We start from the raw sequence: 115,343 nt of genomic DNA, 5'->3' as shown, positions 1-115,343 counted from the left end.
GCCACCGTCAATGGCCTGGCGGTGGATCGCCACGGCGGATCGGTGGCGGCGTTCAGCCACCTGTATATTCCACGAATGCACCGCGCCGGCTTTGTCGCGCCCAATCTCGGCGAAGTGGCACCGGAAGCCAGCCCTGGCGGCTACGTGATGGATTCGCGCCCCGGACTGTATGATTCGGTGCTGGTGCTGGATTATAAAAGCCTCTATCCGTCGATCATCCGCACCTTTCTGATTGATCCGGTCGGGCTGGTCGAAGGCCTGGCGCATCCGGACGACGCCGATTCGGTTCCCGGTTTTCGCCACGCGCGCTTTTCGCGCCGCACCCACTGTTTACCGGCGATTGTCGGGCAGATCTGGCAGGGGCGCGAGGCCGCCAAACGTGACGGCAACCAGCCGCTGTCGCAGGCGCTGAAGATCATCATGAACGCTTTTTATGGCGTACTTGGCACCAGCGCCTGTCGCTTTTTCGATCCGCGCCTCGCTTCGTCGATTACCCTGCGCGGCCACGCCATCATGCAGCAAACGCGTGAGCTGATTGAAGCCGAAGGTTTTGACGTGATTTACGGTGACACCGATTCTACTTTTGTCTGGCTGAAAAGCGCCCACAGCGAAGCCGATGCCGCCGCGATCGGCCAGCGGCTGGCCGGGCACGTGAATCGCTGGTGGCAACAGCATCTGCAGCAGACTTACGGTCTCGACAGCGCGCTGGAGCTGGAGTACGAAACCCACTTCAGCCGCTTCCTGATGCCAACCATTCGCGGCGCCGAACAGGGCAGTAAAAAGCGCTACGCCGGACTGATTCGCCGCGACGGCGACGAACGGCTGGTGTTTAAGGGGCTCGAATCGGTGCGCACCGACTGGACGCCGCTGGCGCAGCAGTTCCAGCAGACGCTGTATGGCCGCATCTTCCGCGGTGAACCCTGGCAGGACTACATTCGCGACACGGTAGCACAGCTGCTGGCCGGTGAGCTGGACGATCTGCTGGTGTATAAAAAGCGCCTGCGCCGGCCGCTGAAAGATTACGAACGCAACGTGCCGCCCCACGTGCGTGCCGCGCGCCTCGCCGATGAACATAACCGTAAACTGCAGCGTCCGCTGCAGTATCAGAACGGCGGATCGATCCGCTACGTCATGGCCACCGCCGGGCCGGAGCCGCTGGAAGCGCGCAGCACGCCGCTGGATTACGATCACTACGTCAGCAAGCAGCTGCAGCCGATCGCCGAAGGGATTTTACCGTTTGTCGGCGATGACTTTGCTACACTGATCACCGGGCAACTGGGGCTTTTTTGACAGGTGACGAATGCCCTGCCATCCAGTACCATAGCGCCCTTCCTGATTCTCACCGCGTGCACCAGCTGACCAGATAACTGTCTGGCGGTGGGGTATTGTCTGAGAGCAGGCGAACGTCTTTCTATCTTTTAGAGAATCGAGCAAAAAATATATGGTTTTTACACTGGGTCAACGCTGGATTAGTGATACGGAAAGTGAGCTGGGACTGGGGACAGTCGTGGCGCTGGATACGCGCATGGTCACACTGATGTTTCCCGCCACCGGCGAAAACCGCCTCTATGCCCGTAATGATTCTCCGGTCACCCGCGTGATTTTTAATCCGGGTGATACCGTCACCAGCCACGAAGGCTGGCAGATGCAGGTTGATGAAGTCCGCAACGAAAACGATTTAGTGACTTACATCGGCACGCGTCTTGATACCGACGAAAGCAACGTGGTGCTGCGCGAAGTGATGCTCGACAGCAAACTGGTGTTCAGCAAACCACAGGATCGCCTGTTTGCCGGCCAGCTGGACCGCATGGATCGCTTTGCCCTGCGCTTCCGCGCACGCAAATACCAGAGCGAACAGTATCGCCTGCCGATTAGCGGCCTGCGCGGCATGCGCACCAACCTGATTCCGCATCAGCTGCACATCGCATATGACGTTGGTCGCCGTCACGCGCCGCGCGTGCTGCTGGCCGATGAAGTCGGCCTCGGTAAAACCATTGAAGCCGGGATGATTATTCAGCAGCAGCTGCTGGCCGGACGCGCCGAGCGCGTACTGATCGTGGTGCCGGAAACCCTGCAGCACCAGTGGCTGGTGGAGATGCTGCGCCGCTTCAACCTGCGCTTTGCCCTGTTCGACGACGATCGCTACACCGAAGCGCAGCACGACAGCGACAACCCATTTGATACCGAGCAGCTGATTATCTGCTCGCTGGATTTTGTCCGCCGCAATAAGCAGCGGCTGGAGCTGCTGGCCGAAGCTGACTGGGATCTGCTGGTGGTCGACGAAGCGCACCATCTGGCATGGAGCGAAGCCGCGCCGAGCCGCGAATATCAGGTTATCGAACAGCTGGCGGAAAAGACCGCCGGCGTGCTGCTGCTGACCGCGACGCCGGAACAGCTCGGCATGGAGAGCCACTTTGCCCGCCTGCGTCTGCTGGACCCGAATCGTTTCCACGATTTCGCGCAGTTCGTGGCCGAGCAGCAGCACTATCGCCCGGTGGCAGACGCCGTCAGTACGCTGCTGGCCGATCACGCCATCAGCAAAGAGGAGATGAACCTGATCAACGACCTGGTCGGCGAGCAGGACATCGAGCCGCTGCTGCAGGTGGCGAACAGCGATCGCGACGGCAAAGACGACGCGCGCAAAGAGCTGATTTCAATGCTGATGGATCGCCACGGCACCAGCCGCGTGCTGTTCCGTAACACGCGTAACGGTGTGAAGGGCTTCCCGAAACGCGAACTGCATCAGATTCGCCTGCCGCTGCCAGCGCAGTATCAGACGGCGATTAAAGTCTCCGGCATTATGGCGGCGCGCAAAACGGCGGAAGAGCGCGCGCGCGACATGCTGTATCCCGAGCAGATTTATCAGGAATTTGAAGGCGACAGCGGCACCTGGTGGAACTTCGACCCGCGCGTTGAGTGGCTGATGGGCTACCTCACCAGCAACCGTAAAGAGAAAGTGCTGGTGATTTGCGCCAAAGCGGCCACTGCGCTGCAGCTGGAGCAGGTGCTGCGCGAGCGCGAAGGCATCCGCGCCGCGGTGTTCCATGAAGGGCTATCGATTATCGAACGCGACCGCGCGGCCGCCTTCTTCGCTTCGCAGGAAGATGGCGCCCAGGTGCTGCTGTGTTCGGAGATCGGCTCGGAAGGGCGTAATTTCCAGTTCGCCAGCCGGCTGGTGATGTTCGATTTACCGTTTAACCCGGATCTGCTCGAGCAGCGTATCGGCCGTCTCGATCGTATCGGCCAGCTGCATGACATCCAGATTCTGGTGCCGTGGCTGGAGAAAACCGCCCAGGCAGTGCTGCTGCGCTGGTACCATGAAGGGCTGGACGCGTTTGAGCACACCTGCCCGACCGGCCGCACCATCTACGACAGCGCCTACCCGCAGCTGATTGAGTATCTGGCCGCGCCGGACAACCCGCAGGGGCTGGACGACTTCATCGCCCAGAGCCGCAAACAGCATGACACGCTGAAGGCGCAGCTGGAGCAGGGGCGCGACCGTCTGCTGGAGCTGAACTCGAACGGCGGCGAAGCCGCGCAGGCGCTGGCCGATGCCATCGGCGAGCAGGATAACGACACCGAGCTGGTGAACTTTGCGCTCAACCTGTTTGATATCGTCGGCATCAACCAGGAAGATCGCAGCGATAACCTGATCGTCCTGACGCCGTCTGACCACATGCTGGTGCCGGATTTCCCCGGCCTGCCGGAAGATGGCTGCACCGTAACCTTTAACCGTAACCAGGCGCTGTCACGCGAAGATACCCAGTTCATTACCTGGGAACATCCGCTGATTCGCAACGGTCTCGACCTGATTCTCTCCGGCGATACCGGCAGCTGTGCGCTGTCGCTGCTGAAGAACAAGGCGCTGCCGGTCGGCACGCTGCTGGTAGAGATGATCTATGTGGTCGAAGCACAGGCGCCGAAGCACCTGCAGCTTACCCGCTTCCTGCCGCCCACGCCGGTCCGCCTGCTGATGGATCGCGCCGGAAATAACCTCGCCGGCAAGGTGGAATTCGAAAGCTTTAACCGTCAGCTCAACGCAGTCAATCGCCATACCGGCAGCAAGCTGGTGAACGCGGTGCAGCAGGATGTGCATCACATCCTGACGCAGGCGGAAAAAGTCATCGTACCGGAAGCGCAGGCGCTGATTGCGGCGGCCAAAGCCGAAGCCGATGAGAAGCTGAGCGCCGAGCTGTCGCGCCTCGAAGCGCTGAAAGCGGTCAACCCCAACATCCGTGATGATGAGGTTGATGCGCTGGAGAGCAACCGCGAGCAGGTGCTGGCCAGCCTCGGTGAAGCCGGCTGGCGGCTGGATGCGCTGCGTCTGATCGTTGTGACACACCAATAATCGCTGAGGCCGCGCCCAATCATGCTGATGGAACCCTACAATCCGCCGCTCGACCCCTGGCTGCATATTCTGTATCAGGACGAGCACATCATGGTGGTTAACAAGCCGAGCGGTTTGCTGTCGGTGCCTGGCCGCCTTGAGGAGCACAAGGACAGCGTGATGACGCGCATCCAGCGTGATTTTCCGCAGGCGGAGTCGGTGCACCGGCTCGATATGGCCACCAGCGGTGTGATTGTGGTGGCGCTGACCAAGGCGGCCGAGCGCGAGCTGAAGCGGCAGTTTCGCGAGCGCGAGCCCGCGAAGCAGTACGTGGCGCGCGTCTGGGGACATCCGGCGGCGGAACAGGGTATGATCGATCTGCCGCTGATTTGCGACTGGCCTAACCGGCCGAAGCAGATGGTGAGTGTGGAGCTGGGTAAGCCGGCGCAGACGGAGTATCAGGTGCTGGCGTATGACGCCGATAACAGCGCGCGGGTGCAGCTGAAGCCGATCACCGGCCGTTCCCACCAGCTGCGCGTGCATCTGCTGGCGCTGGGGCATCCGATTCTCGGCGATCGCTTCTATGCCCATCCCGAAGCGTTAGCCATGGCGCCACGCCTGCAGCTGCACGCCGAATCGCTGACCATTACCCATCCGGCGTTTGGCAACAGCATGACGTTCCGTCAGCCGGCCGATTTTTAAGGGGCCGCAGCCCCTTATTTAAAGCCCTTCTCTTTGCGAATCAGGTCGTACGCGGCCTGAATCTCCTGCGCTTTCTGCTTCGCCATCTCCATCATCTCCGGCGGCAGACCTTTCGCCACCAGCTTATCCGGATGGTGCTCGGCCATCAGCTTGCGGTAGGCGCGCTTAATGGTGGTGCTGTCGTCGCTGCTTTTCACCCCCAGCACGCTGCAGGCATCTTCCAGCGTCGGGCCACGTTTCGCCTGCTGATAAGCGCCGCCGCCGTACGACGAACCGCCACCAAACTGCTGACCGCCCTCCATCATGCGCAGGAACTGGTCGAACTGCGCGCGGGAAATCCCCAGCTCTTCCGCGATGACGTATAGCACCTGACGCTCGTTGGGATGCAGCGAACCATCAGCAAACGCCGCCTGGATTTGAATTTCCAGAAACATCCGAATCAGATCGAAACGGCCAAAGCAGGCGCTGCGCAGCTCGCGCAGTTTATTACGTAACGGATATTCGCTCTGCTTACCCTCACGAAACGCACGCTGCGCCGCGGTACGCGCCTCGCCATGCAGCTGCATGCGATCCATAAATAAAGAGGCAATCTGGATATCCGCTTCGGTGACGCGCCCTTTTGACTTGGTCAGATGGCCCATCACCTGGAACGTGGTGCTGAAGAACAGCGTCTGACGCGCCTGATTATTGGCGAAGTAGCCCTGTCCTTTTACGCTGCGCACTTTGTCAAACAGATGACCAATGATCAGACCCAGTACGATGCCCCAAAAGCCTGCTCCGGAAAGTAAGCCGAGAGCCAGACCAATAACTTTTCCCCAGTAGCGCATAAACTCCTCAATTCGCCATGCTTGCGGCTGAAAATTGCATTATCATACCTGTCATTTATCTCCGCGCCTAACGGCAACGCAGGCAGAGCAGGATTAACACTGGCGCAACGCCGGGCGGTACGTTAGTCTCTGTCCGGATTGTCGGCATGATGCCAGTTTTCATGGAATTATCGAAACCGCGTATGAAAAAACGTATACCTACCCTGCTGGCTACCATGATTGGTGCAGCGCTTTATAGTCAGCATGCACTGGCCGACGATCTGATGTCGCAGTGTATGCTGGGCGTGCCGAGCTACAACCGTCCGCTGGTCAGTGGCGACGCGAATTCGCTGCCGGTAACCATCAACTCTGACTCAGCAAAAGGGAACTATCCGAACGACGCGGTGTTCACCGGTAATGTTGATGTGCAGCAGGGGAACAGCCGTCTGGTTGCCGACGAGATGCAGCTGCATCAGCGTCAGCAGGACGGACAAACGACGCCGGTGCGTACCGTCGATGCGCTAGGTAATGTGCACTATGACGACAACCAGGTCATCCTGAAAGGTCCGAAAGCCTGGTCCAATCTGAACACCAAAGACACCAACGTGTGGAACGGTAATTATCAGATGGTCGGCCGTCAGGGTCGCGGTGATGCTGACCAGATGAAACTGCGCGGTAATAACCGCTATACCATTCTGGAAAACGGCAGCTTTACCTCCTGTCTGCCGGGTTCCAACAGCTGGAGCGTGGTCGGTTCGGAAGTGATTCAGGACCGTGAAGAAGAAGTGGCGGAGATCTGGAATGCGCGCTTCAAGCTCGGCAACGTGCCGGTGTTTTACAGCCCGTATCTGCAGCTGCCGATTGGCGACCGCCGCCGCTCCGGCTTCCTGATCCCCAACGCGAAATACGGCAGCAACAACGGCTTCGAATTCATGCTGCCGTACTACTGGAACATCGCGCCTCAGGCCGATGCCACTATTACGCCGCACTATATGAGCAAGCGCGGTCTGCAGTTGCAGAACGAGTTCCGCTACCTGACGCAGTTTGGTGCCGGCCTGTTAGAGCTGGACTATCTGCCGTCTGACAATCAGTACAACAAAGATAAAGCCGCGCGACCATCGGTGCAGAACGACAGCAACGACGACCGCTGGCTGTTTTACTGGCGTCACTCCGGCGTCTACGATCAGCACTGGCGCTTCAACGCCGACTACACCAAAGTCAGCGATCCTTATTACTTCAACGATCTTGATTCGAAGTACTACAGCTCGACTGACGGCTACGCCACGCAGAAATTCAGCGTAGGCTACGCTGACACCAACTGGGATGCGACGCTGTCCAGCAAAGACTTCCAGGTGTTTGGTAATACCAGCAGCCAGAACGTGTATCGGGCGATGCCGCAGCTGGATGTCAATCTGTACCAGAACGATATCGGGCCGTTTGACGGTCGCATCTATGCGCAGGCGGTGAAGTTCACTAACGTCAGTAACCGAATGCCGGAAGCGACGCGTTTGCACATCGAGCCAACGCTCAACCTGCCGCTGTCCAACGGCTGGGCCAGCCTGGATACCGAGGCAAAGCTGCTGGCGACGCATTACCAGCAGGATAACGTTAATTACTACAACGAAAATATCGATACCACCCGCACCAACCAGCTGAAAGAGTCGGTCAACCGCACCCTGCCACAGTTCAAGGTAGATGGTCGCCTGGTATTTGACCGCAATATGGACTGGGCCGAAGGCTACACCCAGACGCTGGAACCGCGCGTGCAGTACCTGTATATCCCGTACCGCAACCAGAGCAACATCTATCCGTACGACTCCACACTGCTGCAGACCGACTACACTGGCCTGTTCCGCGATCGCACCTACAGCGGCCTCGATCGTATCGCTTCGTCTAACGAAGTGGCGACCGGCGTGACCACGCGTATTTATGATAACGATCTGGTTGAACGTTTTAACGTTTCCGTGGGTCAAATCTACTCGTTTACCCCGTCTCGTACCGGCGTAAACCAGACGAATAAAGAAGATGATACCGGTAGCCTGGTGTGGGCGGGTGATACTTACTGGAAAGTCAGCGATCGCTGGGGCGTACGCGGTGGCCTGCAATACGATACGCGGCTGGACAACGTTTCCCAGGGCAATGCCATTGTGGAATACCGTCGTGATGCCGACCGTATGGTGCAGCTGAGCTATCGCTACAGCAGCCCGGAGTATGTGGCGCAGGCGTTGAATAACCCCAGCTATGTCACTAACCCGATCTACAAAAACGGTATCTCGCAGGTGGGCGCCACGGCCAGCTGGCCGATTGCCGATGCCTGGTCGCTGGTGGGGGGTTACTACTATGACACCCGCAACAGCCGTCCGGCCGAGCAGCTAGTCGGTCTGCAGTACAGCTCCTGCTGCTACGCCATTCGTCTGGGTTACGAACGCAAGATCAACGGTTGGGAAAACAACGACAGCAAGTATGACAACCAAATCTCATTCAACATTGAGCTGCGTGGTCTGAGTTCTAACTATGGCTTAGGCACCAATGAAATGCTGCGTCAGGGCATCATCCCTTATCAGCGCGCTTTCTGATGTTGTGATATTTGACAGGCTATCCCGCAGTGCGGAAACAACAATGGATAAAGTATGAAGAACTGGAGAATGCTGATTCTTGGTGTGGCGATCACCGCTAACACTGCGTTCGCAGCCCCACAGATGGTCGATAAAGTTGCCGCAGTCGTGAACAACGGCGTGGTGCTGGAAAGTGACGTAGACAACATGCTGCGCACGGTGAAGTCACAGGCGCAGCAGGCTGGTCAGCAGCTGCCGGATGACAAAACCCTGCGTCATCAGATCCTTGAACGCCAGGTCATGGACGCCATCATTCTGCAGATGGGCGAAAAAGCCGGTCTGCAGGTGAGCGATCAGCAACTGGATCAGGCGATCCAGAACATCGCCGCGCAGAACCGCATGAGCGTTGATCAGCTGCGCAGCCGTCTGGCCTATGACGGGATGAACTACAACGATTATCGCGCGCAGATCCGCAAAGAGATGCTGATCTCTGAAGTGCGTAACAATGAAGTGCGCCGTCGCGTCACCATTCTGCCGCAGGAAGTGGATACGCTGGCTAAGCAGATCGGCTCGCAGAATACCCAGGGCACCGAACTTAACATCAGTCAGATTCTGCTGCCGCTGCCGGAAAATCCAACTCAGCAGCAGGTTGATGACCAGGAAGCGCTGGCGCGTCAGCTGGTGGGTGAACTGAAAGGCGGTGCCGATTTCGGTAAACTGGCCGTGACCTACTCTGCCGATCCGCAGGCGCTGAAAGGCGGCAACATGGGCTGGGGCAAAATTGAAGAGCTGCCAACGCTGTTCTCGCAGGCGCTGAGCAGCGCGAAGAAAGGCGACATCGTCGGCCCAATCCGCTCCGGCGTTGGCTTCCATATCCTGAAAGTGAACGACCTGCGCGGTGAGAGCAAAAACATTTCGGTCACCGAAGTGCATGCCCGCCACATTCTGCTGAAGCCGTCACCGATCCTTACCGACGATCAGGCACGTCAGAAGATTGAACAGATCGCCGCAGACATCAAGAGTGGCAAAACCACCTTCGCCGCTGCCGCGAAACAGTTCTCCGACGATCCGGGTTCAGCGAACCAGGGCGGCGACCTTGGCTGGGCGTCACCGGAAATCTACGATCCGGCGTTCCGTGATGCGTTGCTGAAGCTGCAGAAAGGCCAGGTCAGTGCGCCAGTCCACTCCTCCTTCGGCTGGCACCTGATTCAGCTGCTGGATACCCGTCAGGTGGATAAAACCGATGCCGCGCAGAAAGAGCGCGCGTACCGTCTGCTGTTCAACCGTAAGTTTGCCGAAGAAGCGCAAACCTGGATGCAGGAACAGCGCGCCAGTGCTTACGTGAAGATTCTGGATGGCAATGGTCAGTAATTATCGTGTGGCGATCACGCCCGGCGAACCCGCCGGGATTGGTCCCGATCTCGCCGTTGCGCTGGCTCAGCGTGACTGGCCGGTTGAGCTGGTGGTGTGCGCAGACGGCGACGTGCTGCGCCAGCGCGCGGCTCAACTGGGTTTGCCGCTGACGCTGCGTGACTATCAGCCCGGCGTGGCACCGCAGCCGCAGCAGGCCGGTACGCTGACGCTGCTGCCCATCGCGACGGCGCAGCCGGTGACCGCCGGCGAACTGACGGTCGCCAACGGTCATTACGTACTGGAGACGCTGGCCCGCGCCTGCGACGGCTGCCTCAGCGGCGAGTTTGCCGCGCTGGTGACCGGTCCGGTACACAAAGGCGTGATCAATGACGCCGGCATCCCCTTCACCGGCCACACCGAGTTCTTTGCTGAGCGCGCCGGTGGCGATCGCGTGGTGATGATGCTGGCGACCGAAGCGTTGCGCGTGGCGCTGGCCACCACGCATCTGCCGCTGAAAGATGTCGCGGACGCCATCACCCGTGACAGCCTGCATGAAGTGATCACCATCCTGCATCAGGATTTGCAGCGTAAGTTTGGCATTGCGCAGCCGCATATCTTTGTCTGCGGCCTCAACCCGCATGCCGGCGAAAGCGGTCACATGGGCCGGGAAGAGATCGATACCATCATTCCGGCGCTCGACGAACTGCGCCAGCAGGGCCTGCAGCTCACCGGTCCGTTACCGGCCGATACGCTGTTTCAGCCGAAATATCTGCAGCACGCTGATGCGGTGCTGGCGATGTATCATGACCAGGGCCTGCCGGTGCTAAAATTTCAGGGATTTGGTCGCGCGGTGAATATCACCCTCGGCCTGCCATTTATCCGTACCTCTGTTGACCACGGCACCGCGCTGGAACTCGCCGGTCTGGGCAGCGCAGAGCCGGGCAGCTTTATTACGGCGCTTAACCTCGCCATCACTATGATCAAGAGCAGTAATGAATAATCGCGTCCATCAGGGGCACTACGCCCGTAAACGTTTCGGGCAGAACTTCCTGAACGATCAGTACATTATCGACAGCATCGTCTCCGCTATTCATCCGCAAAAGGGTGAAGCCATGGTGGAGATTGGCCCAGGGCTGGGTGCGTTAACCGAGCCGGTGGGCGAGCGTCTTGATGCGCTGACTGTCGTCGAGCTGGACCGCGACCTTGCCGCGCGTTTGCAGACGCACCCGTTCCTCGGTCCTAAGCTGACGATTTATCAGCAGGATGCGATGACCTTCGACTTCTCCGCGCTGTCAAAGGAGCAGGGTCAGCCGCTGCGCGTGTTCGGCAACCTGCCGTACAACATCTCGACGCCGCTGATGTTCCACCTTTTCAGCTATACTGGTTCGATTAAAGATATGCACTTCATGCTGCAGAAAGAGGTGGTTAACCGTCTGGTGGCCGGCCCGGGCAGCAAGGCTTACGGGCGTCTCAGCGTGATGGCGCAATATTATTGTCAGGTGATTCCGGTGCTGGAAGTGCCACCACAATCGTTCACCCCGCCACCGAAAGTGGATTCGGCGGTAGTGCGTCTGGTGCCCTTTACCCAGGCACCGTATCCGGTCAGCGATGTGCGTTTACTGAGCCGTATCACCACCGAAGCGTTTGGTCAGCGACGCAAAACCCTGCGTAACAGCCTGGGACACCTGTTCACGGCCGGTGCGCTGGATGAACTCAACATCGACGCCTCGCTGCGGGCAGAAAATGTCACCGTGGCGCAGTATTGCCAGCTGGCAAACTGGCTGGGCAATCATCAGGCTGAATCTGCGGAGAACTGAGTGCATGAGTGAACTGGCCCGCGTTTGTGTTCAGGTACTGAGTCAGTATGTGGAATCGCAATCCTCTCCCGATGAGGATCGTTACGTGTTTGCCTACACCATCACTATTCGTAATCTCGGGCGCAACAGCGTGCAGCTGCGCAGCCGCTACTGGCTGATCACCAATGGCAACGGGCGCGAGACCGAAGTGCAGGGTGAAGGCGTGGTCGGTGAGCAGCCGCATATCGCGCCCGGCAATGAGTTTCAGTACACCAGCGGTGCGGTTCTGGAAACGCCGATGGGCACCATGCAGGGACACTATGTGATGATCGACGAAGAGGGCGAGACCTTCCACGTGGAGATTCCGGTGTTCCGCCTCGCGGTGCAAACCCACATTCACTAATTCCTCCTCCGCCCGGCCAGTCCGGGCGGCGCGTTTTCATCGGACTGACTTAATGAGTACATACCTGATTGGCGATATTCACGGCTGTTATGACGAATTACGTGCGCTGCTGGCGCAGGTCAATTTCGATGCGCAGCAGGACGAGCTATGGCTGACCGGCGACCTGGTGGCGCGCGGTCCGGGTTCGCTTGAGGTACTGCGCTACGTCAAGTCGCTCGGAGACTGTGTGCGCATGGTGCTGGGCAACCATGACCTGCATTTGCTGGCAGTGTATGCCGGTATCAGCCGTAACAAGCCCAAGGATCGCCTGACGCCCCTGCTGGAAGCGGACGATGCCGACGAGCTGATTAACTGGCTGCGTCGCCAGCCGCTGCTGCAGGTGGATGAAGAGAAAAAGCTGCTGATGGCGCATGCTGGCATTACGCCGCAGTGGGATCTGGAGACGGCACAGCAGTGCGCGCGCGAAGTTGAGGCGGTCTTGTCCAGCGACAGCTATCCGCTGTTTCTCGATGCCATGTATGGCGACATGCCGAACAACTGGACACCGGAACTGAGCGGACTGGCGCGCCTGCGTTTCAGCACCAATGCGCTGACGCGCATGCGTTTCTGTTTTCCTAATGGTCAGCTCGATATGATCTGCAAAGAGGCACCCGCCTCAGCGCCGCCACCGCTGAAACCGTGGTTTCAGGTGCCCGGCAAAATCAGCAGCGATTATACGCAAATCTTTGGTCACTGGGCTTCGCTGGAAGGAAAAGGCACGCCAGAGCATGTGATCGGGCTCGACACCGGCTGCTGCTGGGGCGGAACGCTGACCCTGCTGCACTGGGAGAGCGGCCAGTATTACACCCAGGTCTCGAACCGTGACCAGGCCATGGCGGAAAGCGCGGTGAATGCGCCCTCCCCCCTGAGCGATATGCAGTAAACAAAAAGCCCCGCGATGTTAGCGGGGCTTTTTTTCGGTCGCCATAAATGGCGACCCTACAGCGACAATCTGTACCGTGACAGCCATCAGCCTGATATTGCACAGGTTTATCGCGTCATAATCCCTATCGTTGTAGGGTGCGCATTTATGCGCACCTGGAAGGTCATAAACAGCGATTGATCCCTGCCTTTACAGGCTGCGCATTTATGCGCACCTGGCCACAATCAACGGCGGCGATCCAGAATCTCAAAGCAGTAACTGTGCGAATTCTGCGCATCGGCATCGTGGAACTCACTGAACGTCGACTGCCACTCGTCCGGCTCGTAATCCGGGAACTGGGTGTCGCCTTCCACTTCCGCATCGATATGCGTCAGATAGAGACGATCGGCGCGCGCCAGCATCTGCGCATAAATCCGGCCACCACCAATCACCATGATCTCTTCTGCCTCACCCGCTGCGGCAATTGCCTCTTCCGGCGACGTTACCCAGGTCACGCCGTCATGGTTGCCGGGCTGGCTGCTGACCACAATATTCAGGCGTCCCGGTAACGGGCGACCAATCGATTCAAAGGTCAGACGGCCCATAATCACCGGTTTGTTCAGCGTGTTGCGCTTGAACCACGCGAGGTCGGCAGGCAGGTGCCATGGCATGGCGTTTTCCATGCCAATAATACGATCTGCTGCCAGTGCCGCGATCAAACTAATCATGTTAAAAGACCTACAGGAAAAAAATTGGCGCAATGATACGTAAAGGTGAAACTTTCGTCGATAGGACGACCGTGCTATTTACGTAAAGCCCGCTTGGCTCGGCGTTTTGTCTGACCGACAGAGTTTTACTCCGGCTTTGCGGCCGTTAGCGGAAAGAGCCGCCAGAATTCGCGGTGAAGGCGCTACAACTCAGGGTGATGCTCCACGCTGCCCGCGCGCTGTGTAAAGAAAAGCGCACTGTGCCCGCCCCAAAAAAAACGGCTCCCGCAGGAGCCGTTGATTTACGCATCAGAAATCGTAGCGCAGGCGCACCAGATTAACGTTGCCCAGTGATTTATCGGTACTGGAGGTGATCACATATTCGTAGTCGACGCGGAAACCGTAGTCGAGCTGCGCGCTGACGCCCACGCCGTTATCGATACGCTTGTAGTTACGTCCGTTGACGAACTCCAGGCGATCGCCCATGAAGTACGGCTGGATGCTCTTCACGGCATACTGGCCGATCGGGAATTTATAACCGGCGAAGTATTCAACGCCCCACGCATCATCCGCGAAGTAGTTGTTAACGGTGTTGCGTTTGGTTGGCGAGAAGTTCTGATACCAGCCCGCACCGGCCGACAGCGTCCAGTTGTCCGGCGTCCAGCTCAGCGCGGTGCCGTAGATATTCTGGTCGTAACGCTTGCTGTCGCCATTGCCCGGATTGCGGATATCCGCACGGGTGTAGTTCCACGCGGTGCCCCACGCCAGATCTTTGGTGATGTGATAGTTCACGCCCAGCGAACCGCCGCCCTTGCGCTTGTAGCGCAGGCCGTTGCCCGGCAGATAGTCGTCATCTTCAAACAGATAAGCGGCATAGACATCCGCATCGCCAAAGGTGTTTTTATACTTCAGCATCTTGCGCGAGCGGTAAGATCCGTCGTAGTCACCGTTGATGCCGTTACCCGGTGCCTGGGCCAGCATATCGTAGTCCCAGATATCGGTTTTAGCGCCGACAACATCGTAATAAACGCTGTTCTGCTGGCCAAAATAGAGCTCGCCCAGCGATGCGCTTTTGAAACCGGTATACAGCTGGCGACGCGTGGTGTTGTGGGCGCCGTCCGCATAGTGGTTATCCCAGCCCCACCATGCCGGGAAGTTAACGCCCAACTCGTAGTAACCCACCCAGCTGACATCGTCAAACAGGTAGTAGTTGGCGCTGAAGCGGAAACGTGAACCGCCGTCGTAGCCGTTACGCTTATACGATTTATCGTTAACCCCGTTCTGATGCAGATACTGCGGACGAATACTGCCGCCCACTTTGAAATCAAGACGGCTAAGCGGATCGCCGGCCTGCGGATCCTGCTTCAGCAGGGTGATTTCCGCCTGACTGGCGAGAGGTGCAGCAACAAGTAACGCAGCCACTGCGCTGAGAGTGAAAGCACGCATTTTCATTTTTATATCCCGTTAAGGTGAGCGCTCTATGAGTGAGCAGCGAAATAGTACGGTGCGCTTAGCGGGGAGGTATTTATAATTTTGTGCGGATACGCCTGAATGTAACTGGTTTCGCATCAACTGATAAAAATTATGTCAAATCAATAGATTTGTAACGTATAACCTTATGCAGCACAGGCAAAACAGGCCAAAAAAAACGGCCCGCGCGGGGCCGTTTAGTCACAGAGCAGGCGGTTTAGCCTTTGATCTGCGCGTGCATTTCCTGCACCGAAATCACTTTTTCGGTCGGATCCGCATTCAGCGCCATCGCGGTAGCAAAACCACCGTTCAGCGTGGTGTCGTAATGCACTTTGTACTGCAGCGCGCTGCGGCGAATCAGTTTCGAATCCTCAATCGCCTGACGTCCTGCGGTGGTGTTGACGATGTAGGTGTACTCACCGTTCTTCAGGCGATCCTGAATGTGCGGACGCCCTTCGTGCACCTTGTTCACCAGGCGCGGATTGATGCCGGCTTCACCCAGCACCACGGCGGTACCGTGCGTCGCATCCAGCTCGAAGCCAAACTTCTGCAGCTTCGCGGCCAGGTCAACGATACGTTTCTTGTCGCCTTCACGCACCGACAGCAGCGCACGTCCCTGCTTTTTCATATTGCTCTGCGCGCCCAGCATAGCTTTGCTGAATGCTTCCGCGAAGGTGCGGCCCACGCCCATCACTTCACCGGTCGAACGCATTTCCGGACCAAGAATCGGGTCCACGCCCGGGAATTTGTTGAACGGCAGCACCACTTCTTTCACCGAGTAGTACGGCGGAATCACCTCTTCGGTCACGCCCTGTTCAGCCAGGGTTTTGCCAGCCATCACGCGCGCAGCCACTTTCGCCAGCGGCACGCCGGTGGCTTTGGAGACAAACGGCACGGTACGCGCGGCACGTGGGTTCACCTCAATCAGGTAAACTTCGTTGTCCTTGACCGCAAACTGCACGTTCATCAGGCCACGTACGTTGAGTTCGAACGCCAGCTTTTCCACCTGCTGGCGCATCACATTCTGAATCTCAGTGCTCAGGGTGTACGCTGGCAGCGAACAGGCCGAGTCACCGGAGTGCACGCCCGCCTGCTCAATGTGTTCCATGATGCCGCCAATCAGCACGCGTTCGCCGTCGCAAATCGCATCGACGTCCACTTCCACCGCGTCATCGAGGAAGCGATCCAGCAGCACTGGCGCATCGTTGGACACGGACACCGCCGTCTGGAAGTAGCGCTTAAGATCCACTTCGTCATAGACGATTTCCATCGCCCGGCCGCCCAGCACGTAGGAAGGACGCACCACCAGCGGATAGCCAATCCCTGCGGCTTTCTCGACCGCCTGTTCCAGCGTCGCCACCGTGGCGTTAGCCGGCTGTTTCAGTTTCAGGCGATCCACCGCCTGCTGGAAACGCTCACGGTCTTCCGCGCGGTCAATGGCATCCGGGCTGGTACCAATCACTGGCACGCCAGCCGCTTCCAGCGCGCGCGCCAGCTTCAGCGGCGTCTGGCCACCGTACTGCACGATAACGCCTTTTGGCTGCTCGATGCGCACGATCTCCAGCACGTCTTCCAGCGTTACCGGCTCGAAGTAGAGACGGTCTGAGGTGTCGTAATCGGTTGACACGGTTTCCGGGTTACAGTTGACCATAATGGTTTCGTAACCGTCTTCACGCAGCGCCAGCGCCGCATGCACGCAGCAGTAATCGAACTCAATGCCCTGGCCGATACGGTTTGGCCCGCCGCCCAGAATCATGATCTTGTCGCGATCCTGATTAGGATTGGCTTCGCACTCTTCTTCATAGGTGGAGTACATGTAGGCGGTGTCCGTGGCGAACTCTGCCGCACAGGTATCCACGCGCTTGTAAACCGGATGCAGGTTGAACTGATGACGCAGCTTGCGGATTTCACTTTCCGCCACGCCCGCCAGCGTTGCCAGACGCACATCGGCAAAGCCTTTACGCTTCAGCACACGCAGGAAATCCGCGCTCAGCGAGTTGACACCTTCGCGCGCCACCTGCTCTTCCAGGCGCACCAGCTCTTCAATCTGCACCAGGAACCAGCGGTCAACGTTGGTCAGGTTAAACACGCCGTCGACCGACATGCCGGCACGGAACGCATCAGCGATATACCAGATGCGGTCAGAACCGGCATCTTTCAGCTCGCGGCGGATACGGGTCAGGGCTTCGCCATCATCCAGATCCACTTTCGGGTCGAAACCGCTGGCGCCCACTTCCAGACCGCGCAGCGCTTTCTGCATCGACTCCTGGAACGTGCGGCCAATCGCCATCACTTCACCGACTGATTTCATCTGCGTGGTCAGACGGTCATTGGCACCGGCAAACTTCTCGAAGTTGAAGCGGGGAATCTTGGTGACGACGTAGTCGATGGACGGTTCGAACGAGGCCGGCGTACGGCCACCGGTGATGTCGTTCATCAGTTCATCGAGGGTAAAGCCCACCGCCAGCTTGGCCGCGACTTTGGCAATCGGGAAGCCGGTCGCTTTCGAGGCCAGCGCTGAAGAACGCGACACGCGCGGGTTCATCTCAATGACGATCAGGCGGCCATCTTTCGGGTTCACCGAGAACTGGACGTTGGAACCGCCGGTTTCGACACCGATTTCACGCAGTACCGCCAGCGAGGCGTTACGCATGATCTGATACTCTTTATCGGTCAGCGTTTGGGCTGGCGCCACGGTGATGGAGTCACCGGTGTGAATCCCCATCGCGTCAAAGTTTTCGATCGAGCAGACGATGATGCAGTTGTCGTTTTTATCACGCACCACTTCCATCTCGTACTCTTTCCAGCCAATCAGCGACTCATCAATCAGCAGCTCATTGGTTGGCGACAGATCGAGGCCGCGCTCGCAAATCTCTTCAAACTCTTCGCGGTTGTAAGCGATACCGCCACCGGTGCCGCCCATGGTAAACGACGGACGAATGATGCACGGGAAACCGACCTCTTCCGCTACCGCCAGCGCTTCTTCCATGGTGTGCGCGATACCGGAACGCGCGGTATCCAGGCCAATGCTCTTCATCGCCACATCGAAGCGGCGACGGTCTTCAGCTTTATCAATCGCATCGGCGGTGGCACCAATCATGGTCACGCCAAACTCAGCCAGCACACCCTGGCGCTCCAGCTCCAGCGCACAGTTCAGCGCGGTCTGGCCACCCATGGTCGGCAGCACCGCATCCGGACGCTCTTTTTCAATGATTTTACGCACCACTTCCCAGTGGATAGGCTCGATGTAGGTCGCATCCGCCATTTCCGGGTCAGTCATGATGGTGGCCGGGTTAGAGTTCACCAGAATGACGCGGTAACCCTCTTCACGCAGCGCTTTACACGCCTGCGCACCTGAATAGTCGAATTCACATGCCTGGCCAATCACAATCGGGCCAGCGCCAAGGATCAGGATAGATTTTATGTCAGTACGTTTTGGCATCGTGGGCTCCTGATTACTTCGCGTTAGAACGGTAAGCTTCGATCAGTTCGATAAAGTGATCGAACAGCGGCGCCGCATCGTGCGGGCCTGGGCTGGCTTCCGGATGTCCCTGGAAGCTGAACGCCGGTTTGTCGGTGCGGTGAATGCCCTGTACAGTCTGGTCAAACAGGGAAACATGGGTCACGCGCAGGTTAGCCGGCAGGTTGGTTTCATCGACGGCAAAACCGTGGTTCTGCGCGGTGATCATCACGGTGTTGTTATCGAGATCTTTCACCGGATGGTTGCCACCGTGATGGCCAAGCTTCATCTTCACGGTTTTCGCACCGCTGGCCAGCGCCAGCAGCTGATGGCCAAGACAGATACCAAACACCGGAATGTCGGTTTTCAGGAAAGCCTGAATCGCGCTGATGGCGTAGTCGCACGGCTCCGGGTCGCCAGGGCCATTCGACAGGAAAATCCCGTCCGGATTCAGCGCCAGCACCTCATCAGCCGGCGTTTGCGCCGGGACAACCGTCAGGCGACAGCCGCGATCCACCAGCATGCGCAGAATGTTGCGCTTGGCGCCGTAGTCATAAGCCACCACGTGGAACGGCAGCGCGTCAGCGCTTTGCTGCTCGGGTAGGCCGCCTTTCAGCGCCCAGCTCCCCTGCTGCCACGCGTAGGTTTCCGCCGTGGTCACTTCTTTCGCCAGGTCCATGCCTTTCAGGCCCGGGAACGCCTGGGCTTTCTGCAGCGCCAGCGCCGCATCCGGACTGTCGCCGGCGATGATGCAGCCGTTCAGCGCTCCTTTCTCACGCAGCAGGCGCGTCAGTTTGCGCGTATCGATATCGGCGATACCGACAATATTGTTGCGCTGCAGATAGGCTGACAGGCTCTCTTCGCTGCGGAAGTTGCTGGTAATCAGCGGCAGATCGCGGATGACGAGGCCCTGAGCATGGATTTGACTGGATTCTTCATCGGCGGCATTGGCACCAACGTTGCCGATATGAGGATAAGTGAGGGTGACGATCTGGCGGGAATAGGAAGGATCAGTGAGGATTTCTTGATAACCGGTCATTGACGTATTGAAAACGACCTCCCCCACTGCCGATCCCGTTGCCCCGATGGCCCGACCGTGGAATTGGGTTCCGTCTTCCAGAACCAAGAGCGCTGACTTAATCAAAACATCCTCCAGGGAATAAACAGTCACAATATCTGCATATTAATTCAAAATGATGCGCTGAATCAATGCAAAAACCGCCTGACCGCTCGATTTTTGGCAAATTGCGCGCATTCTAATGATCGACCTGGTGATTGTCTACCCTGAGCGGTTATTTTTTTGTATATTTCGGGCTACTGAATGTTAAAAGTGAAGCAAGACGACAAAATAGTGAGAGATCTCCGATAAATAATCGGTTGCCTGACGCAATTAATGGCAAAACACCGGCTGACTGCGTAAATTTTTGACCAAATGGTCAAAAAAAGCCACCCGACATGAAAAAACGCGCAGATAAGTCATAAAAACAACCATCATAAACAAAAATAACAATCAGACTTCCATTTTACAGACAAAATAAAGGGCAATGAAAACATTGCCCCGTTCAATCAATATCTTAACGATTGAAATAACCACATCACGATGGTTCACAACACTCACAACATCGATAAATCCAGCACATCACGCATATCATAAAGGCCGGATTTTTTATCTTTCAACCATGCAGCAGCCTTAACGGCCCCGTTGGCGAAGGTCATACGGCTGGAAGCCTTGTGCGTAATCTCTACGCGCTCGCCGATATCCGCAAACATCGCGGTGTGCTCACCGACAATATCGCCCGCGCGCACGGTGGCAAAGCCGATGGTTTGCGCCTTGCGCTCGCCGGTATGGCCTTCGCGCGCGTAAACCGCGTGCTCATCCAGCTTCCAGTGCATGGCGTCGGCAATCGCCTCTCCCATCGCCAGCGCCGTGCCTGATGGCGCATCCACTTTATGGCGGTGATGCGCTTCCACAATCTCGATATCCGCATAGTCGCCCATCACTTTTGCCGCCTGCTGTAACAGGTTAAGCACCAGATTGACGCCGACGCTGAAGTTCGCGGCAAACACGATGCCAATCTCTTCAGCCGCTTCACGGATGGCTGCCTTACCGGCTTCATCAAAACCGGTGGTGCCAATCACCATCGCTTTTTGATGCTGACGGCAGAACGCCAGATACTCCAGCGTGCCTTCCGGACGGGTGAAATCGATCAGCACATCGAAATCATTCACCACCTGCCGCAGATCGTCGGTCACCCGTACGCCGGTTTTGCCGATTCCCGCCAGTTCACCGGCATCCGCCCCCAGCAGCGAGGAACCGCTGCGCGCCAGCGCCGCGCCTAACACCACGCCTTCCGCCTGCTGTGCGGCCTGAATCAGATTGCGTCCCATGCGACCCGGCGCACCAACAATAGCAATGCGGATTTCATTCATATTTATTCATTCCTGATACAAAACTATGCATGCAAAGCGTAAACAGGTTAACGGTCAGATAACAGTCACGCCACAATAATAACGGGATAATAAGAATTTTAGGCCAGCCGCGATAGATTATCAGTAAAAGCAATCCCGCCCGCTGGAAGTCACGGCTGAGGTGACAAAGGATAAAGAAAAGGCCGAACATTGTCGGCCTGTTTCTGTCAGCAAATTGAAGTGCTTACTGCACGTTGCGTACGTCGACGCGCAGCTCTTTCGGCACTTCAAACACGATATTCTCTTCACGGCCAATCAGCTCAATCGCCGCTTCGCCGCCCAGCTCACGCAGGCGCTGAATCACCTGCTGCACCAGAATATCCGGAGCTGAAGCGCCGGCGGTAACGCCGATACACTGCACACCTTTGACCCACTCTTCCTGAATATCATCCGCAGAATCAATCAGCTTCGCCAGCTTGCCGGCACGCTGTGCCAGCTCAGCCAGACGATTCGAGTTGGAGGAGTTTTTCGAGCCCACCACCAGAACCACCTCCGCATCCTGCGCCAGCACGCGCACGGCTTCCTGGCGGTTGGTGGTGGCGTAGCAGATATCATCCTTACGCGGTCCGATGATTGCCGGGAAGCGCTGACGCAGCGCATCGATCACGTCCGAGGTATCATCCACCGACAGCGTAGTCTGCGTCATAAAGCACAGGTTGTTTTCATCTTTTACCTGCAGCTTAAACACATCCTCTGGCGACTCCACCAGATACATACCGCCGTTCGGGTTGCTGTACTGGCCCATGGTGCCTTCCACTTCCGGATGGCCGGCGTGGCCGATGAGGATCGCTTCCACGCCTTTACGGCTGGCACGCGCCACTTCCATATGCACCTTGGTCACCAGCGGACAGGTGGCGTCAAACAGCATGGTGAGGCTGCGCGCTTTCGCTTCGGCCCGCACGGCCTGGGAAACGCCGTGTGCCGAGAAAATCAGGATGGCGTTGTCCGGTACTTCACTGATTTCTTCAATGAAAATTGCCCCGCGCTCGCGCAGACTGCTGACCACATAGCGGTTATGCACCACTTCATGACGCACGTAGATTGGCGCGCCATACATCTCCAGCGCCCGCTCGACAATGCTGATGGCGCGGTCGACGCCTGCACAGAAACCGCGTGGGTTAGCTAACAGGATTTGCATCGCTGGCCTCCAGCACCGGATCGATCTCCAGCACTTCAATCTCGAATTTAATGCGCTGACCCGCCAGCGGATGGTTGAAATCGACGGTGATCGAGTCACCGGAAATTTCACGAATCACGCCCGGCATCTCGCTGCCGCCCATGCCGCTGAACAGCATGATGGCACCGACTTCCGGCTCGCCCGCGTCGATGAAATCACGGCGCGAGAAGTACTGGATCAGATCCGGGCTGGCAGCACCAAAGGCGTCTTCCGGCTCCAGCGTAAAGGCGTGCTGATCGCCCACTTTACGCCCGACCAGCTCCTGCTCCAGCGCCGCCGACAGGCTGCCATCTCCCAGACGGAACAGCGCAGGCTTGCCGTTGGCGCGCGTGGATTCAGCTGTCGAGCCATCCTCCAGCTTCAGTGTAAAATGCACCAGCAGCGCGCTGTCGCGCTGAACGATGTCTGTCATCTGTTACCCTTATTTATTCGTGACCTGTTTGCCTTTCGGGCTCAGAAAGCCCTCCAGCACCACCAGCGCCGCACCGATGCAGATTCCGCAGTCGGCAATGTTAAAGGTGGCGAAGTGCCAGTCACCGACATAGAAGTCGATAAAGTCGACCACAAAGCCGTGCCAGGCACGATCAAACAGGTTACCCAGCGCCCCGCCGATAATCAGCGCGTAGGCAATGTTGGTTAATTTATTGCTGGCGCGATTGCGATACATCATCACCAGCAGCGACACCACAATGGCGATGGCGATACCGGCAAAGAACCAGCGCTGCCAGCCGCCTTTGTCTGCCAGGAAGCTGAACGCCGCGCCATAGTTGTGCGCGTAGAACAGGTTCAGGAACGGCATCAGCGGCTGGGTTTCATGCAGCATCATGTTGTTCATGACCCACTGCTTGCTGGCAAAATCGACCACGATCACCACCAGCACCAGCCATACCCAGCGCAGTCCGGTTGAGCACAGTTTACTCATCAGGCAAATTTCCGCACTTCACCGTTTCCGGCTACGTTGGTGTAGCAACGTCCACACACCGCAGCATGCTCCGGATTCTGGCCGACGTCAGTAGTGTAATGCCAGCAGCGCGGACATTTCTCGCCTTCTGCTTTGTGTAGCGCGATTTTCAGACCTTTTAACAGCTCGCTCTGCTGTGCTTCGTCGCTGGCCGTCACATAATCCGCCACGGTCGCGCCCGAGGTCAGCAGCACGAAACGCAGCTCATCGCCCAGCGCCTGCAGCTTCGCCGCCAGTTCCGGATCGGCGTACAGCGTGACGGTGGCTTCGAGTGCGCCGCCGATGCGTTTGTCGCTGCGCGCCTGCTCAATCACCTTGTTCACTTCACCGCGCACTTTCAGCAGTTCTGCCCAGTACGCATCATTCAGCGCTTCATCCTGCGCCAGACCGAACAGGCCCTGATACCACTCTTCGGTGAACACGTACTGTGGACGCTCGCCAGGCAGATAGCCCCAGATCTCATCCGCGGTGAACGACATGATCGGCGCCATCCAGCGCACCAGCGCTTCAGCGATATGCCACAGCGCGGTCTGGCAGCTGCGACGCGCCAGGCTGTCGCCCTTCGCGGTGTACTGACGATCTTTGATCACGTCGAGATAGAACGAGCCCATCTCGATGGAACAGAAGTGCATCAGACGCTGCACCACTTCGTGGAAATCGTAGTTCTCGTACGACTGCACAATATCCTGCTGTGCCGCCAGCGCACGGCCTACGGCCCAGCGATCCACCACCACCATCTCTTCCGGGCTGACGCAGTCGGTTGCCGGGTTGAAGCCTGCAAGGTTGGCCAGCAGGAAGCGCGCGGTGTTTCGGATACGGCGATAGCTGTCGGCAGCCCTTTTCAGGATTTCGTCGGATACCGCCATCTCACCGGAGTAGTCGGTTGAAGCCACCCACAGACGCAGAATATCCGCGCCCAGCTTGTCCATCACGTCCTGCGGTGCCACGGTGTTGCCGATTGATTTCGACATTTTGCGGCCCTGACCGTCGACGGTGAAGCCGTGAGTCAGTACCTGACGGTAAGGCGCTTTGCCTTTCATCGCCGTGGAGATCATCAGCGACGACATGAACCAGCCGCGATGCTGATCCGAGCCTTCCAGATACATATCCGGTGCGTGCCCGTCAAATTCCGGACGCGCATCCACTACCGAGAAGCTGGTCGATCCGGAGTCAAACCAGACGTCGAGGGTATCCGGCACTTTGACGTAGTGATCGGCGTCATCGCCCATCAGATCGCGCGGATCGAGATCCCACCACGCCTGAATACCGTCCTGCTCGACGCGCTGCGCCACTTTCTCCATCAGCTCCAGCGTATCCGGGTGCAGCTGCTCGCTCTCTTTATGGACGAACAGCGCCATCGGCACGCCCCAGGTGCGCTGACGCGAGATGCACCAGTCCGGACGGTTAGCGACCATCGCTTCGATACGCGCCTGGCCCCAGTCCGGGATCCACTGCACACCTTTGATCTCTTTCAGCGACTGCGCACGCAGGCCTTTCTGATCCATGCTGATAAACCACTGCGGCGTAGCCCGGAAGATGATTGGCGTTTTATGACGCCAGCAGTGCGGATAGCTGTGCAGCAGTTTTTCCACGTGCAGCAGCGCGCCTTTCTCCTGCAGCAGCGCAACGATCATGTCGTTGGCTTTAAATACGTTAACGCCATCCAGGGTTGGATAGGTGCCCGGCAGATACGCGCCGTCCGGCCCGACCGGGTTAGCGGTTTCGATGCCGTATTTCTGGCCGATCACATAGTCATCCGGACCGTGGCCTGGCGCGGTGTGCACCGCACCGGTACCGGCGTCCAGCGTGACGTGCTCACCCAGCACCACTTTTGACTGGATCTGCTCAAGGAACGGATGCTGGAACAGCTGCAGCTCCAGCGCGGCGCCTTTGCATTCGCCCAGCACCTGCCACTCACTGATGCCTGCGCGTTTCAGCACCGATTCCACCAAATCTTTCGCGAGGATCAGGCTGCGGCCGGCAATCTGCACCAGCTGGTAGTCGAATTCCGGATGCAGCGAGATGGCGCGGTTTGCCGGCATGGTCCACGGCGTGGTGGTCCAGATAACCAGTGAAACCGGGCCTTCCGACGCCGCAACGCCAAACTTCGCGCGTACCGCATCGGCGTCCAGCGCGTTAAACATCACGTCGATAGAAGGTGAGGTTTTGTCGTAATACTCCACTTCCGCTTCCGCCAGCGCGGAACGGCAGTCCATACACCAGTGCACCGGCTTGGCGCCTTTGTGCAGATGGCCATTACCGATGATCTTGCCCAGCGCGCGAATGATGTTGGCTTCGGTCTGGAAATTCATGGTCAGATAAGGACGATCCCAGTCGCCGAGCACGCCAAGACGGATGAAGTCCTTCTTCTGGCCTTCAACCTGCTCCGCCGCGTAGTTGCGGCAGGCTGCGCGGAATTCAGCTGCGCTGACTTTCTCGCCCGGCTTGCCAATCATCTGCTCAACTTTGTGCTCAATCGGTAAGCCGTGGCAGTCCCAGCCGGGAACATACGGCGAGTCAAAGCCCGCCATGCCTTTCGACTTAACGATAATATCTTTCAGAATCTTGTTAACTGAGTGACCAATATGAATGCTGCCGTTCGCATACGGAGGGCCATCATGCAGGATAAAGGTTTTTTTCCCTTTTTTGGCTGCGCGGATGATGCCGTACAGGTTGTCATCATACCAACGTTGCAGCATTCCCGGTTCGCGTTTAGCCAGATCGCCACGCATCGGGAACCCCGTTTCCGGCAAATTCAGGGTAGATTTATAGTCACTCATCAGATTCTCGGTTCCGTATTTCGGTCATTAAACCGGTGTTTTTAGCCCAAAAAATTGGCGGGCCGTCACCACATCTTTCGCAATTTGTTCTTTCAGCGCGTCCAGCGAAGCGAAACGCTGTTCGTCGCGAATCTTCTGCTTCAGCACCACCTCAATGTGGCGCCCATAAAGATTCATATGTGTGTCGAGCAGGTGAACTTCAAGCTGCTGACGCAGACCTTTTACCGTCGGGCGCGTACCAATGTTTGCCACGCCGGGAATCGGCTGCTCGCCCAGCCCCAGCACTTCAACCGCAAAGACACCTTTTACCGGCGTCACGGTGCGACGAAGCGGGAGATTGGCGGTCGGGAAACCAATGGTGCGTCCCAGTGCATCACCGTGCACCACGCGGCCAGAAATACTGAACGGATGACCGAGCAGCTGCTGCGCCTGAGCAAAATCGTCCTGCGCCAGCGCCTGACGTACCGCCGTACTGCTGATACGTTTGCCGCCATCACAATAGGTCTGGGTGCTGATGACCTCAAAGCCATACTCCGCACCGGCTTTCTGTAATAACAGGAAATCCCCCTGGCGACCAGCGCCAAAGCGGAAATCATCCCCCACTGCGAGGAATTTCACATTGAGCTTGTCGACCAGCAGTTCGCTGATAAAGCTTTGTGCTGAGTGTGCCGCAAAACGGCGATCGAAGCGCACGCACACCACGGCATCAACGCCCGCCAGTGCGAGGTATTTGAGCTTTTCACGCAGACGCGTCAGGCGCGCCGGCGCTTTGTCGCCGGCAAACAGCTCCAGCGGCTGTGGCTCAAACAGCATCACCACCACCGGCAGGTTGCGTTTACGTCCTTCGGCAATTAACTCCGCCATCAGCGCCTGGTGGCCGCGATGCACGCCGTCAAAATTACCAATGGTCAGGACGCAGCCGCGATGCTGCTCTTTCAGATTGTAAATACCGCGGATAAACTTCATGGCTGACTCAAACCGGTGGAAATCGGCGGATTATACCCTTGAATAGCGTTCAGGTTAACCCGTCTGCGTGCCTTTCCTGCGCCTGATTCAGCGTCAGGCGCCCGCTGGCTGGCGGCTCCGGCCCCATCACAACAATTTTGTTGCGAAATACTGTATTCAGCGCGGTGTTGCTGGTAGAATCTTGCGCCATCAATTACGTAAGCGGGTGTCGTGGTTAAAACGACGCTTTATTGCACAAATCCATTGACAAAAGAAGGCGCAAAAGGCATAGTCCTCGGCCTTTGATTTGTCCATATAGAACACATTTGGGAGTTGGACCTTGGCTAATATCAAATCAGCTAAGAAACGCGCCGTAACATCTGAGAAACGTCGCAAGCATAACGCGAGCAATCGTTCTATGATGCGTACTTTCATCAAGAAAGTATACGCGGCTATCGCAACCGGCGACAAAGCTGCTGCGCAGAACGCATTCAACGAAATGCAACCAATCGTGGACCGTCAGGCTGCTAAAGGTCTGATCCACAAAAACAAAGCTGCACGTCATAAAGCAAACCTGACTGCTCAGATCAACAAACTGGCTTAATCGCCGTCTGTTTATCGCTTTGTTAAAAGAACCGGCGCTTCGCCGGTTTTTTTATGCCTGCGATCCGTGGCTGAACAGCGCGCTGAAGTCGCGATGGCAGATGCTCTGCACCGCCGGATGCTGAATCATGCGCCCGGCAAAAATAACGTGATACTCCTCCATCACCGTCTCCAGCCTGCCGATCTCGCGCACGCTATCGTCACGATAGACGTCATCTCCGTACAGCGTCGGTGCGACAAAGATCGCATTATTCTGCGCGCCAAACGCCTTCATCAGCGCCGCATCATCAAATTCACCGAGAATCTCAACCTGTAACCCCTGGCTGTGGATCCAGTTCAGCAGCTTGCGCCCCAGCATCGAACGCCGGCCGGGCAACAGCAGGCGCCGCTGCTCCAGACAGGCCGGAAACGGCAGCTCAGGCAGTGGCGCATTACACCAGAAGCTAACCGGGCATTCGCCGAGCTTGACCGAAAACAGCCCGGCCTGCTGGGTTGAATCTATCGGGCAGTCGGAGAGGATCATATCCAGCTTATGCTGGCTGAGCTGCTCCAGCAGCATTTCATGCGTTGATTCAAAGCAGCGCAGCTGAATTTTCTCGCCGGCCATCACCGCCGTTTCCAGCACCTTACTCACCAGCTGTTTTGACAGCGCATCCGCCACGCCAACATCAAACAGCAGATGCGACTCCTTGCGGTAGTTAACGATATCAAGCATTTCCTGGCTGAGCATAAACATGCGATCGGCATAGCGGAACACCAGCTGCCCCAGCTCGGTGGGCACCAGGCCGCGCCCCTGACGGCGAAACAGCACGCCATCCAGCTGCTCTTCCAGCGCTTTGATTTGGCCGGTTACGGTCTGCGGCGTGAGGCACAGCACTTCAGCGGCGCGCACCACCGAACCGGTTTTGCACACCTGCCAGAAGTAGTAGAGATGATTAAAATTGAGCTGATTCATACCATAAAGGAGGCTTGCGCCTCTCCTTATTAGCGCAGTTTGATGCGCAGCAGCGTGTAACCTATCACCGCCGACAGCAGTGAACCGCTAAGAATGCCCAGCTTCGAGAACGTCACCAGCTGTTCATGCGCGGCATCAAACGCCAGCGAACTGATGAAGATCGACATGGTAAAGCCGATACCGCACAGCACGCCGATGGCCATAATGTCGCGAATGGTGGTGCTGCCTGGCAACGCCGCCAGCCGCAGCTTCACCGCTAGCCAGCAGAACAGCGTGATACCTAACGGTTTACCAATCAGCAGACCGAGGATAATGCCAAGCGGCTCCGGCGACAGCACATCGCCAAAGGTGATGCCGCTGAGCGAGATGCCGGCGTTGGCGAACGCGAACAGCGGCAGGATCAGCCAGTTCACCCACGGCATCAGTCCGTGCGCCAGGTGCTCAGCCGGTGAGTGTCCCTCTTTCTCCTCCAGCGGCACAAAGAAGCCTACCACGACGCCCGCCAGCGTGGCATGCACGCCGGACTTCAGAACCGCGGTCCACAGCACCACGCCCACCAGCATATACACCGCGATGTTGCGCACACCGCAGCGATTGAGGATCGCCAGCAGCACGATAGCGCCACCCGCCACGCTCAGCGACAGCACTGACAGATCGCTGGTATAGAACAGCGCAATAATTACGATGGCACCGAGGTCATCAATGATCGCCAGCGCCATCAGGAACACTTTCAGCGCCGCCGGTACCCGGCTGCCGAGCAGCGCCAGCACGCCGAGCGCAAAGGCGATATCGGTGGCCGTGGGAATTGCCCAGCCGTTGCGGGCTACCTCGTTATCATGATTGAACAGCAGGAAAATGAGCGCCGGCGCAACCATGCCGCCCAGCGCAGCAATCACCGGGAAGATGGCGCGATCGCGGCTGGCCAGCTCGCCGCTGATCAGTTCGCGCTTCACTTCGAGGCCAATCAGCAGAAAGAACAGCGCCATTAGCGCATCGTTAATCCACAGCAGCAGGTTTTTGCTGATATCCAGCGCGCCGAAGCGAATCTGTACCGGCTCCGCCAGCAGGTTTTGATAGCCCTGCGCGGTGGTGGCATTATTGGCCAGCACCATCGCCGCCACCGCCGCCAGAATCAGCACCATGCCGTTGCTGGCGTCACTTTCGATAAAGCTTTTCAGCAAGCTTCGAATACTACGGGGTTTGTTCACAACTCCTCCTGAGCAGAGACATTTGGTGGAGAAGTTTAGCCGCTGTAACACCTCGTTAAAAGCAGCTTATGTCTCGTTTATTGCTCGGGATTTTCGAGTGATTCGCCAGGCCGGGCGTATTGCAGCGGAGGGAGAGGCTGAAAGCGGTCGGATGCAATACGGCGCTGGTCACTAAGCAGGTAGCGCGCCGTCAGGCCTGGTGGTTAGTGCAGGTCAGCAGCGTCACGTCATCCGTACGCTGCTGTGGCAGCGCATTATCGCCGGCAATCTCATGCTGGGCGCAGTGAGGCTGATGCGGATGCAGACCGCCTGGCGGTGAGAAAGGCTCAGCCATCTGGGCACTTGCCAGCGCGGAAAACGCCACAAGCGCTGTTGAAAGTAACAACGGTAGAAGTCGCATAATTTTTTGTCTTTTCACTATAACGGTCCGGAATGGACCAGGCATGCAGGTGATGATCCAGCCTGAGAGGTGGCAAACAGTGTTTTCCACGGTCAGTCAGGTTTCAGTGAAGGATTTTACGCCACTCAGGCGCAGGAATTTATAAAATCGTGCGGTTTATCACAGTTTACCGCACGATTTATGCATTATCCGACTTTAACCGGAATGTAAAAGGTGCCCTGCAGCAGATCCGGCGTGCTGTAGCGGAGATCGAGCTTAATCAGATCCTTGCCCGGCCGCCGCGCCACGCCGAGCGCAGGCAGATGGTTGTAGTACACCTCTGCGGTGAACGCATTGATCTCTTCCGGCGCGCCGTGCCAGTCAATCTCCGCATACAGTCCGCTTTCACCGGTCCAGTTCTGTACATTGCCGGTCAGCACGTCGGCATACTGGCTCTCCAGCGCCTGGAACAGGCTAATATGCTGCTGATCGCTGGAGTTAACCCCCGGGCTGAACTGGAAACCGAGCCAGCCACGCTGCACATGCTGGCCGGCGAAGGCGATGAAATCACGTGTATGCTGCGCCACCACGTGATTATGGTGGTCAATGTATTCGCCGAAGCGGCACTCCCACTCGATCACTTCTCCGCACAGCTTCAGCTCCGGCTTCTCTGCCAGGCGCGCACTCACCCACTGCCGCTGGGTGGAGATGCGGCTGTGGAAGTCTTTCATCTGCATCTCAGGAATGCGGCGATAAGCGCCTGGCGTCATGGCGAAGTGGCTTTTAAACACCCGGGTAAAGTTTTGCTGATTATCAAAGCCAAACCGCACGGCGATATCAATAAGCGGCATGCTGGTCAGGCGCAGCGCCATGGCAGAGAGCGTCAGACGACGTTTGCGCGTGTACGAGGCCAGCGTCTGGCCGGTCATCTCTTTGAACATGCGCTGCATGTGCCACTTGGAGTAACCGGATTTCAGGGTAATCAGATCGATGTTGAGCTCGTCGGTCAGATTGGCCTCGATCCAGTCCACCAGATCGTTGATGTACTGTTTTTTCAGATTCAGGCTGAGCATTTTTTTAATTGAATGGGTTGGGAAAGGCGGTGCTTTTGCGTAATCCGTCACATAAATATAACAAAATCGTAGGGATAACGTAAGGAAGAGTAAAGACAGCGAGACGCGAAAAGCATTAATTGCTTAGGTAACTAACCTTTTATCGTCTTAACGGCATCGCAGCGTTGAGCAGTGATGTGCCTGCACATAGCGGTGCGCATTAATGCGCACCCTGTAAATCGTACCCGCAGGGGCGCTATTAATGGCGCCCGATAACACCGGGCAGGCGTGCCTGCCCTCATCGACCACTCAGTGCGAACGCATGCCCGCTGCCGTCATCATCATACGAAACAGTGATGCCACCACGCCCAGTGCCAGCACGCTTGCGCCGTAGATGATTACTAACCACAGCACGCGCTTCCACCAGGGGGCTTTCGTTTCAGTGGGGTTGTTCATATTGCTGACCTCGGTTTGCATCTCAGTGGTATCCTTCGTCGGCTTTGATTTTTCCGCGGAACACGTAGTAACTCCAGAAGGTGTAACCCAGAATCACCGGAATAATCAGTAAGCTACCGACCAGCATAAAGGCCTGGCTCTGCGGCGGTGACGCGGCGTCCCAGATGGTGATCGACGGCGGAATGATGTGCGGCCACACGCTAATACCCAGGCCGGAGAAGCCGAGAAACACCAGCGCCAGCGTCAGCAGGAACGGCGAGTAGTGCGCCTCACGCTTGATGGCGCGCACGATGCCCCACGAACACAGCAGCACCAGCACCGGCACCGGCAGGAACCAGAACAGGTTAGGACGGCTGAACCAGCGGTGCGCAATCGCATCGTGGGTGAATGGCGTCCACAGGCTGATAATGCCGACAATCAGCAGCAGCGCGATCACCAGCGGCGTCGCCAGCGCGGACATCTTACGGTGCAGCTCATGCTCGGTTTTCATGATCAGCCAGGTACAGCCCAGCAGTGCGTACGCCACCACCAGACCGACGCCGCAGAACAGCGGGAACGGCGCCAGCCAGTCCAGCGCCGAGCCGGCGAACTCGCGCCCTTTCACCGGGAAGCCGTCGATAATCGCACCGACCGCAACGCCCTGACTGAAGGTCGCCAGCAGTGAACCGGCGATAAATGATTTATCCCAGAACGCGCGGTGTTCTTCCGTGGCCTTAAAGCGGAACTCAAACGCCACGCCACGGAAAATCAGGCCAATCAGCATCGCGGTGAGCGGAATGGCCAGCGCGTCAGCAATCACCGAATAGGCCAGCGGGAACGCACCGTACAGACCGGCACCGCCCAGCACCAGCCAGGTTTCGTTGCCATCCCAGACCGGCGCAACGGTATTCACCATCATGTCGCGCTCAACGGCATCTTTATTGAACGGGAACAGGATACCGATGCCAAGATCGAAGCCATCCATCACGATATACATCAGGGTGGCGAACACGATAATGGCGAACCAGATAATGGAGAAATCGATCATTTATTTACCCTCCTGCGGTTCGTTCAGACTCTCATGGGCCGCAGAAAGCGGACGCGCAGGTGTTTTATCCTGCCCCGGACCACCGTGGCGCACATCTTTACCCTCGCCGGTCAGCGGACCTTTCTTAATCAGGCGCATCATGTAAACGTAGCCGACACCAAACACCGACGAATAGACGAGGATGAAGGCCAGCAGGCTGATGCTCATATGCAAATCACCATGCGCCGACACCGCATCAATGGTGCGCTGCACGCCGTACACCACCCATGGCTGACGACCAATTTCCGTGGTAAACCAGCCGGCAAGAATGGCGATCAGGCCAGACGGTCCCATCAGCAGGGCGAACCACAGGAACGGCCGGGAGTTATACAGCCGCTTTTTGTAACGCAGCCACAGGCTCAGCACGCCGAGGGTGATCATCAGCAGGCCCATCGCCACCATGACGCGGAACGACCAGAAAATCACCAGCGAATTCGGGCGGTCCTCTTTCGGGAAGCTCTTCAGCGCCGGGACCTGTTTGTCCAGGCTGTGGGTCAAAATCAGGCTGCCGAGGTACGGCACTTCCAGCGCATATTTGGTGCGCTCTTCATCCATATCCGGAATACCAAACAGAATCAGCGGCGTCGCTTCCCCCGGCGGGTTTTCCCAGTGACCTTCAATTGCCGCAATTTTTGCCGGCTGATGCTCAAGGGTATTCAGGCCGTGCGCATCGCCGATCATCGCCTGAATCGGCGCAACGATCAGTGCCATCCACAGAGCCATGGAGAACATTTTGCGGATTGCCGGGTTATCGTTACCGCGCAGCATATGCCACGCGCCAGACGCGCCAACAAAGAAGGCGCTGGCGAGGAAGGCCGCCACCGACATATGGAACAGGCGGTACGGGAACGACGGGTTAAAGACAATCTTAAACCAGTCCTGCGGCACCACGATGCCATTCTCAATGATGTAACCCTGCGGGGTATGCATCCAGCTGTTGGACGCGAGGATCCAGAAGGTCGAGATGATGGTACCGAGCGCAACCATGCAGGTGGCAAAGAAGTGCAGGCCCGGCCCAACGCGGTTCCAGCCAAACAGCATCACGCCGAGGAAGCCCGCTTCAAGGAAGAAGGCGGTGAGTACTTCATAGGTCAGCAGCGGACCGGTAATACTGCCGGCAAACTGCGAGAAGCCACTCCAGTTGGTACCAAACTGATACGCCATCACCAGTCCGGACACCACGCCCATACCGAAGTTAACGGCAAAGACTTTGGACCAGAAGTGGTAGAGATCGCGATAGGTCTCGTTACGGGTTTTCAGCCACATGCCTTCGAGCACCGCCAGGAAACTGGCGAGACCGATGGTGATGGCCGGGAAAATAATATGGAAGGAAACAGTAAAGGCGAACTGAATCCTGGCCAGGTGGAAGGCATCTAATCCAAACATTGCTTACCTCTTTGCCACAAGATTACACCGAATTTTTACTTATAATTAACAAGTTTGACGCACAAAATTATTATTTCGTGACGTCGGAAGAGATTCACGCCAATTGTAAGGCAAGCGGCGAGAACAAAAAGAAACAGTGGGAATGGCTAAAACTATAACAGTATTTTTTGATTTCGATCATTGTTTTCACCAGAAACTACTTGTTTAAAATCACTAAGTTAAGGTTAAAGTCCGTGATTTGTTGTGACAATCTTGTTATTAAGCAGAGCGAGAGGAAAAGGCGTTAATCTGGTAACTGGCTAATTTAGCTGTTAATTAGTGCGCCAGACAAAACGGCAGATGACCGCACCGTTACGTTACGCTGTAAAATTTCCTGCACAGTCGCCAGAAAGAAACTTTGTTAATTAAAAGATAATTTTTATAGACCAAAAAGAAATTAATTTGCTGCCTTTCGGTGACATTCTGTGAGCCATCGCGCATTAACCCGCTGGGGCATGGCATTTGCCAGCGGCGTCAGGCTGTGCTTTGTTAAAGCAGCACAGTCCGGTTAATCAGCGAAGGAGAGGTTATGACCCGTCTTACCGCCCAGGATTTTCCCCAGGAACTGCTTGAGCTTTATGACTACTATGCGCACGGTCGCATCAGCAAGCGCGAGTTTCTCTCGCTGGCCGCGAAGTTCACCATCGCCGGCATGACCGGAGCCACCCTGCTCAGCGCCATGAGCCCCAATTATGCGCTGGCAGAGCAGGTGTCGTTTACCGACCCTGATATCAACGCCGAATACATTCACTACCCGTCGCCCCAGGGACATGGCGAGGTACGCGCTTATCGGGTGCGCCCGACTCACGCCAGCGGCAAGCTGGGTGCCGTGGTGGTGGTACACGAGAATCGCGGCCTGAACCCTTACATTGAAGACGTGGCGAGACGGGTCGCCAAAGCGGGCTATGTTGCGCTGGCGCCGGATGGCTTAAGTTCGCTGGGCGGCTATCCGGGCAATGATGAAGAGGGCCGTGCGATGCAGGCCAAAGCCGACCCGACCAAACTGATGAACGATTTCTTCGCGGCAGTCGATTTCCTGATGCAGCATCCCGAGGGGAACGGCAAGGTCGGCATCACCGGCTTCTGTTATGGCGGCGGCGTGGCCAATGCGGCGGCAGTGGCGTTTCCTGAGCTGGCCTGCGCCGTGCCGTTCTACGGCCGCCAGCCAAAAGCGGAAGATGTGGCGCGCATTCAGGCGCCGCTGCTGCTGCACTATGCCGCGCTGGATAAAGGCATCAACGAAGGCTGGCCAGCCTATGAAGCCGCCCTGCAAGCCAGCCACAAAACCTATGAAGCGTATATTTATCCCGGCGTGAATCACGGCTTTCACAACGACTCAACGCCACGCTATGACAAAGCTGCCGCCGACCTCGCATGGGGTCGCACACTCGGCTGGTTTGAGAAATATTTGCACGCCTGAGCCTGGCGCGCCGCGACGGCACTCACGCTGTCTGCGGCGCTTTAATGATGCGGTGGACATTGCTTTCCAGCCAGTCGGCGAGGCCAATGACCTGCCCTTCCACCTCATGGCCCAGCGCCGTCAGCCGGTACTCCACGTGCGGCGGCACCACTTCATAGGCGATACGCTCAATGAAGCCATCCTCTTCCATGTAGCGCAGCGTCTGCGCCAGCATGCGTTCACTGATGCCACCAATCCGGCGGCGCAGTTCGCTGAAGCGCAGCGTCTCAGCGCGCAGCGCCAGTAACACCAGCACACTCCAGCGGCTGGTAATCCGTTTTAACACTTCACGTGACGGGCAGTTCACATTGAGCAATTCACCACGGGAAAATTTATCACTCAGGTTTTCAGCCATTTACATCACTCCGCTCAAACTAACAAATCTGTAAGTACTTACTAAAAGTTAGTTTATCTCGTAGGCTGTTTCCATACCAGTTCAACCTGAGGAAAACACCATGATTGCGATTACCGGAGCCACTGGCCAACTGGGCCGTTTAGTGATTAATGACTTGCTGAAGAAAGTACCGGCCAGCGAGATCATCGCGGTGGTACGTTCACCGGAAAAGGCGCAGGACCTGCAGGCGCTCGGCGTCGCGCTGCGTACCGCGGATTACAACCAGCCACAGACGCTGCACAGCGCCTTTGCCGGCGTGCAGAAAGTGCTGCTGATCTCCTCCAGCGAAGTGGGCCAGCGCGAGGCCCAGCATCGGGCGGTGATTGATGCCGCCAAAGCGGCGGGCGTGTCATTTATCGCGTATACCAGTCTGCTGCATGCCGATACCTCGCCGCTGGGTCTGGGCGTCGAACACCGCGCCACCGAAGCGCTGCTGCAGGCTTCAGGCATCCCTTATGCCCTGCTGCGTAACGGCTGGTACAGCGAAAACTATGCGGCCAGCATCGCACCGGCGTTAGCGCATCATGCCTTTATCGGCGCGGCGGGCAACGGGCGCATCGCGTCGGCGGCGCGCGAGGATTATGCTGCCGCGGCGGCAGAGGTGATCAGCCGTGACGATCAGGCCGGCAAAGTGTATGAACTGGCCGGCGATGACAGCTATACGCTGGCAGAATTCAGTGCGGAGATCGCCCGCCAGTCCGGCGAACAGGTGGAGTACGTTAACCTGCCGCCTGCGGAATTCAGCGCGGCGCTGATCGGAGCCGGTTTACCCGCGCCGCTGGCCGAACTGCTGGCGGATTCCGACGCCGGTGCCGCTCAGGGTGCCCTGTTCGACGACAGCCACACGCTCAGCAAACTCATTGGCCGCCCGACCACACCGTTCGCCGCGGTAATTAAGGCCACGCTGGCAAAGTAAGGCGCTGATGGTGCCCTCACCTGCGGTGAAATCCGGGGTGAGGGCGACGAAAAGCCCTCTTTTCCCCGTCTCGTTTGCCATCAAATGATCAACCTCTTCCCGCTTTTTTGCCGTCATCACTGACGATTTTCTTATTTACAGATAAATCTGTTCATTTATTTAAAGCTTCATCTGAAACACTGCTTTCAATTCCTGAAATATAGGGCGTTGTATTCGCTGAAAAAAGCCTTAAATAGCCGATCAATCGACAAGATTTATTACGTTCATAGATATTTCGCATTGTTGTCTCATCGGGTCAGAGATCTATAATTTGTCCTTTGAGCAACCAGGCAATTTCAGGAGGCCGCTATTAATACTAACCACCAGCAACGTCAAGCTTTCGGAGAACACGAAGCCCATGCTGATCTGGGGTATCAATACGATCCTCACGAGTTTATCCGCGAAGGTATGCAGGATTCGGAGCCGGAACCCGAGCTGATCGAAGGTCTGCCTGCGCCTGATGCGCTGACGCCTGCCGATCGCTATCTGGAGCTGTTTGAGCACGTGCAGACGTCACGTATTTTTGCCGACAGCAAAACGTTTCCGGACTGCGCGCCTAAATTCGATCCGCTGGATATTTTAATCCGCTATCGCCGCCGCAAACGCTCGGCGGAGTTCGACCTGGAAAAATTTGTCCACGAGCATTTTTATTTACCGCAGGTCAATGAGAGTTTTTATGTTTCCAATCCGGATAAAACCCTGACGGAACATATTGACGATCTGTGGCCAGTGTTAACCAAAATGCCGCAGCAGCATTTACCGCATTCGTCGCTGCTGCCGCTGCCGAAGCCTTACGTGGTGCCCGGCGGGCGTTTTGGTGAAACGTATTACTGGGACTCTTACTTCAGCATGCTGGGACTGGCCGAAGCGGGCCGCGACGATCTGCTGCGTCATATGGCGGACAACTTCGCCTGGCTGATTGATAACTACGGTCACGTGCCGAATGGCAACCGCACCTATTACCTCAGCCGCTCGCAGCCGCCGGTGTTCGCGCTGATGGTCGAGCTGTTTGAAGAGGACGGCATTCGCGGCGCGAAGCGCTATCTTGACCAGCTGATGAAAGAGTATCAGTTCTGGATGGACGGAGCCGGCGAGCTGATGCCGCATCAGGCCTATCGTCACGTGGTGCGCATGCCGGATGGTTCGCTGCTCAACCGCTACTGGGACGATCGCGACACGCCGCGCGATGAGTCGTGGATGGAAGATGTGGAAACCGCCAGCAAATCGCGTCGGCCGGCCAGCGAGGTCTATCGCGATCTGCGCGCCGGTGCCGCTTCCGGCTGGGATTACTCTTCGCGCTGGTTGCGCGATCCACAGCGTCTGGCCAGTATTCGCACCACCCAGTTTATTCCGGTGGATCTGAATGCGTTTCTCTACAAGCTGGAGCTGATGATCTCGACGCTGGCTCACGCGAAGGGCGAAGAACTCACCGGCCTGGCGTGGCAGAAGAAAGCGGATGCGCGTAAGCAGGCGATTCATCGCTATCTGTGGGACAACACCGCTGGCGTGTACCGCGACTACGACTGGCGACGTGAACGCTTTGGTGCCTTTACCGCAGCGGCGGTGGTACCGCTGTTCCTGGGGCTGGCATCACCCGAGCAGGCGCATCTGCAGGCGGTGGCGCTGCGCCAGCTGCTGCTGACGCAGGGCGGCCTGGTGACCTCCATGGTGGAGAGCGGCGAGCAGTGGGATAAACCTAACGGCTGGGCACCACTGCAGTGGATGGCGGTGGTCGGACTGAATAACTACGGTGAAGAGACGCTGGCAACCGAGATTGCGGTCAACTGGCTGACCACGGTGAAGAATTTCTATTCGCTGCACCATAAGCTGGTAGAGAAGTACGATATCAGCGGCGATCGCGCCCGCCCGGGCGGCGGCGGTGAGTATCCGCTGCAGGACGGCTTCGGCTGGACCAACGGCGTCACCCGTCGCCTGCTGGCGATGTACGGGCATTTGCTGGCGGACTGATAATGCGGTTGGGTGTGGTAGCAGGCGGGAAACTGCGGCCTGATGCCCTCACCCTGGCCCTCTCCCACCGGGAGAGGGAAACGCTGCCATATGCAGGACTGAGACAGCCCAGGTTAATTCAAGAGCCAATCCCCCGCTCGATCGGTCCCCTCTCCCACGGGCGGGAGAAGGAAACACTGCCACATGTAACGAAAGAATCCACTGCTCGCTCGATCGGTCCCCTCTCCCGCGGGCGGGAGAGGGTTAGGGTGAGGGGAAAAACGCACTCCCCCCTCAATTCCCCTGCAAAAACGCCAGCAGATCCGCATTCAGCTGGTCCTGATGCGTCACGGCAAAACCGTGCGGGCCGTTCTCATACACTTTCAGCTGCGAACCCGCAATCATCTCATGCACCAGCTTACCGGTGGCTTCAAACGGCACCACCTGGTCATTACTGCCGTGGATCACCAGCGTCGGCACATCCACTTTGGCAATATCCGCACGGAAATCCGTCTCAGAGAACGCGGTCACGCAATCCAGCGTACCTTTCAGCGACGCCAGCAGCGCAATGTTCAGCGTCTGCGTCAGCACGCCATCGGAAACCGTCTGGCCCGCGTTGGTGCCGTAAAACGGCGTGGCGAACTCTTTGATAAACTGCGCACGATCCTTCAGCAAACCCGCTTTGATCCCGTCAAACACCGCTGATTCCACCCCTTCCGGGTGATCGTCGGTTTTACCAAAGATCGGGGTGACGGCGCCCAGCAGCACCAGTCCTTTCACTTTCGCGGTACCATAACGACCGATGTAGCGCGACACATCCCCGCCGCCCATCGAGAAGCCCACCAGCGTCACCTCATCCAGCTGCAGGTGCTCGATCAGGCCGTGAATATCGTCGGCAAAAGTGTCGTAATCGTAGCCTTCCCACGGCTGATCGGAGCGACCAAAGCCGCGGCGGTCAAACGCGATGACGCGGTAGCCGCGCTCGGCGAGGAAGTTGAGCTGGCTGTCCCACATATCGGCATCCAGCGGCCAGCCGTGGCTGAACAGCACCGGCTGCCCCTTGCCCCAGTCTTTGAAGTACAGGTTTACGCCGTCTTTAGTCTTGAATGTGCTCATGTTTTTTCTCCGTTAGTCAGTGATGTTGTGTCTGGCAATCAAACTAGCGTGGGATGGTGGAAAAACCTAAAGCAGAGATTTTGACAACTTGTGCAAAGATTTTTGCTAAGCCCTGCCGTCAAAAATCCTTGTACAAGTTGGCCGATTTTTTCCGCTATCTCCTGACGGGCGAGCTTCGTATCGTGCTCTCATCGCACACTGACAGGAACAGCCTGATGAACCAGCCAAATCCACAAACAGCGCGCAGCGGCGCGTTTTCCCCTTTCGCCTACGGGCTTTTCGCCGTGATCTGGACCGCTTCGGTGCTCGGCAATACCGGTAGCTTTATCCGCGACGTCGCCAGCGCCTGGCTGATTACCGGACTGTCGGATAACCCAACCGCCGTCGCGCTGATGCAAACCGCCGCCACCCTGCCAGTGTTCCTGCTGGCGCTGCCGGCCGGCGTGCTGTCGGATATTGTTGACCGCCGCCGCCTGCTGATTGTGGTGCAGCTGCTGATGGCCAGCGTCAGCGGCACGCTACTGCTGCTGTCGCACAACCACTGGCTCACCGTCGAGTGGCTGATCGGCCTGACCTTTGTCGGCGGCGTTGGCGCGGCGCTGTTCGGTCCGGCATGGCAGGCCATCGTGCCGGAACTGGTACCCCGCCATGAGCTGAAAAATGCCGTCGCGCTCAACTCGCTGGGCATCAATATCGCCCGGGCGATTGGACCGGCTACCGGCGGCCTGCTGCTGGCAAGTTTAGGTGCTATGGCCGCTTACGGTGCCGATGTCGCCAGTTATTTTTTCGTCATCGCCGCGCTGCTGTGGTGGAAACGCCCGGCGAAAGCCGCTACCGCGCTGAATGAGCACTTCTTTGGCGCTTTCCGCGCCGGGCTGCGCTATGTGAAAGCCAGCCGCGAACTGCACCGCGTACTGTTGCGCGCCGCGCTGTATTTTGCCTTCGCCAGTGCCATCTGGGCGCTGCTGCCGCTGGTGGCGCGTACCATGCTGCATGGCAGCGCGGGCTTTTATGGCTTGCTGCTTGGGGCCGTCGGTGCCGGTGCCATAGCCGGCGCGCTGCTGCTGCCGCGCCTGCGTGCCCGGCTGAGCCATGATGGACTGATGCTGCTCTCCGCCGTGCTCAGCGCGCTGGTCATGGTGGCGCTGGCGCTCAATCCGCCGCAGTGGCTGGCGCTGCTGCTGATGCTGGTCCTGGGCACCGGCTGGATCATCGCGCTGACAACCCTCAACGGCGTGGCGCAGGCGGTGCTGCCCGACTGGGTGCGCGGTCGCGGGCTGGCGGTCTATCTGATGGTGTTCAACGGCACGCTGGCGGGTGGCAGTCTGGCCTGGGGGCTGATCGCCCAGCACATGGGTCTGGCGTCAACGCTGATGCTGGCCGGCGCGGCGCTGCTCATCACGGCGCTGCTGGCAAAACGGCTGGCGCTGCCGGCGGGCGAAGCGGATCTGCAGCCGGCGCAGCACTGGGCTGAACCGGTGGTGAGCGATGCGGTGGATATCCGCCGTGGCGCCGTACTGATCCAGATTCGCTACCGTGTTCCCCAGGCCGATCGCGCCGCTTTCCAGCACGCGATGCACAAACTGGCGCAGGCGCGACGCCGTGACGGTGCCTATGCGTGGGGATTAATGGAGCAGACCGACGATGCCGGGGCGCTGCTGGAGTGGTTTATGGTGGAGTCATGGCAGGAGCATTTACGTCAGCACCAGCGCGTCTCGCGCGCCGATGCTGAGTTACAGCAGGCGGTACTGCAGTACCATCAGGGTGATGAACCCCCGCAGGTCAGCCATCATATTGCGCTGTGATCAGGCTGGCGCGTAGATGTCACTCAGGCCGGGCAGCGTCGGCAGGCGCTCGCGCCACCAGATAGCCGCGTTGCCACAGGCGCTCTCATTCCACGCCAGATAGGCGATATCGCGCCGGCACTCGCTGTCCAGCTGGCGCGCCACCAGTGCACCGCTCGCCAGGTGCGGGCGCGCCAGGTAAAGCGGCAGATAACCACAGCCGAGCCCGGCGAGATGCGCCTGCAGTTTGGCCGGGAAATCATGCACGCTCAGCGTCTTCTGCTCATCCAGCACGCGTAAATCCATCCCGGCACCGTGGCGGGATGAATCATGCACCGTGACCGCGCGATACTGGCGAATCTGTTCGCGCAGCAGCGGTTCGGGCTCCGCCGCCAGCGGATGGTCAGGAGCGACAGCGAATACATACTCCAGCCAGCCCAGCGGCTGGCAGACAATCTCTTTGCGCGTGGCGGGTTCCTGAACCGCGCCAAAGACAATGTCCGCTTCGCCATAGTGCAGCGCTTCCCAGCAGCCAGCCAGTACGTCCTGACGGAACTGCAGCTGGGTGTGCGGGTGCTGCTGATAAAATTCGTCAATCAGCGGTGTGAGGATGCTGAACGGCAGCGAAGCATCCACGCTGATGGTCAGCAGACTCTCCCAGCCGCTCTCCACGTAGCGCGCCTGCTGCTCCAGCTCGTTCACCGCACGCAGCAGCGTCCGCCCTTTTTCCAGCATCAGACGGCCGGTCGGCGTGAACGTGGCGCGATGGCCGGAGCGATCGAGCAGCGTGATTTTTAAATCGCTCTCCATCTTCTGCACGGTATAGCTCAACGCCGACGCGGTTTTGAACAGTCGCGCGGCCGCAGCGGCAAAGGTGCCATGACGATCGAGCGCATCCAGAATCAGCAGCGCCTCCAGATTTAAACGCATTCCCTACCCTCCGTAAAAAAAGTTGAACGACAACGTAAAAACAATCCGTTATCAATAACTGCTGTCATTTCGTATTTTTTTCCTCATCGGCGCAAGCATTTTTAACCGCGCATTAACACGGTGGCTGAGTGCCGCTACGCTTAATTTAACGGAGAGAACAGAATGACGACCGCATCCCTGATTTTTACCAACGGTAAGTTTCACACCGTCGACCGCGTAAACCCGCTGGCTACCGCCGTGGCCATCAAAGACGGCAAGTTCCTCGCCGTAGGTAGCGAAGCGGACGTCATGCGCTTTGCCGGCAGCGACACGCAAATCATCGACGCCAAAGGGCACACCGGCATTCCCGGCCTGAACGATTCCCACCTGCATCTGATTCGCGGTGGCCTCAACTACAATCTTGAGCTGCGCTGGGAAGGCGTGCCGTCGCTGGCCGATGCGCTGCGTATGCTGCGCGAACAGGCACTGCGTACGCCGTCACCGCAGTGGGTGCGCGTGGTCGGAGGCTGGAGCGAGTTCCAGTTTGCTGAGCGCCGCATGCCGACGCTGGACGAAATCAATGCCGCCGCGCCCGATACGCCGGTCTTCATTCTGCACCTGTATGACCGCGCGCTGCTCAATCGCGCCGCGCTGAAAGTGGTGGGCTACACCAAAGAGACCCCCAACCCGCCGGGCGGTGAAATCCAGCGCGACAGCAATGGCAATCCGACCGGCATGCTGATCGCCCGTCCCAACGCCATGCTGCTGTACGCCACGCTGGCGAAAGGGCCAAAGCTGTCGCTGGAACAGCAGGTTAACTCGACGCGGCAGTTTATGCGCGAGCTGAACCGCCTCGGTCTGACCAGCGCCATCGACGCCGGCGGCGGCTTCCAGAATTACCCGGACGATTACAACGTGATCGCCGAACTGCACGCGAAAAAGCAGCTGACGGTACGTATTGCCTATAACCTGTTCACCCAGCGGCCCGGCCACGAGCTGGAAGACTTTGAGAAGTGGACCGATATGCTGAAGCCGGGCCAGGGCACCAACTTCCTGCGCCACAACGGTGCCGGTGAAATGCTGGTGTTCTCGGCGGCGGACTTCGAAGATTTCCTCGAACCGCGCCCGGATCTGGCACCCGGCATGGAAGATGAGCTGGAGCGCGTGGTGCGCCACCTGGTGGAGCATCGCTGGCCATTCCGCCTGCACGCCACCTATAACGAATCGATCAGCCGCATGCTGGATGTGTTTGAGAAGGTGAACCGCGACATTCCGTTCAATGGCCTGCACTGGTTCTTTGACCATGCGGAAACCATCACTGAAGCCAATATTGATCGGGTAAAAGCGCTCGGCGGCGGCCTGGCGGTGCAGCATCGCATGGCTTTCCAGGGAGAATACTTTGTCGATCGCTACGGTAAAGAGGCCGCGAAGCAGACGCCGCCGGTGGCGCGCATGCTGGAGGCTGGCGTACCGGTGGGCCTCGGTACCGATGCCACCCGCGTCGCCAGCTATAACCCGTGGACCGCACTGTACTGGCTGGTTTCAGGCCGTACCGTCGGCGGGATGCAGCTGTACGATGACAACGCACGCATCGACCGTGAAACCGCACTGATGCTGTGGACCAAAGGCAGTGCCTGGTTCTCCAGCGAGCAGAGCGCCAAAGGTGAGATCAAAGTCGGCCAGTTGGCGGATCTGGTGCTGTTATCGAAAGATTTCTTTAGCGTGCCGGAAGAGGAGATCAAAGGCATTGAATCGGTGCTGACGCTGGTGGATGGCAATGTGGTGTATGCCGCCGGCAGCTTCACGCCGCTGGCACCGCCGCCGGTACCGGTGTTGCCGGAGTGGTCGCCGGTGGTTACCTTGCCTGGTCACTACCGCAGCGCCCCGCCGCAGACCAGCGGCCGCGCCGCGCGGATGCCGCAGGTACACCAGTGCAGCGGCCCCTGTGGCGTGCACAGCCACGCTCATGATGTCGCGCGCCAGTCATCGGTGCCGGTGTCAGACAATAACGCGTTCTGGGGTGCGCTGGGCTGTTCCTGTTTTGCGTTTTAAGTGATAAAAGGGTGCGGGCGCTGGCCCTCACCCCACCGATATATTGCCTGCCAGGCCAAAGCCCTGCTTACCGTTCTTCTTAATCTGGTACATCGCGCCATCCGCCCTGGTCAGCGCGTCGTCGAAGCTGTCGCGCCGGTGTACCGGGGCGATACCGATCGAAGCACCAATCCGCGCATGACCATTGTCGACGTCAAACGGCGTCAGCGCCGCATCCAGCACCGCCTGCGCCAGAATGCGCACCTTCGGGTAATCAATCAAAAACGGCAGCAGCAGCACGAACTCATCGCCGCCAAGCCGCCCGACGATGGCCTCTGACGGCAGCAAATCGCGGATGCGCTGGCTGAGCTGAATCAGCACCTCGTCACCGCTGCGATGGCCGAGCGTGTCATTGACGTGCTTGAAATTGTCGAGATCGATAAACGCCACGCACAGCGGCCCGGCGCGTTGCAGCTGACTAAAATGCGCCTGCAGCGCGTGGCGGTTGGGTAACGCGGTTAACGGGTCGTGATGCGCCAGCAGGGAGAGCTGGGCTTCGTAATTCTTCTCTTTGGTCATATCGATATGGGTGCCGGTCACTTTGAGCGGATTACCCTGCTCGTCCCACTCGCTGACGCGTCCGCGATCTAACACCCAGGTGATTTTGCCGTTCTTGCCGATCATACGGTGCAGCGCCTCGTAATAGGGCGCGCGCCCTTCAATATGATCGTAAAAGGCGCGCAGCACCTCATCGGCATCTTCCGGATGCAGGCACTCGCGCCAGGCATCAAAGCGCGCTTTGGTCTCTTTCGCCTGAAAGCCGAGCATCGCGCCCCAGCGCCGGTTAAAAATCACCAGTTTGCCGCTGGGAATATCCAGCTGCCACAGGCACAAGCCGGTGCCGTCCAGCGCCGCGTTCAGCTTATTACGCGCGTCGTGCGCCAGGCGCTTGAGGCGCGCATTGTGCTTTTTCAGGTTCTGAATCTGCTGGCGCAGCGCTTCTTCGGACATGGTTGATCGCTGGAGAGAAAATAAGGGCTATTTTGCCTGCACGATAGATTCTGTAAATAAAACAAATGAAAAGGCGATTAGCGTCGGAAAATTGCGCCGGGTTCAGCAGGAATGGCGAAGCAACGCGGTAATTTCAGCAAACAAAACTTACACTTACTAAAAATAGCAGCGCGCTTCGCTTCGGCGCGCCGGCGAAACCTGCCTTTCACCAGGAATTTTCTCTCCTGTTTTTAAGAAATTTCTTAAGCGCGATTTAAGTCCACTTGTATTAAGTCGCTGTTGAAGGATGCCTGACGCGCAACGTGCCGTCAGAGAAGAAGTGCCGTCATGGTGGCGGCGCGCGCAACCGGTCCAGCGAGTGAAATCATCCGTGAGTAAACGCATCCTCAGCCTCCTTCTGTTACTGGGCTTTTGCCTGTCTGCCTGGGGTGCAACCACGTTAAATTTCTCGCCGCGCTATGGTCTGGTAGCACCGGAAGTCACGCTGTCGCCGCAGAGCCAGCAGTGGCTGAAACAGCACTCTGTACTGCGCGTCGGCGTGTGGAACAACCCGCTGCCGCCCTATTCCGTGTCGTTTGAAGCCAATACCTACGAAGGACTCTCGGCCGATTATCTGGCCATCGTGGCGAAGGCGTTAAATCTGCCGGTGAAAATCAAGGTGTATAAAACCCGGCTGGAGCTGGTGGATGCGCTCAACGACGGTGAAGTCGATCTGATTCCTTACTACACGCTGGCCGCCAATCAGGATACGCAGCTGGCGCTGAGCCTGCCGTATTCCCTGGCGCGCAGCGTATTAATCAGCAAACGTAACGCGACCTTCGACAGTGAGCTGAAAAATAGCCGCTATCGTCTGCTCTATTACGGTGATGCAGAACTCAAAGCGCTGCTGCACAAGCGCTATCCGCGCGCCACGCTGGCGCCGGCCGCGCCGCCGCTGTGGGCCTACACCGACACCGCGTTTAGCGAAAACACCCTGTTCTGGAGCAACAGCGCCACTCAGCGCTTTCTTTCACATCGCGGCCTGCAGAACGTGATTGAGGCGCACAGCACACCGTACACCAACGATGTCGACGCGCGCTTTGCCAGCAACAGTGCCAATCTGCCGCTGATCGCAGCCATCGATGAAATCCTGAAAAACATTCCGCTGCGCAACGCGGTACAGATTGCGGAAGCCTGGAGCCTGGATTATCAGTCGGTGGTTAAAAACCATCCGCTGGATCTCAGCGACAAAGAGGCCGCGTGGCTGGCAGAACACCGCGAGATCACCGTTAACTACGATCCTTCGCATACGCCATTTACCTTTATTGATAACCGCCAGCGCGTGGTCGGCCTGAGCGTGGACCTGCTGAAAATGATTTCCCAGCGCACCGGCATTCGCTTTCGCTACAACCCGATTCAGGGGTTGAGCAACATGCGCGATACGCTCAACCGCCAGCGCGATGCGATTATCGCCGTCAGCGACGCCACCGCGCAGCAGGACGACAAAATCCGCTACACCCGCTCCTACATCTACTCGTCGTGGGTAGTGGTGACGCGCAAAGACAGCCCGTGGAAAAGCTTTGATGAGATGGCGGGCAAGCGCGTCGGTATTTATGAGCGCGCCTACTATCGTTACGATTTACGTGAACGCTGGCCGGGCATCAACTTCGTCGAAAATGGCGTATCGATTGATTCGCTCGGTCAGTTGCTGGATAAGCAGCTGGATGGCTTTATTGTGCCGTACGAGTCGTCGCTGTTTCTGCTCAACAATCACTTCAATGACAGCTTTAAGGTCGCGTTTGTCGCGCCGCTGCCGATGTTCCGCATGGCGATGGCGGTCAATGGCCAGGATCAGGTGCTGCTGTCGATCCTTAACAAAGCGCTGTCCGATATTCCGCAGCCGACCATGCAGTCGCTGATGGAGCGCTGGATCAAATACACGCCGCCCGCTACCAGCACCTCGTGGCAAAGCTATCGCAGCTATATATTGCGCATCGTTGCCGTAGCCGGGCTGGGCCTGCTGTTTTTCCTGTGGCGTAACCATCTGCTGAAAGCCTCACTGGCGAAACAGCGCGAGCACGAGCGTGAAATCAGCGAGCAGCTGGCGCATATCGAAGCGCTGATGGCCGACCTGCGCAAAGCCAACGAAGTCGCGGTGCGCGCCAGCGAAGCGAAAAGCACTTTCCTGTCGCACATGAGTCATGAAATCCGCACGCCGCTGGCGGCGCTGATTGGCCTGCTGGAAATTGAGCATCTCGGCCAGAGTAATGAACAGCAGCGGCAGAAAAACATTGATGTCGCCTGGGAGTCGTCGCGTTCGCTGCTGTCGCTGGTGGGCGATATTCTCGACCTGGCAAAAATCGAATCAGGACATTTCAGCGTGCAGCTGCAGCCGATGTCGCTCAGTGAAGTGGTGCGGGATTGCGAAGCGCTGTTCCGCCAGGTGGCGCTGAACAAGGGGCTGGCGCTGAATATCGTGCTGGAGCTGGAGCAGGACCAGGTGCTGTTTGACCCGGTGGCGCTGAAGCAAATTCTCTCCAATCTGGTGAGCAACGCCATCAAGTTTACTTCGCACGGCGAAGTCGAAGTGGCGCTGTATCAGGCAGAGAGCACGCGGCCGGAGTATGTGCTGGAGGTGAGCGACAGCGGGGTTGGCCTGACGGCAGAGCAGCAGCAGGCGATCTTCGAGCCGTTCATTCAGGTCGATCAGGGCAGCAACCGCGCCAGCGGCACCGGGTTAGGCCTGAATATCTGCCGCCGGCTGGCGGTGATGCTCGGCACCGAGCTGCACGTCGAGAGTGAACCGGGTGACGGCAGCGTGTTTATGCTGCGCTTCCGCGCGGAAGCGGCGCGTATTGAACATGAGCAGCCCACCCTGCCACAGCCGGTGGAGCCCGCTAAGCAGGCTGCACTGCGCATTCTGATTGTCGATGACAACGCCACCAACCGTCTGCTGCTGGCCCAGCAGCTGCGCTACGCCGGGCACCATGTGCTGGTGGCGGACGGCGGTGCAGCGGCACTGGCGCTGTGGCGCGAAAATCAGCCGGACCGCGTAATTACCGACTGCAACATGCCGGAGATGGACGGCTTCGAATTCACCCGCCAGCTGCGCGCCGAAGAGAAGCGCCTGGTGCGACGCGCGGTGCCGGTTTACGGCCTGACGGCGATGGCGGAGGAGCGCGTGGCGCAGCTGGCGCAGGACGCCGGCATGAACGGTTGTCTGTTTAAACCGCTGGAGCGCGCGCAGCTGCTGCAGGTGATCACCGGCGCACCGATGAACCCGACGCGCGACGATACCCTGCTGACGCTGGAAAATCTGGCGGCAAACAACCCGCAGGCGTGGCGCGACCTGGTGACCACCGCGCGCCAGCAGAACAGTTACGATCTCGCACAGCTGACGCAGGCGGTGGCTGCGAACAATTTTGCTTCGGCGCGTCACGCCGCGCATCAGCTACTCGGCAGTGCCCGTATGCTGCGCGCCGACGCGCTGCAACATCGCTGCCGCGCCGCCGAACAGGCGGCGGAGCATGAAGATGGTGCGCTATTACAACAGCTGCTGCCGGAGGTCGCCGGGGCGGTGGCCGAGCTGGACGCGCTGTTCCTGCGTGCCCTGGAAACACCTATTCCTGAAGAGGTGATGTAATGAAAGAGAGCGCAATCTGGCAGATTGCCGTGCTGGACGATCATCCGCTGATTGGTAAAGCCATGCAGTACCGCTTAGCGCAGGAGCCGCAGCTCGATCTGGCCGGGGCCTTTGCCCAGCGCCAGCAGCTGATGGCCTTCCTGCAGCGCCACCCGCTCGATATCCTGGTGCTGGATTACATGCTGGGTGAAGACCAGCTCGACGGGCTGCAAATGGTGAAACAGCTGCGCCTGCACTACCCGCAGCTGAAGATTCTGGTGTCGTCCGCGGTGGAGAAACCGGCGATTGTCCAGCTGTTGCTGAAAGCCGGCGTGCAGGGATTTGTCGGCAAAAGCCATGATCAGGAGGTGCTGATCGATGCCATCCATCAAATCTGTCGCGGCAAGCGCTTCCTGACGCCGGACATGATGCTGGAGCTGGATAAATTCCAGGAGAGCGATCGCGAGATGCACGATTACCTGGCGCCGCGCCAGGCGGGCGACGACATCACGCTGCTGCTGCGCGAGCTGAGCCCGCGCGAAATCGAGGTGATTCGCTGTTATCTCGACGGGTTGAGCATTACGCAGATCGCCGGTAAATACGCGCGCAGCCGCAAAACCATCAGCGGTCAGAAGCAGACCGCGCTGCGCAAACTGGGGCTGCGCTCGGATCTCGAACTGTTTAAGTACAAGCAGTATTTCACCGAACTGGTGACCACCCAGTAAGCGACTGCGCTGCGGATAAAACCGGTTCTGTGACGCGGATCAAGGCTTAATCGCCGCGCAATGCTGCCCTCATGAATTCTAGTATGGTAGTTTAGCCGTTATCATACAGACACGATGACGGTGGATGACATAATGCAGCTGACAATGCGGTGGTTTGGGCCGAAGGAAGACAAGGTTTCGCTGGAATATATTCGCCAGGTGCCGGGCGTACGCGGCGTGGTGGGCGCACTTTACGATGTGCCGGTAGGCGAAACCTGGCCGCAGGAGAAGATCCAGGCGCTGGTCGATCAGGTGCACGCAGCCGGACTGACGGTTGAAGTGATTGAGAGTGTTAATATTCACGACGACATCAAGATCGGCCTGCCGAGCCGCGATCGCTATATCGCTAATTATCAGCAAAGTATCCGCAACCTGGCGGCCGCCGGGGTAAAAGTGATCTGCTACAACTTCATGCCGGTGTTCGACTGGATGAAGACGGATATGCATTACGTGCTGCCGGATGGCTCCATCACCATGGCCTTCGAGAAACAGGGCATTGATAAAAGCCTCGACGAAGTGGTGAAAGAAGTACTGGGCAGCGCCAACGGCTTCGCGCTGCCGGGCTGGGAGCCGGAACGGCTGGCAAAAGTTCAGGAGCTGTTTGCCAAATATCAGGACGTAGATGATGCGAAGCTGCGCGAAAACCTCGCCTATTTCCTCAAAGCGGTGATCCCGGTGTGCGAAGAGGTGGGCGTGAAGATGGCGATCCACCCGGACGATCCGCCGTATTCGATCTTCGGTCTGCCGCGCGTGGTGAAAAACCGCGACGATCTCGACTGGATCTGTAACGTCGTCGATTCTGAAGCCAACGGCATCACGCTGTGCACCGGATCGATTGCCGAGGATCCGCAGAACGATGTCTATGCCATTCTGGCCGAATTCTCGCGCCGCAAGCGCATCCCGTTTGCCCACGTGCGCAACATCAAGATCATCCGCGATAAAGATTTCTACGAGTGCGCGCATCCGACGGAATATGGCTCGCTGGATATGTATAAAGTGCTGCAGTCGATGTATGACAACGGCTTTGACGGCTATATCCGTTCGGATCACGGCCGCTTTATCTGGGGTGAAACCGGGCGCCCAGGCTACGGTTTGTACGACCGCGCACTGGGCACCACCTATCTGCTGGGCCTGTGGGAAGCGCTGAGCAAGCGGTGACAGGCTGCGGTCGGGCCCTCATCCCTGTGGCTTTTTCAGTAACGGCACCAGCAGCGCCGCGACGAAAAAGCCTGTCATGATCAGCCAGAACGCGTCGGAAAAGGCCTGGGTGCGCGCTTCACGCAGCGTCAGCGCCGCCAGCGACTGCAGCGCGGCCGTATGCGCGGCATCCGGGCTCAGGCTGCTGGTCATCAGCGCCTGAGCGCGCCCCTGCAGAAAATCACCCAGCGTCAGGCTGGCGCTGTTGAGATGATCCGCCAGCCGGCTAAAGTGCAGGTTGGTGCGGTCGTTGAGCACCGTACCGCACAGGGCAATGCCAATCGCGCCGCCAAGGTTGCGCATCAGATTAAACAGGCCAGACGCGAGCTTCAGGCGGGCCGGTGGCAAACTGCCCAGCGTCAGGGTTACCGTCGGTGCCACGGCAAACTGCTGCGCCATACCGCGAAACGCCTGCGGGAACAGCAGCTCCTTCGCCCCCCAGTCATGGGTAATCGGCACGAAGAAATGCATCGACAGCGCAAAACAGATCAGCCCCGCCGCCAGCAAAATACGCAGATCGACGCGGTTCGCCAGCCAGGCATACAGCGGGATCGACAGAATCTGAAACACCCCGGTGGAGAAGATCGCCAGGCCAGTCTCCAGTGCGCTGAAGCCGCGCACCTGGCTGAGAAACAGTGGCGTAAGGTAAATGGTGGCGAAGATCCCCACGCCCGCCATAAACGAGAAGTAGCAGCCGAGGCTAAAGTCGCGGTCCTTGAGCGCGCGTAAATCGACGATCGGTTTGGCATGCCGCAGCGTGCGGATCACAAACAACACGCCCGCCGCCAGCGCAATCCAGCCGGTGGTGGCAATGGTGTCATCATCAAACCAGCCCCAGCGCGGTCCCTCTTCCAGCGTATATTCCAGACAGCCGAGCGCCAGCGCCAGCAGCACGATGCTGAGATAATCCGCGCCGCGCAGCAGTTCGCGGTTGGGCGCGTCGATGTTCACCAGCAGCGGAACCGCAATGGTGATGTAAATACCGGGAATGATGTTGATAAAAAACAGCCAGTGCCAGCTGAAGTTATCGGTGATCCAGCCGCCAACGGTCGGGCCAAGCGTCGGCGCCAGCGACGCCAGCGCGCCGACGGTCGCGGCAGCAATCACCCGCTGCCGGCCCTGAAAAAAGGCGAAGGCGGTAGTGAACACCAGCGGGATCATCGAGCCACCCGCCAGCCCCTGCAGCGCACGGAACGCGATCATGCTCTGAATGTTCCACGCCCAGCCGCACAGCAGGCTCATTAGCGTAAAGCCGCAGGCCGAGGCGGCGAACAGCCAGCGCGTAGACAGCACGCTGGCCAGCCAGCCGGAGAGCGGAATAATGATGATCTCGGCGATCAGGTAGCTGGTCTGCACCCACACGGTTTCATCATCGCCCGCCGACAGGCCACCGCCAATGTCGCGCAGCGAAGCTGAGACAATCTGGATGTCCAGCAGCGCGATAAACATGCCGATGCACAGGGTGGCAAAGGCGAAAACTTTCCGGCTGATCGGCATCTGCGCGGGCGCGATCGGCGCGGCGACCACGCGGCTCATTGCGCGCTGCGCTCATCGACGGTCACGGTCACCGACAGTCCCGGACGCAACAGCCCGAGCGTGGCCGCATCGCCATCCAGCGCAATGCGCACCGGCACGCGCTGGACAATTTTGGTGAAGTTACCGGTGGCGTTTTCCGCCGGCAGAATGCTGAAGCGCGAGCCGGTCGCGGGCGACAGGCTGGCGACATGCCCGCTGAAGATGCGGCCTGGCAGCACGTCCGCCACAATCGTTGCCGTCTGGCCTGGCCGCATGTGCGCCAGCTGGCTCTCTTTAAAGTTGGCGTCAATCCACAGCCCCTGCGCCGGCACCAGCGACAACAGCTGCGTGCCGCTGCTGACATACGAACCGGCCCAGGCGCGGCGATTGCCGATCACGCCATCAAACGGCTCGCGGATAGCGGTGTATTCCAGATTGAGCTGTGCCAGTGCCAGGTCGGCCTGCGCCTGTGCCAGCGCGGCGTGCGTCTGCTGCTCGCGCGCATCCAGCACCTGCAGCTGACGTTCGGCGACCGCGCGATCGGCACGGGTTTTGCCCTCCTGCGCCAGCGCCTGATGGTAATCGGCCTGCGCATGATCGCGAATCTGCTGCGACACCGCAGCGCTGCTTACCAGCGCGTCATAGCGGCGCTGGTCGGCGGTGGTTTTCTGCGTCACCGCCTGCGCCGCCAGCAGCGCAGCACGCGCGCCGTCGATGGTGGCCAGCTGGAGCTGGCGCGTGGCGGCGATATCCTGCAGCGCCGCCTGCTGCGCGGCGACTTCGCCCGCCGCACGGTCAACCGCCGCCCGATAGTCGCGGTTATCCAGCTGCACCAGCAGGTCGCCCTTTTTAACCGCCGCATTATCCTGCACCGCAAGCGTCTGGATATAGCCGGACACTTTGGCCGAAATCGCACTGATATCCGCGCCGACGTAAGCATCATCGGTCGCAGGCATAAAGCGCGCGCTGTGCCACCAGTAATAGCCATAGCCGGCCAGCGCCACGCCGCCGCAGGCCAGCATCAGCAGCAGTGCCGCTTTTTTCCGCGTCAGGCTCATGGTTCGTTCCCGGCCACCGTCTGCGGGGCGAATTTTTGCGCCGTATCGCCCGCGCGCTTTCTCGCCAGATACTGCTGGCGATAGTGCATCATCGGGCTGGCCGCCGGGCCTGGCACCATCTGGTATTTGTCACTGGAGAGCGGCTGGCCGGTGGCGCTGTCGACCATTTGCGGCGTCACCGGGCGCTGGGTGGCGCTTTCAACCAGCTGCATCTGCCGCCCTTCCGGTGAGAAGTGGGTGCTGCCCCACTCGGCCAGCGCCAGTATTACCGTGCGAAAATCGCGGCCCGCCGCAGTGAGGTGGTACTCGTAGCGTGCCGGAGCGTCGCTGTAACACACCTTTTCCAGCAATCCATCCTCCACCAGCTCTTTTAGCCGGCGCGACAGAATATTGGGCGCCACGCCGCTGCTTTTCTGAAACTCATCAAAGCGGGTAAAGCCGGCCAGCGCATCGCGCATGATCAGCATGCTCCAGCCGTCGCCGACGCGTCCAAGGCTGCGTGCGATAGGGCACGGCATATTACACAGAGGTTGGTTTTTCATGGGCCAGTTCCCGATGTGAAGTCGATGCGGGATACTGTGGCAGGGTAACTTTCATTTTGCAAGTCACTTGCAGAATGAAAGTAACAAACAGATCGTCAGCGTGCGTTCCGGCGCAGCCTCACAGCCTGTCGATCAATTCCTGCCGGTGGTCATGCAGCAGACGCAGCATTTCACGCAGCAGCGGATCTTCATTGCCCTTCTGCCACGCAATACTCAGCGGCAAGCCTTTGATCTGCTCAGGTAATGTCAGCGGGATATAGCGGACGCTGTCGCTGTTCATGGTGCGATAAGAGGCTGGTACCACCGCCAGACCGAGGCCGGCGGACACCAGGCTGAGAATGGTTTGCTTCTCTTCGGCATATTGCGCGATATGTGGCGTCAGGCCGGCCTGCTTAAACAGGCTGATGGTGAGATCGTGGCTGTGCGGCCGGGTGCGGCGGTCCGGAATGATCATGGCTTCATGCTGAAAATCCGCCACCGTCACCTGCGCTTTATCCGCCAGCGGATGCGTCAGCGGCACTGCCAGCACGCAACTTTCGCGGGTAATAAAACGCAGCGCCAGTGACGCATCCATGCGCTGCGGCGCACGGATAATAATCATATCCAGCCAGCCGGATTTTAATTTAGGAATCAGGTTAAGGGTTTTATCTTCGATAATATGGATATCGCTCAGCGGATGACGCGGCACAAATAAATTCAGCAGTGCCGGAACTAAACCGCGCGCGGCGCTATCGATAGCCCCAATGCGTAATGTCCGGCGTTCATCTTTTAATCCGCCTTTAAAACGCAGCGCCAGCGCATCAAACTGATCGATCAGTTTTCCCGCTTCGTCAAAAAACAGGGCTCCCTCGGCGGTTAATGAAACATTGCGCGTTGAGCGGTTTAACAGGCGCACGCCGAGATCCTCCTCCAGCAGGCGAATAAAGCGGGAAAGTGATGCAGGCATCATTTCCATACTTTGTGCCGCCCGACCGAAATGCAGTTCTTTACCCACCGCGACAAAACAACGCAATTGATTTATATCCACATTTCCCTCACCGCACGATTATTCAAATAGTTTATATAATCCACGCCTGATGATCGCGCAATACAAACCTGCATACTGCATTCGACAACCAGAAAATAATACTACCCTACACAATCTGGAGCACTTTAATATGAAATCTCACCTCGAAAAAAGGGTGATGCGTAAAGTGACGTTGCGCATTGTGCCCTTCATCATGCTGCTCTATTTCATCGCGTTTCTCGATCGCGTCAATATTGGTTTTGCCGCGTTAACCATGAATCAGGATTTAGGTTTCTCGCCCACGGTATTTGGTTTTGGCGCTGGGATTTTTTTCCTCGGCTATTTTCTTTTTGAAGTCCCGTCGAATTTAATTTTGCACAAAGTGGGCGCACGCATCTGGATCGCCCGCGTGATGATCAGCTGGGGATTGGTCTCAGGCTGCATGGCGCTGGTGCAGGGCACCACCAGCTTCTACCTCCTGCGCTTTTTGCTCGGCGTGGCGGAAGCCGGTTTCTTTCCCGGCATCATTCTCTACCTCAGCTACTGGTTCCCGGCGGCGAAGCGCGCGCAGGTTACCGCCATCTTCATGGCCGCCGCCCCGCTCTCTACCGCGCTCGGCTCGCCGGTCTCTGCGGCGCTGCTGGAGATGCACGGTCTGCTGGGCTACGCCGGCTGGCAGTGGATGTTCGTGTTAGAAGCGATTCCGGCGTTGCTGCTGGGCATCGTGGTGCTGTTTTTCCTCACCGACCGTCCGGCGCAGGCTAAATGGCTGAACGCAGAAGAGCGGCGCTGGCTGCAGGAGACCATGCAGGCTGAAGAGCAGGCGCGGTCGACGCAACATGGCCACAGCAGCGCCTGGCGCGGGCTGGCGGATAAGCGCGTACTGGCCCTGGCGCTGGTGTACTTCGGCACGTCGGCCGGCCTGTACACGCTGGGGATCTGGTCACCGCAAATCATCCGCAGCTTCGGCGCCTCCTCGCTGGAAATCGGCTTCCTCAACGCTTTCCCGGCGGTGATTGGCGTGATCGGCATGATCCTGTGGGCGCGTCACTCCGATCGTCGCGGCGAGCGCAGCTGGCACGTCATTGGCGCCTGTTTACTGGCTGCCGCCGGGCTGATTTACGCCGGTAACGTCAGCACGCTGCTGGCGGTGATTATTGCGCTGACGCTGGTCACGGTCGGCATCAGCGCCTCCAAACCGCCGCTGTGGAGCATGCCGACACTGTTTCTCAGCGGGCCGGCCGCGGCCGCCGGCATCGCCACCATTAATTCCATCGGCAATCTCGGCGGTTTTGTCGGCCCGATGATGATTGGCGTGATCCGCCAGCAAACCGGCAGCTACACCTGGGGACTCTATTTCGTCGCCGCGCTGCTGGCGTTGTCCGCGCTCATCGTGCTGATTCTCGCCGCGCAGACGCCAAAACCGCAAAGCGCCGATCTGCCTCATCCTCATACCCATTAATTGACTGGAGAACACAATGCGTAACTACAAAATTGCCGCGATTCCGGCAGACGGTATTGGCCCGGAAGTGATTTCGGCTGGCGTTGAGGTGCTGCAGGCGCTGACGCGGCACGATGAACAGCTGACGTTTGACGTGCAGACCTTTGACTGGGGCTCGGATTACTACAAACAGCACGGGGTGATGATGCCGGAAGATGGCCTGCAGACGCTGAAGCAGTTTGATGCCATCTACTTTGGCGCGGTGGGCGCGCCGGACGTGCCGGATCACATCACGCTGTGGGGGCTGCGCCTGCCGATTTGTCAGGGCTTCGATCAGTACGCCAACGTGCGGCCAACCAAAATTCTGCCGGGCGTGACCTCGCCGCTGCGCAACCGTGGACCGGGCGATCTTGACTGGGTCATCGTGCGCGAGAACTCGGAAGGGGAATACTCCGGCAACGGCGGCCGTGCGCACCGCGGCCTGCCAGAAGAGGTGGGCACTGAAGTGGCGATTTTTACCCGCGTCGGCGTGACGCGCATCATGCGCTACGCCTTTAAACTGGCGCAGTCGCGGCCGCGCAAACTGCTGACGGTGGTGACCAAATCCAATGCCCAGCGGCACGGCATGGTGATGTGGGATGAAATTGCGGCGGAAGTGGCGCAGGAGTTTCCGGATGTGCAGTGGGACAAGATGCTGGTGGATGCCATGACGCACCGCATGACACTGCACCCGAAATCGCTGGATACCATTGTCGCCACGAACCTGCATGCGGATATTCTCTCCGACCTCGCCGGCGCGCTGGCCGGCAGTCTCGGCGTCGCGCCAACCGCCAATATCGATCCGGAGCGGCGTTTTCCGTCGATGTTCGAACCGATTCACGGCTCGGCGTTTGATATCACCGGCAAAGGCATCGCTAACCCGATCGCCACCTTCTGGACCGCGGTACAGATGCTGGAGCATCTGGGCGAACGCAACGCGGCCGCGCTGATAATGCAGGGCATTGAGCACGTGTGCGCGGCGGGCATTCTGACGCCGGATGTCGGCGGCAGCGCCACCACCGCTGACGTGACGCGCGCGCTGGTGCAGTTTATTGAAGCCAAATCTCAGGTGGCGGCAACCGCCTGAGTAGAAAGGCGGGGTGTTACAGCGCCGCCGCCAGCCGGTCTAGCGCCAGCAGGATGCCATAGCGCCGCGCCGGTGCTGCATCCGGCAGCGGCAGCCAGTAGTTGGCCTGGCTGGCGAGATCCAGCGTCGCCGGGCACAGCGCCATCACTGGGGTCTGCTGGATGTGAGCGTGATGCACCGCGCTGAGCACGCTGCTGTTGATGGTATCCGGCGCGAGGATCAGCAGCAGATCGTCCGGCTGCAAACGGCTGAGCGTCAGGCGCAGCAGGTTGTCGTCCTGGATCCATGCCAGCGCCAGCCCGGCTTCACTCAGCCGCTGCTGCACTTCCGCTACCAGCGCCGTGTGCTGGCCGGCGGCACCGATCAGCAACACGCTGCGTGCCTGACGCAGCGCCTGCGCCGCCTGCTGCCAGCGGCTGTCATCCAGCTGCTGCCACTGCTGGGTCAGCGCCTGATGCAGACTCACCAGCTGCGGCACCGCACCGTGGCTGGAAGTAGCCGGTTCGGCGCTGGCGCGTGCCAGCCGCATACGCAGATCGCGAATATCGTCGCAGCCGACCGAACGGGCAAAGCGGGTAATGGTCGCCGCACTGACTTCCGCCCGGCTGGCCAGTTGTTCAATGGTGGCCGAGGCCGCGAACGCGGCGTCACGCAGGATGGCGCGCGCCACCCGCTGCTCCTGCTGGCTGAGCGAAGCCTGCCGCTGACGAATCACCGTCATAAACGCACTTTCCTGCTGGCCGGCCTGGCGCACCTGGTGCAGAAAATCATCCAGATCGCGGTAGCCCGCCGAGGCAGCAAAGCGCTGGAGTACAGCCGGGCTGATACCCGCCTGCGCCGCCAGACTCTCCATGGTGGCCTGCGCGCTGGCGTGCAGGTTATCCAGAATAAATCGCGCCAGCTTTGATTCCTGCGCATCAAAACGCGCCGACTGCTGCTGCAGTTGCCAGACAATATCCATTAGCTCATCACATCCTCAGTAACGAACCCTCATGATGTATGAAAATATTTTTCATGGTGAGATTTTTTTCAGCTGAGCGCACTGAATTTTCCTGGAATTAAAGCACTCGCAACAGAAAATCATCGTGCCGATCACACCAATGAAAATTATTTTCATAGCGGTTTAATGATTAAAATATTGATAAATAATACTTTAAATAACTTTCATCACAAAATCATCTGGCCGCAGGGTATTTACAGTGCGACTGCGACAGGTCTTAAATGCCGGAGTCAATTCACAGGAGGATAAATTATGCGCATTGTTCTTTGCTGTGCCGCCGGCATGTCTACCAGCATGCTGGTGAATAAAATGCAGCACGCCGCACAAGCGCGCGGGCTGGCGATCAACATTCAGGCCGTCCCGGTGGCCGATTTCGAACGTATCCTGCCGGATGCGGATGTGGTGCTGCTCGGCCCACAGGTGCAGTTTGAAGCTGCCCGCCTCACCGCCATCGCGGCCCCGCAGGGCAAGGCAGTCGCCGTTATCGACATGATGGATTACGGCATGATGCGCGGCGAACAGGTGCTGGATAAAGCGCTGGCGCTGCGCGCTTCCTGATTCTTCGTTTCCCCCAATCTGACTGATAACACACGGCGTTGCGCTGTGGGAGATTCTGCATGCCTGAAGATGACGTAATGGTGGTTCCGGAAGAGGAGATCATGCTGCTGCTGGTGCAGGCCGGTGCTGCGCGCAGTGCCGCCCTCAGCGCCCTGCGGCTGGCGCGCGCCGGCCAGTTTGATGCGGCACAGCAGCAGCTGGCGGCGGCGCGGGAAAACGTGAGCAGCGCGCACCAGCAGCAGACGGCGCTGATTAGCCTGGACGAAGGCAGCGGCCGGCTGCCGGTTACCCTGATTCTGGTTCATGCCCAGGATCACCTGATGAACGCCATGCTGATTCAGGATTTAGCGGGCGAAATCATTGAACTCTATCGCCGTACCACGGCAGGAGAAAACGATGCTTAAGATAGCAATCATTGGCGGCGGCAGCAGCTATTCGCCGGAGCTGGTGGAGGGAATCATTAACCGTTATGCGCAGCTGCCGGTAACCGAACTGGCGCTGGTGGATGTGGCGGCAGGACGCGAAAAGGTGCAGATCATCGCCGATCTCACGCGCCGCATGCTGCAAAAAAACGGGCTGGAGCAGGTTAAGGTCAGCGTGCATTTCGCGCTGGATGAGGCGATTCGCGGCGCGCGCTTTGTGCTGACACAGCTGCGCGTCGGCCAGCTGGCGGCACGCGCCGCCGATGAACGGCTGGGCCTGAAGTATGGCCGTCTCGGCCAGGAAACTACCGGCGTCGGCGGCTTCGCCAAAGCGCTGCGCACCATTCCGGTGATGCTGGAGATTGCGCGCAAAGTGGAACAGCTGGCGCCGGACGCCTTCATCATCAACTTCACCAATCCGGCGGGCATCGTTACCGAAGCCGTGGCGCGCTACAGCAACGCGAAGATCATCGGCCTGTGTAACGTGCCGGTGAATATGCACCATATGATCGCCGGCATGTTACAGGCGCCGTTTGACGAGGTGGCGCTGCGCTTTGCCGGGCTGAATCATCTGGTGTGGGTGCATCAGGTGCTGTGCCGCGGCGAGGACGTGACCGCCGGGGTGATCGAACAGCTGTGCGAAGGCCAGGCGCTGACCATGAATAACATCAAAGAGATGCCGTGGTCGCCGGCGTTTCTGCGCGCGCTGCAGGCGATTCCCTGCCCTTATCACCGCTACTACTGGCAAACACCGCAGATGCTGGCCGAAGAGCAGGAGAAAGCGCAGCACGGCCAGGCCGGAACGCGCGCTGAACAGGTGATGAAAGTGGAAGCCGAGCTGTTCGCGCTGTATGCCGATCCGCAGCTGGCGCACAAGCCGGAGCAGCTGAGTTTTCGCGGCGGCGCATATTACTCCGAAGTGGCCGTTGAGCTCATCAGCGCCATCCATAACAATAGCGGGCAAAATCTGGTGGTGAACTGCCAGAACCGTGGGGCGATTCACGGTCTGCCGGACGACGCAGTGGTGGAAGTGAACTGTGTGGTCGATGCGCAGGGCGCGCACCCGCTGGTGTTTGGCGCGCTGCCACCGCTGATGCACGGGCTGACGCAGCAGATCAAAGCCTTCGAGCGATTAACCATCGACGCGGCGGTGCACGGCGATCGCGGTGCCGCGCTGCTGGCGCTGGTCGGCAATCCGCTGGTCGGCGACGTCGCCAGCGCCGAAGCGCTGCTGGACGAAGTGCTGACGCTGAATCAGCCGTGGCTGCCGCAGTTTGCGTGATATCCCTGTCGCAAACCGCACCCTGGCCGTCGCGGCGCGCTTCATCGCGCAATAAATTGCGCCGCGACGGCCGGGTGCAGGTATCCGCTGCCGCGCCGAAATGACACGCATTGACCTGTTAATTTGTTGCGCCATTGTGCCCGAGGAGGCCCTATGTCCAACCGTAATATCATCGAACGTTATGTGCTGCCCGCCGCGCTCAAGGTGGCCGGGCAGAAGCATGTGCTGTCCGTGCGGGACGGCATCATTCTCAACATGCCGTTCATGCTGATCGGCAGCTTTTTTCTGATCTTCGCCTACCTGCCGATCCCGGCGTGGGGCCATCTGATGGCCGACCTGTTCGGCGACAGCTGGCGCAATAAACTGCTCTATCCGGTGCGTGCCACCTACGACATCATGGCGCTGATCTCCAGCTTCGGCATCGCTTACCGGCTGGCGGAGAAATATCGCACGCTCGACCCGCTAACCAGCGGCGCGATGGCGCTGGTGGCGTTTGTGATGACCATTCCGCAGCAGACGCTGTTCGCCCCGGTTGAAGGCGCGCCCGCGCAGCTGGTCACCGGCGTGCTGCCGATTTCGCTGATCGGCAGTCAGGGCCTGTTCGTGGCGATTGTAATTGCGCTGCTCTCCACCGAAATCTACCGCTTCGTGCACAGCCGCAACCTGGTGATCAAGATGCCGGAGGGCGTGCCGCCGGCGGTGGCGAAATCGTTCCTCGCGCTCGTTCCCGGCTTCTGCGTGCTGGCCGTGGTGCTGCTGCTGCGCCTGGCTGTTGAAGCCTCGCCGTTCCACGACATCAATAACCTGATCGCCACGGTGATTGGTCTGCCGATGCACCACGTCGGCGGCACGCTGCCGGGGATGATTTTCTCAGTGCTGCTGATTGGCATTCTATGGACGCTCGGCCTGCACGGCGATGCCATCGTGCTGGTGTTCATTCAGCCGGTATGGCTGTCGAACATGAGTGAAAACCTCGAAGCCTTTCAGCATAACCAGCCGATTCCGCACATCTTTACCCAGCAGTTTTACGATTTATGGATTGCGCCCGGCGGCACCGGCGCGCTGCTTGGGCTGGTGATCTTTATGCTGATCCGCGCGCGCAGCCGCCAGATGAAACAGCTGGGGAAAATCGCCGCGCCGGCAGCGCTGTTCAACATCAGCGAGCCACTGGTGTTCGGTATTCCGCTGGTGATGAACCCCTACCTGTTCCTGCCGTTTATCCTGACGCCGGTGCTGCTGGTGATTGTTTCGTGGGCGGCAATGAGCAGCGGTCTGGTGGCGCCGCCAGCCGGCATCGCCCTGCCCTTTACCACGCCGATCTTCGTCAGCGGCTATCTCGCCACCGGCGGCCATATCTCCGGCACGGTGTTGCAGGTGGTCAACCTGACGATTTCGCTGGTGGTCTACTATCCGTTTTTCCGCGTGTGGGATCGCCTGAAGCTGCGCGAAGAGCAGCAGAATGAACAGCAGGCGCAGGCCGCCAGCAGTAGTGCCGTCGTGCCTTCCTGAACCACTTCCTCTGCCGGGTGCGCCCTGCTGCGCACCCGGCCGCATCCTTCCACTTTTTGCAATAATGACTTCGCAGATCTGGCTATTCTGCCAGCAATACGGCTGTGCGAACCTTAGGCCACGGCTCGGGATCACCCCGGCCACAACCTGAGGAACCGCATGATGAAACTGTACAATTTAGCGCTCTCCGGCCACGCTCACCGCGCACTGCTGGCGCTGTCACTGCTCGGCATAGCGCATGAAACGGTCGAAGTCGACCTGCCTGGCGGCGAACATAAAACCCCGGCGTTTCTCGCCATCAACCCGTTCGGTCAGGTGCCGGTGCTGGAAGACGAAGGTGTTTATATCGCAGATTCGAACGCCATTCTGGTGTACCTGGCGAAGAAATTTAACCGCAGCGACTGGCTGCCGGAAGATGCGCTGGGTGCCGCCCAGGTGCAGCGCTGGCTGTCGGTGGCGGCCGGTGAACTGGCTTACGGTCCGGCGGCGGCGCGCCTGATTACCGTGTTTGGTGCCAGATTTAATGCTGAAGAGGTGCTGGCGCGCGCGCATCTGATTCTTTCGCGGCTGGAAAGCCATCTCAGCCAACGTGAGTGGCTGGTGGGCGACCATCCCACCATTGCTGACATCGCTTTATATAGCTACCTGGCCGGTGCGCCGGAAGGCAACGTCGAGATGTCCGGTTACCCTGCGGTGAATCAGCTGCTGCGCCGGATTGAAGCGCTGCCCGGCTTTGTGCCTTTTCCGCAGACCGCCGCCGGCCTGCGCGCCTGACAGGAGCCAGCATCATGGGCGAGAAACTGATTACGCTGCCGGTATGGCATGACGGTGAAATTGCGCTGCAGCAGCAGGCGGGGGTGGCGGAACGTATGGCCGATGTCGGGCAGCGCGTGATCCGCGATTACATGCCCGATCAGCATCGTGACTTTTACGCGCAGCTGCCGTTTATCGTTGCCGGCAGCGTTGATGCACAGGGTGATGCCTGGGCCACGCTGCTGGAAGGCCAGCCCGGTTTTATCTTCTCGCCCAACGCCACCACGCTGGATATCGCGGCCCGTCCTGACGCCAGCGATCCGGCGGCCGCCGGGATGACCGATGGCGCACCGGTGGGCCTGCTCGGCATCGAGCTGCACACGCGGCGGCGCAACCGCATGAATGGCGTGCTGACGGCAATTGGCGGCGGCCTGCGCGTGCAGGTTGACCAGAGCTTCGGCAACTGCCCGCGCTATATTCAGCTGCGCGATTTCCGCTTCGACCATGCGCCCGGCAGGGCTTATCAGGGCGAAGTTGAGACGCTCAGCGCGCTGGATGACGCCGCGCGCGCCGCCATCGGGCAGGCGGACACGTTTTATGTCACCACTTATGCCGACCAGGCGCGCCGTCAGATGGACGTTTCGCATCGCGGCGGCAAAGCCGGTTTTGTGCGCATCGCTGCCGATGATGTGCTGACCATTCCGGACTTCAACGGCAACCTGTTCTTCTCCACCCTCGGCAATATCGTGCTCAACGGCAAGGCCGGGCTGCTGTTTATCGACTACGCCAGCGGCGATGTATTACAAATGAGCGGCGATGCCACGGTGATAACCGATTCCGCCGAAATCGCGGCCTTTCAGGGTGCCGAGCGCCTGTGGCGCTTTAGCGCGCGCCGCATCGTGCGCCGGCGCGCTGCCCTCGCCCTGCGCTGGGCCGATCAGCCAGACGGCGTATCGCCCGCCTCGCTGATGACCGGCGACTGGCCGTCCGCCAGCGAACGCCTGCAGGCGCAGCAGCTGGCGGCGCAGTGGCGACCCTTCCGCATCACGCGGATCGTCGATGAGAGCGCGCAGATTCGCTCGTTTCATCTTATGCCGGATGATGGCGCTGGCGTGCTGCCGCATCTGGCAGGCCAGCATCTGCCGATCCGCCTGACGCTGCCGGGCAGTGCTAAACCACTGATTCGGCAATATACGTTGTCAGTTGCGCCGTCGGATGGTTATTACCGCATCAGCGTGAAGCGTGAAGGCGCCGTGTCGCAGTATCTGCACGATGCCCTGCGCGTCGGCGATCGGCTGGAGGTGCGCGCACCGGCCGGCGACTTCACTATTGATGCACACGAAACGCGGCCAGCGGTGCTGCTGGCGGCGGGCGTCGGCATCACGCCGCTGCTGGCAATGCTGCGTCACCTGATTTATGAAGGACGACGCCAACGTCGGATGCGCCCGGTGTATCTGCTGCAGTCGGCGCGTAACCTGGCCGAACGCCCGTTTGCGCGTGAGATCGATGCGCTGCTGGCGGCCAGCGAAGGCGCGTTGAAACTGGTGCGGGTGCTCAGCCAGCCGGGTGCAGCCGAAGCGGGCGTAGATTACGACGTTGCCGGACGCATCGATATGGCGCTGCTGTCGCAGGTGCTGCCGTTCAACGATTACGATTTCTATCTGTGCGGTCCGCCGTCATTTACTCAGGCGATGTATGACGGACTGCGCGGCCTGAATATTGCCGACGCGCGTATTCACGCCGAAGCGTTTGGTCCGTCGTCGCTGCAACGTCAGCAGGAGAATGTGCCAGAGCCCGCCGCGCTGCCACCGGTGGCGACCGAAGCGGTGGCGGTGGTGTTTACTGAATCGCTGAAAGAAGCGCGCTGGACACCGCAGTCCGGCACGCTGCTGGAGCTGGCCGAAGCACGCGGCCTGAGCCCGGCCTTCAGCTGTCGCGCCGGACATTGCGGCAGCTGTAAGACAAAACTGGTGAAAGGTGCGGTGACTTACACCACCCGGCCAGGCATCACGCTGGCGCAGGATGAAGTGCTGATCTGCTGCGCGGTGCCGGCGCAGGTCGAAGACGGGGACGCGGCGGTGCAGCTGGCTTTGTGAGGTGCGTGCCCGTCTATGCAATCAAACCAGCAGCCTGCAGGGCGGGCGGCATCTTACCCGCGCTCAGTTGGTCAGAATCGATTCGATTCCCTGTATCAACGCAGGGAAATAGGACTGGTCAATAGCGATCCCGCCGGTCAGTTGCCAGCTATCATAAATAGCGGGAGTCGCAGTGAAGTTGAAACCGATTAAATCACTTCCCTCGACAGCATTGAATTCGCAGGTGAATGATTTCATTCTTGGTGCGAAATGTACCGGCTTAGGTCGTCCATTTTTGTACAGGGATGCATAAAACTCCGATAACATTTTCTGCAGGCTTTCAAGATCGAAAATCGTCAGTTCGCACTGACATTGCAGGTTTATACTGCAACCGGCAATTTCCAGCCAGCACATAATCAAATCCAGCCTGCGGTCTTCAGGCTCTTCAATTCTTTCGATAAATGAGAAGCGAAATAACGTATCTTCGTTTTTGATCTCAAACATTTCTGCCCCGCCACTCAGTCGATATGGAAGTGTGAAATTGTCCAGTCCCGTTCCCTGACCACAACATGTAACGTGTACTCTTTGTGGACATACCTGATTTTATCATGCTCCACGATCTTTTTCAGACGGGTCATTTTTATACGATATAAAAACATGCCGGGCATTTTCTGAGCATCAGGGCTTCGTGAACCATAGCGGATAGCTTTTTCCAGTATATTGACCGGAATATATCTGCCCGATTCGGCCATATGTGCGGCCGTGGTACGTGTAAATTTAAGATTTCGCACGGACAGGCCAACCTTCAGGCGACCACGCAGCATATTCAGCGTTGCTTCGCTTAGCACACTGCCTATGCTTTTACCCGCAGCGACATCCAGCACCGCCCGACCACTGCTTAACAGGCGAAAAACACCAAATGCAATCAGCGCAATATCTAGCGGATCAATGAGCGGGGTTTGCAACGGGGCTTCTTCAAGCGTGGTAAAACGCCCATCCGCATCATAAATCTGCCACAGTCTGGGAGCCTGCGCGACCGTGTAACCAATACACAGCCCTGTAGCATCATCCACAATTGGACGCGCACCATGTGGAGGCATGAACTGAGGTTTTACAGCATAATACTCATTATAAGGCAGGGGGTTTCTGAAGTTGAAAAAGTACCCCGGCTCATCGGGATCCAGCATCCGTATATCCATCACACCTTCTCCATTCTTCCATAAATCAAATTCCCGCATACAAGAATCGCGAATTATTTAATGAAGTCAAGAGCCGAATTATAGTTATAATTAATATTTCTCAATGAATCAGCTTTGCAACTTATGCATGAGGCCGGTTTTTCAGTTCATCATTAGCCATAAGTTACCTGTTCCCCTGGCAAGTTGCTGAACTTGCCGTTGTCCTGTCTTTTAGGGAATTCATTAACAGTTTCTGGTAATTTTCTGGTTATTCGTTATCTGAATCGCTGACGAGCAGGCTTTCACCGCGAAGTTAAATAAATACGGCAGAAGATGATTGACGATATTTTAAATGATCGCAGCAGCTGGAAAGAATTATGGATGAATGAAGGCGAACATCAATCAACGCCAATAAAAAAAAGGGTATCAGCGCTAACTGATACCCTTTCAGAAGGTTGGCTTAAAACCAGGATGGTGCATTTACTCTGCACTGAATGTTGCTGGAACGCCACCTTCTTTCAGTCACCCGTCAGAAAATGTTTTTCTGACCAGTGCCTTCATGTGAGTGGTGCCCGGACGCGGAATCGAACCACGGACACGGGGATTTTCAATCCCCTGCTCTACCGACTGAGCTATCCGGGCAACGGGGCGCATTAAACCTTACTCGCGCCGTACCGTCAAACGCTTTTCGGTAAAAATCAGCTGACTGCTGCCTTTTGCAGCAACCGCCGGACCCGATGGTAAAAACCTGCGCAACCGCGTTATTTAGTGGTGAATTTTTAGCCACTCACGCCGATAACCGTGCTGACATCCCATAACCATAATAAGGTCCACCATGTTCAGCACTATTACATCGGGAATCCTGTCGCGCCTCGCGTGGCAGAAACGCAGTCACAACAGCGCAACGCTCAGTTCGCTGCAGGAGGCCATCGCCATGGTCGAGTTTACGCCTGATGGTCACATCCTCACCGCTAACGCGCTGTTTCTGGAGCGCATGGGCTACACGCTGGCAGAAATTGTCGGCCAGCATCACAGCCTGTTCTGCACGCCGGATATGGTGCAGTCACCGCAGTATCGCGAGTTCTGGCAGCGTCTGAATCGCGGCGAAGGCTTCAGCGATAAGTTTTTGCGCGTGGCGAAGCACAGCCGTCCGATCTGGCTGGAAGCCAACTACGTACCGGTGCAGGATCGCCACGGTCGGGTGATTAAAATCGTTAAGCTGGCGAGTGATATCACCGCGCGCATCATGGATGCGCAGGAGCAGCGCGCCATGACCACCGCCATTGAGCGCTCGATGGCGGTGATTGCCTTCAACCTCAAAGGTGAAGTGCTGATGGCCAACGATAATTTCTTCAATACCATGGGCTATCGCGCTGATGAGATCATCGGTCGCCATCACAGCCTGTTCTGTCCGCCCGAAATGCGCACCAGCGAGGCCTATCGTCGCTTCTGGCACAAGCTCAATCAGGGTGAATATATCTCCGGCCAGTTCGAGCGCGTCAATAAGCAGGGCAACACCGTCTGGCTGCGCGCCACCTATAATCCGGTGTTTAACAGCGCCGGCGAGCTATACAAAGTGGTGAAGTTCGCCACCGACGTTACCGCGCAGGTGGAAAAAAACCAGCTGGAGCGCGAAGCAGCGCAGCAGGCATGGCAAACCGCGCTGCATACCAGTGAAAGTACGCAACAGGGAGCGGCGGTCATTGAAAACAGCGTGCAGAATATCAATGCGCTGGCCAGCGAACTGCACGGTATTTCTGGTGATATCAATGATCTGAGCGACTCTTCCGATCGCATCGGCGCCATCGTGGAGAGTATTCGCCGTATTGCCGACCAAACCAATCTGCTGGCACTCAATGCGGCAGTGGAAGCCGCGCGCGCCGGTCAGCACGGCCGCAGCTTTGCGGTGGTCGCCAGTGAAGTGCGCACCCTCGCAGCGAACATCAATCGCGCCACCAGCGAAATCGAGAATCGGGTGAGACATAACCACCTGCTGGCGGATAAGGCGCAGAAAGGCATCGCGTCGAACCTGAAACGTGCCGATCAGGGCGTAGTGCTCGCGCAGCAGGCGGGCGGTGTGATTGCCGAAATTCGCGGCAGCTCCAGTGAGGTGGTGCGCGCCATCAGCCACGTCGCCGATACACTAAAAGCCCCGCAGTAAGCGCAGCAGCGAGCGCTGGCCGGCGGTGACATAAAAGTGTCATCGCCGTGCCGTAACCTAAGATTATTCCTAATCAACGCCAGACTCTTTCTCATGCAGCAGCCTGATTTCCGCACCGGGCTTAGCACCCTGACGGGTCGTGCCCGCGCGCGTTCGCTGTGTATTGCGGTGCCGTTCGTCACGCCAGCGATGGACAACACGGCGGTAATGGCGCTGTTTAGCGAACACAAAGATTTGATTGGCCTGCCGGTGGTGGAAAACGGCACGCCGTTCGGCATGATTAACCGCCACATCTTTCTGTCGCAAATGACGCGCCCGTTCTTCCGCGAGTTGTACGATCGTAAAAGCTGTATCGCCTTTATGGACAAACAACCGCTGGTGATCGATGCCGAAACCGAACTCGATCGGGTCGCGCAGCAGGTGGTCGCCAGCGGGGATAAATCAGTAACCGATGGTTTTATCGTGACTGAACAGGGCCGCTATATTGGCATCGGTCTGGGTATCGACCTGATTCGTACCGTCTCCGATTTGCAGGCGCAGCAGCATCAGCAGATTTTACAGAGCATCGATTACGCGCGGGTGATTCAGGACGCGATGCTGGACCGCTCGCGGCAGCAGATGGCGCAGCAGCTGAGCGACTGGTGCCTGCACTGGCAGCCGCGCGACGGCGTGGGCGGCGACTATTACGCCTTTCACCGCGACGAGCACGGCTGGCTGGCGCTGATTGCCGACTGCACCGGTCACGGCATTCCCGGCGCGTTTATGACGGTGATTTTGCATGCGGCGCTGGAGCGTGCGCTGCAGCACAACCATCGTACGCCGTCTGCCCTGCTGCAGGCGCTTAACCGCCACATCAAACAAACCCTGGGCCAGCTTAACGCCTCGCAGCAGACTTCGCTGTCCAACGACGGCTGCGATGCGATTGCGCTGCGGCTGGAGACGGCCAGCCATCAGCTGAGCTGGGCCAGCGCGCGCATGCACGCCGTGCTGCAGCCGGTACAGGGTGAAGCCGCCGCGCTGCAGGCCGATCGCGTCGGCGTTGGCTACACCGATACACCGCACGACTATTGCTGGCCGCAGCAGCAGCGCACACTGCAGCCCGGCGATGTGCTGCTGGTGATGAGCGACGGCGTGACCGATCAACCCGGCGGCGCGCGGCAGATTATGTTCGGTAAAAAGCGGATTCAGACGGTCATTGCACAACATAAAACCCTGCCGATGGCCGAGCTCTCCACGGCGTTTGCGCAGGCATTTCTTCACTGGCAGGGCAACCAGCCGCGACGCGATGACGTCACCTGGTTTGGCCTGCGTTATTAACGAGCCTCTTATGCATCCAGCTTCCACCGGCACGCACCTGCCGCCCGACAGCGTTGCGCTGCACTATACCGGCTTCTTTTCGCCGCAGAACATCACCGCGATGGGTGAAGTGATCAAAGTGTTTCTGGAAAACCAGCAGGCCCCGCTGAAAGTGCGCCGCCGGCTGTTCTCCAGCTTTGTTGAGATTGTGCAGAACATCCTGCGCTATTCGCAGGACAGCCGTACCCTGAGCCATGCCGAACAGCACTTTCGCTTTGGCACCGTAACGCTGCACGTGGACGGCGATAGTTATGTGCTGGAGAGCAGTAATCAGGTCGAACAGGCCGCCTGCGAGCAGCTGCGCGACTGGCTCGATCTTCTGCGTACCATGAGTAACGACGAAATTAAGCAGGCCTACCGTGTCGGTCTGCGCACCGAGAGCCCCGCCACCAGCAAAGGGGCCAATATCGGTTTGCTGACGCTTGCCCGTGATGTCAGTGAACCGCTGGAGTATGAACTGCGTCCGCTGCCCGCCAGCGGCTACGCCACGTTTTGGCTCAAAGCCACCATCCACCAGGATTGAGGTTGTATGCAAAACCTGATTATCGCTGCCACTGAGAGCACGCCCGAAGTGAGTTTTGATTTTGCCACCCGCCAGTTTGCGCTGCGCGGCGAGTCGTGGCCGGAGAACGCGGCGGCGTTTTATCGCCCGCTGCTGGATGCCCTTGAGCAGTGGCAACCCACCGACAACGACGCGGTGGTCGTCACTATCGCGCTGCGCTACTTCAACAGCTCCAGCACCAAAATGCTGTTCAGCCTGTTCGATCTGTTCAACCAGCTGGCGCAGCGCGGTCAGCGCGTCACGCTGAACTGGCTGTTTGATGCGGAAGATGACATCGCAGAAGAGTTTGGTCAGGAACTGGCGCTGGATTTTACCGATCTGCAGGTTAATCTGCAGGCGGAACTGGCGTCATGATGGACCTCAATGAGCTGTTCCGTGAAGAGAGCGAGGTGCTGAATCGCTCACAGCATGTGGCGGCGCAAAACACGCTGAGCGCGCAGGATTACCGCGAGGCGCTGCTGCACCTGAATCGCCACTATCAGCGCCTGATGCGCGAAACCTGGCGGCTGATCTCCCGCAGCGATCGCGCGGAGCGCGAGCTGAACCGCGTGAATGAGCAGTTAAACCAGCTGGCGCAGGAGCTGGAGTACAAAGCCAGCCACGATCCGCTAACGGCGGTGTGGAATCGCGGCGCGATTATTCAGCGCATCAGCCAGACGCTGGAGAGCGGTCCGGCGGCGCTGATTATTCTGGATATCGACCACTTCAAGAAGATCAACGACGAATACGGCCATCCGATGGGCGATAAGGTGATTTGCGGGCTGGTGACGCGCATTCAGGCGCACTGCCCGGCCGGCGCCAGCATTGGCCGCATCGGCGGCGAAGAGTTTACCGTGCTGCTGCCGCACTATCGTCTGTCCGACGCGGTGATTGTCGCCGGTGCGATCCACGCCTCGCTTAACGCCTCGCCGCTGGCGGTGCTGCCGCAGCAACTGGTGACCGCCAGCCTCGGCGTGAGCTACGGCAAGCCGGGCTCCGATTTCGACACGCTATACAGCAATGCCGATGCCGCGCTCTATGATGCCAAACACCACGGCCGCAACCGGGTATTTTTCCGCTGATCAGTGCACCTGCGCGGTGCTGGCCGTCTGCATCGGCACGCTGCTATCCGGCGGCGGCAGGAAGATATGGTCGAGGATATTGCGCATCACCGGCGCGGCCGTAATACCTTCGTTACCGCCGTTTTCCAGAATCAGCGCCACCGCCACCTGCGGGTTGTTAAACGGCGCAAAGGCGGTATAGAAAATGTGGTCGCGCAGGCGCACCGGGATCATCTTCGCGTTGTAAGTCTGGTTCTGCTTCAGGCTAAACACCTGCGACGTACCGGACTTGGCGGCGATGCCGTACGGCGCGGTATGGAAATATTTATAACCGGTGCCGTTAGGCGCGTTAGCCATACCAAACATGGCGTGGCGCACCAGCGACCAGTACGGTGATTTCGCATCGCCAATCTGCGGCTGCGGCGCGGTCGGCTGATAAACCTGCTGCCAGGTGCCGCGCTGTGCTTTAGCCAGCAGGTGCGGATTAATCACCCGGCCGTTATTGATCAGCGCTACCATGGCTTTCACCATCTGAATCGGCGTGGCAATCCAGTAGCCCTGGCCGATGCCCACCGATACCGTATCGCCCTGATACCACGTATGTTTATGCACTTTCTGCTTCCATTCGCGGCTTGGCAGCAGCCCGGCGTACTCTTCATTCAAATCGATACCGGTAGGTTTGCCGTAGCCGAACTGGCTGAGCATGCTGTGGATGCGGTCGATACCCATCATGAACGCCACCTGATAGAAGAAGGTGTCGGCGGACTCTTCAATCGCTTTGGTGACGTCGAGCATGCCGTGGCCGGACTTTTTCCAGTCGCGGTATTTGCGATCGGTGCCCGGCAGCGTCCAGGTCGGCGCGCCAAAAAAGGTGGTGCCCGGCGTAATCACTTTGCTCAGCAGCGCCGACATCGCCATGTAGGGTTTTACCGTCGATGCCGGTGGATACAGCCCCTGGGTGACGCGATTGATCAGTGGCAGGTTTTTATCCTGCAGCAGCGTTTTATAGGCTTTGTAGCTGATGCCCTTCACGAACGGGTTGGGATCGTAGCTCGGGCTGGAGACCATCGCCAGCACGCCGCCATCGTGCGGATCCTCAATCAGCACCGCCGCACGCTGGCCGGCCAACTGGCTCTCCACATACTGCTGCAGATGCAGATCCAGCGTCAGCCAGATGTTTTTGCCCGCCACCGGCGGCACCTCTTTCAGCACGCGCACGATGCGGCCGTGGTTATCCACTTCCACTTCCTGATAGCCCGTTTTGCCGTGCAACAGAGATTCGTAGTAGCCCTCAATACCTTGCTTGCCGATGTTATGGTCGGCGGCATAGTTTTCGCCCACGCCCTCGGCATTGAGCCGCTTGTAATCGTTATCGTTAATCTTCGACACGTAGCCGACTACGTGCGCCAGATCGGCGCCGTACGGGTATTCCCGATCCTGATAGGTATCAATGGTGACGCCGGTGAAGCGGAACTGATTGACCGAGAAGCGCGCCACCTCCTCGTCGGTGAGCTCGGCTTTCAGCTCCACCGGTTTATAGCGGCTGCTCTGCTTCAGTTCATGCTCAAAGGTTTCGATATCATCCGGTGTCAGATCGACGATAGGCGTCAGCGCCTTTAGCGTCGCCTGCATGTTGTCGATTTTGTACGGCGTGACGAGGATGTCGTACCAGGTGACGTTGCGCACCAGCGGGATGCCGTTGCGATCGAAAATCAGCCCGCGCGTTGGCGCGATGGGGATCATTTTGATGTCGTTCTCGTTGGATCGCGTCTGGTAATAGCTGTGCTGATCCACCTGTAAGCGATACAGGTTGATGCCAAGAATGGTGAAGCAGATAACAACCAGGGCAAACGCCACCAGCGCGCGGCGCACAAACAGTTTCTCTTCGGCTTCGAAATTGCGGAAATTCATCAGGGGCTTAGTCTCTTCATAATCACGCTAATGATAGGGAGAGATCGCCGCAGAGCCAGCAGGAAGATGCACAAGCCTGGGTAAAAGTGTGTCAGATGTTTACGGTGGAGCGGCTACGTCAGGAATGCGGGACAGGCCGATGACCGGGCTAACCGGGCATTAACCGTTGCTCGATCAGTTCCCTCTCCCGCGTGCGGGAGAGGGTTAGGGTGAGGGCGAAGGAAAACCCAGGAAAATCAATCCCCCAGCAGCACCGACTCCAGCGCGATCTTAATCATATCGTTGAACGTCGTCTGACGCTCTGCCGCGGTGGTTTGCTCGTGCGTACGGATATGATCCGACACGGTACAGATGGTCAGCGCTTTGGCACCAAACTCTGCCGCCACACCGTAGATGCCGGCCGCTTCCATCTCCACACCGAGGATGCCGTACTTCTCCATCACGTCGAACATCTGCGGGTCCGGCGTATAGAACAAATCAGCGGAGAAGATGTTACCGACGCGCGCGTCCACGCCCAGCGCTTTAGCCGCGTCAACCGCGTTACGCACCATGTCGAAATCCGCGATGGCGGCAAAATCGTGATCCTTGAAACGCATGCGGTTAACTTTTGAGTCGGTGCAGGCACCCATACCAATTACCACATCACGCAGTTTCACGTCTGCACGCACGGCACCGCAGGAACCCACACGAATGATCTTCTTCACGCCGAAATCGGTGATCAGCTCTTTGGTGTAGATCGAGCAGGATGGAATACCCATACCGTGGCCCATCACGGAGATTTTGCGGCCTTTGTAAGTCCCGGTGAAGCCCAGCATGCCGCGTACGTTGTTTACTTCGACCACATCGTCGAGGAAAGTCTCGGCAATGTGTTTTGCACGCAGCGGATCGCCTGGCATCAGCACCACGTCCGCGAAATCGCCCATTTCGGCATTAATATGAGGAGTTGCCATTGTTGTTCTTCCTTATCAAAAAGTAGTGGCTGTTTTACAGCAAGCTTTTGCCGTAGTCCATGCTGGACAGGCCAAAATAGCTGGCGATGGTCTGGCCGATATCGGCGAAGGTATCGCGGTAACCCAGCGAGCCCGGTTTGACTTCTGGACCGTAGATCAGAATCGGGATGTGCTCGCGCGTGTGCTCGGTACCGTGCCAGCTCGGGTCGCAGCCGTGGTCAGCGGTGAGAATCAGGATATCGCCCTCTTTCACCAGCGCCATCAGCTCCGGCAGTCGACTGTCAAACAGCTCCAGCCCACCGGCATAACCGGCGATATCGCGGCGATGGCCCCAGGTCGAGTCAAAATCGACGAAGTTGGTGAACACTATCGAGTTGTCCGGCGCCTTCTTCATCTGCTCAATGGTGGCGTCAAACAGCGCATCCAGACCGGTGGCTTTGACTTTTTGCGTGATGCCCTGCTCCGCGTAGATATCAGCGATTTTACCCACTGAAATCACTTCGCCGCCCTTCTCATCCACCAGCTTTTTCAGCATGGTTGGTGCCGGTGGTTCGACCGCCAGATCGTGACGGTTACCGGTGCGCTGGAAGTTACCGGCTTTATCGCCGACAAACGGACGCGCGATTACGCGGCCAATGTTATAGCCGCCGTTGGTCAGCTCTTCACGCGCGATTTCACACAGCGCGTACAGGCGATCGAGGCCAAAGGTCTCTTCATGACAGGCAATCTGGAACACCGAATCTGCCGAGGTGTAGAAAATCGGCTTGCCGCTTTTCATGTGCTCCTCGCCCAGCTGGTCAAGAATTACCGTGCCGGAGGAGTGGCAGTTGCCGAGGTAGCCCGGCAAATCGGCGCGTTTTACCAGCGTATCCAGCAGCTCCTGCGGGAAGCTGTTCTCTTTGTCGCTGAAGTAGCCCCAGTCAAACAGCACCGGCACCCCGGCGATTTCCCAGTGGCCGGACGGCGTATCTTTGCCCGAAGAGAGTTCGCTGGCGTAAGCGTAAGCGCCGATAATTTCCGCCTGCGGATCCAGTCCCGGCGGGAAGCGGCCGGTAGAGAGTTCCGCCGCTTTGCCAAGGCCGAGCGCGGTCATGTTGGGCAGATGCAGCGGACCTTCGCGGCCTTCATTGGCGCGGCCTTCAAAGCACGCTTCGGCGATATGGCCGAGCGTATCCGATCCTTCATCACCGAATTTATCGGCGTCTTTGCTGGAACCAATCCCGAAGGAGTCGAGAACCATAATAAAAGCACGTTTCATGCAAGTCTCCTGCGCCATAGCGCGATGACAAGTCAAAAAAAAGCGATCAGATCAGTATACCCGAACGGCCGCTGCCTGGCACGCAGTTACGCCACTATTCGCTGATGCGGCGATACACCACCGGCGTGGCCTCCGGGGCGTGGTCGCTGAGCGTTATCGCCGCTTTCACTGCCGCAGCGGCCTGCTGCCACTGCGCTTCCGATGCGGCATGAATCACCGCCAGCGGCTGCTGCGCATTGACCTCACTGCCCAGCGTGATCATGTCGCTCAGGCCCACGCTGTAATCAATGCTGTCGCTGGCGCGCTGACGGCCACCGCCCAGCGCCACCACCGCCATCCCCAGCGCCCGCGTGTCCATGGCGCTGACGATGCCGGGACGATCGGCGTACACCGCTTTGCTCAGCATCGGTGCCGGCAGGTAGCGGTCCATCTGCTCGATGAAATCCGTCGGGCCGTTCTGCGCCGCCACCATACGGGCAAACACCTCAGCCGCTTTACCGTTATCCAGCACCTGCTGCAGTTTTTGCCGCGCTTCGGCTTCGTTCGCCGCCAGTTTGCCGGAGATCAGCATCTCAGCGCACAGCGCCAGCGTGACCTCCAGCAGCCGCGGATTGCGCGCCTCGCCGGTGAGGAAATGCACCGCTTCACGCACCTCCAGCGCATTACCGGCGCTCGATGCCAGCACCTGATTCATGTCGGTGAGCAGCGCGGTGGTTTTGCATCCCGCGCCGTTGGCCACGCCGACAATCGCCTGCGCCAGCTGCTGCGAAGTCTCAAAGGTTGGCATAAACGCCCCGGATCCGACTTTGACATCCATCACCAGCGCGTCTAATCCCTCGGCTAATTTTTTGGCGAGGATCGAGGCGGTGATCAGCGGAATGGAATCCACGGTGGCGGTGATATCGCGCGTGGCGTAGAACCGCTTGTCCGCCGGCGCCAGCGAATTGGTCTGACCGATAATGGCAACGCCGACCTGTTTGATGATCTGGCGGAAGCGATCGTCGCTGGGGAAGATATCGAAGCCGGGAATGGCTTCCAGCTTATCCAGCGTGCCGCCGGTGTGACCGAGGCCGCGCCCGGAAATCATTGGCACGTAGCCGCCGCAGGCCGCCACCATCGGACCCAGCATCAGCGAAGTGACATCGCCCACGCCGCCGGTCGAATGTTTATCAACAATCGGTCCGTTGAGATTCAGCGCCTGCCAGTTGAGTACCGTGCCGGAATCGCGCATCGCCATAGTCAGCGCCACGCGCTCTTCCAGGTTCATGTCGTGAAAATAAATCGTCATCGCCAGCGCGGCGATTTGCCCTTCAGACACGCTGTTATCACGCACGCCGTTGATGAAAAAGCGGATTTCCGCTTCGCTCAGCGGCTGGCCGTCGCGTTTTTTACGAATAATTTCTTGTGGCAGGAACAAGGTTGCCTCCCCGGAAAAGCGATATATCGCTGAATGACAGCCGCCAGATGCGCAGCAATGCGCACCTGACGGCAGTGACACCGTGGGCCGCCATTTTGGCGACCGCGTGGATCAATAACCGGCTTTGCTGGTCGCCGTAGCGTGACCCAGGGTATTCAGCAGGCTGGCTAACAGGCTGGAAGCGCCGAAGCGGAAATGACGCGCATCCGCCCAGCCGCTGCCGAGGATATCGTCGGCCAGCTGCAGGTAGATAGCGGCATATTCCGCCGTGCGCACGCCGCCAGCCGGTTTGAAGCCCACCTGCTGCTGCACGCCTTTGTCACGGATTACCTGCATCATGATCGCCGCCACCTCTGGCGTGGCGTTGACCGGTACTTTACCGGTAGAGGTTTTGATGAAATCCGCGCCGGCATCGATCGCGATTTCGGACGCTGCACGAATCAGCGCTTCCTCTTTCAGCTCGCCGGTTTCAATGATCACTTTCAGCAGCACGTTCGCCGCCGCACAGGCCTCTTTACAGGCTTTTACCAGCGCAAAGCCGACGTCACGGTTACCGGCAATCAGCGCACGGTACGGGAATACCACGTCAACTTCATCCGCGCCGTAGGCGATTGCCGCACGGGTTTCCGCCAGCGCGATGTCGATGTCGTCGTTACCGTGCGGGAAGTTAGTGACGGTCGCGATACGAATTTCCGGCGTGCCCTGCTCGCGCAGCGTTTTACGTGCAATCGGGATAAAGCGCGGATAGATACAGATCGCTGCCGTGTTACCGGCCGGTGATTTCGCCTGATGGCACAGCGCGATCACTTTTTCATCGGTGTCGTCTTCATTCAGGGTGGTCAGGTCCATCAGTTGCAGCGCGCGCTGCGCGGCCGCGTTCAGATCGGTCATGGTGCTCTCCAAAGTCAGGCCGGTGAAATCTGCTCACCGGAGAATGTGATAATTATAACAACCCACGCCGCGTGGAATTGCGAGGCTTGTCACAAGGAAAAGGAAACTGCGCACTGATATACATGCATTTAGCGATTTTGATCACATTAAATCGCCATTTTGCCGAACAGCGCGGCACGATGCGATTGTGATTATTATCACAAATGTTGCCGCAAAAAGGTATCGGATATCGTTAAAGCGTAGTTAATTTGCGACAGAGCGGGAGTTGTCAGCACATCATCAGAAGTGGCAGAGGCGTTGCAGCGACGCGATTCATCGCGCAATAAATTGTGCCGCTGGCAAAACTGCAACGGCCATTAACCGTGACGGCGCTATTAGATGAAGTGAAGGGGCGACAGGCGCAGGATCAATACTCAATCCGGCAGCGCGAACAAACGCAGGCTGTTGTGCCACAGCGCATCGGCGATCTCATCGGGCGGTTCCGGGCGCAGCTGGCACAATACTTCGAACACATTACGCGCTCGCTCCGGGCGATTGGGCTGGCCCTGAAAACCGTGCAGCGGCATATCCGGCGCATCGGTTTCCAGCAGCAGCGCCTGTAATGGCAGGCTGGCGATGGTGTGGCGGGTTTTGCTGGCGCGTGCATAGGTGATGGTGCCGCCGACACCAATCGCGTAGCCAAGCGCGATGAAACGCTCCGCCTGCTGCTGGCTACCGGCAAAGCCGTGCACCACGCCACGCCGCGGCACATCGTGACGGCGCAAATACTGCGCCAGCTGATCGTGCGTACGTCGCGAATGCAGGATCACCGGCAAATCATAGCGCTTTGCCAGCTTCAGCTGCGCCTCCAGCAGCCGGGTTTGCCGCGCAAAATCCGGCGCTTCCATATACAGATCCAGCCCGATTTCCCCGATCGCCACGCGTTTTACATCCGGCGTTTGCAGGTACTGCTCAAGGCGATCGAGATCGTCATCCTGATGTTGCGCAATATTGATCGGGTGCAGCCCGAGCGCGCTATACAGCGCCGGATGCTGCTGCGCCAGCTGGCTCACCACGGCAAAACGGCTGGCATCCACGCACGGCACGATGATGCGTTCCACACCCGCCTGCGCCGCCTGCGCGATACTGTATTCGGCAGCGGTGACGAATGGCGGAAAATCAAAGTGGCAGTGGGTGTCGATAAATCTCATGCCAGCGATCCTGCATCGTAGTCGGCGTCATTACCCGCCAGCGGCGGCGTGCTGACCGGCCGGTTATCCGGCGCGTTGGCGACGGCGGCGGGCGGCGTCACGGCAATCGGTCGCGCCAGCGGTTCAGCATCGCTCAGCCACTGGCCCAGCGTCGCCAGGAAATAGCGCCCGCTGCGGCGGCCCAGATGATAATCCTGATTCAACGACGCCAGACGACTGCCCAGCGCCATGCTGGCGAGCGGCTTTGGCGGAAAGATTTCGATGATGCGCAGATTATCCGGCGGCTGTTCAATAAACTGCTGAATCTGGCGGTAGCTCTCTTCGTGCTGATGCAGGATATTGATCATCGGCTGCAGGGCGCTGTCGCTCAGCCAGCGCTCCATGCGTTTAAACCACTTCGGTGTATACGCCATCTGTGACGGCACGGTACGGATCACCACAATGGTATCGGCGCCACGCCGCGCCGCTTCGCGCACCGGAATGGCGTCGCTGATGCCACCGTCGAGATAGCTCACGCCATCCATCAGCACGCCGCTGCGGTAGAAACCGGGGATCGCGCTGGAAGCCTTAATGATGTCATGCCAGGTCAGATTGGTGGGATTGAAATACTGCGCGCTGTAATCATCGCTGCGGCAGGCGCACATGTAAAATTCGCTGCCTTTTGCAAACAGGCTTTCGGCGCTGCTCAGCGCCAGCGGGAACTCCTGTTTAGTGATATCCACCAGCCAGTCGAGATCGATCAGGTGGCCACCGCGCACAAAACGCAGCGGATCGAAAAACAGTTTACTGGTGGTGTATCGGGTAATCACGCGCCGCGCATAACCGGGCTGAGCACAGACAAAGGCTGAGAGGTTTTGTGCACCGGCTGAGGTGCCGAGCATTAACTGAAAGGGGTTGAAGCCTGCGCGCTGAAATTCATCCAGTACGCCCGCCGTGAAGATGCCGCGTTGCCCGCCGCCTTCGCAGACCAGCGCGATTTTTTTGGATTTGAATGGCGTGAGTGCCAGTGGCTCAAAGGTGTCCAGCGACACCGGGATGCGTATTCCCAATGGATGTCCCTCAGTGTTTGCTGCTCTGAGGGAGGCGCTCAATCAGCATCCCGGAGAACCAGTCATTGTCGTTCCCTGACCAACCGCATCCTGCAATCGTCGCGGCGCACCTTCAATGGTGGCAATGACTGGCCTCCGCTTTATGTGACTAGCGGGTTAACATGGTTAACGCAGTGGGTCAGGGTCGTTTGCGCCCGGTAAACAGGCTCACGAGGAACAGAATAATACCGACAATAAAGACAATTTTAGCTGCCCATGCTGCCGTGCCCGCCAGACCGCCAAAACCTAATGCTGCAGCAATCAGAGCGATGACCAGAAAGATAATACCCCAACGAAACATAAGCCTCTCCTTTACCATAGTGAAAATCGAACTGCTTATTCTTCACATCACTGTTTTTAATACGGAACGGCACCGTTGGTGATGCCGTTCCGGTTGCGTTAAGATTTCACCTTGAGGTCATTCTTCACGCTTTTCACGCCTTCAATGGCTTTGGCGATCTTCTCAGCCCGATCGGACTGGGCCTGATTCGCCACTTCCCCGGACAGCTGTACCACGCCATCGGTGGTTTCCACCTTCACGTTGCGCGATGGCACAATGTCATCTGCTAAAAGTTTAGCTTTTATTTCACTGGTGGTTGCTGCATCACCTGCATAACCTTTCAATGAACTCTGTTTGCTGTCTCTGACGTGTAGTTTGTCGCTGACGGATTTAACCCCTTCCACCTTCTGCACCAGCGCCACAGCCTTCTCGGCCTGGTCCTGCGAGGTGACAAAACCGCTCAGCGTAACCACGCCTTGCTGCGTTTTTACCGAGATATCCGTACTTTTAATCGCTTCATCGTCCACCAGTGCGGCTTTGGCTTTGGCGGTGATGCCGCTGTCATCCATAAAGCCATCGACTTTTTTCATAGAACTATCGATTTTGGAACCCGCGCTGCTGCTGGTATCAGCCGCCATTGCCGCGCCGCTTAACAGTGCAGTACCGGCCAGTGCAGCAATCAGGGTTTTAGCAATCTTAGTCTTATTCATCGATATCATCCTTCTATCAGTTAACCCACTCGCAACCGCGAATGCGCCAGCAACACACCACGTTGCTGCGTGATGGACGTAATCAGACCCACAGGTCCGTTTTCTCGTCCGACAGAATAATCATAGTAGGGATTACAGCTTTTGCTGGCTTTTGTGGTTGATATCTCGCCAAAAAGCGATAACCGCAGCGCAATTAAGAGGAGTCTGTATCGGAGAAAACCGGGCGGCAGAAAGCAGCAGCCCGGTGAAGACGGCGAACTTAGTGTTCGCGCGTTTTACGGAAGGTCACGTCAGGATAGCGCTCCTGCGTGATGTTGAGGTTGACCATGGTCGGGGCGATATAGGTGAGGTTGTCACCGCCATCGAGCGCCAGGTTGATCTCGTTTTTGCGCTGGAAGTCGTCGAACTTCTTCGCGTCGCTGCATTCAACCCAGCGGGCGGTCGACACGTTGATGGCCTCGTAAATCGCCTCAACGTTGTACTCGCTCTTAAGACGCGCCACGACCACATCAAACTGCAGCACGCCCACCGCACCCACGATCAGATCGTTGTTGTGCACCGGACGGAACACCTGCACGGCGCCCTCTTCCGACAGCTGGACCAGCCCTTTCAGCAGCTGTTTCTGCTTCAGCGGATCGCGCAGGCGAATGCGACGGAACAGTTCCGGGGCGAAGTTCGGAATACCGGTGAACTTCATGGTTTCGCCCTGGGTGAAGGTGTCGCCAATCTGGATAGTGCCGTGGTTATGCAGGCCGATGATATCGCCCGGATATGCTTCCTCAACGTGCGAACGGTCGCCCGCCATGAAGGTCAGCGCATCGGAGATCACCACATCTTTACCGGTACGCACCTGACGCAGCTTCATGCCCTTCTCATATTTGCCGGACACCACGCGCATAAAGGCCACGCGGTCACGGTGTTTCGGGTCCATGTTGGCCTGAATCTTAAACACGAAGCCGCTGAACTTCTCCTCTTTGGCTTCGACTTTGCGTGTATCGGTCTGGCGCGGCATGGGCGCCGGCGCCCAGGCAACCAGACCGTCCAGCATGTGATCGACGCCAAAGTTGCCCAGCGCGGTACCGAAGAACACCGGCGTGATTTCGCCGCTCAGGAACAGCTCTTTGTCGAACTCGTGCGATGCGCCCTGCACCAGCTCCAGCTCGTCACGCAGCTGCTGCGCCAGCTCTTCGCCGACGGCCGCGTCCAGTTCCGGGTTCGCCAGCCCTTTTACCACGCGCACTTCCTGAATCGTGTGGCCTTTGCCGCTCTGATACAGGTAAGTTTCATCGTTGTAGAGGTGATACACGCCTTTGAACAGCTTGCCGCAGCCAATAGGCCAGGTGATCGGCGCACAGGCGATTTTCAGCTCGCTCTCAACCTCATCCAGCAGTTCCATCGGATCGCGAATGTCACGGTCCAGTTTGTTCATAAAGGTGATGATCGGCGTGTCGCGCAGACGGGTCACTTCCATCAGCTTGCGGGTACGATCCTCAACCCCTTTCGCGGCGTCGATCACCATCAGGCAACAGTCCACCGCCGTCAGCGTACGGTAGGTGTCTTCCGAGAAGTCTTCGTGCCCGGGGGTATCCAGCAGGTTAACCAGGCTGTCGCGATACGGGAACTGCATCACCGAGGTGGTGATGGAGATACCGCGCTGCTTCTCCATCTCCATCCAGTCTGATTTGGCATGCTGGCTGGAGCCGCGACCTTTAACGGTACCGGCGGTCTGGATCGCCTGTCCGAACAGCAGGACTTTTTCGGTGATTGTGGTTTTACCGGCGTCCGGGTGCGAGATGATCGCAAAGGTACGACGGCGCGCCACTTCTTCTAAAAAGGGAGCAATAGACATGAGTGAATTCTTCTTCAGGGCAACGCGCGAGCGGCGCGCTGCGAATAAATCATTCCGGAGCCAGTCCGGCGGATAACGGTGCCAATGGCGACGCATGCGCGTCGGGTCACAGCAGGGTGTGTGCGATCTACATTGGCGGCAGTCCGGTTATCCCATCAGCATTGAGGCGGCATAGCATACAATATTTCAGCAGGCGGGGGAATCTGCGGCAGGATGAGACGATGCTCGCGCAGTTCAGGACATGTCTTGTAAACACTAAGCGATGTCTGGCTGAGAATGCCTGTCCGGAACCGTCACCCCGGCAAGGACAGCAAAATGCCCCTACAGCTCAACCCACATACCTATAGCCCGTCGCACCGAAACGCCGCCCTGTCGTCGCCCGCGCAGATGTACCGCAAACCCGGCGAGATGCTGCTGATCAACGCGCCGGATAACGCCGCCGTGCCAGCCACCGGCCGCGCTGATTTTTCCCGCAGCAGCCTGCCGGCGCACCTGCATTATCTGCTCACGCCGCGCCCCGGTTTTTCTGCCGGTCAGCATTTTGTCCCGGAGTATCCGTACATGCTGGACGCCGCGCTGTCGGTCACTGCACGCCGGGGCGCGGTGTCGTTAGCACCGTATCACGCCGACAGTGACAAGTGCGCGCTGGTGATTGAGCGGCAGACGCTGGTGAAGTTTGATCTGCCGCCGCTGCACGATTTGGTGCTGAGCTACATCGGTCTCAACACCTACTTTAGCGAAGTGCGCTTCTACAACCGTGCCGGACGCATCGTGGCGTTTCGTCGCCTGAACGCCAGCAAAAAGCGCCACGAAGTGTTCTGCTTCGCCGGCATGAAGCCGGTCTCACTCGTGATTGAGACCAGCCAGCACAGCTCGATTTTGCTCGATGAGATGGTGTGGAATCAGACCGTGGGCACGGGCGCGCGCTGAGGCGCGTTATCCCAGCATGCGCACCACCGCCGCCTTGAAGATCTTCACGCCGATCTCCAGCGAACTCAGCTCAAAGCGCATCTGCGGATGGTGCAGTCCCGGCATCAGATTGGTTCCCAGCCCCCAGAAACCGGCTTTCACCTGCGGATTTTTCACCGGATAGTAGAAGAAATCCTCGCTGCCCGGCGTGGTTTTCGCCGCCAGTAATCCCTGCTCGCCGAGCACATCGACAATCGCGGCGCTCAGCAGCGCGGTGGCATCAGCATCAATTTCCGCCGCCGGCATCTCTTTCAGCACCACCACTTCAGCGGTTGCGCCCAGCGCGGCCACGCTGTGCTGAATCGCCTGACTGACCTTCTCTTTAAGCAGTTCCATCGGCGCGTTCTCCTGCGAACGCAGATCCCACACCACGCGCGCCTCGTCCGGCACCGAGTTAGTCACGCCGGCGTCGCACAGGAAGCGCGTCGCTTTTACGCTCCAGGTGAGGCCCGGTGCCAGATGAATGCTATTCACCGCCTGCACCGCCTGGACTGCCGCATCAAGCGCGTTGACGCCAAGATGCGGTCGCGCGGCATGGGCCGGGACACCTTTAATGGTGGCCTCCAGCGTGCTGCACGCTGAATAGATCACCGCAGGCGTCGCCTGCCCGACCTGGCACTCCTCCAGCGGGCGCAAATGGAAGCCGAGGATCATCTCCACGTCATCCAGCGCGCCGCCCTCAATCATCGCCAGTGCGCCGGCCCCCAGCTCTTCAGCCGGCTGGAACAGCAGCTTCAGCCGTCCTTTTTTGATGGCCCCTTCCTGCAGCAGCTCCTGCGCGGCGGTCAGCACCACCGACGAGTGGCCGTCATGGCCGCAGGTATGGCGGGCGCAGGCAACGCCGTCGATCACGTGCCCGAGCGCATCCATGTCGGCGCGCAATGCCAGCACCGGGCCGGGCACGCCGCTGTCGATCTCTGCCACGATGCCGGTGGTCTGGTTGATGCCGCGCGTGACCTTAATGCCAGCCTGTTCCAGCTGGCCAGCGATGTAGGCCGAGGTTTTAACTTCCTGAAACCCCAGCTCGGGGATTTCATGCAGAAAATGGTAGTGATCGAGTACTCTGGACACCGTTTCGCTCCTAAACAAAAAAACGCATCACGAACATTGCGATAACCGCATTGATAATGCTGGTGAGCATCAGCAGCGGCCAGTATTTTTTTGGCACATCGGCGACGCCCAGCAGGCGGCCCATGTACTGCAACTGCGAACCCATGAGAAAAATCGCCGGCGCGAGGATAGTGATGTCGGTACCGCTCAGCAGACCTTTCGCCATCAGGCTCACCGCCACCCCGACGCTGGCCGAGGATGACAGCCACGCGGTCAGCAGCACGGTAATCGCCTCGCCGGGCAAACCGAAAATCCCCATCAGCGGCGCAAACGCGTGGCCAAGAAACTGCATGATGCCGAGCAGATTCAGCACTTCCGCCAGCACATAGGCCATCACCACATTGGGCATCAGATTGTGAATAGCAATATGGAAGCCTTTACGCGCGCCGACAATAAAAATATCAAACGGATTATTATTGACCCGCGTCTGTACGTTATTTGACATCAGCAAAATCCTTCTTATAAACACTGTTTAACACAAAACGGACAAATGCCGCACCGACGAATTTCAGCACAAACATTAGCAGCAGCGGAATAATGATTGGTGCACTCATGGACGCAAATAGCGCCGAGCCAATGGCAAAATAATTATTGATCAGTCCGGCACCGGAATATTGCCAGGCGCTCATCACCACCAGCTCTTTTTTACCGATTTGCTGCTGATCCGCCATCTCTTTGGTGAGCGCCGCACCGGCATCGGTACTTTGCAGATCGGTAATCAGCGCCAGGCCGCAGCGTCCCGGCAACCCCATCAGCGGTTTTAGCAGTGGCGTCAGCAGCGTGTGGGCGGCACGAATCGCGCCGTAGTGGGTGAAAATCTCCAGCACGCCCAGCGCCAGCATTACAGTAGGTGCCAGCGACAGCGCGAACAGAAAGCCGGCTTTGGCGCTGATGCCGCCGGCACCGAGAAAGGTGGAACCTGACTCTTTGATGGTGCCAAAGCTGCCACCCAGCGTGGTGAAATCAAACGCGCCCAGCCAGCTAAAGCCTTCGACCTTATAAAGCAAACCGGAAAAAAACAGTATTGCCAGTATCAGCGCGAGATAATTTCCGGCGCTCGCCGTGACCGTTTGTGGCGCGGCCATGATTTTTTCTTCAGACATCTTTTCTCCTGCTGGCCCTATTTCTGCCAGACGTGGTTGCAATATACGGAACTATTAACCAAGCAGGATTTATGCCAACGCGCACTTTCTTTAATTTCGCTATGGCTAATTTTGTTCAGTAACAAGCAGCAGCCGGAATAAGCGTTTATATCGCTGTGCCAGGTTTATTGCCGGTCGCGCCAGTGCTTATTTTATCGGCGGGTTGACTGGCGAAGAAGTGATCGGTGCGGTTGTGCGCTGCACCGCCAGCAGGCAACGCAGCTGCACTAAAACGGTGCTGCGGACTGTGAATGAAAATTAGTCAAAGTTGAGAATTCTTCGCATTCAATTAGCGGAATAATTCCATTTATAATCAATAAGATAAATTCAACTTTTTTACGAAAAAACCTTCACAAAAAAGTATAGATTGATGCATAATTCGCCGTACTTCACCTGACAAATTAAAAAGGACTCAGCCATGTTAACCGCTGAAATGACCTCACGCCTGAACGACCAGCTCAATCTCGAATTCTTCTCCGCCAACCTCTATCTGCAGATGAGCGCCTGGTGCAGCGACAAAGGCTTCGAAGGTGCCGCCTCGTTCCTGAAAATGCACTCGCGCGAAGAGATGCAGCATATGCAGAAGCTGTTCGATTACGTCAGCGATGCCGGTTCACTGCCGGTGCTGGGCAGCATCGCCGCGCCGGCGGTGAGCTGGACCTCGCTGAATGATGTCCTGGAAGAAGCGCTCAAGCACGAGCAGCTGATCACCAGCAAAATCAACGAGCTGGTGCACGCCGCGCTGACTTCGCAGGATTACTCCACCTTTAACTTCCTGCAGTGGTACGTTGCCGAGCAGCACGAAGAAGAGAAGCTGTTCAAAACCGTGCTGGACAAGCTGGCGCTGGTGGGCAACAAAGGCGAAGGTCTGTTCCTGGTGGACAAAGATCTGGGCCGCATGAACGTCGAAGGCCACGGCCAGTAAAAATAATAAAGATTATGCACAGCAGCATGCACAACGCCCGACCCTGTCGGGCGTTTTTTGTGCTTACTCCAGCGCCTTCAGTCTGAGCTCCGACGGCTGTGGCCGGCCAAACAGGTAGCCCTGGAACAGCGTACAGCCCTCTTCGCGCAGGCGGACAAACTGCTCATTACTCTCCACGCCCTCTGCGGTGATCTGAATATCCAGGCTGCGGCTCATGCCGGTAATCGCGCGGATGATCGCCAGCGCCTCGCGGCTGTCGCCCATATCATTGATAAATGACTTGTCGATTTTGATCTTATCGAACGGGAACGAACGCAGATAGCTGAGCGACGAGTAGCCGGTGCCGAAGTCGTCGAGCGCAATCTGCACGCCCAGCGTTTTCAGGCTCTGCAGCGTACGGATATTGCCGAGCGTATCATCCAGCAGCACCGATTCGGTGATCTCCACCTCCAGCCGATGCGGCGCCAGGCCGGATTCGCGCAGCGCGCCCTCCACCACCGACACCAGCGAGCTGTTCTTAAACTGCAGCGGCGACAGATTGACCGACACCGACTGTTCGGTTTCCCAGCTCTGCGCCTCGCGGCAGGCTTCGTACAGCGCATAGGCGCCGAGCATGTGGATCAGCCCGGTCTCTTCGGCAATCGGAATGAAGTCATTCGGCATGATCAACCCTTTGATCGGATGATGCCAGCGCATCAGCGCCTCATAGCCAATGATGCCGGTTTCGTTGGTGATTGGCTGATAGTAGAGCTTGAGCTGCCGTCCGGTAATTGCCTCGCGCAGATCGTTCTCGATCACCCGGCGGCTGCGCGCCACATTATCCATCTCCAGCGTAAAGTGCTCATAGCGGTTACGGCCGTTGCGCTTGGCTTCATACAGCGCCATGTCGGCGCAGCGCAGCATGTGTTCCGGCGTATTGGTGGCCTGCGAGGTCAGCGCAATGCCGACGCTCAGCCCGACCGACAGGTTGTGGCCTTCAACATTCACCGGCGGGCGGATCGCCTCGATCAGGCGCTGCGCCACGATCGCAGCCTCATCGGCGTTACGCACGTTAGGCAGCACGATGGCAAACTCATCGCCGCCGATGCGCGCCAGCGTGTCCTGATCGCGCAGTACGCTGCGCAGCCGCTTCGCCACCACGCGCAGCAGATCGTCACCGATTTGATGCCCCAGCGCATCGTTCACGTTCTTGAAGTTATCCAGATCGAGGCACAGCGTGGCGCTGGTCTGGCCCTGCTGCTGATCGACACGCAGCGCCTCGCTCAGCTTCTGGCGAAACAGGATGCGGTTCGGCAGGCTGGTGAGATTATCGTGATGCGCCATGTGACGAATGCGCGCATCGGCTTCACGCTGGTCTGTGACATCTTCCACAATCAGCATCACGTAATTCTGCCGCATGTCTTTGCCGCTGATGGTAGTGGCGCGGGTGTTCAGCACCCGCTCACCGCCGGCGGTCAGCAACAGCTGCTCGCGCGTGTGGATGCCTTCGCTGCGCAGCGCGATATCCGCCAGGCTGTTGAAGTAATCACTCAGTTCCGCCGACATACATTCGTGCGGCCGCTTGTGCATAATCAGCGACTTACTGAAGCCAAACAGCTGCTCGGCTTTGTCATTGACCATCAGGATTTCGCGGCTGATGGCGTCTTCAACGATCACGCAGGAGGGAATGTTGCTGATGATGGTGTCGAGGAAGCCGGAAAGCTCCGACATTTTGGCGCTCTGCGCCTGCGCCAGATCGCGCGCGCGCAGCAGCTGCTGCTCGTGCTCACGCCGCTCGGTGACGTCGCGGGTGATCTTGGCGAAGCCGATCATTTTACCCTCTTCATCATGAATCGCGTCAATCACCACATGCGCCCAGAAGGCGGAGCCGTCTTTGCGGTAGCGCCAGCCCTCGTCCTCAAAGCGACCGGTTTTCAGCGCGATGCCCAGATTGGCATCCGGCGTGCGCGCCTGACGTTCCGGTGAGCCGTAGAACACGGAGAAGTGCTGGCCCACGATCTCGTCAGCCATGTAGCCTTTGGCGCGCTGCGCGCCGGCGTTCCAGTTCACCACCCGGCCCTGTAAATCCAGCATGTAGATGGCGTAATCCGTCACGCCTTCCACTAACAGGCGGAAGGTTTTCTCGTATTCACGCTGCTTGCGCAGCAGCGCCTGCTGTTCGGTGCAGTCGCGGGTGATTTTGGCATAGCCGATCAGTTTGCCGGCGTCATCGCGAATCGCGTCGATGATCACGTGAGCCCAAAAGGCGCTGCCATCTTTGCGATAACGCCAGCCTTCGTCTTCAAAGCGACCGGTTTTAAACGCGGTGGTCAGGTTGCGTTCCGGGATATGGTTCAGGCGATCCTGTGCGCTGTAGAAGCGCGAGAAGTGCTGGCCGACAATCTCTTCAGCCACATAGCCTTTGGCGCGCTGCGCGCCGGCGTTCCAGTTTTCGACGTTGCCGTCAAGGTCGAGCATGTAGATAGCGTAGTCCGTTACGCCTTCAACCAATAAACGGAAACGCTGCTCCTGTTCCTGTTGTTTACGCTGCTGCGCCTGCTGTTCAGTGCAGTCGCGGGTGATTTTGGCAAAGCCCAGCAGTTCGCCGTACTCATCGCGGATGGCGTCAATCACCACGTGCGCCCAGAAGGCGCTGCCGTCCTTGCGATAGCGCCAGCCTTCGGTTTCATAGCGCCCGGTGGCGGTGGCGATGGCCAGACCGCGCTGCGGCGCGCCGTTGCGCCGATCCTCTTCACTGTAAAACAGCGCAAAATTCTTCCCGACGATCTCTTCGGGAGTATAGCCTTTGGCGCGTTGCGCCCCGGTGTTCCAGTTAGCCACCGTGCCATCCGGCTTAATCATGTAGATGGCGTAATCCACCACGCTCTGCACCAGTAGCCGGTACATTACGTCAGAGTTATTGTTCATTGTTGTTCGCCTATGCTGGCCTGGTCTCGATGCGCAGTTAAGATAATTCTTAATCTTCAGGCAGACTTAAACGCAAAAGCGCATCGCTTACAAGCGCAAATCATCCGCAGACAAAAGTTGGTAGTGTGGTTATCGGCAGTGGCGAGAAAATGTTCAGTGGGATAGTGGATTTATTGCGCAAAGTTGACAGCACGCCGCGCGGAGATTCTCCGGCGGCGTGCTGTCAGGTGGCATTAACTGACGTCATCTGGCGCGTTCAGGTTAAATGCATGCCGATATAGCGTTCATAACGCGCGGGTTTTACGCGTGACAGATCGACCAGCACCAGACCATCAATACAGTGATTGAAATCCGGATCGCTGCCGAAATCGATAAACTGCACGCCGCCCGGCTCGCACACTTCCGAATACTGTTTGTACAGCGTCGGAATCGCGGTACCGAGATTAGCCAGCAAATGCTTGAGACGACGCAAATCGTCGGCATAGTTATCGCCGGTGAACTGCGCCAGCACCTCCGGCAGCGACGCCGGATAAGGGCGGCGCGATTTCGCCAGCGGCAGGTCGGTCGGAAAGTAGAGACGGTAAAACGCCACCAGCAGATCGCGCGCCGCCAGCGGCATGGTGCCGGAGATTGATACCGGGCCAAACAGGTAGCGCGTCTGCGGATAGCGCGCAATGTAAGCGCCGATGCCCATCCATAAATAATCCAGCCCGCGCTTGCCCCAGTAGGCCGGCTGAATGAAGCTGCGTCCAAGTTCCAGCCCCTGCTGAATAATCGGCAGCATGCGCTCGTCATAGTGGAACAGGCTGTCGCTGTAGATGCCCTGCAGCCCGCGCCGCGCCAGCTGCTCGGCGCCGGGAATAAAGCGATAGGCACCGACAATCTCCAGCGCCTCGTCATCCCACAAAATCAGGTGATAGTAATCATCGTCATACTTGTCGAGATCGCGCCGCCGGCCGCTGCCCTCGCCCACCGCGCGGAAAGCGATTTCGCGCAGCCGGCCCAGTTCACGCAGCAGCGGCACCCAGCTGGCCCCGTTGCGCCGCCACAAATAGATCTGTTTGCCGTCCGGCAGCGTCCCGAGCCGTTCACTCTCCAGCAACGCTTTTTTCAGCTCAGCGCGATCTTCCGGGCGGGCGATGGCGGCTTCGGTGAGAAACAGACCGCGCCGTCCCTGGCCGATGCGGTACAGATGCTTGCGCAGCCGCTTCGCCAGCTCTTTGCCCGGCGTATGGCCATCGTGCCAGTTGGCGAAGGGAATCTGCTCGCCGATATGCAGTTTGATGCGCGTGCCGCGCTGGCGGAACATTTCGCGCACCAGCATCAGCAATGCCAGCGGTGCCGCCACCTTCGCCGCGGCGTAAAACGCCAGGCTGTTACGTCCCACTACGTGCACCGGTACCAGCGGCGCGCGGGCGCGGGCGGCGAGGCGCAGAAAACTGTGGTGCCAGTGACGATCGCGCACGCCGCGGCTGGACAGGCGCGAGACTTCACCGGCCGGGAAGATGATCAGCGCGCCCTGGTTGTCGAGATGCTGCTGCATGCGCGTCAGCTGCTCGCGGCTGGTGCGGTTGCCCATGTTATCCACCGGCAGCATCAGGTTGTTGATGGGCTCCAGCATCATCAGCATGCGGTTGGCAACGATTTTCACGTCGCGCCGCACCTGCGATACCGCCGCCAGCAGCGCCAGGCCGTCCAGCGCGCCAAGCGGATGGTTGGCGACGATCACTACCGGCCCGTGCGTCGGGATCTGTTCAAGGTCGCGTTCGCTGAGCTCACAGCGCACATCCAGGTGTTCCAGCACCTGCTCCACCATATCCACCCCTTTCAGATGCGGATAGCGCTGGGCAAAGTCCTGAAACTCCTGTTCACGCACCGCCCACTTCAGCAGGCTTTTCTGCCAGTGCGCCGGCTGCTGGCCTGGCCAGTAAGTATTGAGAAGCTGATCAACGGAAAACATGGTGCACCTTTTTATACGCAGCGGTTTATTCCCCTGACGTTAAAACGGCTTGTTTTCAGATTTATGACCACGGCAGATGCGGACAGGAAAAAGTATCGGCGCGCTTTGTGCTGGCGCATAAAAAAGTCAAATTTACCTTAAATGAGAATTTTCCAGACAGGACTTAAATCTTATTCTTAAGACCCGTGAATTAATCTGGTCACACCTCTGCTAATGAATTTTCATCGGTGTTTATTCCTTGCATTCTTTTTTTTGTTTATTTTTGGACTACACATATGATTCATTCGGTATTTATAGTTGATGACCACCCATTAATCTGTGCGGGTATTCAGGCACTGCTGCACGCTTATGACTATTCGGTTGCAGGCATTGCCAACAAAGGCGATTTATTGATTAGCGAATTACATCATGCGCAGCCAGACGTGGTGCTGCTGGACCTGACCATGCCCGGCCGCGCGGGCATTCCGCTGATTGCCGACATTAAACGTATTTTGCCGCAGCAAAAAATCATTGTTTTTACCGCCTCAGAAAGCCTGTTTTATCAACGCTGTTGCCTGCAGTTAGGGGTAGAAGGCTATGTATGTAAACGCGGCGATTTGGAAACTTTATTGACAGCAATAAAAGAAGTCGAGCGCGGAAAACGTTTTTATCCGGTCACGCACAGTGCGGCGGATGCCGCCGAGCTGATTGAAAGCGAGAAATTGATGAGTTTAACGCGCCGCGAATTGATTGTGCTGGTGAAACTGGCCTCCGGGATGAGTAATAAAGAGATCGCCTCACAATTACAGCTGAGCAGTAAAACCATCAGCACTTATAAAATTAAAATTCTGCGTAAGCTCGGCCTGAAAGGGATTAGCGGAATTAATACGGCGGCGCGCGCCAATGAGCTGGTGTGAGTCAAACCCGGCCCGGTCCGCCAGCGTGACGACCGGGCAGCAGGTCAGAGCTTGAGCGGCGGCAGCTGAGAGAACACGCTCAGCAACCCTTTACTCCACAGCTGGCGGATCTGGGAAAAGTAGGGATGCTGTTCGGTGATGTGGTACTGCTCGCTGTCGCTAAAGCTGTCGCTGTGGTAAACCATCGCGTCGAGCGGCAGGCCGACGGAGATGTTACTCGCCAGCGTCGAATCCATGGAGATCAGCGCACACTGCATCGCCTGGCTGAGCGAGGTCTCATAGCGCAGCACGCGGTCAATAATTGGCTTACCGTATTTGCTCTCACCAATCTGGAAGTACGGCGTATCGACGCTGGCTTCAATAAAGTTGCCCTGCGGATAGATCTGGAACAGCCGCGGCTCTTCGCCGCGAATCTGCCCGCCCAGCAGCAGCGTGCCGCCAAACTCCTCGCCGTCGCGCGCAATCACTTCACGCAGCGTGGCGCCTACCAGCAGCGCAATGTCGTACAGCGAACGCCCGTTGAGCAGATTGGGTTGTTCGCTGTCGTTGCAGTTGCGCCGCAGCAGGCTCATCACGCTCTGCGTCGTCGCCAGATTGCCGGCGCTTTGCAGCACCAGCGTGCGCTCATCGTCCACCTGAAACACATGCAGTTTGCGAAACGAGGAGATATGATCCACGCCCGCATTGGTGCGTGAATCCGAGACAAAAATCATCCCGGCCGATAAACGCATTGCCACACAATAAGTCATAGTTACGCCTGTTCCGATTACTGCTGCCCGTGCACCTGTTGCACCGCAGCCACCGCCAGCATATCTTCACCGCCGCCGCCCAGACGAATGCCGCGCACCGGACAGGCATCGAGATAGTCGACGCCCACCGCCAGCCGCAAATGCTGCCGCGTACTGCGCGTGTTATTGGTGATATCAAAGCTGTGCCAACTGCCATCCAGCCAGGCCTCAACCCAGGCGTGGGTAGCAACGTGTTCAACGTTGTCAGTATACAGATAGCCACTGACGTAGCGCGCCGGGATCCCCAGGCTGCGACAGCAGGCGAGAAACACGTGGCTGTGATCCTGGCAAACACCGCTGCCGGCAGCAAACACTTTCGCCGCGCTGTCGCTCACCTGCGTGCTGCCGGGCTGGTACGGCATCTTCAGCAGCAGCTCGTCCATCAGTTTTTCCAGGCTGGCGAGCGGTTTTTCCGCCTGCCAGTAACGCCGGGCGAAGTCGCGGATTGCCCCGTCCGGCTGGGTCAGCGGCGTGGCGCGCAGAAACACCAGCGGCGACAGCGTCGACTGCGGATCCGGCGCCAGCTCGCTGGCATCCAGAATCTCGACCACGCCGCGCGCGGCAATCTCCAGCAGCTGATGCGGCCTGTCCAGCGTCAGCACGTGCAGCACGTTGCCGTAAGCATCCAGCGTGCGCGTCGCCTCACACGGCAGATCGAGCTGCCACGACAGCACTTGCTGGTGCACCGAATTCTGCGGCGTCAGGCGCAGATACTGGGTGCTGAGTTTTACCTGCTGCTCATAGGCGTACCAGGTTTTATGCTCAATGTTCAGTCTCATTTCGCCTCCAGATAGGTGTGATTGATGCTCTCCGCCAGCGCGTTGATGCGGCTGAGAAAATGGTCCAGCCACGGCTGCAGGCCGTCGCGCGTCAGGCTTTCCCAGGTGCTGAAGCGCATCTCCGCCAGCAGGACCGTACTGAGATAGCGCGGGCGATCCTCGCCGCTGCTGCCAATCTGCTCCAGCTGGCTGGCGATCTCTTCAATGCAGGAGTGCAGCGAGCGCGGACTTTCGCTGCGCAGTATCAGCATTTCGTTGACCAGCGGCGGCATCAGCTGCTGCTTAAAGATGGCGTTATAGGCTTCGCGCGCCGACACCGCACGCAGCAGACTATCGAGGCAGTAATATTCCCGCACCGTGTCGGGATGCTGCTCCAGCAGCTGCTGGTTAACGCTCAGCAGCCGCGCAGTGCCGTCGCTGCGCTCCATCAGCGTGCCAAGCCGGATAAAACGCAGCGCATCACCGCGCAGCAGCGTGCCGGACATCGCGCCGCGAAACAGATGCGAACGCTCTTTCACCCAGTCGAAGAAGCTGTCGGCACCGGCCGGCGAGATGCCGCGGCGGCGCGTGTTGCGCATCTCAATCCACGTCGAGTTAATGCTCTCCCACACTTCGGATGACAGGCTGCCGCGCACCGCGTGCGCGTTGTTCCACGCCGCCTGCCAGCAGCTGAAAATACTGCTCGGGTTACGCTCATCCAGCGCGAAGAAGTTGAACAGCTGCGGCATGGTGCAGCGCCCGTTGAGGGTTTCAAACAGCTGACGCGTGCCGGTCAGGTTGAGCGGCAACAGCAGTTCGTCGCCCTGGCGATTGCGCACCGGCATCAGCGACAGGCGATGGGTCACATCCAATACCCGGGCAAGTTGTTCTGCGCGCTCCAGATAGCGCGCCATCCAGTAAAGGCCACTGGCCGTCCGGCTTAGCATGATGTGTCATCCTCCAGCACCCAGGTGTCCTTGGTGCCGCCGCCCTGCGACGAGTTCACCACCAGCGAGCCTTCGGTCAGCGCCACGCGCGTCAGACCGCCCGGCACTAGCCGGATATCCGCGCCGTACAGCGCAAAAGGCCGCAGATCGATATGGCGCGGCGCCAGACCGTTGTCGATAAAGGTCGGGCAGGTGGAGAGCGACAGCGTATCCTGCGCGATGTAATTATCCGGCCGCGCCAGCAGCCGCTCGCGGAACTCGCTCAGTTGCTGCTGGCTGGCGACCGGGCCAATCAACATGCCGTAACCGCCGGCACCGTGCACCTCTTTCACCACCATCTGCGCCAGATTGGCCAGCACGTAGCTCAGATCCTGCGGCTTGCGGCACTGCCAGGTGGGCACATTGTTGAGGATCGGATCTTCATCAAGGTAGTAGCGGATCATCTCCGGCACATACGGGTAGATCGACTTGTCATCGGCGACGCCGGTGCCGATCGCATTCGCCAGCACCACATTGCCGGATCGGTATACCGACAGTAATCCCGGCACGCCGAGCATCGAATCCGGCCGGAAGGCGAGCGGATCGAGAAAAGCGTCATCCACGCGGCGATAGATCACATCCACTTTGCACGGCCCGGCGGTGGTGCGCATCAGCACCGCGCCGTCTTTGACAAACAGATCGGCGCTCTCCACCAGTTCCACGCCCATCTGCTGGGCGAGAAAGCTGTGTTCGAAGTAGGCGCTGTTGAAACGTCCCGGCGTCAGCACCACCACCACCGGATCGTTAACCGGCGAGCTTTCGCGCAGCGTCTGCAGCAGGTGCGACGGATAGCGCTCCACCGGCGCGATATGCTGCGCGGCAAACAGCTCCGGATAGAGGCGCATCATCATTTTGCGGTTTTCCAGCATGTAAGAGACGCCGGATGGCGTGCGCAGATTATCCTCCAGCACGTAATAGTCACCGTCGCTGTTGCGTACCATATCGACACCGGTAATGTGCGCGTAGATCTGGCGATGCAGATCGACATCCTGCATACAGGGCTGATACTGATCGTTAACCAGCACCTGCTCGGCCGGCACGATGCCGGCTTTGAGAATATATTGCTGATGGTAGATATCGTGCAGGAAGGCGTTGAGCGCCTGAACGCGCTGGCGAATGCCGCGTTCCAGCATCGCCCACTCGCTGGCAGGAATGATGCGCGGCACGCTGTCGAACGGGATCAGCCGCTCGGCACCGCCATCGTCACCGTAGACGTTGAAGGTGATGCCAACGCGATGAAACAGCAGTTCTGCCTCTTCACGTTTGCGCGCCACCGCCTCTTTGTCCGCCTGTTGTAACCATTCCCAGTAATGCTGATAGTGAGCGCGGTGCTGACCGTCGCTCTGCAACATCTCATCGTAGAAGGTTGATGCTATCTGGTCGCGTGCTTTCATGATTTACCCGGCGCTTGTCAGAGGACCTGACTTCTCTCCTGCACAAAGTGTGCCAGAGGCCCGCCGCCGCAACGGCACGCGCGCCCCGAAAGCGGAGCCGCGCCGGATAATCGTTGCCTTGCACCTTACTGGTGCATCAGCTGCTGCGCCACTGGCAGCCAGATTTCGGTCATTGCTCCTTCGCCACCGGTAAAGGGGTCGCGATCCGGCAGCGGCACGCGCTGGATCTGCTCTTTCGACGCGCGCAGCCGGGAGGGTTCGTCGCGCACGGTTTCCGGTGACATCCCTTCAGGATAGGCGCCAACGGTGAAAAAGTCGTCGGAGGCAAACACCTGTTTATGGCCCACGCCGGCCGGGATCAGCACCGCATCCCCCTCACGCAGCGTCACCATGCGGCCGCTGTCGCCGCCAAACAGCACTTCCGCCCAGCCCGCGCCGACGCCCAGTACCTCATGAGTGTTGGGATGATAGTGGGTGTAAGGAAAAATCGGCGCGCGCCACGCCGCAGGCCAGCCGCTGGCGCTAAAGGTTTTTTCAAACCAGGCCGCGCTGTCCTCCTCCTCTTCCGGCACCACGCACGGCCAGATGATCAGCGGCAACGGATTATTGGGTACACCGCCGGACGGCAGCGATAACATTAAATGCTGCGGGTTACCTGACGATCCCGCGGAAAAGGTACCGGCGGCGAAAGACATCAGTAACAGCAGACTGGAAGATTGGGCAGACATACTCTTTCTCCGGATAGCCACGTTGCCTAATTGTGGCAAAGCCACCGGGCATTGCAATGTGCGCACACCGGCAAAATTCACATAAAAGAATGATTTAGCTTACTAAAGCCAAATTACCTATTAACATATTTAACATTTCGTGGCATGCCGTGGCGCGCCTCGTTTACCCGGCGTCTGCCGCAGCAAAAAACAGGCAAAAAAAACCGGTGGATTTCGCCACCGGTAGAATCAACAGTTGATTCAAAGGCACTGACAGGTTATCGCAGGCGGTCAGCGATGGGTTTCACCACGTTCTCCCCTTCGCGACCATAAAACTGAAACAGCGTCTCGGCTGCCGCCTCGGTGAGCACCATGATTTCAATGCGGCGGTTACGTGCGCTGAGCGGATCGGCTTTGTCCAGCGGCATACGGGATGACATGGCATTCACCTGCAGCACGCGCGTGCTTTCCAGCCCGCCGCGCTCCAGCGCGCGCCGCGCCGCCAGCGCACGGTCACCGGAGAGATTCCAGTTGTTGTACGCCGCGTTGCCGCTGTACTGCGCGGCGTCGGTGTGGCCGCTGATCATGATTTTGTTGTCGATACGGTTAAACACCGGACCGAGTTCGGTCAGCAGGCGCTGATAAAACGGCGTCAGCACCGCGCTGCCGCGCGGAAACATCATGCGATCCTGGTCATCCTGAATCAGGATACGCAGCCCCTGCGGCAGGGTTTCCAGCGTCAGCAGGTTCTGGGCGTGATAGCTGTTGATGATGCTCTGGATCTGCTGACGCAGCTGCGCCAGCTCGGCGTCGGAGCGCGACAGCACGCTGTCCAGATCTTCCTTAGGCTGATTGGCGTTGTTGTCGCTGTTTTCCGCGCTGGTGTCACTGACGGTGGCGCCCTCGGTCGGCGGCGCAATCGCCAGCGTTTCACCAATGATGGCGGAGCCGCGTCCGGTTTCGACATCGAACGGATTAAAGCCGGAACCGTTAAACACTGAGGTGCCGTTGAGCTGCGCGACAATCTCTTTACGCTCGTCTTCGGTGACGGCGCCCATGATCCACAGCACCATAAACAGCGCCATCATCGCCAGCGTGAAATCGGCAAAGGCCACCTTCCATGCGCCGCCGTGAGCCCCGTGATGCGCTTTCCTGCCGCCGCGTTTAATGATCAACTTTGTGGTGGTGACCAAAGGGGCCGAGCGTATTTCTGAAGTGTCGGCGCGCTTTACCCTTGACGCGCTGCCGGGCAAACAGATGGCGATCGACGCCGATCTCAACGCCGGGCTGATTAATCAGGAACAGGCGCGCGTGCGGCGTCAGGATGTGGCCAACGAGGCGGACTTCTACGGCGCGATGGACGGTGCCTCCAAGTTTGTGCGCGGTGACGCCGTCGCCGGCATCATGATCCTGCTGATCAACGTGCTGGGCGGCATCCTGATCGGTGTATTCAAACACGGTTTACCGGCCGGCCAGGCGTTCGAACAGTATGTGCTGCTGACCATCGGTGACGGTCTGGTGGCGCAGATCCCGTCGCTGTTGCTGTCGACGGCGGCGGCGATCATCGTGACGCGCATCAGCGACGGCGCTGACATGGGCGAGGACGTGAAGTCGCAGCTGCTGGCGAAACCGGCCACGCTGTATACCGCCGCGGGCGTGATGTTTGTACTGGCCATCGTGCCGGGCATGCCGCACATGGTGTTCCTCGTCTTCACCGCCCTGCTGCTGTTCGCCGCGTGGCGTCAGAGCCGCGTGGTGCAGAAGCCGACGCAAAGCCATGTCGACATGGAGGCGATCAATCAGGCGCTGGCGCAGCCGGACGAACAGCCGACCATCAGCTGGGACAATATTCCGCTGGTCGAGCCCATCGGCCTTAATCTGGGCTACAAGCTGGTCACGCTGGTGGATAAAGGCAAAGGCGCACCGCTGACTCAGCGTATGCGCGGCGTGCGCCAGGTGGTGTCAGAAACCAGCGGCGTGCTGCTGCCGGAGATCGCCCTGCGTGAAGATTTCCACTTAAAGCCGTCGCAGTACGCTATCAAGATCAACGGCGTTCGCACCGCGGTGGGCGAAGTGCACGCCGACCGCCTGATGGCGCTGCCGACGCCGGATCAGTACGGTGAGATCGACGGCCTGCTGGATACCGATCCCGCATACGGTATGGCGGTGACCTGGATCCTGCCGGAGCAGAAAGCCAAAGCGCTGAATCTGGGGTATCAGGTAGTCGACTGCGCCAGCGTAGTGGCCACGCACGTCAACAAAGTGGTGCGCGAAAACCTGCCGGAGCTGTTCAACTACGATGATATTACTCAGCTGCATCAGCGGCTGGCGAGCGTGGCGCCGAAGCTGTCAGAGGATCTCAACGCGGCGGTGAACTACAGTCTGCAGCTCAAGGTGTATCGTCTGCTGCTCAACGATCAGGTATCGCTCAAGGACATCACCACCATCGCCACCACGCTGCTGGAGAGCGTGGCGATCACCAAAGATCCGATCCTGCTGACCTCCGACGTGCGTTACGCGCTGCGTCGCGCCATGGTGGCGGCGATTGCGCCGGACAACAAACCGCTGTCCGCCTATACGCTGGATAACAACCTGGAAAACCTGCTGCTGGCAGCGCTCAATCAGGCGCAGCAGGGCGGCAAAGTGGCGCTGGACAGTTTCCCGGTCGACCCTAACATTCTCACGCAGCTGCAGAGCACGCTGCCGGTGATGATGGAGCAGCTGAAAGCGCAGAACCTGACGCAGGTGCTGCTGGTGACGCCGCAGCTGCGGCCGCTGATTGCGCGCTACGCCCGGCTGTTCGCCAGCGGGCTGAATGTGCTGTCGTATAACGAGGTGCCGGACGATGCCAATCTGCAGATTGTCGGGCAGGTAAGCTGATGCGTTGCGGAAAACTGTTATAAAAAAACACCGCTGATCTGTCTCTGCCGCCCTTCACTGTTATGTGGTTTACTGGCAGGCAGTGATATTCAGAGGTGAATAATGGACGCGATTAAACAAATTCTGATCGATGAAATCGACACGCTCAACCGCGAAGAGCGGCGCGATAATCTGCCGCGTTTTAGCTTTAACTTCCTGAAAACCCATCCGGGGCTGTGGGGCGTGATGTACCTGTGCTACGGCCTGTGCGTGGCGCTGATTTTCTCGACTGAGATGCTCGGCTGGCCAGCCTTCTGGTTCGCCACGGTGTTCGTGCTGGTGATGAGTTTTCTGATGCTGCTGGACATCAACCCGAAATACCGCTTCGAGGACATCGATACGCTGGATCTGCGTGTGTGCTACAACGGCGAGTGGTATTACGTGCAGCCGGTCTCACAGCAGGCGCTGGACAAGATCCTGGAGAATCCGGGTACGCCCGAGCGCGTGCGCAGCGGCATCGATCGCCTGATGCAGCAGAAAGGGGAAGTGGATTTTTATGATGTCTACTACCTGACCTGGGGCCATCAGCGCGCCGCGAAGATCTGATCGGGCAAATTCATTCCTGCTTCCATGGTATTTATAAGCCTTTAATGACTCACTGCTTAATGACTACCCCCAGCGTCTTTACACAGAAGGTATGCAAAGATAAGGCGGTTAGTAAGACAACGCCTGAAGGCTGGGTCAGGAAGTTTCGCCGCGCGCACCAAATCAAAACGCCGGCACGCCGCTGTGAAAGCGCAGCTCAGCGTCCGGTTCGCTGATCAAGCGCGCTTCCGCTGCCCCGATCGCCCGCACGCGCGGCGCGATATCCTTCGGTGAAATCTGTGCCGCCAGCGTCAGATAATCCTGATAGTGGCGCGCTTCGGAACGCAGCAGTGAGATGTAAAACTTCTCCAGCTGCGCATCCAGATACGGCGCCAGGCTGGCGAAGCGCTCGCAGGAACGCGCTTCGATATACGCCCCGCAAATCAGTTTATCCACCAGCGTATCCGGTTCATGGGTGGTCACTTCACGCAGCAGCCCTTTGGCGTAGCGGCTGGCGGTGATCTTGCGATAGGGCAAACCGCGCGCCTGCATGATTTCCCACACCTGATAAAAGTGGTGCAGCTCCTCTTTGATCAGCAGTACCATCTTTTCCACCATCTCATCAGCCCACGGCAGTTCATTGCGCACAATAATGCTTTTGCTGAGATTCTTGTGGGCATTGATAAAATCGCTGTCGTGATTCTCGCCGAAAATAAAATCTTCGTACGGCTGCAGCCATGCCAGAATCGCGTCGCCACTGGGTTTATCCGCGACGTATTTGCGGATCAGCCACACCGCGGTCTGCGCCGCTTTCAACTCGCATACCATGTGATCGGTAAGCAGCAGCGTGAGATTTTCCGGCTTGCGCGCTTCATCAATCCACGCCTGCGGCGTGCGGCACTGTAAAAACTGGTGAATGGGGTCTAATAGCGAAGCGTAATTCATCGGAGGTTCTTTGCTGGCAGGAAAATTACCGGGCGGCACGTGCCGCCCGTCAGGGCTTAGTGACGCACACCGTCATCGTCTTCGTCGTCGATCTCTTCGCCGTCGTCTTCATCTTCGGCATCCGGATCTTCAAAGTAGGTGCCCCAGCCGTCGTAATCGACGTTATATTTCCCGACCAGATTCACCAGCTGCTCGACCTGCGCGTCAATCAGTTCCGGCTTCAGCGCCGATTCGCTCAGGATGTCGACGCACATCACGGTGCTGCCGTCTTCCAGCTCCAGCTCTTCCGGCTCGGTGACTTCATAGCCCAGCTTGAAAGCGTCAACCGCGGCTTTCTCCAGCGAGTCGAAGTTGTTGCAGGAGAGATGATGCTCGATGGTGTAAAGCGCATCCGGATCGCTGCCGTCTTCCAGCAACTCTTCAATGATCAGGCGCGTCTCTTCGCGCTGTTCTTCCAGCAATGCTTCGTATGCCATGGGCGTGTCCTCAAAATGGTGGCAGTGAATGCAATTATTTTCCCACACTGCCTCGCGCGCCACTACACAAAACAGAAAGTTTCTTATCGCTGGGGTTGAAAATGCATATTCATACGGTTAGATTGAATTTTAATTCATTATTGATGTAATGCGGAGCGCAGTATGAGTCAGCTGTATTCGAGACATTTCCTGAGATTGCTGGATTTCACCCCAGCCGAAATCACCGGTTTGTTATCACTCGCCAGTGAATTAAAACAGGCAAAGAAAAACGCCAGCGAAACCCAGTACCTGAAAGGCAAAAACATCGCGCTCATCTTCGAAAAAGACTCGACCCGTACCCGATGCTCTTTCGAAGTTGCCGCCTACGATCAGGGCGCTAACGTCACCTATCTCGGCCCGAGCGGCAGCCAGATCGGCCATAAAGAGTCGATGAAAGACACCGCGCGCGTACTGGGACGTATGTATGACGGCATTCAGTATCGCGGCTACGGCCAGGCGCTGGTGGAGACGCTGGCCGAATATGCCGGCGTGCCAGTGTGGAACGGCCTGACCACCGAGTTCCATCCGACGCAGCTGCTGGCTGACCTGCTGACCATGCAGGAGCATCTGCCGGGCAAAGCGCTGAACCAGATGACGCTGGTGTACGTCGGCGATGCGCGCAACAACATGGGCAACAGCATGCTGGAAGCGGCGGCGCTGGTGGGGCTGGATCTGCGGCTGGTGGCACCGAAAGGCTGCTGGCCAGAAGAGGAGCTGGTGGCGCAGTGCCGCGCGGCAGCACAGCACACCGGCGGCAAAATCACCCTGACAGAAGAGATTGCCGAAGGCGTGCAGGGTGCTGATTTCATCTATACCGACGTCTGGGTATCGATGGGCGAAGCAAAATCGGTGTGGGAAGAGCGCATCGCCCTGCTGCGTCCCTATCAGGTGAACAGCGCGATGCTGGCGCTGACCGGCAATCCGCAAGTGAAATTCCTGCATTGCCTGCCCGCGTTTCATGATGACCAAACCACGCTCGGACGACAGATGGCCGAACAGTATGGTCTGCACGACGGCATGGAAGTCAGCAACGAGGTGTTTGAATCCGACCATAGCGTGGTGTTTGACCAGGCGGAAAACCGCATGCACACCATCAAAGCGGTGATGGTGGCGACGCTGAGCCAGCGTTAAGCCTGCACAGCGCAAACGTTTACCTCGCGCGTGATTTCTGCTTGATGCGGCTCAGTGAATGCGTATAATGCGCCACAATTTGCCGGAGGAAACATGCAACAGCGCAGCGCACAATTTGCCGCTCCCGTACGCCTGAATGCAGGCGGCGCACCTGTTTCTTTCCGTCATTCATCGATCGCCAAAAAGCCCCTGTAAAGGGGCTTTTTTTTGTCCGCAATCCGGCAGCGCAGAGGAGAGAGCTATGGCCAACCCGCTATATCGCAAGCACATTATTTCCATCAACGACCTCAACCGCGATGAGCTGGAGCTGGTGCTGCATACCGCCGCCCAGCTGAAAGCCCATCCGCAGCCGGAGCTGCTGAAACACAACGTTATCGCCAGCTGCTTCTTTGAGGCCTCAACGCGCACCCGCCTGTCATTTGAAACCGCGATGCACCGGCTGGGCGCCTCGGTGGTGGGATTTGCCGACGGCAGCAACACCTCGCTGGGCAAGAAAGGGGAAACCCTCGCCGATACCATCTCGGTGATTGGCACCTATGTGGATGCCATCGTGATGCGCCATCCGCAGGAAGGGGCGGCGCGGCTGGCCACGGAGTTTTCGGGCGGCGTGCCGATCCTTAACGCCGGTGACGGCGCCAACCAGCACCCGACGCAGACGCTGCTCGATCTGTTCACCATCCGGGAAACCCAGAGCCGCCTCGATAACCTCAACGTGGCGATGGTCGGCGACCTGAAATATGGCCGCACCGTGCATTCGCTGACCCAGGCGCTGGCGAAATTCAGCGGCAACCGCTTCTACTTCATCGCACCGGATGCGCTGGCGATGCCGTCCTACATCACCGATATGCTGGATGAGCAGAATATTGCCTGGTCGCGCCACGACAGCATCGAAGAAGTGATGCCGGAGCTGGATATTCTCTACATGACGCGCGTACAGAAAGAGCGTCTCGATCCCTCAGAGTATGCCAACGTGAAAGCGCAGTTCATCCTGCGGGCGGCCGACCTGGCCGGTGCGCGCGATAACATGAAGGTACTGCATCCGCTGCCGCGCATTGATGAGATCACCACCGATGTCGACAGCACGCCGCACGCCTGGTATTTCCAGCAGGCCGGCAACGGCATCTATGCCCGCCAGGCCCTGCTGGCGCTGGTACTGAATAGCGAACTGGCACTGTAAGGAGCAGAACGATGACCCACGATAACAAACTGCAGGTTGAAGCCATCAAACGCGGCACGGTGATCGACCATATTCCGGCGCAGGTCGGCTTTAAGCTACTGTCACTGTTCCGCCTCACTGAAACCGATCAGCGCATCACCATCGGCCTTAATCTGCCGTCGGGCGAGATGGGACGTAAGGATCTGATCAAAATCGAAAATACTTTTCTGACCGATGATCAGATCAATCAGCTGGCGGTGTACGCGCCGCACGCCACGGTGAATCGCATTGATGAGTATGAAGTGGTGGCGAAGATCGCACCGACGCTGCCGGAACGCATCGAGCGCGTGCTGACCTGCCCCAACGGCAACTGCATCAGCCGCAGCGAGCCGGTGTTCTCCAGCTTTGCGGTGAAACAGCGTGACGACGATGTGCACCTGAAGTGTAAATACTGCGAGAAAGAGTTCGCGCGCCACGTGGTGCTCGGTCACTGGTAATCGCCCGTTTCCTCCCTATAATGGGGCGAACATTTTCGCGGCGGACAAGGGTTCGCCGCGCATGCCTAAGGAGAAACAATGTCTCGCGAAATCAGTACTGAAAAAGCCCCGGCAGCGATTGGCCCGTACGTCCAGGGCGTGGATCTCGGCAGCATGATCATCACCTCCGGCCAGATCCCGGTCGATCCGGCCACCGGTGCGGTTCCGGACGACATCGCCGCGCAGGCGCGTCAGTCGCTCGAGAATGTGAAGGCGATTGTGCTGGCCGCTGGCCTGCAGGTGGGCGACATTGTGAAGACCACTGTGTTCGTCAAAGACCTGAACGATTTCGCCACGGTCAACGCCACCTATGAAGCGTTTTTTACCGAGCATCAGGCCAGCTTCCCGGCGCGCTCCTGCGTGGAAGTGGCGCGTCTGCCGAAAGACGTGAAGATTGAGATCGAAGCCATCGCGGTACGTCGCTGATTTAGCGGTCATCATTCACACAGCATGCAGGGGGCGTATCCGTGCGCACCTGGCGAGATCGCCAGGTCGTCATCAATGACGACCCTGCATAGTTCGTGACTTCCGCTCTTCCCTATCTCGACGATCGCAGCAGTTTCTCCAGCGGTCGCACCAGCGCCAGCACCGTTTCATCCTGCACCTGCGCCGCCGCATCCAGCTGGGCGTGCATTTGCGCCACCTCGCCTGCACCGTAGGCCTGGTTGCGCTCCAGTGCGTTCACCAGATCCAGCCCCATCCGGCTCAGCTCTGCGACCTGGCGCACCTGCGGCTGCAGCGCTTTCAGCTGATAGTTGCCCAGCACCAGCGGCATCACCGCATCGCTGTTGCGCTGCCAGCGCTGCAGCTGATGGCGCAGGGCGCTGGCGGCAGCATGATCGCCGCGATTGGCAATCAGCGCATCCACCTGCTTATCCAGCAGCCGCACCGGCTCGCTCTCGGCCGGCAGTACGTCCGCCAGCCGGTTCAGCGGCTCAAAATAGTCATAATGCCCGGCCTGAAACTTCAGGTGCTGGCGGGTGTAATACTGCGCCGGTTCCAGCACTTCCGCCAGCACGCGCAGCGGAGTGATATCGCTGCTGTTGGCCAGTCGCATCATCTGCACCTCGGCCTGCTGATGCTGCTGCAGGCCGACCGACACCGTTCCCCAGCGATCAATCGCGCTGAGCCGCTGGTACATATTCTCGCTGTCGGTCACATCCTGCGCCGACCACAGCCGCTCCGCCACCACAAAGGCGCGCGGCCACAGTCGCGTATCAATCACCCGGCTATTCACATTCTCCGCCCACAGCGCCGCTTCACCGCCCAGCAAATCACGCTGCAGCTGAGCGGGCGTGGGCAGTACCGGGGCAATACCGGCCGGTATCTGCGCCAGCCTGCTGCCTGTGGTCGGATAGCGCACGTTGCCCACCAGCACGTAGCCGGTCAGGCTGTCACGCGTCAGCGTCACCACCGGCTGAAACGGCCCCATCCAGCTGTCGACGCTGAAGGTCAGCTGCGTCGGTGACAGCCAGCGAATGTCGCTGACCTGGCGTCGCGCCTTGCCGCTGAAATCGATAAAACCGCGCCAGCCGTTTTTGCTCTCAATCAGGGTGAAACTGCCCTGCACCGCGCTGCCTTTCAGACGCGGCATAGTAAACTGCCAACATTGCGCCTGATCGTCGGCGCGCAGTTGATCGACGCCGTTCAGCCCCTGCGGCCAGAGCTCGTTGCGATAGTGATACGCGGCGCTCTGCGGCTGGTCGAGATAAAAACCGGTGGAAAGAATGCCGCGATACCCCTGCTTTACCACTTCGCTGAGCGCGTCCTGCCCCTGCCACGACTGAATCACAATACTTTTCGGCAGGTCGGGATGGTACACCTCATCCCAGCCAAGCATGCGCCGCTGATGCGCGGCGAGAATCTTCTCCACCCGCTGGTTGAACCACGCCTGCAGCGCATGGGCGTCCTGCAGGCCGTGATCGCGCATAAACTGCTGAATCTTCGGTGAGGCGTTCCACTGACTGGGATCGACTTCATCCCCGCCGATATGAATGTAGGGATCGGGAAAGATCGCCGCGACTTCGCCGATCAACGTGTCGATAAAGCGAAACACCGCTTCATTGCTGGGATCGAGCAAGGGTTTAAATACCCCCCAGCCGCGCTCCATGGCATATGGACCCGGCGCGCTCATCAGCTCCGGCATCGCCACGGCAAGAGCGGAAGCATGGCCGGGCAGATCGATTTCCGGCACCACGCGCACGCCGCGCTGGGTGGCATAGTGCACCAGCTCGCGCATTTGCTGCTGGCTGTAGAACAGGCCATCACTGGCCTGCTGCTGCAGCTGCGGATAGTGACTGGAAGCAAAGCGCCAGCCCTGATCGTCGGTCAGGTGCCAGTGGAACACATTCATGCGCGCCGCGGCGATACCATCAATCTGCCGCTTGAGGGTTTCCAGCGGCAGGAAGTGGCGCACCGGGTCGATCAGCACGCCGCGCCACGGGAAGCGCGGCCGATCGTCAATGGTGACAAAGGGAATTTGCGTGCCGCTGGCGGTGTTGGCGATCAGCTGCAGCAGGGTTTCCATGCCGCGCATCGCGCCAAAACGGGTAGGTGCCTGCAGCAGTACGCCACTGCTGCTGACCTCCAGACGGTAGCTTTCGTCGCTGTCCGGTTGCGGTAGCGGATCGACCGCGTCGGCAATCCGGATCTGAATGGCGGGACGATCGCTGGCCGGGCTGGCGGGCAGCAGCGCCCAGCCGGTTTGCCGCGCAATGCGGGCGCGCCAGCGCGCTTCGGCCCCTTCCAGGTGATCGCCGGTGATGTGCAGCGAAAATTGCGGCGTCAGGGTAAACGCGCCACCGCCTGCGGGCTGCGTCACCTGCTGTGGCCATGGCATCAGCGGCAGATCGCCTGCCGGTGCGGCCTGCGTGGAAAACGTCAGGGAACACAAAACGGCCAGCAGCGTACGGGGCAGAAGCATGGTGGGCATCCTTGTAAGGCAAAACGATGGGCCGGAAATGGCGCAAAACGCTCATTAAACCTGTTTCGCAACGCAAAGCAAGTTGCAACCGGCTGAAGTTTGTGCGGCTTAAAACTTTTCAGTGTAGCGGCTGTTGACCACTGCACGGCTTTCAGGCGCTGGCCGCGCTTCTTTGCGACAGGTCAAAAACAGTGCGATTAATTTCCTCTGAAACACCACATGTTGCGATTACACTCCTTAAAATTATCTACATGTAGTTTCCAGCGGAGAAAGGGAAGATGGCAACGGTAGTGATTAAGCGTGACGGCTGCAGGGTGCCGTTTGATGCCCGGCGCATTGAAGCTGCAGTGCGTGCCGCCGCGCAGGCCGCCCAGGTTGACGACCTGGCCTGGTGCACGACGGTCGCTCAGCAGGTCAGCGCGCAGCTGGCAACCCAGGCTGAAGTCGATATTCGCGACATCCAGTGTGCCGTGGAAGAGGCGCTGATGAGCGGACGCTGGCCGCAGCTGGCGCGCGCCTATATTGAATACCGTCACGACCGCGATCTGGCGCGCGAGCAGCGCGGCAAGCTGCACCATGCCATTCGCGGCCTGGTGGAACAGACCAACGCGGCGCTGCTCAACGAAAACGCCAACAAAGACAGCAAAGTGATCCCGACGCAGCGCGACCTGCTGGCCGGCATCGTGGCCAAACATTATGCCCAGCAGCAGTTGCTGCCGCGCGATGTGGTGCTGGCGCACGAGCGTGGGGAAATCCATTACCACGATCTCGACTACTCTCCCTTCTTCCCGATGTTTAACTGCATGCTGATCGATCTGCACGGCATGCTGACGCACGGCTTCAAAATGGGTAACGCCGAGATTGAACCGCCAAAATCCATCGCCACCGCCACCGCGGTGACGGCGCAGATCATTGCGCAGGTCGCCAGCCATATTTACGGCGGCACCACCATTAACCGCATTGACGAAGTGCTGGCGCCGTTTGTCACCCTCAGCCTCGAAAAACATCGCCAGATTGCCCGCGAATGGCAGATTACTGACGTGGAAGCTTACGCGCGCGCACGCACGGAAAAAGAGTGCTACGACGCGTTTCAGTCGCTGGAGTACGAGGTTAATACGCTGCACACCGCCAACGGCCAGACGCCGTTCGTCACTTTTGGCTTTGGCCTCGGTACCGACTGGGCGGCGCGCCTGATTCAGCAATCGATTTTGCGCAACCGCATTGCCGGGCTGGGCAAAAACCATAAAACCGCGGTGTTTCCTAAGCTGGTGTTCGCCATTCGCGAAGGCGTCAATCGACGCGCCGGCGACATCAATTACGACATCAAACAGCTGGCGCTGGAGTGTGCCAGCAAGCGCATGTATCCGGATATCCTCAACTACGACAAAGTGGTGGAAGTCACCGGCTCGTTCAAAACGCCGATGGGCTGCCGCAGCTTCCTCGGCGTTTACGAGGAAAACGGCGAGCAGATTCATGAGGGCCGCAACAACATCGGCGTGATCAGCCTCAACCTGCCGCGCATTGCGTTAGAAGCTCAGGGAGACGAAGCCCGCTTCTGGACGCTGCTGGATGCACGCCTGGCGCTGGCGAAGCGGGCGCTGATGACCCGCATTGCCCGGCTGGAAAAAACCAAAGCGCGCGTCGCACCGATTCTTTATATGGAAGGCGCCTGCGGCGTGCGGCTCAACGCGGACGACGAGGTGGGCAAGATCTTTCGCAACGGCCGCGCCTCGATCTCGCTGGGCTATATCGGTCTGCATGAAACGCTTAACGCGCTAAGCGGCAACGCCGTGCATCCGTATGATGCCGCGCATCTGCGCGCAACCGGTGTGGCGATTGTGACGCATCTGCGCCAGGCGGTGGATGCGTGGAAAGCGGAAACCGGCTACGGCTTTAGCCTGTACAGTACGCCCAGTGAAAACCTGTGCGATCGCTTCTGTCGCCTTGATGCCGCCGAATTTGGCGTAGTGCCGGGCGTGACCGACAAGGGCTATTACACCAACAGCTTCCATCTCGACGTAGAGAAAAAGGTCAATCCGTACGACAAAATCGACTTTGAAGCGCCCTACCCGGCCATCGCTAACGGCGGCTTCATCTGTTACGGCGAATACCCCAACATTCAGCACAACCTGCGGGCGCTGGAAGATGTGTGGGATTACAGCTACGACCGCGTGCCCTATTACGGCACCAACACGCCGATCGATGAGTGCTACGAGTGCGGCTTCAGCGGCGAGTTCAGCTGTACCAGCAAAGGCTTTACCTGTCCGAGCTGCGGCAATCACGATCCGGCGCGCGTTTCGGTCACGCGCCGCGTCTGCGGCTATCTTGGCAGCCCGGATGCGCGACCGTTCAACGCCGGCAAGCAGGAAGAGGTGCAGCGCCGCGTCAAACACCTTGATACCGGACAGCTGGGATGATGCACATTCATCGCTACTACGATGTGGATATCGTGAATGGTCCCGGCACGCGCTGCACGCTGTTCGTCGCGGGCTGTGAACATCAGTGTCGCGGCTGCTACAACCAGAGCACCTGGCGGCCTGACTCCGGCGTGCCGTTTACGCTGGCCATGGAGGAGCAGCTGATCGCCGATCTGCAGGATCGCCGCATTCCACGTCAGGGGCTGTCGCTGAGCGGCGGCGATCCGCTGCATCCGCACAATGTGCCGCATATTCGCCGGCTGGTGAAGCGCGTGCGGCGCGACTGTCCGGATAAAGATATCTGGCTGTGGACCGGCTACACCCTGGCGGAGCTGACGGCGGCGCAGCGCGAAGTGATTGCGGAAATCGACGTGCTGATTGATGGACGTTTCATCGAAGCGGAAAAAGATGCGCGGCTGCTGTGGCGCGGCAGCCGCAATCAGACTATCTGGTATCTACGCCAGCCACAGTGCGAGGATGCCGAGCAGCATGCCGCTGACGGCCACGCCGCAGAAGGCGATCCACAGCGCGCGCGGCGGGAACGCGCGATGCAGCATCAGTAGCGACGGCACGCTGACCGCGGGCAGCGTCACCAGCAGCGCCAGCGCCGGTGCGATGCCCATGCCCGCCAGCATCATGGTTTGCACGATAGGGATTTCGGCGGCGGTCGGGATCACAAACAGGCAGCCGGCGATGGCCATCAGCATCACCCAGAACAGCGTATTCCCTACCGCGCCGTCCGCGTGCGGAAACAGCCAGACGCGCGCGGCGCCGAGCAGCAGCACCGCCACAATGTAGAGCGGAATGGTGTTACAGAACAGCCGCCACATCACGCGCAGCCAGCGCGTCACAAACCGTTCATGGCTTTCTTGCGGCAACAGCGGCGCGGCAACGGCGGTTTCCGGCACGCTGCGCTGCACCAGCATGGCAATGCCCAGCACCATCACCCCACCCGCCACCAGCCGAATGGCGGCAAACTGCCAGCCGAGCACAAAGCCCATAAACACCAGCGTTGCCGGATTGAGCAGTGGATTCGCCAGCCAGAACGCCATCGCCGCGCCGCTTGAAACCTGCGCCTGGCGCAGGCCGACGGTCACCGGCGCGGCACAGCAGCTGCACATCATGCCCGGGAGGCCAAAACCGGTGCCGACCAGCGTGGCCCCCAGCCGGTTGCTGCCCATCAGGCGCAGCAGCCAGCGGCGCGGAATCAGCACCTGCACCAGCGAGCCCAGCACCACGCCGAGCACCGCGGCTTTCCACACCGCGAGAAAATAGACCATGGCGTAATCCAGCGCGGCGCGCCACGGCGAATCTGCGGCATTGGCAAGAATAGAGCGGCCGATGGAATGGGTTTCTGCGGCCGTGAAGGCTTTGCCATAGTAAGGCTGCCATTTTACGTACCACAGGCCGATAAGTACCACGGCGAAGAACAGCAGCGGTTTCCACCAGGCGAAGCGAGCCGCTGGTGCAGGTGAGGCGAATTGGGTCATAACCGGTTCCGTATTCAACTGAATAACGTATGTCGCGCGTAGGGCGCGACGCAGATCCCACAGTGTTATTCAGGTTATGCCTGTGTGCCAGCGTCGTCACGCTTAAACTTGATCTGTCTCCGGAATTTAACCAATCCCACCTGCGCCGGCTGGCTTGCGTTTCCGCGCTCAGGGTCCAGACTTGTCTGTTGAAACGTGTCACGCACAGCAGGTGCGTGACCAGCAAGGAGGAGAAAGATGAGCAAGAAAATAGCGGTTCTGATTACCGATGAATTTGAAGACTCAGAGTTTACCTCACCGGCCGAGGCCTTCACCAAAGCGGGCCATGAAGTGGTCACCATTGAGATGCAGGCGGGCAAAACCGTGAAGGGAAAGCAGGGCAAAGCCGAAGTCAAAATCGACAAGGATATTGACCATGTCAGCCCGGCCGAGTTCGACGCGCTGCTGCTGCCCGGCGGTCATTCGCCTGACGCGCTGCGCGGTGACGATCGCTTTGTCACCTTTACCAAAGAGTTTGTCGCCAGCGGCAAACCGATTTTCGCCATCTGTCACGGTCCGCAGCTGCTGATCAGCGCGAACGGCGTGCGCGGTCGCAAAATGACCTGCGTGAAAGCTATCGCCATCGATCTGCGTAATGCCGGCGCGGACTTTTACGATAAAGAGGTGGTGGTTGATGATGACAAGCTGGTTACCAGCCGCACGCCTGAAGACCTGCCCGCGTTTAACCGCGAATCCCTGCGTATTCTGAACGCAGCGTAAGGCGGTTGCCCGGTGCGCCTCTGCGCGTGCCGGGCTAACGCTGCCAGACAATCTTTTTGCCAAATCCCAGCGCGTTATCGGTCATTTTCAGCTCATCCAGCGTAATTTCCCACAGCGGCGCGGTGACTTTTTTTGCCACCGGAAAGCGCGCCTGATAGGCCTTTAGCGCTTGCGCCTCATCGGTCAGCTGAATACGCCCGCGATACTGCACGCCTTTAATCAGCAGCACCGTTTTCGGCTGGCCGTTCACCGTGCCGGCGACGCGTGGATGACGCGCCATCAGCGCGCCGTGACGCGTATCCGCTTCGGTCATCAGCCAGAACGCCATGCGCGCTTCATCGAACACGTAGAAACAGTTGGCGCACCATAGCGCATCACCGTCGCTGGCACACAGCGACAGCACGTGCTGTTTTTTCAGATAGCGAATCAGATGAGAATGGTCAGACAAGAGCAACTCCGTGCGTTGATAGCGATGCGGCCGCAGGCGCGTTACACTGCCCGCCAGCACATGAACGAGGTTTGTAAATGGAACAGGGCTGGCAGTTGTATATGCTGCAAACCGCCGCCGGGATGCTTTATACCGGCATCACCACTGACGTCAACCGTCGCCTGCAGCAGCACCAGCAGGGGCGCGGTGCCCGTGCGCTGCGCGGCAAAGGTCCGCTGACGCTGGTGTTTCACTGCGCGGCCGGCGATCGCGCGGCGGCTTCCCGGCTGGAGTATCAGGTAAAACAGCTGAGCCGGGCGCAGAAACTGCTGCTTGTTGCCCAGCAGCCGGCCTGCTTAACGGCGTGGTTTAGTCGATACGATTGAAAGGTGCCGAGAAGGCGATCAGCCCTTCTGCCCCATCGAATGCATCGTCCGCCAGTTTATACACCTGAAACGCCGCTTCGCTGCCGGGCCAGCGGCAGTGCAGGCCGTGACGCGCCGCCGGTTCAAAGCCGAGCGGATTGTAGAACTGCGGATCGCCCAGCACCACCACGGCGCTGTAGCTGAACTCATTGAGCGAATCGAGCCCTTCATACACCAGCTGTTTAGCAATGCCCTGACTGCGCACCGAGGCATCAACCGCCAGCGGCGCCAGCGCCACCCAGTTACGATCCTCGCCCTGCAACGTCACCGGACTGAAGGCGGCATAACCCAGCACCTGGCCTTCGTCATCGGTAGCCACCACGCCCAGCGTGAGTAAACCGTCTTCACGCAGCTGCTGTACCAGTTCCGCTTCGGCTGCGGTGGCAAAACTGCGCTTTAACAGGCTGTCGATGCCTGCCGCGTCCACACCAATTTCAGTACGAATCAACATGAGATCCCCGCGCGCGCCTCAGCGGCCTTCGCGTCCTGTGTCATTCCTGCCTCAACAAAAGCAGCCAGCTGCAGCAACCCCGTGCGCAATGGCGTGGGCATGGCGTCCAGTTCTATGGCATCCATCAGATTCTTCACCTCCAGTCCCAGCTCCGTGTCGCCCTCAATCACCAGACGGCGCTGAAAGAACAACATATCGGGGTCGGCTTTGCGTGCTGCTACCAGCAGCAGATCGTTGGCTTCGCCACGAAACCAGACATCTGCTTCGGCGTCGCGCGAAACGGTCAGGCGCCCGTCCTGCAGCGTGGTGATCCAGCGCAGATTGACGTCCGCGATCTCAATGCCGAGATAGCGCCCTTGCAGAAAGTCTAACTCACCTTCAGCCAAAGCATGACGAAATTGCCAGTTTAGGAGTTGTTGCAAAACCGTTTTTTTCACGGCGAATGGTGTTAGCGACACCGGTAAAGCGAGGAATTCCGGCCCTTTTTCAATTAACAGGCCGCGTAAGCGTGCGAACATGCGCTGCACTCCCTTGAGAAAATTTTATCTATATTGCCACATCCGTCGGCTTTCGCCTCAACCGGGATCAAGGAAATCGCCCCGCGTCTGTGCGAAAATTCTCCATTCCGCCCTGGCAATCCCGCTTTCACTGCCTTAAATCAACATTGCTGCACCTGCGCTTCCTTACACTCAACGGCGTTCAGAATCCGGGGGAGGAAATTGTATGGAACTGCTGTGTCCGGCGGGGAATTTACCTGCGCTGAAATCGGCGGTGGAGCACGGCGCTGACGCGGTGTACGTCGGCCTGAAAGATGACACCAACGCCCGCCACTTTGCTGGCCTCAATTTTACCGATAAGAAACTGGCAGAAGCCGCGCGCTTCCTGCATCAGCACCGGCGTAAACTGCACGTGGCGATCAACACCTTCGCC

At 58.6% G+C, this 115,343-nt stretch carries 100 protein-coding genes, 1 tRNA gene and 2 pseudogenes (2 of these 103 only partly in view); 45 read left to right on the top strand and 58 right to left on the bottom strand.

Annotated features, from left to right (window positions below):
- From polB to rluA, 3 genes are all read left to right on the top strand, one after another.
- Positions 1-1,290, top strand: partial view of a DNA polymerase II gene (gene polB, locus F3J36_RS13075; RefSeq protein ID WP_166719839.1) — the 3' portion only. Its footprint begins 1,071 nt before the window's first position; only the last 1,290 of its 2,361 coding nucleotides appear in the window; the start codon falls outside the window, past its left edge; its stop codon occupies positions 1,288-1,290.
- Positions 1,291-1,441: 151 nt separating this feature from the next.
- The gene (rapA, locus tag F3J36_RS13070) at positions 1,442-4,348 is read left to right on the top strand and encodes an RNA polymerase-associated protein RapA (RefSeq protein WP_166719838.1); all 2,907 of its coding nucleotides are present in this window, start codon (positions 1,442-1,444) and stop codon (positions 4,346-4,348) included.
- Positions 4,349-4,369: 21 nt separating this feature from the next.
- On the top strand, positions 4,370-5,029 hold the full coding sequence (gene rluA, locus F3J36_RS13065) for a bifunctional tRNA pseudouridine(32) synthase/23S rRNA pseudouridine(746) synthase RluA (protein WP_021507583.1): 660 nt from the start codon (positions 4,370-4,372) through the stop codon (positions 5,027-5,029).
- 14 nt (positions 5,030-5,043) lie between these two features.
- On the opposite strand, the gene djlA is transcribed toward rluA, so the two are convergent.
- Positions 5,044-5,856, bottom strand: coding sequence for a co-chaperone DjlA (gene djlA, locus F3J36_RS13060; protein WP_021312869.1), 813 nt, complete (start codon positions 5,854-5,856; stop codon positions 5,044-5,046).
- 182 nt (positions 5,857-6,038) lie between these two features.
- Here djlA and lptD point away from each other — a divergent pair, with 182 nt between their 5' ends.
- From lptD to apaH, 6 genes are read left to right on the top strand one after another with little or no spacing between them, the layout of a single operon-like run.
- Entirely contained in the window at positions 6,039-8,411 is a 2,373-nt protein-coding gene (gene lptD / locus F3J36_RS13055; RefSeq protein WP_230857095.1) for an LPS assembly protein LptD, read from the top strand.
- Between the two features lie 54 nt (positions 8,412-8,465).
- Entirely contained in the window at positions 8,466-9,761 is a 1,296-nt protein-coding gene (surA, locus tag F3J36_RS13050) for a peptidylprolyl isomerase SurA (protein ID WP_031279707.1), read from the top strand.
- Positions 9,751-10,743 carry a 4-hydroxythreonine-4-phosphate dehydrogenase PdxA gene (gene pdxA, locus F3J36_RS13045; RefSeq protein ID WP_166719837.1) on the top strand — a complete coding sequence of 331 codons (993 nt, stop codon included), beginning with the start codon at positions 9,751-9,753 and terminating at the stop codon, positions 10,741-10,743. Before surA ends, pdxA begins: the two co-directional genes overlap by 11 nt.
- The gene (gene rsmA / locus F3J36_RS13040; RefSeq protein WP_166719836.1) at positions 10,736-11,560 is read left to right on the top strand and encodes a 16S rRNA (adenine(1518)-N(6)/adenine(1519)-N(6))-dimethyltransferase RsmA; all 825 of its coding nucleotides are present in this window, start codon (positions 10,736-10,738) and stop codon (positions 11,558-11,560) included. Before pdxA ends, rsmA begins: the two co-directional genes overlap by 8 nt.
- A 4-nt stretch (positions 11,561-11,564) precedes the next feature.
- Positions 11,565-11,942, top strand: coding sequence for a Co2+/Mg2+ efflux protein ApaG (apaG, locus tag F3J36_RS13035; RefSeq protein ID WP_021507588.1), 378 nt, complete (start codon positions 11,565-11,567; stop codon positions 11,940-11,942).
- 52 nt (positions 11,943-11,994) lie between these two features.
- Positions 11,995-12,864, top strand: a complete 870-nt coding sequence (gene apaH, locus F3J36_RS13030; protein ID WP_166719835.1) for a bis(5'-nucleosyl)-tetraphosphatase (symmetrical) ApaH — start codon at positions 11,995-11,997, stop codon at positions 12,862-12,864.
- Between the two features lie 224 nt (positions 12,865-13,088).
- On the opposite strand, the gene folA is transcribed toward apaH, so the two are convergent.
- From folA to ribF, 10 genes are all read right to left on the bottom strand, one after another.
- A complete protein-coding gene (gene folA, locus F3J36_RS13025; protein ID WP_031279709.1) occupies positions 13,089-13,571 on the bottom strand; it encodes a type 3 dihydrofolate reductase in 483 nt (160 codons plus the stop codon).
- A 288-nt stretch (positions 13,572-13,859) separates the two neighbouring features.
- Positions 13,860-15,002, bottom strand: coding sequence for a porin (locus F3J36_RS13020; RefSeq protein WP_058759645.1), 1,143 nt, complete (start codon positions 15,000-15,002; stop codon positions 13,860-13,862).
- A gap of 235 nt (positions 15,003-15,237) precedes the next feature.
- Positions 15,238-18,462, bottom strand: coding sequence for a carbamoyl-phosphate synthase large subunit (carB, locus tag F3J36_RS13015; protein ID WP_058780426.1), 3,225 nt, complete (start codon positions 18,460-18,462; stop codon positions 15,238-15,240).
- 13 nt (positions 18,463-18,475) lie between these two features.
- Positions 18,476-19,624 (bottom strand): glutamine-hydrolyzing carbamoyl-phosphate synthase small subunit, encoded by a 1,149-nt coding sequence (gene carA / locus F3J36_RS13010; RefSeq protein ID WP_031279710.1) that lies wholly within the window; start codon positions 19,622-19,624, stop codon positions 18,476-18,478.
- Between the two features lie 470 nt (positions 19,625-20,094).
- Positions 20,095-20,910: a 4-hydroxy-tetrahydrodipicolinate reductase gene (dapB, locus tag F3J36_RS13005; RefSeq protein WP_166719834.1), complete on the bottom strand. Its 816-nt coding sequence runs from the start codon at positions 20,908-20,910 to the stop codon at positions 20,095-20,097.
- A gap of 223 nt (positions 20,911-21,133) precedes the next feature.
- Entirely contained in the window at positions 21,134-22,087 is a 954-nt protein-coding gene (ispH, locus tag F3J36_RS13000) for a 4-hydroxy-3-methylbut-2-enyl diphosphate reductase (protein WP_021507596.1), read from the bottom strand.
- Positions 22,068-22,538 carry an FKBP-type peptidyl-prolyl cis-trans isomerase gene (gene fkpB / locus F3J36_RS12995; RefSeq protein ID WP_021507597.1) on the bottom strand — a complete coding sequence of 157 codons (471 nt, stop codon included), beginning with the start codon at positions 22,536-22,538 and terminating at the stop codon, positions 22,068-22,070. The genes ispH and fkpB overlap by 20 nt, the downstream gene beginning before the upstream one ends.
- Before the next feature lie 9 nt (positions 22,539-22,547).
- A complete protein-coding gene (gene lspA / locus F3J36_RS12990; RefSeq protein WP_021507598.1) occupies positions 22,548-23,048 on the bottom strand; it encodes a signal peptidase II in 501 nt (166 codons plus the stop codon).
- A complete protein-coding gene (ileS, locus tag F3J36_RS12985; RefSeq protein WP_088516070.1) occupies positions 23,048-25,867 on the bottom strand; it encodes an isoleucine--tRNA ligase in 2,820 nt (939 codons plus the stop codon). The genes lspA and ileS overlap by 1 nt, the downstream gene beginning before the upstream one ends.
- A 27-nt stretch (positions 25,868-25,894) precedes the next feature.
- Positions 25,895-26,833, bottom strand: a complete 939-nt coding sequence (gene ribF, locus F3J36_RS12980; protein ID WP_058774845.1) for a bifunctional riboflavin kinase/FAD synthetase — start codon at positions 26,831-26,833, stop codon at positions 25,895-25,897.
- Positions 26,834-27,152: 319 nt separating this feature from the next.
- On the opposite strand from ribF, the gene rpsT reads away from it, so the two are divergent.
- On the top strand, positions 27,153-27,416 hold the full coding sequence (gene rpsT / locus F3J36_RS12975) for a 30S ribosomal protein S20 (RefSeq protein WP_013507813.1): 264 nt from the start codon (positions 27,153-27,155) through the stop codon (positions 27,414-27,416).
- Positions 27,417-27,467: 51 nt separating this feature from the next.
- Here rpsT and nhaR read toward each other — a convergent pair whose 3' ends face one another.
- The 7 genes from nhaR to F3J36_RS12940 all read right to left on the bottom strand — a co-directional run bounded on the left by nhaR (position 27,468) and on the right by F3J36_RS12940 (position 33,917).
- Positions 27,468-28,370, bottom strand: a complete 903-nt coding sequence (nhaR, locus tag F3J36_RS12970; RefSeq protein ID WP_166719833.1) for a transcriptional activator NhaR — start codon at positions 28,368-28,370, stop codon at positions 27,468-27,470.
- 29 nt (positions 28,371-28,399) lie between these two features.
- Complete coding sequence (nhaA, locus tag F3J36_RS12965; protein WP_166719832.1) at positions 28,400-29,578, bottom strand: Na+/H+ antiporter NhaA; 1,179 nt, start codon at positions 29,576-29,578, stop codon at positions 28,400-28,402.
- A gap of 190 nt (positions 29,579-29,768) precedes the next feature.
- Positions 29,769-29,912 (bottom strand): hypothetical protein, encoded by a 144-nt coding sequence (locus tag F3J36_RS12960; protein ID WP_164861030.1) that lies wholly within the window; start codon positions 29,910-29,912, stop codon positions 29,769-29,771.
- A gap of 251 nt (positions 29,913-30,163) precedes the next feature.
- A complete protein-coding gene (locus F3J36_RS12955; RefSeq protein WP_058780419.1) occupies positions 30,164-31,030 on the bottom strand; it encodes a helix-turn-helix domain-containing protein in 867 nt (288 codons plus the stop codon).
- 288 nt (positions 31,031-31,318) lie between these two features.
- Complete coding sequence (locus F3J36_RS12950) at positions 31,319-31,486, bottom strand: DUF2474 domain-containing protein (protein WP_021507606.1); 168 nt, start codon at positions 31,484-31,486, stop codon at positions 31,319-31,321.
- Between the two features lies 1 nt (position 31,487).
- On the bottom strand, positions 31,488-32,492 hold the full coding sequence (cydB, locus tag F3J36_RS12945) for a cytochrome d ubiquinol oxidase subunit II (protein ID WP_021507607.1): 1,005 nt from the start codon (positions 32,490-32,492) through the stop codon (positions 31,488-31,490).
- Entirely contained in the window at positions 32,493-33,917 is a 1,425-nt protein-coding gene (locus F3J36_RS12940) for a cytochrome ubiquinol oxidase subunit I (protein ID WP_166719831.1), read from the bottom strand.
- A 568-nt stretch (positions 33,918-34,485) separates the two neighbouring features.
- Between F3J36_RS12940 and yghX the strand changes: the two genes are divergently transcribed.
- Positions 34,486-35,376 (top strand): YghX family hydrolase, encoded by an 891-nt coding sequence (gene yghX, locus F3J36_RS12935; RefSeq protein WP_166719830.1) that lies wholly within the window; start codon positions 34,486-34,488, stop codon positions 35,374-35,376.
- A gap of 22 nt (positions 35,377-35,398) precedes the next feature.
- Here the strand turns inward: yghX and F3J36_RS12930 are convergent, their stop codons facing one another.
- Positions 35,399-35,770 carry a helix-turn-helix domain-containing protein gene (locus F3J36_RS12930; RefSeq protein WP_021507610.1) on the bottom strand — a complete coding sequence of 124 codons (372 nt, stop codon included), beginning with the start codon at positions 35,768-35,770 and terminating at the stop codon, positions 35,399-35,401.
- A 100-nt stretch (positions 35,771-35,870) separates the two neighbouring features.
- On the opposite strand from F3J36_RS12930, the gene F3J36_RS12925 reads away from it, so the two are divergent.
- Together F3J36_RS12925 and treF are read left to right on the top strand one after the other, a co-directional pair.
- Positions 35,871-36,725: an SDR family oxidoreductase gene (locus F3J36_RS12925; protein ID WP_166719829.1), complete on the top strand. Its 855-nt coding sequence runs from the start codon at positions 35,871-35,873 to the stop codon at positions 36,723-36,725.
- Between the two features lie 348 nt (positions 36,726-37,073).
- Positions 37,074-38,732, top strand: a complete 1,659-nt coding sequence (treF, locus tag F3J36_RS12920; protein ID WP_058759659.1) for an alpha,alpha-trehalase TreF — start codon at positions 37,074-37,076, stop codon at positions 38,730-38,732.
- A 273-nt stretch (positions 38,733-39,005) separates the two neighbouring features.
- On the opposite strand, the gene F3J36_RS12915 is transcribed toward treF, so the two are convergent.
- Positions 39,006-39,827 (bottom strand): alpha/beta fold hydrolase, encoded by an 822-nt coding sequence (locus tag F3J36_RS12915; protein ID WP_010616452.1) that lies wholly within the window; start codon positions 39,825-39,827, stop codon positions 39,006-39,008.
- A 215-nt stretch (positions 39,828-40,042) separates the two neighbouring features.
- Between F3J36_RS12915 and F3J36_RS12910 the strand changes: the two genes are divergently transcribed.
- Positions 40,043-41,632, top strand: coding sequence for an MFS transporter (locus F3J36_RS12910; protein WP_166719828.1), 1,590 nt, complete (start codon positions 40,043-40,045; stop codon positions 41,630-41,632).
- Here the strand turns inward: F3J36_RS12910 and F3J36_RS12905 are convergent, their stop codons facing one another.
- Positions 41,633-42,541, bottom strand: a complete 909-nt coding sequence (locus F3J36_RS12905; protein WP_021507614.1) for a LysR family transcriptional regulator — start codon at positions 42,539-42,541, stop codon at positions 41,633-41,635.
- Between the two features lie 162 nt (positions 42,542-42,703).
- Between F3J36_RS12905 and F3J36_RS12900 the strand changes: the two genes are divergently transcribed.
- The gene (locus F3J36_RS12900) at positions 42,704-44,572 is read left to right on the top strand and encodes an amidohydrolase (RefSeq protein ID WP_166719827.1); all 1,869 of its coding nucleotides are present in this window, start codon (positions 42,704-42,706) and stop codon (positions 44,570-44,572) included.
- Between the two features lie 27 nt (positions 44,573-44,599).
- Here F3J36_RS12900 and F3J36_RS12895 read toward each other — a convergent pair whose 3' ends face one another.
- On the bottom strand, positions 44,600-45,562 hold the full coding sequence (locus tag F3J36_RS12895) for a sensor domain-containing diguanylate cyclase (RefSeq protein ID WP_166719826.1): 963 nt from the start codon (positions 45,560-45,562) through the stop codon (positions 44,600-44,602).
- 370 nt (positions 45,563-45,932) lie between these two features.
- On the opposite strand from F3J36_RS12895, the gene F3J36_RS12890 reads away from it, so the two are divergent.
- The 3 genes from F3J36_RS12890 to uxuA all read left to right on the top strand — a co-directional run bounded on the left by F3J36_RS12890 (position 45,933) and on the right by uxuA (position 51,085).
- Positions 45,933-49,184 carry a transporter substrate-binding domain-containing protein gene (locus F3J36_RS12890; protein WP_166719825.1) on the top strand — a complete coding sequence of 1,084 codons (3,252 nt, stop codon included), beginning with the start codon at positions 45,933-45,935 and terminating at the stop codon, positions 49,182-49,184.
- Positions 49,184-49,888 carry a response regulator transcription factor gene (locus F3J36_RS12885; protein ID WP_058780412.1) on the top strand — a complete coding sequence of 235 codons (705 nt, stop codon included), beginning with the start codon at positions 49,184-49,186 and terminating at the stop codon, positions 49,886-49,888. Before F3J36_RS12890 ends, F3J36_RS12885 begins: the two co-directional genes overlap by 1 nt.
- Positions 49,889-50,020: 132 nt before the next feature.
- Positions 50,021-51,085, top strand: coding sequence for a mannonate dehydratase (gene uxuA / locus F3J36_RS12880; protein ID WP_166719824.1), 1,065 nt, complete (start codon positions 50,021-50,023; stop codon positions 51,083-51,085).
- A gap of 18 nt (positions 51,086-51,103) precedes the next feature.
- On the opposite strand, the gene F3J36_RS12875 is transcribed toward uxuA, so the two are convergent.
- From F3J36_RS12875 to F3J36_RS12860, 4 genes are all read right to left on the bottom strand, one after another.
- A complete protein-coding gene (locus F3J36_RS12875; RefSeq protein WP_247653179.1) occupies positions 51,104-52,660 on the bottom strand; it encodes a DHA2 family efflux MFS transporter permease subunit in 1,557 nt (518 codons plus the stop codon).
- Complete coding sequence (locus F3J36_RS12870; protein WP_166719823.1) at positions 52,657-53,697, bottom strand: HlyD family secretion protein; 1,041 nt, start codon at positions 53,695-53,697, stop codon at positions 52,657-52,659. The genes F3J36_RS12875 and F3J36_RS12870 overlap by 4 nt, the downstream gene beginning before the upstream one ends.
- The gene (locus F3J36_RS12865) at positions 53,694-54,239 is read right to left on the bottom strand and encodes a helix-turn-helix domain-containing protein (RefSeq protein ID WP_104188066.1); all 546 of its coding nucleotides are present in this window, start codon (positions 54,237-54,239) and stop codon (positions 53,694-53,696) included. The genes F3J36_RS12870 and F3J36_RS12865 overlap by 4 nt, the downstream gene beginning before the upstream one ends.
- A 118-nt stretch (positions 54,240-54,357) precedes the next feature.
- Positions 54,358-55,266, bottom strand: coding sequence for a LysR family transcriptional regulator (locus tag F3J36_RS12860; RefSeq protein WP_058780408.1), 909 nt, complete (start codon positions 55,264-55,266; stop codon positions 54,358-54,360).
- Positions 55,267-55,396: 130 nt separating this feature from the next.
- Between F3J36_RS12860 and F3J36_RS12855 the strand changes: the two genes are divergently transcribed.
- Together F3J36_RS12855 and F3J36_RS12850 are read left to right on the top strand one after the other, a co-directional pair.
- Positions 55,397-56,707, top strand: a complete 1,311-nt coding sequence (locus F3J36_RS12855) for an MFS transporter (protein WP_166719822.1) — start codon at positions 55,397-55,399, stop codon at positions 56,705-56,707.
- A 16-nt stretch (positions 56,708-56,723) separates the two neighbouring features.
- Positions 56,724-57,812: a tartrate dehydrogenase gene (locus tag F3J36_RS12850; protein ID WP_166719821.1), complete on the top strand. Its 1,089-nt coding sequence runs from the start codon at positions 56,724-56,726 to the stop codon at positions 57,810-57,812.
- Positions 57,813-57,828: 16 nt separating this feature from the next.
- Here F3J36_RS12850 and F3J36_RS12845 read toward each other — a convergent pair whose 3' ends face one another.
- Positions 57,829-58,773: a MurR/RpiR family transcriptional regulator gene (locus F3J36_RS12845; protein WP_166719820.1), complete on the bottom strand. Its 945-nt coding sequence runs from the start codon at positions 58,771-58,773 to the stop codon at positions 57,829-57,831.
- A gap of 291 nt (positions 58,774-59,064) precedes the next feature.
- Here F3J36_RS12845 and F3J36_RS12840 point away from each other — a divergent pair, with 291 nt between their 5' ends.
- The 6 genes from F3J36_RS12840 (at position 59,065) to F3J36_RS12815 (ending at position 65,432) form a co-directional block, all read left to right on the top strand.
- Positions 59,065-59,370 (top strand): PTS sugar transporter subunit IIB, encoded by a 306-nt coding sequence (locus F3J36_RS12840; protein ID WP_021507627.1) that lies wholly within the window; start codon positions 59,065-59,067, stop codon positions 59,368-59,370.
- Positions 59,371-59,429: 59 nt separating this feature from the next.
- A complete protein-coding gene (locus F3J36_RS12835) occupies positions 59,430-59,774 on the top strand; it encodes a PTS lactose/cellobiose transporter subunit IIA (RefSeq protein WP_230201125.1) in 345 nt (114 codons plus the stop codon).
- Positions 59,767-61,074, top strand: a complete 1,308-nt coding sequence (locus tag F3J36_RS12830; protein WP_021507629.1) for a 6-phospho-beta-glucosidase — start codon at positions 59,767-59,769, stop codon at positions 61,072-61,074. The genes F3J36_RS12835 and F3J36_RS12830 overlap by 8 nt, the downstream gene beginning before the upstream one ends.
- A gap of 153 nt (positions 61,075-61,227) precedes the next feature.
- Positions 61,228-62,583 (top strand): PTS cellobiose transporter subunit IIC, encoded by a 1,356-nt coding sequence (gene celB, locus F3J36_RS12825; protein ID WP_059012181.1) that lies wholly within the window; start codon positions 61,228-61,230, stop codon positions 62,581-62,583.
- 162 nt (positions 62,584-62,745) lie between these two features.
- Positions 62,746-63,357, top strand: a complete 612-nt coding sequence (locus tag F3J36_RS12820) for a glutathione S-transferase family protein (protein ID WP_021507631.1) — start codon at positions 62,746-62,748, stop codon at positions 63,355-63,357.
- Between the two features lie 14 nt (positions 63,358-63,371).
- The gene (locus tag F3J36_RS12815; RefSeq protein ID WP_166719819.1) at positions 63,372-65,432 is read left to right on the top strand and encodes a pyridoxamine 5'-phosphate oxidase family protein; all 2,061 of its coding nucleotides are present in this window, start codon (positions 63,372-63,374) and stop codon (positions 65,430-65,432) included.
- A gap of 63 nt (positions 65,433-65,495) precedes the next feature.
- Here the strand turns inward: F3J36_RS12815 and F3J36_RS12810 are convergent, their stop codons facing one another.
- From F3J36_RS12810 to F3J36_RS12800, 3 genes are all read right to left on the bottom strand, one after another.
- A complete protein-coding gene (locus F3J36_RS12810; RefSeq protein WP_166719818.1) occupies positions 65,496-65,915 on the bottom strand; it encodes a hypothetical protein in 420 nt (139 codons plus the stop codon).
- A gap of 14 nt (positions 65,916-65,929) precedes the next feature.
- Positions 65,930-66,598 carry a hypothetical protein gene (locus F3J36_RS12805; RefSeq protein ID WP_247653178.1) on the bottom strand — a complete coding sequence of 223 codons (669 nt, stop codon included), beginning with the start codon at positions 66,596-66,598 and terminating at the stop codon, positions 65,930-65,932.
- 557 nt (positions 66,599-67,155) lie between these two features.
- Positions 67,156-67,231, bottom strand: a tRNA-Phe gene (locus F3J36_RS12800).
- Positions 67,232-67,424: 193 nt separating this feature from the next.
- On the opposite strand from F3J36_RS12800, the gene F3J36_RS12795 reads away from it, so the two are divergent.
- The 5 genes from F3J36_RS12795 (at position 67,425) to F3J36_RS12775 (ending at position 71,729) form a co-directional block, all read left to right on the top strand.
- Positions 67,425-68,750: a PAS domain-containing methyl-accepting chemotaxis protein gene (locus F3J36_RS12795; RefSeq protein WP_166719817.1), complete on the top strand. Its 1,326-nt coding sequence runs from the start codon at positions 67,425-67,427 to the stop codon at positions 68,748-68,750.
- A gap of 93 nt (positions 68,751-68,843) precedes the next feature.
- Positions 68,844-70,067, top strand: coding sequence for a SpoIIE family protein phosphatase (locus tag F3J36_RS12790; RefSeq protein WP_166719816.1), 1,224 nt, complete (start codon positions 68,844-68,846; stop codon positions 70,065-70,067).
- A gap of 10 nt (positions 70,068-70,077) precedes the next feature.
- Positions 70,078-70,629 (top strand): SiaB family protein kinase, encoded by a 552-nt coding sequence (locus F3J36_RS12785; RefSeq protein ID WP_058780400.1) that lies wholly within the window; start codon positions 70,078-70,080, stop codon positions 70,627-70,629.
- A 6-nt stretch (positions 70,630-70,635) separates the two neighbouring features.
- Positions 70,636-71,022, top strand: a complete 387-nt coding sequence (locus F3J36_RS12780; protein WP_021507651.1) for a DUF1987 domain-containing protein — start codon at positions 70,636-70,638, stop codon at positions 71,020-71,022.
- Complete coding sequence (locus F3J36_RS12775; protein WP_021507652.1) at positions 71,019-71,729, top strand: GGDEF domain-containing protein; 711 nt, start codon at positions 71,019-71,021, stop codon at positions 71,727-71,729. The genes F3J36_RS12780 and F3J36_RS12775 overlap by 4 nt, the downstream gene beginning before the upstream one ends.
- Here the strand turns inward: F3J36_RS12775 and mrdA are convergent, their stop codons facing one another.
- From mrdA to prfC, 10 genes are all read right to left on the bottom strand, one after another.
- Positions 71,730-73,619 carry a penicillin-binding protein 2 gene (gene mrdA / locus F3J36_RS12770; RefSeq protein ID WP_021507653.1) on the bottom strand — a complete coding sequence of 630 codons (1,890 nt, stop codon included), beginning with the start codon at positions 73,617-73,619 and terminating at the stop codon, positions 71,730-71,732. It lies immediately after the preceding gene.
- A gap of 236 nt (positions 73,620-73,855) precedes the next feature.
- Positions 73,856-74,569: a purine-nucleoside phosphorylase gene (gene deoD / locus F3J36_RS12765; RefSeq protein WP_021507654.1), complete on the bottom strand. Its 714-nt coding sequence runs from the start codon at positions 74,567-74,569 to the stop codon at positions 73,856-73,858.
- A gap of 34 nt (positions 74,570-74,603) precedes the next feature.
- A complete protein-coding gene (gene deoB / locus F3J36_RS12760; protein WP_166719815.1) occupies positions 74,604-75,827 on the bottom strand; it encodes a phosphopentomutase in 1,224 nt (407 codons plus the stop codon).
- A 94-nt stretch (positions 75,828-75,921) separates the two neighbouring features.
- Complete coding sequence (gene deoA, locus F3J36_RS12755; protein ID WP_166719814.1) at positions 75,922-77,244, bottom strand: thymidine phosphorylase; 1,323 nt, start codon at positions 77,242-77,244, stop codon at positions 75,922-75,924.
- 111 nt (positions 77,245-77,355) lie between these two features.
- Positions 77,356-78,135: a deoxyribose-phosphate aldolase gene (deoC, locus tag F3J36_RS12750; RefSeq protein ID WP_166719813.1), complete on the bottom strand. Its 780-nt coding sequence runs from the start codon at positions 78,133-78,135 to the stop codon at positions 77,356-77,358.
- 413 nt (positions 78,136-78,548) lie between these two features.
- On the bottom strand, positions 78,549-79,325 hold the full coding sequence (locus F3J36_RS12745) for a TatD family hydrolase (protein WP_166719812.1): 777 nt from the start codon (positions 79,323-79,325) through the stop codon (positions 78,549-78,551).
- Entirely contained in the window at positions 79,322-80,374 is a 1,053-nt protein-coding gene (locus tag F3J36_RS12740) for a patatin family protein (RefSeq protein ID WP_031279725.1), read from the bottom strand. Before F3J36_RS12740 ends, F3J36_RS12745 begins: the two co-directional genes overlap by 4 nt.
- A 178-nt stretch (positions 80,375-80,552) precedes the next feature.
- Positions 80,553-80,714, bottom strand: coding sequence for a DUF1328 domain-containing protein (locus F3J36_RS12735; RefSeq protein WP_007893192.1), 162 nt, complete (start codon positions 80,712-80,714; stop codon positions 80,553-80,555).
- 98 nt (positions 80,715-80,812) lie between these two features.
- Positions 80,813-81,403: a molecular chaperone OsmY gene (gene osmY / locus F3J36_RS12730; RefSeq protein WP_021507660.1), complete on the bottom strand. Its 591-nt coding sequence runs from the start codon at positions 81,401-81,403 to the stop codon at positions 80,813-80,815.
- 259 nt (positions 81,404-81,662) lie between these two features.
- Positions 81,663-83,252: a peptide chain release factor 3 gene (gene prfC, locus F3J36_RS12725; RefSeq protein WP_021507661.1), complete on the bottom strand. Its 1,590-nt coding sequence runs from the start codon at positions 83,250-83,252 to the stop codon at positions 81,663-81,665.
- 315 nt (positions 83,253-83,567) lie between these two features.
- Between prfC and F3J36_RS12720 the strand changes: the two genes are divergently transcribed.
- Positions 83,568-84,182 (top strand): hypothetical protein, encoded by a 615-nt coding sequence (locus F3J36_RS12720; RefSeq protein ID WP_166719811.1) that lies wholly within the window; start codon positions 83,568-83,570, stop codon positions 84,180-84,182.
- 6 nt (positions 84,183-84,188) lie between these two features.
- On the opposite strand, the gene F3J36_RS12715 is transcribed toward F3J36_RS12720, so the two are convergent.
- Genes F3J36_RS12715 through F3J36_RS12705 form a run of 3 tightly spaced genes read right to left on the bottom strand, consistent with a single transcriptional unit; the run spans position 84,189 to position 86,434 of the window.
- Positions 84,189-85,292 (bottom strand): M20 peptidase aminoacylase family protein, encoded by a 1,104-nt coding sequence (locus tag F3J36_RS12715; protein WP_166719810.1) that lies wholly within the window; start codon positions 85,290-85,292, stop codon positions 84,189-84,191.
- A 10-nt stretch (positions 85,293-85,302) separates the two neighbouring features.
- On the bottom strand, positions 85,303-85,776 hold the full coding sequence (locus F3J36_RS12710; RefSeq protein ID WP_021507664.1) for a YjiG family protein: 474 nt from the start codon (positions 85,774-85,776) through the stop codon (positions 85,303-85,305).
- Complete coding sequence (locus F3J36_RS12705; RefSeq protein ID WP_021507665.1) at positions 85,766-86,434, bottom strand: nucleoside recognition domain-containing protein; 669 nt, start codon at positions 86,432-86,434, stop codon at positions 85,766-85,768. The genes F3J36_RS12710 and F3J36_RS12705 overlap by 11 nt, the downstream gene beginning before the upstream one ends.
- A 457-nt stretch (positions 86,435-86,891) precedes the next feature.
- Between F3J36_RS12705 and ftnA the strand changes: the two genes are divergently transcribed.
- A complete protein-coding gene (ftnA, locus tag F3J36_RS12700; RefSeq protein ID WP_058759556.1) occupies positions 86,892-87,398 on the top strand; it encodes a non-heme ferritin in 507 nt (168 codons plus the stop codon).
- 63 nt (positions 87,399-87,461) lie between these two features.
- Here ftnA and F3J36_RS12695 read toward each other — a convergent pair whose 3' ends face one another.
- A complete protein-coding gene (locus F3J36_RS12695) occupies positions 87,462-90,305 on the bottom strand; it encodes a bifunctional diguanylate cyclase/phosphodiesterase (RefSeq protein WP_166719809.1) in 2,844 nt (947 codons plus the stop codon).
- Between the two features lie 256 nt (positions 90,306-90,561).
- Positions 90,562-92,265, bottom strand: a complete 1,704-nt coding sequence (locus F3J36_RS12690) for a lysophospholipid acyltransferase family protein (protein ID WP_021507668.1) — start codon at positions 92,263-92,265, stop codon at positions 90,562-90,564.
- Between the two features lie 227 nt (positions 92,266-92,492).
- On the opposite strand from F3J36_RS12690, the gene F3J36_RS12685 reads away from it, so the two are divergent.
- The gene (locus F3J36_RS12685) at positions 92,493-93,161 is read left to right on the top strand and encodes a response regulator transcription factor (RefSeq protein ID WP_325925163.1); all 669 of its coding nucleotides are present in this window, start codon (positions 92,493-92,495) and stop codon (positions 93,159-93,161) included.
- A gap of 44 nt (positions 93,162-93,205) precedes the next feature.
- On the opposite strand, the gene F3J36_RS12680 is transcribed toward F3J36_RS12685, so the two are convergent.
- The 6 genes from F3J36_RS12680 to lafU form a co-directional block, all read right to left on the bottom strand.
- The gene (locus F3J36_RS12680) at positions 93,206-93,910 is read right to left on the bottom strand and encodes a proteasome-type protease (protein ID WP_031279727.1); all 705 of its coding nucleotides are present in this window, start codon (positions 93,908-93,910) and stop codon (positions 93,206-93,208) included.
- Between the two features lie 17 nt (positions 93,911-93,927).
- Positions 93,928-94,728, bottom strand: coding sequence for a transglutaminase family protein (locus tag F3J36_RS12675; protein ID WP_058759558.1), 801 nt, complete (start codon positions 94,726-94,728; stop codon positions 93,928-93,930).
- Positions 94,725-95,654, bottom strand: coding sequence for an alpha-E domain-containing protein (locus F3J36_RS12670; RefSeq protein ID WP_021507672.1), 930 nt, complete (start codon positions 95,652-95,654; stop codon positions 94,725-94,727). Before F3J36_RS12670 ends, F3J36_RS12675 begins: the two co-directional genes overlap by 4 nt.
- On the bottom strand, positions 95,648-97,087 hold the full coding sequence (locus F3J36_RS12665) for a circularly permuted type 2 ATP-grasp protein (protein ID WP_058770669.1): 1,440 nt from the start codon (positions 97,085-97,087) through the stop codon (positions 95,648-95,650). The genes F3J36_RS12670 and F3J36_RS12665 overlap by 7 nt, the downstream gene beginning before the upstream one ends.
- A 125-nt stretch (positions 97,088-97,212) precedes the next feature.
- The gene (locus tag F3J36_RS12660; RefSeq protein ID WP_021507674.1) at positions 97,213-97,815 is read right to left on the bottom strand and encodes a hypothetical protein; all 603 of its coding nucleotides are present in this window, start codon (positions 97,813-97,815) and stop codon (positions 97,213-97,215) included.
- Between the two features lie 257 nt (positions 97,816-98,072).
- Positions 98,073-98,987 (bottom strand): putative lateral flagellar export/assembly protein LafU, encoded by a 915-nt coding sequence (gene lafU / locus F3J36_RS12655; RefSeq protein ID WP_058780477.1) that lies wholly within the window; start codon positions 98,985-98,987, stop codon positions 98,073-98,075.
- On the opposite strand from lafU, the pseudogene F3J36_RS12650 reads away from it, so the two are divergent.
- Together F3J36_RS12650 and F3J36_RS12645 are read left to right on the top strand one after the other, a co-directional pair.
- Positions 98,959-100,674, top strand: a pseudogene (locus F3J36_RS12650) (flagellar biosynthesis protein FlhA); the annotation flags it as partial. The gene lafU and the pseudogene F3J36_RS12650 sit on opposite strands and share 29 nt — an antisense overlap.
- Positions 100,675-100,776: 102 nt before the next feature.
- The gene (locus F3J36_RS12645; protein WP_021507677.1) at positions 100,777-101,259 is read left to right on the top strand and encodes a YlaC family protein; all 483 of its coding nucleotides are present in this window, start codon (positions 100,777-100,779) and stop codon (positions 101,257-101,259) included.
- A gap of 162 nt (positions 101,260-101,421) precedes the next feature.
- Here F3J36_RS12645 and F3J36_RS12640 read toward each other — a convergent pair whose 3' ends face one another.
- Both F3J36_RS12640 and rraB read right to left on the bottom strand, forming a co-directional pair.
- Complete coding sequence (locus F3J36_RS12640) at positions 101,422-102,183, bottom strand: tRNA-(ms[2]io[6]A)-hydroxylase (RefSeq protein ID WP_088516037.1); 762 nt, start codon at positions 102,181-102,183, stop codon at positions 101,422-101,424.
- A gap of 56 nt (positions 102,184-102,239) precedes the next feature.
- Positions 102,240-102,659, bottom strand: coding sequence for a ribonuclease E inhibitor RraB (rraB, locus tag F3J36_RS12635; RefSeq protein WP_010615961.1), 420 nt, complete (start codon positions 102,657-102,659; stop codon positions 102,240-102,242).
- Positions 102,660-102,821: 162 nt separating this feature from the next.
- Here rraB and argF point away from each other — a divergent pair, with 162 nt between their 5' ends.
- The 4 genes from argF to ridA all read left to right on the top strand — a co-directional run bounded on the left by argF (position 102,822) and on the right by ridA (position 105,947).
- Positions 102,822-103,829, top strand: a complete 1,008-nt coding sequence (gene argF, locus F3J36_RS12630; RefSeq protein ID WP_136545806.1) for an ornithine carbamoyltransferase — start codon at positions 102,822-102,824, stop codon at positions 103,827-103,829.
- 241 nt (positions 103,830-104,070) lie between these two features.
- Positions 104,071-105,006: an aspartate carbamoyltransferase gene (gene pyrB, locus F3J36_RS12625; protein WP_058770675.1), complete on the top strand. Its 936-nt coding sequence runs from the start codon at positions 104,071-104,073 to the stop codon at positions 105,004-105,006.
- Positions 105,007-105,017: 11 nt separating this feature from the next.
- Positions 105,018-105,482: an aspartate carbamoyltransferase regulatory subunit gene (gene pyrI, locus F3J36_RS12620; RefSeq protein WP_010615964.1), complete on the top strand. Its 465-nt coding sequence runs from the start codon at positions 105,018-105,020 to the stop codon at positions 105,480-105,482.
- Between the two features lie 78 nt (positions 105,483-105,560).
- Complete coding sequence (gene ridA / locus F3J36_RS12615) at positions 105,561-105,947, top strand: 2-iminobutanoate/2-iminopropanoate deaminase (protein WP_010615965.1); 387 nt, start codon at positions 105,561-105,563, stop codon at positions 105,945-105,947.
- A gap of 112 nt (positions 105,948-106,059) precedes the next feature.
- On the opposite strand, the gene F3J36_RS12610 is transcribed toward ridA, so the two are convergent.
- On the bottom strand, positions 106,060-108,444 hold the full coding sequence (locus tag F3J36_RS12610) for a beta-N-acetylhexosaminidase (RefSeq protein ID WP_166719807.1): 2,385 nt from the start codon (positions 108,442-108,444) through the stop codon (positions 106,060-106,062).
- A gap of 278 nt (positions 108,445-108,722) precedes the next feature.
- Here F3J36_RS12610 and nrdD point away from each other — a divergent pair, with 278 nt between their 5' ends.
- A complete protein-coding gene (nrdD, locus tag F3J36_RS12605; RefSeq protein ID WP_166719806.1) occupies positions 108,723-110,861 on the top strand; it encodes an anaerobic ribonucleoside-triphosphate reductase in 2,139 nt (712 codons plus the stop codon).
- Positions 110,858-111,322: pseudogene (gene nrdG, locus F3J36_RS12600) on the top strand (anaerobic ribonucleoside-triphosphate reductase-activating protein); the annotation flags it as partial. The gene nrdD and the pseudogene nrdG, both read left to right, overlap by 4 nt.
- Here the strand turns inward: nrdG and F3J36_RS12595 are convergent.
- Positions 111,317-112,351 (bottom strand): permease, encoded by a 1,035-nt coding sequence (locus F3J36_RS12595; RefSeq protein ID WP_166719805.1) that lies wholly within the window; start codon positions 112,349-112,351, stop codon positions 111,317-111,319. The pseudogene nrdG and the gene F3J36_RS12595 overlap by 6 nt on opposite strands.
- A gap of 237 nt (positions 112,352-112,588) precedes the next feature.
- On the opposite strand from F3J36_RS12595, the gene F3J36_RS12590 reads away from it, so the two are divergent.
- Positions 112,589-113,110: a type 1 glutamine amidotransferase domain-containing protein gene (locus F3J36_RS12590; protein WP_021507686.1), complete on the top strand. Its 522-nt coding sequence runs from the start codon at positions 112,589-112,591 to the stop codon at positions 113,108-113,110.
- A gap of 34 nt (positions 113,111-113,144) precedes the next feature.
- On the opposite strand, the gene F3J36_RS12585 is transcribed toward F3J36_RS12590, so the two are convergent.
- Positions 113,145-113,558, bottom strand: coding sequence for a YhbP family protein (locus F3J36_RS12585; protein WP_127833609.1), 414 nt, complete (start codon positions 113,556-113,558; stop codon positions 113,145-113,147).
- A 77-nt stretch (positions 113,559-113,635) separates the two neighbouring features.
- Between F3J36_RS12585 and F3J36_RS12580 the strand changes: the two genes are divergently transcribed.
- The gene (locus tag F3J36_RS12580; RefSeq protein WP_021507688.1) at positions 113,636-113,923 is read left to right on the top strand and encodes a GIY-YIG nuclease family protein; all 288 of its coding nucleotides are present in this window, start codon (positions 113,636-113,638) and stop codon (positions 113,921-113,923) included.
- On the opposite strand, the gene F3J36_RS12575 is transcribed toward F3J36_RS12580, so the two are convergent.
- Positions 113,907-114,413, bottom strand: coding sequence for a GNAT family N-acetyltransferase (locus F3J36_RS12575; protein ID WP_021507689.1), 507 nt, complete (start codon positions 114,411-114,413; stop codon positions 113,907-113,909). The two genes, F3J36_RS12580 and F3J36_RS12575, sit on opposite strands and share 17 nt — an antisense overlap.
- On the bottom strand, positions 114,407-114,931 hold the full coding sequence (locus F3J36_RS12570) for an SCP2 domain-containing protein (RefSeq protein WP_058759570.1): 525 nt from the start codon (positions 114,929-114,931) through the stop codon (positions 114,407-114,409). The genes F3J36_RS12575 and F3J36_RS12570 overlap by 7 nt, the downstream gene beginning before the upstream one ends.
- 205 nt (positions 114,932-115,136) lie before the next feature.
- Here F3J36_RS12570 and F3J36_RS12565 point away from each other — a divergent pair, with 205 nt between their 5' ends.
- Positions 115,137-115,343, top strand: partial view of a peptidase U32 family protein gene (locus tag F3J36_RS12565; protein WP_058759571.1) — the 5' portion only. It continues 789 nt past the right edge of the window; 207 of the gene's 996 nt are visible here — the first part of the coding sequence; it begins with the start codon at positions 115,137-115,139; its stop codon lies off the right edge, out of view.

This window comes from Pantoea sp. Cy-640, from assembly GCF_011752635.1.
Lineage (GTDB): Bacteria > Pseudomonadota > Gammaproteobacteria > Enterobacterales > Enterobacteriaceae > Pantoea > Pantoea dispersa.
Note: the sequence above shows the minus strand (reverse complement) of the source record. Positions and strands in the feature narration are given on the sequence as shown.

Coding starts and splice junctions, on each gene's coding strand:
- osmY (WP_021507660.1), bottom strand. CDS start 81,403: ATGAATAAGACTAAGATTGCTAAAACCCTGATTGCTGCACTGGCCGGT.
- F3J36_RS12905 (WP_021507614.1), bottom strand. CDS start 42,541: ATGCGTTTAAATCTGGAGGCGCTGCTGATTCTGGATGCGCTCGATCGT.
- deoC (WP_166719813.1), bottom strand. CDS start 78,135: ATGACCGATCTGAACGCGGCCGCGCAGCGCGCGCTGCAACTGATGGAC.
- F3J36_RS12810 (WP_166719818.1), bottom strand. CDS start 65,915: ATGTTTGAGATCAAAAACGAAGATACGTTATTTCGCTTCTCATTTATC.
- rsmA (WP_166719836.1), top strand. CDS start 10,736: ATGAATAATCGCGTCCATCAGGGGCACTACGCCCGTAAACGTTTCGGG.
- F3J36_RS12885 (WP_058780412.1), top strand. CDS start 49,184: ATGAAAGAGAGCGCAATCTGGCAGATTGCCGTGCTGGACGATCATCCG.
- F3J36_RS12645 (WP_021507677.1), top strand. CDS start 100,777: ATGGACGCGATTAAACAAATTCTGATCGATGAAATCGACACGCTCAAC.
- F3J36_RS12580 (WP_021507688.1), top strand. CDS start 113,636: ATGGAACAGGGCTGGCAGTTGTATATGCTGCAAACCGCCGCCGGGATG.
- F3J36_RS12735 (WP_007893192.1), bottom strand. CDS start 80,714: ATGTTTCGTTGGGGTATTATCTTTCTGGTCATCGCTCTGATTGCTGCA.
- rluA (WP_021507583.1), top strand. CDS start 4,370: ATGCTGATGGAACCCTACAATCCGCCGCTCGACCCCTGGCTGCATATT.
- folA (WP_031279709.1), bottom strand. CDS start 13,571: ATGATTAGTTTGATCGCGGCACTGGCAGCAGATCGTATTATTGGCATG.
- ileS (WP_088516070.1), bottom strand. CDS start 25,867: ATGAGTGACTATAAATCTACCCTGAATTTGCCGGAAACGGGGTTCCCG.
- F3J36_RS12575 (WP_021507689.1), bottom strand. CDS start 114,413: ATGTTGATTCGTACTGAAATTGGTGTGGACGCGGCAGGCATCGACAGC.
- F3J36_RS13020 (WP_058759645.1), bottom strand. CDS start 15,002: ATGAAAATGCGTGCTTTCACTCTCAGCGCAGTGGCTGCGTTACTTGTT.
- F3J36_RS12785 (WP_058780400.1), top strand. CDS start 70,078: ATGCATCCAGCTTCCACCGGCACGCACCTGCCGCCCGACAGCGTTGCG.
- cydB (WP_021507607.1), bottom strand. CDS start 32,492: ATGATCGATTTCTCCATTATCTGGTTCGCCATTATCGTGTTCGCCACC.
- F3J36_RS12925 (WP_166719829.1), top strand. CDS start 35,871: ATGATTGCGATTACCGGAGCCACTGGCCAACTGGGCCGTTTAGTGATT.
- F3J36_RS12830 (WP_021507629.1), top strand. CDS start 59,767: ATGCTTAAGATAGCAATCATTGGCGGCGGCAGCAGCTATTCGCCGGAG.
- F3J36_RS12660 (WP_021507674.1), bottom strand. CDS start 97,815: ATGTCTGCCCAATCTTCCAGTCTGCTGTTACTGATGTCTTTCGCCGCC.
- F3J36_RS12670 (WP_021507672.1), bottom strand. CDS start 95,654: ATGCTAAGCCGGACGGCCAGTGGCCTTTACTGGATGGCGCGCTATCTG.
- ispH (WP_021507596.1), bottom strand. CDS start 22,087: ATGCAAATCCTGTTAGCTAACCCACGCGGTTTCTGTGCAGGCGTCGAC.
- F3J36_RS12710 (WP_021507664.1), bottom strand. CDS start 85,776: ATGTCAAATAACGTACAGACGCGGGTCAATAATAATCCGTTTGATATT.
- F3J36_RS12675 (WP_058759558.1), bottom strand. CDS start 94,728: ATGAGACTGAACATTGAGCATAAAACCTGGTACGCCTATGAGCAGCAG.
- argF (WP_136545806.1), top strand. CDS start 102,822: ATGAGTCAGCTGTATTCGAGACATTTCCTGAGATTGCTGGATTTCACC.
- F3J36_RS12820 (WP_021507631.1), top strand. CDS start 62,746: ATGAAACTGTACAATTTAGCGCTCTCCGGCCACGCTCACCGCGCACTG.
- apaG (WP_021507588.1), top strand. CDS start 11,565: ATGAGTGAACTGGCCCGCGTTTGTGTTCAGGTACTGAGTCAGTATGTG.
- F3J36_RS12795 (WP_166719817.1), top strand. CDS start 67,425: ATGTTCAGCACTATTACATCGGGAATCCTGTCGCGCCTCGCGTGGCAG.
- ridA (WP_010615965.1), top strand. CDS start 105,561: ATGTCTCGCGAAATCAGTACTGAAAAAGCCCCGGCAGCGATTGGCCCG.
- deoB (WP_166719815.1), bottom strand. CDS start 75,827: ATGAAACGTGCTTTTATTATGGTTCTCGACTCCTTCGGGATTGGTTCC.
- pdxA (WP_166719837.1), top strand. CDS start 9,751: ATGGTCAGTAATTATCGTGTGGCGATCACGCCCGGCGAACCCGCCGGG.
- nhaR (WP_166719833.1), bottom strand. CDS start 28,370: ATGAATCAGCTCAATTTTAATCATCTCTACTACTTCTGGCAGGTGTGC.
- F3J36_RS12900 (WP_166719827.1), top strand. CDS start 42,704: ATGACGACCGCATCCCTGATTTTTACCAACGGTAAGTTTCACACCGTC.
- F3J36_RS12855 (WP_166719822.1), top strand. CDS start 55,397: ATGAAATCTCACCTCGAAAAAAGGGTGATGCGTAAAGTGACGTTGCGC.
- F3J36_RS12720 (WP_166719811.1), top strand. CDS start 83,568: ATGCCCCTACAGCTCAACCCACATACCTATAGCCCGTCGCACCGAAAC.
- uxuA (WP_166719824.1), top strand. CDS start 50,021: ATGCAGCTGACAATGCGGTGGTTTGGGCCGAAGGAAGACAAGGTTTCG.
- ftnA (WP_058759556.1), top strand. CDS start 86,892: ATGTTAACCGCTGAAATGACCTCACGCCTGAACGACCAGCTCAATCTC.
- F3J36_RS12895 (WP_166719826.1), bottom strand. CDS start 45,562: ATGTCCGAAGAAGCGCTGCGCCAGCAGATTCAGAACCTGAAAAAGCAC.
- F3J36_RS12870 (WP_166719823.1), bottom strand. CDS start 53,697: ATGAGCCTGACGCGGAAAAAAGCGGCACTGCTGCTGATGCTGGCCTGC.
- F3J36_RS12845 (WP_166719820.1), bottom strand. CDS start 58,773: ATGGATATTGTCTGGCAACTGCAGCAGCAGTCGGCGCGTTTTGATGCG.
- F3J36_RS12865 (WP_104188066.1), bottom strand. CDS start 54,239: ATGAAAAACCAACCTCTGTGTAATATGCCGTGCCCTATCGCACGCAGC.
- fkpB (WP_021507597.1), bottom strand. CDS start 22,538: ATGACAGACATCGTTCAGCGCGACAGCGCGCTGCTGGTGCATTTTACA.
- F3J36_RS12705 (WP_021507665.1), bottom strand. CDS start 86,434: ATGTCTGAAGAAAAAATCATGGCCGCGCCACAAACGGTCACGGCGAGC.
- F3J36_RS12805 (WP_247653178.1), bottom strand. CDS start 66,598: ATGCTGGATCCCGATGAGCCGGGGTACTTTTTCAACTTCAGAAACCCC.
- surA (WP_031279707.1), top strand. CDS start 8,466: ATGAAGAACTGGAGAATGCTGATTCTTGGTGTGGCGATCACCGCTAAC.
- F3J36_RS12915 (WP_010616452.1), bottom strand. CDS start 39,827: ATGAGCACATTCAAGACTAAAGACGGCGTAAACCTGTACTTCAAAGAC.
- F3J36_RS12775 (WP_021507652.1), top strand. CDS start 71,019: ATGATGGACCTCAATGAGCTGTTCCGTGAAGAGAGCGAGGTGCTGAAT.
- F3J36_RS12610 (WP_166719807.1), bottom strand. CDS start 108,444: ATGCTTCTGCCCCGTACGCTGCTGGCCGTTTTGTGTTCCCTGACGTTT.
- F3J36_RS12665 (WP_058770669.1), bottom strand. CDS start 97,087: ATGAAAGCACGCGACCAGATAGCATCAACCTTCTACGATGAGATGTTG.
- F3J36_RS12950 (WP_021507606.1), bottom strand. CDS start 31,486: ATGCAAACCGAGGTCAGCAATATGAACAACCCCACTGAAACGAAAGCC.
- F3J36_RS12590 (WP_021507686.1), top strand. CDS start 112,589: ATGAGCAAGAAAATAGCGGTTCTGATTACCGATGAATTTGAAGACTCA.
- F3J36_RS12595 (WP_166719805.1), bottom strand. CDS start 112,351: ATGACCCAATTCGCCTCACCTGCACCAGCGGCTCGCTTCGCCTGGTGG.
- F3J36_RS12955 (WP_058780419.1), bottom strand. CDS start 31,030: ATGCTCAGCCTGAATCTGAAAAAACAGTACATCAACGATCTGGTGGAC.
- rraB (WP_010615961.1), bottom strand. CDS start 102,659: ATGGCATACGAAGCATTGCTGGAAGAACAGCGCGAAGAGACGCGCCTG.
- pyrB (WP_058770675.1), top strand. CDS start 104,071: ATGGCCAACCCGCTATATCGCAAGCACATTATTTCCATCAACGACCTC.
- F3J36_RS12745 (WP_166719812.1), bottom strand. CDS start 79,325: ATGAGATTTATCGACACCCACTGCCACTTTGATTTTCCGCCATTCGTC.
- F3J36_RS12960 (WP_164861030.1), bottom strand. CDS start 29,912: ATGGCTGAGCCTTTCTCACCGCCAGGCGGTCTGCATCCGCATCAGCCT.
- dapB (WP_166719834.1), bottom strand. CDS start 20,910: ATGAATGAAATCCGCATTGCTATTGTTGGTGCGCCGGGTCGCATGGGA.
- yghX (WP_166719830.1), top strand. CDS start 34,486: ATGACCCGTCTTACCGCCCAGGATTTTCCCCAGGAACTGCTTGAGCTT.
- F3J36_RS12930 (WP_021507610.1), bottom strand. CDS start 35,770: ATGGCTGAAAACCTGAGTGATAAATTTTCCCGTGGTGAATTGCTCAAT.
- F3J36_RS12850 (WP_166719821.1), top strand. CDS start 56,724: ATGCGTAACTACAAAATTGCCGCGATTCCGGCAGACGGTATTGGCCCG.
- lptD (WP_230857095.1), top strand. CDS start 6,039: ATGAAAAAACGTATACCTACCCTGCTGGCTACCATGATTGGTGCAGCG.
- lspA (WP_021507598.1), bottom strand. CDS start 23,048: ATGAGTAAACTGTGCTCAACCGGACTGCGCTGGGTATGGCTGGTGCTG.
- rapA (WP_166719838.1), top strand. CDS start 1,442: ATGGTTTTTACACTGGGTCAACGCTGGATTAGTGATACGGAAAGTGAG.
- deoD (WP_021507654.1), bottom strand. CDS start 74,569: ATGGCAACTCCTCATATTAATGCCGAAATGGGCGATTTCGCGGACGTG.
- F3J36_RS12640 (WP_088516037.1), bottom strand. CDS start 102,183: ATGAATTACGCTTCGCTATTAGACCCCATTCACCAGTTTTTACAGTGC.
- F3J36_RS12875 (WP_247653179.1), bottom strand. CDS start 52,660: ATGAGCCGCGTGGTCGCCGCGCCGATCGCGCCCGCGCAGATGCCGATC.
- F3J36_RS12835 (WP_230201125.1), top strand. CDS start 59,430: ATGCCTGAAGATGACGTAATGGTGGTTCCGGAAGAGGAGATCATGCTG.
- F3J36_RS12815 (WP_166719819.1), top strand. CDS start 63,372: ATGGGCGAGAAACTGATTACGCTGCCGGTATGGCATGACGGTGAAATT.
- ribF (WP_058774845.1), bottom strand. CDS start 26,833: ATGAAGTTTATCCGCGGTATTTACAATCTGAAAGAGCAGCATCGCGGC.
- F3J36_RS12940 (WP_166719831.1), bottom strand. CDS start 33,917: ATGTTTGGATTAGATGCCTTCCACCTGGCCAGGATTCAGTTCGCCTTT.
- F3J36_RS12695 (WP_166719809.1), bottom strand. CDS start 90,305: ATGAACAATAACTCTGACGTAATGTACCGGCTACTGGTGCAGAGCGTG.
- carB (WP_058780426.1), bottom strand. CDS start 18,462: ATGCCAAAACGTACTGACATAAAATCTATCCTGATCCTTGGCGCTGGC.
- mrdA (WP_021507653.1), bottom strand. CDS start 73,619: ATGAATTTCCGCAATTTCGAAGCCGAAGAGAAACTGTTTGTGCGCCGC.
- celB (WP_059012181.1), top strand. CDS start 61,228: ATGTCCAACCGTAATATCATCGAACGTTATGTGCTGCCCGCCGCGCTC.
- prfC (WP_021507661.1), bottom strand. CDS start 83,252: ATGTCTATTGCTCCCTTTTTAGAAGAAGTGGCGCGCCGTCGTACCTTT.
- djlA (WP_021312869.1), bottom strand. CDS start 5,856: ATGCGCTACTGGGGAAAAGTTATTGGTCTGGCTCTCGGCTTACTTTCC.
- F3J36_RS12840 (WP_021507627.1), top strand. CDS start 59,065: ATGCGCATTGTTCTTTGCTGTGCCGCCGGCATGTCTACCAGCATGCTG.
- apaH (WP_166719835.1), top strand. CDS start 11,995: ATGAGTACATACCTGATTGGCGATATTCACGGCTGTTATGACGAATTA.
- nrdD (WP_166719806.1), top strand. CDS start 108,723: ATGGCAACGGTAGTGATTAAGCGTGACGGCTGCAGGGTGCCGTTTGAT.
- F3J36_RS12910 (WP_166719828.1), top strand. CDS start 40,043: ATGAACCAGCCAAATCCACAAACAGCGCGCAGCGGCGCGTTTTCCCCT.
- pyrI (WP_010615964.1), top strand. CDS start 105,018: ATGACCCACGATAACAAACTGCAGGTTGAAGCCATCAAACGCGGCACG.
- F3J36_RS12790 (WP_166719816.1), top strand. CDS start 68,844: ATGCAGCAGCCTGATTTCCGCACCGGGCTTAGCACCCTGACGGGTCGT.
- F3J36_RS12570 (WP_058759570.1), bottom strand. CDS start 114,931: ATGTTCGCACGCTTACGCGGCCTGTTAATTGAAAAAGGGCCGGAATTC.
- F3J36_RS12690 (WP_021507668.1), bottom strand. CDS start 92,265: ATGTTTTCCGTTGATCAGCTTCTCAATACTTACTGGCCAGGCCAGCAG.
- F3J36_RS12680 (WP_031279727.1), bottom strand. CDS start 93,910: ATGACTTATTGTGTGGCAATGCGTTTATCGGCCGGGATGATTTTTGTC.
- F3J36_RS12780 (WP_021507651.1), top strand. CDS start 70,636: ATGCAAAACCTGATTATCGCTGCCACTGAGAGCACGCCCGAAGTGAGT.